The 112,068-nt window shown below is 71.1% G+C and carries 112 protein-coding genes and 1 riboswitch (1 of these 113 only partly in view); of the genes, 50 read left to right on the top strand and 62 right to left on the bottom strand.

What is annotated here, in order from left to right; translation table 11 throughout:
• A complete protein-coding gene (locus AB0C28_RS25625; RefSeq protein WP_357852016.1) occupies positions 1-288 on the top strand; it encodes a YiaA/YiaB family inner membrane protein in 288 nt (95 codons plus the stop codon).
• 63 nt (positions 289-351) lie between these two features.
• On the opposite strand, the gene thiI is transcribed toward AB0C28_RS25625, so the two are convergent.
• The 3 genes from thiI to AB0C28_RS25610 form a co-directional block, all read right to left on the bottom strand.
• Positions 352-1,548, bottom strand: a complete 1,197-nt coding sequence (thiI, locus tag AB0C28_RS25620) for a tRNA uracil 4-sulfurtransferase ThiI (protein ID WP_357852013.1) — start codon at positions 1,546-1,548, stop codon at positions 352-354.
• A gap of 62 nt (positions 1,549-1,610) precedes the next feature.
• Positions 1,611-2,276 carry a response regulator transcription factor gene (locus tag AB0C28_RS25615; RefSeq protein WP_357852010.1) on the bottom strand — a complete coding sequence of 222 codons (666 nt, stop codon included), beginning with the start codon at positions 2,274-2,276 and terminating at the stop codon, positions 1,611-1,613.
• A gap of 98 nt (positions 2,277-2,374) precedes the next feature.
• Positions 2,375-3,475, bottom strand: a complete 1,101-nt coding sequence (locus tag AB0C28_RS25610; protein WP_358077934.1) for a DUF5931 domain-containing protein — start codon at positions 3,473-3,475, stop codon at positions 2,375-2,377.
• Between the two features lie 113 nt (positions 3,476-3,588).
• Between AB0C28_RS25610 and AB0C28_RS25605 the strand changes: the two genes are divergently transcribed.
• Both AB0C28_RS25605 and AB0C28_RS25600 read left to right on the top strand, forming a co-directional pair.
• Positions 3,589-4,440 (top strand): MHYT domain-containing protein, encoded by an 852-nt coding sequence (locus AB0C28_RS25605; protein ID WP_357852004.1) that lies wholly within the window; start codon positions 3,589-3,591, stop codon positions 4,438-4,440.
• Between the two features lie 62 nt (positions 4,441-4,502).
• Positions 4,503-5,345, top strand: coding sequence for an MHYT domain-containing protein (locus tag AB0C28_RS25600; protein ID WP_357852001.1), 843 nt, complete (start codon positions 4,503-4,505; stop codon positions 5,343-5,345).
• A 150-nt stretch (positions 5,346-5,495) separates the two neighbouring features.
• Here AB0C28_RS25600 and AB0C28_RS25595 read toward each other — a convergent pair whose 3' ends face one another.
• From AB0C28_RS25595 to AB0C28_RS25585, 3 genes are all read right to left on the bottom strand, one after another.
• Complete coding sequence (locus tag AB0C28_RS25595; protein ID WP_346112626.1) at positions 5,496-6,521, bottom strand: 6-phosphofructokinase; 1,026 nt, start codon at positions 6,519-6,521, stop codon at positions 5,496-5,498.
• Positions 6,522-6,690: 169 nt separating this feature from the next.
• On the bottom strand, positions 6,691-8,049 hold the full coding sequence (locus AB0C28_RS25590) for a N,N-dimethylformamidase beta subunit family domain-containing protein (RefSeq protein WP_358077931.1): 1,359 nt from the start codon (positions 8,047-8,049) through the stop codon (positions 6,691-6,693).
• Between the two features lie 52 nt (positions 8,050-8,101).
• On the bottom strand, positions 8,102-9,007 hold the full coding sequence (locus tag AB0C28_RS25585) for a beta-propeller fold lactonase family protein (protein ID WP_358077928.1): 906 nt from the start codon (positions 9,005-9,007) through the stop codon (positions 8,102-8,104).
• Between the two features lie 64 nt (positions 9,008-9,071).
• Here AB0C28_RS25585 and AB0C28_RS25580 point away from each other — a divergent pair, with 64 nt between their 5' ends.
• A complete protein-coding gene (locus tag AB0C28_RS25580) occupies positions 9,072-9,965 on the top strand; it encodes a bifunctional helix-turn-helix transcriptional regulator/GNAT family N-acetyltransferase (RefSeq protein ID WP_358077925.1) in 894 nt (297 codons plus the stop codon).
• 135 nt (positions 9,966-10,100) lie between these two features.
• On the opposite strand, the gene AB0C28_RS25575 is transcribed toward AB0C28_RS25580, so the two are convergent.
• Positions 10,101-11,123: an alkaline phosphatase PhoX gene (locus AB0C28_RS25575; RefSeq protein ID WP_358077922.1), complete on the bottom strand. Its 1,023-nt coding sequence runs from the start codon at positions 11,121-11,123 to the stop codon at positions 10,101-10,103.
• A 240-nt stretch (positions 11,124-11,363) separates the two neighbouring features.
• Positions 11,364-11,831: a DNA starvation/stationary phase protection protein gene (locus AB0C28_RS25570; RefSeq protein WP_346112621.1), complete on the bottom strand. Its 468-nt coding sequence runs from the start codon at positions 11,829-11,831 to the stop codon at positions 11,364-11,366.
• Between the two features lie 116 nt (positions 11,832-11,947).
• Between AB0C28_RS25570 and AB0C28_RS25565 the strand changes: the two genes are divergently transcribed.
• Together AB0C28_RS25565 and AB0C28_RS25560 are read left to right on the top strand one after the other, a co-directional pair.
• On the top strand, positions 11,948-12,949 hold the full coding sequence (locus AB0C28_RS25565) for a MerR family transcriptional regulator (protein WP_358077919.1): 1,002 nt from the start codon (positions 11,948-11,950) through the stop codon (positions 12,947-12,949).
• A complete protein-coding gene (locus AB0C28_RS25560) occupies positions 12,946-15,564 on the top strand; it encodes a VIT domain-containing protein (protein ID WP_357851983.1) in 2,619 nt (872 codons plus the stop codon). The genes AB0C28_RS25565 and AB0C28_RS25560 overlap by 4 nt, the downstream gene beginning before the upstream one ends.
• A 153-nt stretch (positions 15,565-15,717) precedes the next feature.
• Here the strand turns inward: AB0C28_RS25560 and AB0C28_RS25555 are convergent, their stop codons facing one another.
• On the bottom strand, positions 15,718-15,981 hold the full coding sequence (locus AB0C28_RS25555; RefSeq protein WP_357851980.1) for a YciI family protein: 264 nt from the start codon (positions 15,979-15,981) through the stop codon (positions 15,718-15,720).
• A gap of 74 nt (positions 15,982-16,055) precedes the next feature.
• Between AB0C28_RS25555 and AB0C28_RS25550 the strand changes: the two genes are divergently transcribed.
• A complete protein-coding gene (locus AB0C28_RS25550; RefSeq protein WP_357851977.1) occupies positions 16,056-16,724 on the top strand; it encodes a Crp/Fnr family transcriptional regulator in 669 nt (222 codons plus the stop codon).
• 142 nt (positions 16,725-16,866) lie between these two features.
• Positions 16,867-17,733, top strand: coding sequence for a homocysteine S-methyltransferase (gene mmuM / locus AB0C28_RS25545; protein WP_357851974.1), 867 nt, complete (start codon positions 16,867-16,869; stop codon positions 17,731-17,733).
• A gap of 102 nt (positions 17,734-17,835) precedes the next feature.
• On the opposite strand, the gene AB0C28_RS25540 is transcribed toward mmuM, so the two are convergent.
• The gene (locus tag AB0C28_RS25540; RefSeq protein ID WP_346112614.1) at positions 17,836-18,261 is read right to left on the bottom strand and encodes a DoxX family protein; all 426 of its coding nucleotides are present in this window, start codon (positions 18,259-18,261) and stop codon (positions 17,836-17,838) included.
• Between the two features lie 82 nt (positions 18,262-18,343).
• Between AB0C28_RS25540 and AB0C28_RS25535 the strand changes: the two genes are divergently transcribed.
• On the top strand, positions 18,344-18,817 hold the full coding sequence (locus tag AB0C28_RS25535) for a MarR family transcriptional regulator (RefSeq protein WP_357851971.1): 474 nt from the start codon (positions 18,344-18,346) through the stop codon (positions 18,815-18,817).
• 8 nt (positions 18,818-18,825) lie between these two features.
• Here the strand turns inward: AB0C28_RS25535 and AB0C28_RS25530 are convergent, their stop codons facing one another.
• Entirely contained in the window at positions 18,826-19,533 is a 708-nt protein-coding gene (locus tag AB0C28_RS25530) for a lysophospholipid acyltransferase family protein (protein WP_346112630.1), read from the bottom strand.
• A 190-nt stretch (positions 19,534-19,723) separates the two neighbouring features.
• Here AB0C28_RS25530 and AB0C28_RS25525 point away from each other — a divergent pair, with 190 nt between their 5' ends.
• Positions 19,724-20,482 (top strand): alpha/beta fold hydrolase, encoded by a 759-nt coding sequence (locus tag AB0C28_RS25525; RefSeq protein WP_346112612.1) that lies wholly within the window; start codon positions 19,724-19,726, stop codon positions 20,480-20,482.
• Positions 20,483-20,528: 46 nt separating this feature from the next.
• Positions 20,529-21,002, top strand: coding sequence for a hypothetical protein (locus AB0C28_RS25520; protein ID WP_357851968.1), 474 nt, complete (start codon positions 20,529-20,531; stop codon positions 21,000-21,002).
• 147 nt (positions 21,003-21,149) lie between these two features.
• Here the strand turns inward: AB0C28_RS25520 and AB0C28_RS25515 are convergent, their stop codons facing one another.
• Genes AB0C28_RS25515 through AB0C28_RS25485 form a run of 7 tightly spaced genes read right to left on the bottom strand, consistent with a single transcriptional unit; the run spans position 21,150 to position 26,931 of the window.
• The gene (locus AB0C28_RS25515) at positions 21,150-22,271 is read right to left on the bottom strand and encodes a hypothetical protein (protein ID WP_357851965.1); all 1,122 of its coding nucleotides are present in this window, start codon (positions 22,269-22,271) and stop codon (positions 21,150-21,152) included.
• A 37-nt stretch (positions 22,272-22,308) separates the two neighbouring features.
• Positions 22,309-23,004 carry an endonuclease/exonuclease/phosphatase family protein gene (locus AB0C28_RS25510; protein WP_357851962.1) on the bottom strand — a complete coding sequence of 232 codons (696 nt, stop codon included), beginning with the start codon at positions 23,002-23,004 and terminating at the stop codon, positions 22,309-22,311.
• Positions 23,005-23,019: 15 nt separating this feature from the next.
• Entirely contained in the window at positions 23,020-23,952 is a 933-nt protein-coding gene (locus AB0C28_RS25505; RefSeq protein ID WP_357851959.1) for an ROK family glucokinase, read from the bottom strand.
• A 14-nt stretch (positions 23,953-23,966) separates the two neighbouring features.
• The gene (locus AB0C28_RS25500; RefSeq protein WP_357851956.1) at positions 23,967-24,446 is read right to left on the bottom strand and encodes a DUF5304 family protein; all 480 of its coding nucleotides are present in this window, start codon (positions 24,444-24,446) and stop codon (positions 23,967-23,969) included.
• 43 nt (positions 24,447-24,489) lie between these two features.
• Positions 24,490-25,665, bottom strand: coding sequence for an ArsA family ATPase (locus tag AB0C28_RS25495; protein WP_358077916.1), 1,176 nt, complete (start codon positions 25,663-25,665; stop codon positions 24,490-24,492).
• 1 nt (position 25,666) lies between these two features.
• The gene (locus tag AB0C28_RS25490) at positions 25,667-26,104 is read right to left on the bottom strand and encodes an SRPBCC family protein (protein WP_346112605.1); all 438 of its coding nucleotides are present in this window, start codon (positions 26,102-26,104) and stop codon (positions 25,667-25,669) included.
• Positions 26,105-26,163: 59 nt separating this feature from the next.
• Positions 26,164-26,931, bottom strand: a complete 768-nt coding sequence (locus AB0C28_RS25485) for a metallophosphoesterase (protein ID WP_357851950.1) — start codon at positions 26,929-26,931, stop codon at positions 26,164-26,166.
• A gap of 127 nt (positions 26,932-27,058) precedes the next feature.
• Here AB0C28_RS25485 and AB0C28_RS25480 point away from each other — a divergent pair, with 127 nt between their 5' ends.
• The 5 genes from AB0C28_RS25480 (at position 27,059) to AB0C28_RS25460 (ending at position 32,886) form a co-directional block, all read left to right on the top strand.
• A complete protein-coding gene (locus AB0C28_RS25480; RefSeq protein ID WP_358077913.1) occupies positions 27,059-28,807 on the top strand; it encodes an AMP-dependent synthetase/ligase in 1,749 nt (582 codons plus the stop codon).
• Positions 28,808-29,064: 257 nt separating this feature from the next.
• The gene (locus AB0C28_RS25475; protein WP_358077910.1) at positions 29,065-29,526 is read left to right on the top strand and encodes a hypothetical protein; all 462 of its coding nucleotides are present in this window, start codon (positions 29,065-29,067) and stop codon (positions 29,524-29,526) included.
• A 287-nt stretch (positions 29,527-29,813) separates the two neighbouring features.
• A complete protein-coding gene (locus AB0C28_RS25470) occupies positions 29,814-31,100 on the top strand; it encodes an ABC transporter substrate-binding protein (protein ID WP_357851941.1) in 1,287 nt (428 codons plus the stop codon).
• Positions 31,100-31,972, top strand: a complete 873-nt coding sequence (locus tag AB0C28_RS25465) for a sugar ABC transporter permease (protein WP_357851939.1) — start codon at positions 31,100-31,102, stop codon at positions 31,970-31,972. The genes AB0C28_RS25470 and AB0C28_RS25465 overlap by 1 nt, the downstream gene beginning before the upstream one ends.
• Complete coding sequence (locus AB0C28_RS25460; RefSeq protein WP_357851936.1) at positions 31,969-32,886, top strand: carbohydrate ABC transporter permease; 918 nt, start codon at positions 31,969-31,971, stop codon at positions 32,884-32,886. Before AB0C28_RS25465 ends, AB0C28_RS25460 begins: the two co-directional genes overlap by 4 nt.
• Before the next feature lie 6 nt (positions 32,887-32,892).
• On the opposite strand, the gene AB0C28_RS25455 is transcribed toward AB0C28_RS25460, so the two are convergent.
• From AB0C28_RS25455 to AB0C28_RS25430, 6 genes are all read right to left on the bottom strand, one after another.
• Positions 32,893-34,014, bottom strand: a complete 1,122-nt coding sequence (locus tag AB0C28_RS25455) for a glycosyltransferase family 4 protein (RefSeq protein WP_357851933.1) — start codon at positions 34,012-34,014, stop codon at positions 32,893-32,895.
• Entirely contained in the window at positions 34,011-35,462 is a 1,452-nt protein-coding gene (locus tag AB0C28_RS25450) for a M48 family metallopeptidase (RefSeq protein ID WP_358077907.1), read from the bottom strand. Before AB0C28_RS25450 ends, AB0C28_RS25455 begins: the two co-directional genes overlap by 4 nt.
• 11 nt (positions 35,463-35,473) lie before the next feature.
• Entirely contained in the window at positions 35,474-36,373 is a 900-nt protein-coding gene (locus tag AB0C28_RS25445; protein ID WP_358077904.1) for a hypothetical protein, read from the bottom strand.
• 286 nt (positions 36,374-36,659) lie between these two features.
• A complete protein-coding gene (locus tag AB0C28_RS25440; RefSeq protein WP_357851924.1) occupies positions 36,660-37,181 on the bottom strand; it encodes a C40 family peptidase in 522 nt (173 codons plus the stop codon).
• A gap of 73 nt (positions 37,182-37,254) precedes the next feature.
• Positions 37,255-37,420: riboswitch (cyclic di-AMP (ydaO/yuaA leader) on the bottom strand.
• Between the two features lie 535 nt (positions 37,421-37,955).
• Positions 37,956-38,930 carry a C40 family peptidase gene (locus tag AB0C28_RS25435; protein ID WP_357851921.1) on the bottom strand — a complete coding sequence of 325 codons (975 nt, stop codon included), beginning with the start codon at positions 38,928-38,930 and terminating at the stop codon, positions 37,956-37,958.
• Positions 38,931-39,013: 83 nt separating this feature from the next.
• A complete protein-coding gene (locus tag AB0C28_RS25430) occupies positions 39,014-40,336 on the bottom strand; it encodes an NYN domain-containing protein (protein WP_357851918.1) in 1,323 nt (440 codons plus the stop codon).
• 144 nt (positions 40,337-40,480) lie between these two features.
• On the opposite strand from AB0C28_RS25430, the gene AB0C28_RS25425 reads away from it, so the two are divergent.
• On the top strand, positions 40,481-41,557 hold the full coding sequence (locus AB0C28_RS25425; protein ID WP_357851915.1) for a phosphotransferase family protein: 1,077 nt from the start codon (positions 40,481-40,483) through the stop codon (positions 41,555-41,557).
• Here the strand turns inward: AB0C28_RS25425 and AB0C28_RS25420 are convergent.
• Complete coding sequence (locus tag AB0C28_RS25420) at positions 41,539-42,222, bottom strand: response regulator transcription factor (protein ID WP_357851912.1); 684 nt, start codon at positions 42,220-42,222, stop codon at positions 41,539-41,541. The genes AB0C28_RS25425 and AB0C28_RS25420 overlap by 19 nt on opposite strands.
• Positions 42,219-43,472 carry a histidine kinase gene (locus tag AB0C28_RS25415; protein ID WP_358077901.1) on the bottom strand — a complete coding sequence of 418 codons (1,254 nt, stop codon included), beginning with the start codon at positions 43,470-43,472 and terminating at the stop codon, positions 42,219-42,221. The genes AB0C28_RS25420 and AB0C28_RS25415 overlap by 4 nt, the downstream gene beginning before the upstream one ends.
• A gap of 103 nt (positions 43,473-43,575) precedes the next feature.
• On the opposite strand from AB0C28_RS25415, the gene AB0C28_RS25410 reads away from it, so the two are divergent.
• From AB0C28_RS25410 to AB0C28_RS25400, 3 genes are all read left to right on the top strand, one after another.
• A complete protein-coding gene (locus AB0C28_RS25410) occupies positions 43,576-43,803 on the top strand; it encodes a hypothetical protein (protein WP_357851906.1) in 228 nt (75 codons plus the stop codon).
• A complete protein-coding gene (locus AB0C28_RS25405) occupies positions 43,803-44,294 on the top strand; it encodes a PH domain-containing protein (RefSeq protein WP_357851903.1) in 492 nt (163 codons plus the stop codon). Before AB0C28_RS25410 ends, AB0C28_RS25405 begins: the two co-directional genes overlap by 1 nt.
• A 245-nt stretch (positions 44,295-44,539) precedes the next feature.
• Positions 44,540-46,069, top strand: a complete 1,530-nt coding sequence (locus AB0C28_RS25400) for a PH domain-containing protein (protein WP_358077899.1) — start codon at positions 44,540-44,542, stop codon at positions 46,067-46,069.
• A 655-nt stretch (positions 46,070-46,724) separates the two neighbouring features.
• Here the strand turns inward: AB0C28_RS25400 and AB0C28_RS25395 are convergent.
• The 3 genes from AB0C28_RS25395 to AB0C28_RS25385 form a co-directional block, all read right to left on the bottom strand.
• Positions 46,725-48,497 (bottom strand): hypothetical protein, encoded by a 1,773-nt coding sequence (locus AB0C28_RS25395; RefSeq protein ID WP_357851897.1) that lies wholly within the window; start codon positions 48,495-48,497, stop codon positions 46,725-46,727.
• Between the two features lie 78 nt (positions 48,498-48,575).
• The gene (locus AB0C28_RS25390; protein WP_357851894.1) at positions 48,576-50,021 is read right to left on the bottom strand and encodes a serine/threonine-protein kinase; all 1,446 of its coding nucleotides are present in this window, start codon (positions 50,019-50,021) and stop codon (positions 48,576-48,578) included.
• Positions 50,011-51,513: a serine/threonine-protein kinase gene (locus tag AB0C28_RS25385; protein ID WP_357851891.1), complete on the bottom strand. Its 1,503-nt coding sequence runs from the start codon at positions 51,511-51,513 to the stop codon at positions 50,011-50,013. The genes AB0C28_RS25390 and AB0C28_RS25385 overlap by 11 nt, the downstream gene beginning before the upstream one ends.
• A 75-nt stretch (positions 51,514-51,588) precedes the next feature.
• Between AB0C28_RS25385 and AB0C28_RS25380 the strand changes: the two genes are divergently transcribed.
• Complete coding sequence (locus AB0C28_RS25380; RefSeq protein WP_357851888.1) at positions 51,589-53,313, top strand: DEDD exonuclease domain-containing protein; 1,725 nt, start codon at positions 51,589-51,591, stop codon at positions 53,311-53,313.
• A gap of 17 nt (positions 53,314-53,330) precedes the next feature.
• Entirely contained in the window at positions 53,331-53,618 is a 288-nt protein-coding gene (locus tag AB0C28_RS25375; protein ID WP_106242714.1) for an Lrp/AsnC ligand binding domain-containing protein, read from the top strand.
• A gap of 97 nt (positions 53,619-53,715) precedes the next feature.
• Here AB0C28_RS25375 and AB0C28_RS25370 read toward each other — a convergent pair whose 3' ends face one another.
• The 4 genes from AB0C28_RS25370 to AB0C28_RS25355 are packed head-to-tail and all read right to left on the bottom strand — an operon-like array spanning position 53,716 to position 58,011.
• Positions 53,716-55,425, bottom strand: a complete 1,710-nt coding sequence (locus tag AB0C28_RS25370) for a ubiquinol-cytochrome c reductase cytochrome b subunit (protein WP_357851885.1) — start codon at positions 55,423-55,425, stop codon at positions 53,716-53,718.
• Positions 55,422-56,537, bottom strand: a complete 1,116-nt coding sequence (locus AB0C28_RS25365; RefSeq protein ID WP_357851882.1) for a Rieske 2Fe-2S domain-containing protein — start codon at positions 56,535-56,537, stop codon at positions 55,422-55,424. The genes AB0C28_RS25370 and AB0C28_RS25365 overlap by 4 nt, the downstream gene beginning before the upstream one ends.
• On the bottom strand, positions 56,534-57,343 hold the full coding sequence (locus AB0C28_RS25360) for a c-type cytochrome (protein WP_357851880.1): 810 nt from the start codon (positions 57,341-57,343) through the stop codon (positions 56,534-56,536). Before AB0C28_RS25360 ends, AB0C28_RS25365 begins: the two co-directional genes overlap by 4 nt.
• Before the next feature lie 14 nt (positions 57,344-57,357).
• Positions 57,358-58,011, bottom strand: a complete 654-nt coding sequence (locus AB0C28_RS25355) for a heme-copper oxidase subunit III (protein ID WP_346113166.1) — start codon at positions 58,009-58,011, stop codon at positions 57,358-57,360.
• A 178-nt stretch (positions 58,012-58,189) separates the two neighbouring features.
• Between AB0C28_RS25355 and AB0C28_RS25350 the strand changes: the two genes are divergently transcribed.
• Both AB0C28_RS25350 and trpD read left to right on the top strand, forming a co-directional pair.
• On the top strand, positions 58,190-58,615 hold the full coding sequence (locus AB0C28_RS25350; protein WP_357851877.1) for a hypothetical protein: 426 nt from the start codon (positions 58,190-58,192) through the stop codon (positions 58,613-58,615).
• Positions 58,616-58,621: 6 nt separating this feature from the next.
• Positions 58,622-59,668 (top strand): anthranilate phosphoribosyltransferase, encoded by a 1,047-nt coding sequence (trpD, locus tag AB0C28_RS25345; protein WP_357851874.1) that lies wholly within the window; start codon positions 58,622-58,624, stop codon positions 59,666-59,668.
• 134 nt (positions 59,669-59,802) lie between these two features.
• Here the strand turns inward: trpD and AB0C28_RS25340 are convergent, their stop codons facing one another.
• The 4 genes from AB0C28_RS25340 to AB0C28_RS25325 form a co-directional block, all read right to left on the bottom strand.
• Positions 59,803-60,984 carry an Ig-like domain-containing protein gene (locus AB0C28_RS25340; protein ID WP_357851871.1) on the bottom strand — a complete coding sequence of 394 codons (1,182 nt, stop codon included), beginning with the start codon at positions 60,982-60,984 and terminating at the stop codon, positions 59,803-59,805.
• 181 nt (positions 60,985-61,165) lie between these two features.
• Positions 61,166-61,579: a cytochrome c oxidase subunit 4 gene (locus AB0C28_RS25335; RefSeq protein WP_357851868.1), complete on the bottom strand. Its 414-nt coding sequence runs from the start codon at positions 61,577-61,579 to the stop codon at positions 61,166-61,168.
• Positions 61,579-63,168: a cytochrome c oxidase subunit I gene (gene ctaD / locus AB0C28_RS25330; RefSeq protein WP_357852483.1), complete on the bottom strand. Its 1,590-nt coding sequence runs from the start codon at positions 63,166-63,168 to the stop codon at positions 61,579-61,581. Before ctaD ends, AB0C28_RS25335 begins: the two co-directional genes overlap by 1 nt.
• A 71-nt stretch (positions 63,169-63,239) precedes the next feature.
• The gene (locus AB0C28_RS25325) at positions 63,240-63,902 is read right to left on the bottom strand and encodes a cytochrome c oxidase subunit II (protein ID WP_357851865.1); all 663 of its coding nucleotides are present in this window, start codon (positions 63,900-63,902) and stop codon (positions 63,240-63,242) included.
• A gap of 331 nt (positions 63,903-64,233) precedes the next feature.
• On the opposite strand from AB0C28_RS25325, the gene AB0C28_RS25320 reads away from it, so the two are divergent.
• The 3 genes from AB0C28_RS25320 to AB0C28_RS25310 all read left to right on the top strand — a co-directional run bounded on the left by AB0C28_RS25320 (position 64,234) and on the right by AB0C28_RS25310 (position 66,122).
• Positions 64,234-65,367: a cysteine desulfurase family protein gene (locus AB0C28_RS25320; protein WP_358077897.1), complete on the top strand. Its 1,134-nt coding sequence runs from the start codon at positions 64,234-64,236 to the stop codon at positions 65,365-65,367.
• Positions 65,364-65,609, top strand: coding sequence for a sulfurtransferase TusA family protein (locus AB0C28_RS25315; RefSeq protein WP_043638353.1), 246 nt, complete (start codon positions 65,364-65,366; stop codon positions 65,607-65,609). Before AB0C28_RS25320 ends, AB0C28_RS25315 begins: the two co-directional genes overlap by 4 nt.
• A 78-nt stretch (positions 65,610-65,687) precedes the next feature.
• Positions 65,688-66,122 carry a CBS domain-containing protein gene (locus tag AB0C28_RS25310; protein WP_357851859.1) on the top strand — a complete coding sequence of 145 codons (435 nt, stop codon included), beginning with the start codon at positions 65,688-65,690 and terminating at the stop codon, positions 66,120-66,122.
• A gap of 55 nt (positions 66,123-66,177) precedes the next feature.
• Here the strand turns inward: AB0C28_RS25310 and AB0C28_RS25305 are convergent, their stop codons facing one another.
• Together AB0C28_RS25305 and erpA are read right to left on the bottom strand one after the other, a co-directional pair.
• Positions 66,178-67,164, bottom strand: a complete 987-nt coding sequence (locus AB0C28_RS25305) for a carbohydrate kinase family protein (protein WP_357851856.1) — start codon at positions 67,162-67,164, stop codon at positions 66,178-66,180.
• Positions 67,165-67,271: 107 nt separating this feature from the next.
• The gene (gene erpA / locus AB0C28_RS25300; RefSeq protein ID WP_106242686.1) at positions 67,272-67,625 is read right to left on the bottom strand and encodes an iron-sulfur cluster insertion protein ErpA; all 354 of its coding nucleotides are present in this window, start codon (positions 67,623-67,625) and stop codon (positions 67,272-67,274) included.
• Positions 67,626-67,788: 163 nt separating this feature from the next.
• Here erpA and nadA point away from each other — a divergent pair, with 163 nt between their 5' ends.
• Positions 67,789-68,940: a quinolinate synthase NadA gene (gene nadA / locus AB0C28_RS25295; protein ID WP_357851852.1), complete on the top strand. Its 1,152-nt coding sequence runs from the start codon at positions 67,789-67,791 to the stop codon at positions 68,938-68,940.
• Between the two features lie 139 nt (positions 68,941-69,079).
• On the opposite strand, the gene AB0C28_RS25290 is transcribed toward nadA, so the two are convergent.
• The 7 genes from AB0C28_RS25290 to AB0C28_RS25260 form a co-directional block, all read right to left on the bottom strand.
• The gene (locus AB0C28_RS25290) at positions 69,080-69,685 is read right to left on the bottom strand and encodes an SIMPL domain-containing protein (protein ID WP_358077895.1); all 606 of its coding nucleotides are present in this window, start codon (positions 69,683-69,685) and stop codon (positions 69,080-69,082) included.
• A 54-nt stretch (positions 69,686-69,739) separates the two neighbouring features.
• Positions 69,740-71,953 (bottom strand): protein kinase, encoded by a 2,214-nt coding sequence (locus AB0C28_RS25285; RefSeq protein WP_358077893.1) that lies wholly within the window; start codon positions 71,951-71,953, stop codon positions 69,740-69,742.
• A gap of 94 nt (positions 71,954-72,047) precedes the next feature.
• Complete coding sequence (locus AB0C28_RS25280) at positions 72,048-73,745, bottom strand: alpha/beta fold hydrolase (RefSeq protein ID WP_358077891.1); 1,698 nt, start codon at positions 73,743-73,745, stop codon at positions 72,048-72,050.
• A 155-nt stretch (positions 73,746-73,900) separates the two neighbouring features.
• Positions 73,901-74,461 carry a hypothetical protein gene (locus AB0C28_RS25275; protein WP_358077889.1) on the bottom strand — a complete coding sequence of 187 codons (561 nt, stop codon included), beginning with the start codon at positions 74,459-74,461 and terminating at the stop codon, positions 73,901-73,903.
• Positions 74,462-74,468: 7 nt separating this feature from the next.
• On the bottom strand, positions 74,469-75,371 hold the full coding sequence (htpX, locus tag AB0C28_RS25270) for a zinc metalloprotease HtpX (RefSeq protein ID WP_346114990.1): 903 nt from the start codon (positions 75,369-75,371) through the stop codon (positions 74,469-74,471).
• A gap of 4 nt (positions 75,372-75,375) precedes the next feature.
• Positions 75,376-75,654 (bottom strand): hypothetical protein, encoded by a 279-nt coding sequence (locus AB0C28_RS25265; RefSeq protein ID WP_346114989.1) that lies wholly within the window; start codon positions 75,652-75,654, stop codon positions 75,376-75,378.
• Positions 75,651-76,469: a PspA/IM30 family protein gene (locus tag AB0C28_RS25260; protein ID WP_346114988.1), complete on the bottom strand. Its 819-nt coding sequence runs from the start codon at positions 76,467-76,469 to the stop codon at positions 75,651-75,653. The genes AB0C28_RS25265 and AB0C28_RS25260 overlap by 4 nt, the downstream gene beginning before the upstream one ends.
• A gap of 151 nt (positions 76,470-76,620) precedes the next feature.
• Between AB0C28_RS25260 and AB0C28_RS25255 the strand changes: the two genes are divergently transcribed.
• Positions 76,621-77,205: a DUF3043 domain-containing protein gene (locus AB0C28_RS25255; RefSeq protein ID WP_357851835.1), complete on the top strand. Its 585-nt coding sequence runs from the start codon at positions 76,621-76,623 to the stop codon at positions 77,203-77,205.
• 124 nt (positions 77,206-77,329) lie between these two features.
• On the opposite strand, the gene AB0C28_RS25250 is transcribed toward AB0C28_RS25255, so the two are convergent.
• Positions 77,330-78,352, bottom strand: coding sequence for an SMI1/KNR4 family protein (locus AB0C28_RS25250; RefSeq protein ID WP_358077887.1), 1,023 nt, complete (start codon positions 78,350-78,352; stop codon positions 77,330-77,332).
• Between the two features lie 57 nt (positions 78,353-78,409).
• On the opposite strand from AB0C28_RS25250, the gene AB0C28_RS25245 reads away from it, so the two are divergent.
• Positions 78,410-79,408 (top strand): aldo/keto reductase family protein, encoded by a 999-nt coding sequence (locus AB0C28_RS25245; RefSeq protein ID WP_358077885.1) that lies wholly within the window; start codon positions 78,410-78,412, stop codon positions 79,406-79,408.
• A 66-nt stretch (positions 79,409-79,474) separates the two neighbouring features.
• Here the strand turns inward: AB0C28_RS25245 and AB0C28_RS25240 are convergent, their stop codons facing one another.
• A complete protein-coding gene (locus tag AB0C28_RS25240; protein WP_346114984.1) occupies positions 79,475-79,681 on the bottom strand; it encodes a hypothetical protein in 207 nt (68 codons plus the stop codon).
• An 82-nt stretch (positions 79,682-79,763) separates the two neighbouring features.
• On the opposite strand from AB0C28_RS25240, the gene AB0C28_RS25235 reads away from it, so the two are divergent.
• Entirely contained in the window at positions 79,764-80,450 is a 687-nt protein-coding gene (locus AB0C28_RS25235; protein WP_357851826.1) for an SCO2322 family protein, read from the top strand.
• Positions 80,451-80,475: 25 nt separating this feature from the next.
• Complete coding sequence (locus AB0C28_RS25230; RefSeq protein WP_357851823.1) at positions 80,476-81,522, top strand: bifunctional adenosylcobinamide kinase/adenosylcobinamide-phosphate guanylyltransferase; 1,047 nt, start codon at positions 80,476-80,478, stop codon at positions 81,520-81,522.
• A gap of 85 nt (positions 81,523-81,607) precedes the next feature.
• On the opposite strand, the gene AB0C28_RS25225 is transcribed toward AB0C28_RS25230, so the two are convergent.
• The gene (locus AB0C28_RS25225; RefSeq protein WP_357851819.1) at positions 81,608-82,408 is read right to left on the bottom strand and encodes an ATP-binding cassette domain-containing protein; all 801 of its coding nucleotides are present in this window, start codon (positions 82,406-82,408) and stop codon (positions 81,608-81,610) included.
• Between the two features lie 34 nt (positions 82,409-82,442).
• On the opposite strand from AB0C28_RS25225, the gene AB0C28_RS25220 reads away from it, so the two are divergent.
• Positions 82,443-83,315 carry an adenosylcobinamide-GDP ribazoletransferase gene (locus AB0C28_RS25220; RefSeq protein WP_358077883.1) on the top strand — a complete coding sequence of 291 codons (873 nt, stop codon included), beginning with the start codon at positions 82,443-82,445 and terminating at the stop codon, positions 83,313-83,315.
• 85 nt (positions 83,316-83,400) lie between these two features.
• Here the strand turns inward: AB0C28_RS25220 and AB0C28_RS25215 are convergent, their stop codons facing one another.
• Genes AB0C28_RS25215 through AB0C28_RS25205 form a run of 3 tightly spaced genes read right to left on the bottom strand, consistent with a single transcriptional unit; the run spans position 83,401 to position 85,639 of the window.
• The gene (locus AB0C28_RS25215; protein ID WP_358077881.1) at positions 83,401-84,321 is read right to left on the bottom strand and encodes a CPBP family intramembrane glutamic endopeptidase; all 921 of its coding nucleotides are present in this window, start codon (positions 84,319-84,321) and stop codon (positions 83,401-83,403) included.
• Complete coding sequence (locus AB0C28_RS25210) at positions 84,318-85,256, bottom strand: hypothetical protein (protein ID WP_357851810.1); 939 nt, start codon at positions 85,254-85,256, stop codon at positions 84,318-84,320. Before AB0C28_RS25210 ends, AB0C28_RS25215 begins: the two co-directional genes overlap by 4 nt.
• 35 nt (positions 85,257-85,291) lie before the next feature.
• The gene (locus AB0C28_RS25205; protein ID WP_346114977.1) at positions 85,292-85,639 is read right to left on the bottom strand and encodes a GntR family transcriptional regulator; all 348 of its coding nucleotides are present in this window, start codon (positions 85,637-85,639) and stop codon (positions 85,292-85,294) included.
• 106 nt (positions 85,640-85,745) lie between these two features.
• Between AB0C28_RS25205 and AB0C28_RS25200 the strand changes: the two genes are divergently transcribed.
• The 13 genes from AB0C28_RS25200 to AB0C28_RS25140 all read left to right on the top strand — a co-directional run bounded on the left by AB0C28_RS25200 (position 85,746) and on the right by AB0C28_RS25140 (position 99,227).
• Positions 85,746-87,215 (top strand): leucyl aminopeptidase, encoded by a 1,470-nt coding sequence (locus tag AB0C28_RS25200; RefSeq protein ID WP_357851805.1) that lies wholly within the window; start codon positions 85,746-85,748, stop codon positions 87,213-87,215.
• Between the two features lie 51 nt (positions 87,216-87,266).
• Positions 87,267-88,631, top strand: coding sequence for a dihydrolipoyl dehydrogenase (lpdA, locus tag AB0C28_RS25195; protein ID WP_357851802.1), 1,365 nt, complete (start codon positions 87,267-87,269; stop codon positions 88,629-88,631).
• 38 nt (positions 88,632-88,669) lie between these two features.
• On the top strand, positions 88,670-90,124 hold the full coding sequence (gene sucB, locus AB0C28_RS25190) for a 2-oxoglutarate dehydrogenase, E2 component, dihydrolipoamide succinyltransferase (protein WP_358077879.1): 1,455 nt from the start codon (positions 88,670-88,672) through the stop codon (positions 90,122-90,124).
• 163 nt (positions 90,125-90,287) lie between these two features.
• Positions 90,288-91,181, top strand: coding sequence for a TIGR01777 family oxidoreductase (locus AB0C28_RS25185; RefSeq protein ID WP_358077877.1), 894 nt, complete (start codon positions 90,288-90,290; stop codon positions 91,179-91,181).
• A gap of 37 nt (positions 91,182-91,218) precedes the next feature.
• On the top strand, positions 91,219-91,956 hold the full coding sequence (locus tag AB0C28_RS25180) for a peptidase E (protein WP_346109799.1): 738 nt from the start codon (positions 91,219-91,221) through the stop codon (positions 91,954-91,956).
• A 37-nt stretch (positions 91,957-91,993) separates the two neighbouring features.
• On the top strand, positions 91,994-92,686 hold the full coding sequence (gene lipB / locus AB0C28_RS25175; protein ID WP_357851793.1) for a lipoyl(octanoyl) transferase LipB: 693 nt from the start codon (positions 91,994-91,996) through the stop codon (positions 92,684-92,686).
• Between the two features lie 58 nt (positions 92,687-92,744).
• Entirely contained in the window at positions 92,745-93,737 is a 993-nt protein-coding gene (locus AB0C28_RS25170) for a hypothetical protein (RefSeq protein WP_358077873.1), read from the top strand.
• Positions 93,738-93,818: 81 nt separating this feature from the next.
• Positions 93,819-94,748 carry a lipoyl synthase gene (gene lipA / locus AB0C28_RS25165; protein WP_358077870.1) on the top strand — a complete coding sequence of 310 codons (930 nt, stop codon included), beginning with the start codon at positions 93,819-93,821 and terminating at the stop codon, positions 94,746-94,748.
• A 295-nt stretch (positions 94,749-95,043) separates the two neighbouring features.
• Positions 95,044-96,036 carry a helix-turn-helix domain-containing protein gene (locus AB0C28_RS25160; protein WP_358077867.1) on the top strand — a complete coding sequence of 331 codons (993 nt, stop codon included), beginning with the start codon at positions 95,044-95,046 and terminating at the stop codon, positions 96,034-96,036.
• A 229-nt stretch (positions 96,037-96,265) separates the two neighbouring features.
• Positions 96,266-96,652, top strand: a complete 387-nt coding sequence (locus AB0C28_RS25155; protein ID WP_357851782.1) for a VOC family protein — start codon at positions 96,266-96,268, stop codon at positions 96,650-96,652.
• Positions 96,628-97,515 (top strand): alpha/beta fold hydrolase, encoded by an 888-nt coding sequence (locus AB0C28_RS25150; protein ID WP_358077864.1) that lies wholly within the window; start codon positions 96,628-96,630, stop codon positions 97,513-97,515. Before AB0C28_RS25155 ends, AB0C28_RS25150 begins: the two co-directional genes overlap by 25 nt.
• A 267-nt stretch (positions 97,516-97,782) precedes the next feature.
• Entirely contained in the window at positions 97,783-98,463 is a 681-nt protein-coding gene (locus tag AB0C28_RS25145; RefSeq protein ID WP_357851776.1) for a DUF4191 domain-containing protein, read from the top strand.
• The gene (locus tag AB0C28_RS25140; protein ID WP_358077861.1) at positions 98,463-99,227 is read left to right on the top strand and encodes a class I SAM-dependent methyltransferase; all 765 of its coding nucleotides are present in this window, start codon (positions 98,463-98,465) and stop codon (positions 99,225-99,227) included. Before AB0C28_RS25145 ends, AB0C28_RS25140 begins: the two co-directional genes overlap by 1 nt.
• On the opposite strand, the gene AB0C28_RS25135 is transcribed toward AB0C28_RS25140, so the two are convergent.
• The 3 genes from AB0C28_RS25135 to AB0C28_RS25125 all read right to left on the bottom strand — a co-directional run bounded on the left by AB0C28_RS25135 (position 99,208) and on the right by AB0C28_RS25125 (position 101,278).
• A complete protein-coding gene (locus AB0C28_RS25135) occupies positions 99,208-100,146 on the bottom strand; it encodes a hypothetical protein (protein ID WP_357851771.1) in 939 nt (312 codons plus the stop codon). The genes AB0C28_RS25140 and AB0C28_RS25135 overlap by 20 nt on opposite strands.
• Entirely contained in the window at positions 100,143-100,754 is a 612-nt protein-coding gene (locus AB0C28_RS25130) for a TetR family transcriptional regulator (protein ID WP_358077858.1), read from the bottom strand. The genes AB0C28_RS25135 and AB0C28_RS25130 overlap by 4 nt, the downstream gene beginning before the upstream one ends.
• 62 nt (positions 100,755-100,816) lie before the next feature.
• On the bottom strand, positions 100,817-101,278 hold the full coding sequence (locus AB0C28_RS25125) for an RDD family protein (RefSeq protein ID WP_357851764.1): 462 nt from the start codon (positions 101,276-101,278) through the stop codon (positions 100,817-100,819).
• Between the two features lie 77 nt (positions 101,279-101,355).
• Between AB0C28_RS25125 and AB0C28_RS25120 the strand changes: the two genes are divergently transcribed.
• Together AB0C28_RS25120 and glnA are read left to right on the top strand one after the other, a co-directional pair.
• A complete protein-coding gene (locus AB0C28_RS25120; RefSeq protein WP_358077855.1) occupies positions 101,356-102,390 on the top strand; it encodes a hypothetical protein in 1,035 nt (344 codons plus the stop codon).
• A gap of 94 nt (positions 102,391-102,484) precedes the next feature.
• Positions 102,485-103,909 (top strand): type I glutamate--ammonia ligase, encoded by a 1,425-nt coding sequence (gene glnA, locus AB0C28_RS25115; protein ID WP_357851758.1) that lies wholly within the window; start codon positions 102,485-102,487, stop codon positions 103,907-103,909.
• A gap of 444 nt (positions 103,910-104,353) precedes the next feature.
• Here the strand turns inward: glnA and AB0C28_RS25110 are convergent, their stop codons facing one another.
• Positions 104,354-105,595, bottom strand: coding sequence for an MFS transporter (locus AB0C28_RS25110; protein ID WP_358077852.1), 1,242 nt, complete (start codon positions 105,593-105,595; stop codon positions 104,354-104,356).
• 72 nt (positions 105,596-105,667) lie between these two features.
• Between AB0C28_RS25110 and AB0C28_RS25105 the strand changes: the two genes are divergently transcribed.
• Positions 105,668-106,510 (top strand): LysR family transcriptional regulator, encoded by an 843-nt coding sequence (locus AB0C28_RS25105; RefSeq protein WP_358077849.1) that lies wholly within the window; start codon positions 105,668-105,670, stop codon positions 106,508-106,510.
• Positions 106,511-106,721: 211 nt separating this feature from the next.
• Here AB0C28_RS25105 and AB0C28_RS25100 read toward each other — a convergent pair whose 3' ends face one another.
• Genes AB0C28_RS25100 through AB0C28_RS25075 form a run of 6 tightly spaced genes read right to left on the bottom strand, consistent with a single transcriptional unit; the run spans position 106,722 to position 111,713 of the window.
• Positions 106,722-107,249: a GNAT family N-acetyltransferase gene (locus tag AB0C28_RS25100; RefSeq protein ID WP_357851751.1), complete on the bottom strand. Its 528-nt coding sequence runs from the start codon at positions 107,247-107,249 to the stop codon at positions 106,722-106,724.
• A gap of 35 nt (positions 107,250-107,284) precedes the next feature.
• The gene (locus AB0C28_RS25095; RefSeq protein WP_357852480.1) at positions 107,285-108,037 is read right to left on the bottom strand and encodes an amino acid ABC transporter ATP-binding protein; all 753 of its coding nucleotides are present in this window, start codon (positions 108,035-108,037) and stop codon (positions 107,285-107,287) included.
• An 11-nt stretch (positions 108,038-108,048) separates the two neighbouring features.
• On the bottom strand, positions 108,049-108,987 hold the full coding sequence (locus AB0C28_RS25090) for an amino acid ABC transporter permease (protein WP_358077846.1): 939 nt from the start codon (positions 108,985-108,987) through the stop codon (positions 108,049-108,051).
• Positions 108,984-109,976 (bottom strand): ABC transporter substrate-binding protein, encoded by a 993-nt coding sequence (locus AB0C28_RS25085; RefSeq protein ID WP_358077843.1) that lies wholly within the window; start codon positions 109,974-109,976, stop codon positions 108,984-108,986. The genes AB0C28_RS25090 and AB0C28_RS25085 overlap by 4 nt, the downstream gene beginning before the upstream one ends.
• On the bottom strand, positions 109,969-110,781 hold the full coding sequence (locus AB0C28_RS25080) for a deaminated glutathione amidase (RefSeq protein ID WP_357851743.1): 813 nt from the start codon (positions 110,779-110,781) through the stop codon (positions 109,969-109,971). Before AB0C28_RS25080 ends, AB0C28_RS25085 begins: the two co-directional genes overlap by 8 nt.
• On the bottom strand, positions 110,778-111,713 hold the full coding sequence (locus AB0C28_RS25075) for a hypothetical protein (RefSeq protein ID WP_357851740.1): 936 nt from the start codon (positions 111,711-111,713) through the stop codon (positions 110,778-110,780). Before AB0C28_RS25075 ends, AB0C28_RS25080 begins: the two co-directional genes overlap by 4 nt.
• Positions 111,714-111,825: 112 nt before the next feature.
• Here AB0C28_RS25075 and AB0C28_RS25070 point away from each other — a divergent pair, with 112 nt between their 5' ends.
• Positions 111,826-112,068 carry the 5' portion of a PLP-dependent aminotransferase family protein gene (locus tag AB0C28_RS25070; protein ID WP_357851737.1) on the top strand. The gene runs 1,113 nt beyond the window's last position, so 243 of the gene's 1,356 nt are visible here — the first part of the coding sequence; the start codon lies at positions 111,826-111,828; its stop codon lies off the right edge, out of view.

The raw sequence follows: 112,068 nt of genomic DNA, 5'->3' as shown, positions 1-112,068 counted from the left end.
ATGACGAAGCCCATCCAGCCCACGCGGACCGCCGCCTTCTACGCCCAGGCGGTCCTGTCGTTCGCCGTCTCGCTGATCTCGATGATCATCGCCCTGGCCTATCTGCCCGCGCAGGCGTGGGTGAAGGCCTTCCTCGCCCTCGGCCTGCTCTACGTCGTCACCTCGACGATCACCCTGTGCAAGGTGGTGCGCGACCGGCAGGAGCTGTCGGAGGTCACCAACCGGGTCGACCAGGCCAGGCTGGACAAGCTGCTGGCCCAGCACGACCCGTTCAAGGTCGACGCCTGAGCCGCCGTCCCGCCGCCCACGGGGCCGGCGGCGGGGCGGTCACATGCTGCGTCACCGGATGCGTCACAGGGTGTATTCCTGGATCGAGTCGGCCAGCTGCACGCACAGCTCTTCGGCGTCGAGGCGCTTCTCGATCTGCTTGAGGTCCTCGATCTTGGCCCGGGTCTCGGCCCGCTTGGGCGCCAGCAGCGAGCAGCAGTCCTCGTCGGGCAGCTCGGAGATCTCCAGCGTGCCGATGCGCCGGGCCTCGGCCATGATCTCGGTCTTGTCCCAGCCCACGAGCGGGCGCAGGATCGGCAGCTCGACGGCGTTGTCCTGGGCCGTGATGTTGGTCAGCGTCTGCGAGGAGACCTGCCCGAGCGCGTCGCCCGTGATCAGGGCGGCGGCACGGATGCGGTGGGCGACCTCCTCGGCCGTCTTCAGCATCAGCCGCCGCTGCGCGATCACCGCCAGCCGGTCCTGGCCCGAGGTGCGGATCGACTGCTGCGCCTTGCCGAACGGCACCACCCACAGCCGCGACCTGCCCTGGAACCGGTCGAGCTTCCTGACCAGCGCGTACGCCTTGTAGATCGACTCCGAGGTGGTGAACGGGATGCCGGAGAAGTGCAGGAAGTCGACGTGCAGGCCGCGCCGCATCATCCGGTAGGCGGCCACGGGCGAGTCGATGCCGCCCGACATGAGCACCAGCGCCCTGCCGCTGCTGCCGACGGGCAGGCCGCCCTGGCCGGGGATGCCGCCGGTGAAGACGAACACCTCGTCCCTGTCGACCTCGATGAAGACCGTCAGCTCGGGGTTGCTCAGGTCGACCGGCAGGCCGTACTCGTCGTTGATGGCGCCGCCCACCAGCCGGTCGAGCTCGTTGGAGCGCAGCGGGAAGCGCTTGTCGCGGCGGCGGGAGCGGACCGCGAAGCGGGCGCCCCGCTTGGCCTCCTCGCTCTCGCCGACCAGTTCGAGCCCGGCCTTGAGCACCGCGTCGGGGTCTTTGGCGATCCGCCAGGCGCGGTGGATCCAGACCAGCCCCGGCACGTCGGCGACCCGCTGGGCCACCGCGTCGGCCTGCTCGGCGGTGGCGCCCTGGGGCAGGAAGATCGCGATCACGCCGTGCCGCCTGTGTACGTCGGTCTTGACGCCGAGCGGCTGGATCGCCTCGCGGATGTTGCTGACGAGGCGGCGCTCGAAGAGCTCGCGGTTCTTGCCCTTGAGGACGATCTCGCCCAGCTTGAGCAGAACGCACGGCTCGCCCAGGGCGGACATCGTCATGGTGGAACCTCCGGGGATGATGGGAAACGCGCCGTTGATGGCAACGTCGCGACCCATCGAGTTTAGTCCGCGTCGAGTCCCCGCTCGATCGCATATCGCACGAGCTCCACCCGGTTGTGCAACTGGAGCTTGCCGAGGGTGTTCTGCACGTGGTTCTGGACGGTGCGGTGCGAGAGCACCAGCCGTTCGGCGATCTGCCGGTACGACAGCCCCTTGGCGACCAGCCTGAGCACCTCGGTCTCGCGCTCGGTCAGCCGCGGCCGCTCCCCACCGGCTCGCTCGGCCGGCCCGCCGGGGCCGGGCTGCGCGGCCAGCCGCCGGTATTCGCCGAGCACCAGCCCGGCCAGGCCAGGCGTGAACACGGCGTCGCCGTCGGCGGTGCGCCGGACCGCGTCGAGGAACTCCTCCCGGCCCGCCGATTTCACCAGATATCCGGACGCGCCGGCCTTGACCGCCTCCAGGACGTCCTCCTGCTCGGCGCTGGCCGATAACACCAGCACCCTGGGCGCCGGCTCCACCGCGGCCAGCCGCGCGGCCACCTCGGGGCCGGGCAGGTCGGGCAGGTGCAGGTCGAGCACCACCACGTCGGGCCGCACCGCCCCGGCCACGCGTACCGCCTGCCGTCCCTCCCCCACGGCGGCCACGACCTCGTAGCCCGCCTCCGTGAGGTCTCTGGCGACGCCATCGCGCCACATGGGATGGTCGTCCACCACCATGACCCGCACCATGCCGGTCACTCTAACGCGGCGCCCCTGGATCAGGACCAGACCGGGAATCACGCAGGGACGGTGATCACGCTGGGACGGTGATCACGCCGGGACGGTGATCACGCCGGGACGGTGATCTCGACCTCCGTGCCCTGGCCGGGGACGCTCACGATCGACACCCGCCCGCCCAGCTCGGCCACCCGCCCTCTGATCGACCTGGCCACCCCCATCCGCCCGTCGGCCGCCGCCTGCTCCAGCCGGCCGTCGGGGATGCCGGGCCCTTCGTCCCTGACGCTGACGGTCACGGCCCCGTCGCACGACTCGGCCAGGACCCACGCCCGCGCCCCCGTCCCGCAGTGCGCGCGCACGTTGTCGAGTGCGGCCCCCACGGCGGCGGAGAGCTCCTCGGCCACCTCGGTGGGCAGCACCAGCGGCGTGGCCGGGGTGGAGATCGTGACCTCGGGCGAGCCGTGCCGGCCGAGCAGCGCGCGCAGGTCGGCGCCGCCCCGGGGTGGCGGCGGGCCGGCCGCGACGAGCTGGCGCAGCGCCGCCTCCTGCTCACCGGCCAGCCGTCCCAGCTCGGCCGCCTCGCCGCCGAGCCGCTGCCCGCGCCGCTGCACCAGGGCGAGCACCTGCAGCACCGAGTCGTGAATGCCGCGCGCCAGCCGCTCGCGTTCGCGCTGGGCGGCCTCCATCTCGGTGGCGCGCTGCATGCGTTCCTCGGCCCGCCTGGCCAGCCGGGCCACGTCGCCGACCACGACGCCGGCCAGGAACAGCAGGACCGTGCCGTTGATGGAGACGGGCACGTCCTCGGCGCGCACGCGCAGCCACACGTCGCCGGCCGCGACGACGGCGGCGGCCAGCGCCCCGGCCCGCCGGCCTCCGTGCACGGCCCAGGCGAGCACGGAGCCGGCCACCCAGGTCGCGGGCACGGGCAGCGTGCCGGCCTCGCCCTGCTCCGCGCCCTGCACGTACGGGCTGGCCAGCAGGCACGCCACCGTCACGACCAGGTCGGCGGCGAGCAGCGGCCACCGGCGCAGCGCAGCGCGGGAGTAGGCGAACGTGGCCCCCGCGGTCCACAGCGCCATCGCGCCGACGACCAGCCAGCCGAGCACCGGCCGCTCGTAGCCGCCGTGCTGGGCCATGAGGACGGCCGCGTACGCCAGCGAGGCGACGCGGAAGACGGCGATCGCCCGCCAGAACGGGCCCTCGATAGCCATGAGACTCTCTCACGTTTTCCGACACGCGGAGTTGACAGATAGTTTCGATATCCATGCGAATAGGACAAGCCGGATGGCAGAATCCGGGGACCCCTAATGCAAGGAACCGATAGATGACCTCCGCCGTGAATCATTTCACCTATGGGTTGCTCACGCCGTTGCTCGCCTACGTCATGTCCTGCATCGGCTCGATGCTCGGGCTGCGGCTCACCGCGCAGGCGCACGCCTCGCGCGGCGGCGCCCGCGTGCGCTGGCTGCTGGGGGCGGCCATCTCCATCGGGGGCACCGGCATCTGGGTCATGCACTTCATCGCGATGATGGGCTTCGAGGTGGAGGGCATCCAGATCAAGTACGACGTCTGGCTCACCGCGGCCTCGGCGGTGGTGGCCATCGTGGTCGTCGGCACCGGCCTGTTCCTGGTCTCCTACGGGCGCGGGCGCGCCCTCGCGCTGCTCGGCGGGGGCCTGCTCACGGGGCTCGGCGTGGCCTCCATGCACTACCTCGGCATGTACGCCATGAACATGTCCGCCCACGTCTCCTACGACCGCCTCACCGTGGGCCTGTCCGTGGCCATCGCCGTCGTGGCCGCCACGGTCGCGCTCTGGTTCACCCTCCGCGTCAAGCGGCCCATCTGGATCACCGGCGCCGCCCTCGTCATGGGCCTGGCGGTGGCCGGAATGCACTACACCGGCATGTACGCCATGCACGTCTCCGTCGACACCGAGACCACCCCCGTCTCCGGCGCCGACGCGCTCGACTTCCTGGTCCCGCTCATGACCGTGATCAGCCTGATCACCCTGACCATGCTCCTCATGGTGATCCTGTCGCCCTCGGAGGAGGAACTGCACGAGGACGCCGAACTCGTGGCCAAGCTCGAACTGCGCCGCCGCACCGCCCAGCAGCAGCTCACCTACCCCGCCCCGGTGGTGCAGCACCAGCAGCCGATGCAGGCCAGACGAAGGTAGTTGCGCTCGCGACGACTCCCTGTTCATACTCCCTTATCGGTGCGTAAGGGATGGGTGGGGGTATGTCGCCGGTCGATCATTTCTCTTTTGGGCTGCTGACGCCCGTGCTCGCGTACGTGATGTCCAGCGTGGGGTCGATGCTCGGCCTCCTGCTGACCTCGCGCGCGCGGCTGATGGGCGGCCGCGAGGCCAAGTTCTGGCTGGCCGGGGCCGCGTTCGCGATCGGCGGCACCGGCATCTGGACGATGCACTTCATCGCCATGCTCGGCTTCTCCGTGCACGGCTCGGTGATCCGGTACGACGTGCCGCTCACGGCCGCCTCGGCGATCATCGCCGTCGTCGTCGTGGGCATGGGGCTCTTCCTGGCCTCCCACGGCGCCATTCGGGGGGCCGCCCGCGGGAGCGAAGGGACGGGCTACCTGCTCGGCGGCGGCGTCCTGACCGGTCTCGGCGTGGCCGGCATGCACTATCTCGGCATGGCCGCGATGAACATGTCCGGCCTGGTCTCCTACGACCCGCTGATCGTCACGCTGTCCGTGCTGATCGCCATCGCGGCGGCCACGGTGGCGCTGTGGTTCACGCTGCGGGTCAGCGGCGCGCTGCGGATCGGCGGGGCGGCGCTGGTCATGGGCGTGGCCGTCTCGGGCATGCACTACACCGGGATGTACTCGATGTCGGTCTCCGCGCACGCGGAGATGATGCCGGTCGCGGGCGCCCAGGCCGTCGACTTCCTGCTGCCGCTCATCGTGGGCATCAGCCTGATCACGGTCGGCCTGCTGCTCACCGTGATCCTGTCGCCGTCGGAGAAGGAGCTGCGCAGCGAGCAGGAGTACCGGCGGCGGCTGCACGCGCGCGACGACGAGGGCGCGCCGGAGGTGGATCTCTTCGGCACGCCCCGCGCTTGAGCTATGTGATGGGTACGGCTTGCGACGCGTAGTGGGCCGCCGACTCGCTGCGGCGCAAGCCGTACCCCTTGGGGGTTGTAGCGGTAACCCCGCTGCCCCAGAAGGTACGGCCGCCCGCTTTCACGTCACTTACAACCGGCCGGAGAACGGCTAACCGAAGAACACCTCCGCCTCGGAGTAGCGCGACACGGGAACGGTCTTGAGCTCGGCCGTGGCCTCGTCGAGCCCGACCCGGACGATGTCGGTGCCGCGCAGCGCGACCATCTTGCCGTAGTCGCCCTCGTGGGCCGCGTCGATGGCCTGGAGGCCGAACCTGGTGGCCAGCACCCGGTCGTAGGCCGTGGGGGTGCCGCCGCGCTGGATGTGGCCGAGCACCGTGGTGCGGGCCTCCTTGCCGGTGCGCTTCTCGATCTCCTTGGCCAGCACCTCGCCGATGCCGCCGAGGCGTACGTGACCGAAGGCGTCGAGCGTGCCGGCCTGCAGCTCCATCTGGCCCTCGATCGGGTGGGCGCCCTCGGCGACCACGATGATGGGCGAGTAGCGGGTGCGGAAGCGGGACTCGACGTACTCGCAGACGCGGTCGATGTCGAACGGCTTCTCGGGGATGAGGATGACGTTCGCGCCGCCGGCCATGCCCGCGTGCAGGGCGATCCAGCCCGCGTGGCGGCCCATGACCTCACAGATGAGCGCCCGGTGGTGGGACTCGGCGGTGGTGTGGAGCCGGTCGATGGCCTCCATCGCGATGTTGACCGCGGTGTCGAAGCCGAAGGTGTAGTCGGTGCCCGACAGGTCGTTGTCGATGGTCTTGGGCACGCCCACGACGTTGACGTCGCGGTCGTAGAGCTGTTTGGCGACGCCCAGGGTGTCTTCCCCGCCGATGGCGATCAGCGCGTCGACACCGGTCGAGGCGAGGTTCTCCTTGATCCGGTCGACCCCGCCCTCGATCTTGATCGGGTTGGTCCTGGAGGAGCCCAGTATGGTTCCTCCACGTGGCAGGATGCCGCGGACCGAGCCGATGTCCAGCGGCATCGTGTCGCCTTCCAAGGGGCCGCGCCAGCCGTCGCGGAAGCCGACGAACTCGTGGCCGTAAACGCTCACCCCCTTACGCACCACTGCCCTGATCACGGCGTTCAGGCCGGGGCAGTCGCCGCCTCCGGTGAGCACTCCAATACGCATGGCGGGTTCCTCCCGATAGGGGGTCACGAACCAGACCTTCATGTCAGACTCGCATTGTGCCCGCCCTCACACGCAGTGGTCTAGACCAAACGCCAGGGCCCGTGACTAAACCCTGATTTGGCGGAGATTTCGTGCACGTGTCGGCCACCGACACCCCGGACGGCAGGGGTTATAGCCCTCGTTCTCCCCGAAAACGGGCAGGCTTTCCGGCCGGCCCCGCGGCGAAGCGGGTGAGCACGTTGGTCGTCGCGCGCCGGGCGAAGGCGGCGGCCGCCTCGGTGACGCCGTGGCCGCAGTGCCGGCCGCGCAACGCGCACACCCAGCGCATCGTGCCGGAGGCGAAGACCCCCGCCCCGCTCGGCGCCGTGTAGTACGTGCTGTGCGCGACGCTCGCCCGGCCGCCGCACGAGAACGGCGACTCGGCCAGCACCTGGACGTCACGTGGCGAGCCCCGCGAGACCCGGTCGGTCTCCACGCCCACCATCCCGGGGAAGCTGCGGCCCTTGGTCCCGGCGAAGATCCAGTGGCCCGGCCTGGTGACCCGGTAGGCGCCCTCGGCCGGGAAGCAGTCGTACATCTGCCCCACCAGCGCGCTCTCCGGCTTCGACTCGCGCCACAGGCGGCAGACGTCCTCCTTGTCGCACACGACCTTCCTGCCGTCCATGGCGATGCGCCAGTAGACGGCGTTGGCGCCGAGGAAGGCGAGGTTCGTGCCGTGGTCCCTGGCCCTGGTGACCACCTGGCGCATGGCCGGCGACCAGTACTCGTCGTGGCCAAGCGACACCACCGCGCGGGCCCCGTCGAGCGCGCCCGGTTCGAGGTCGAGGCTGGTCAGGTACGCCAGCGGCACGCCGCTCGCCTCGGCCACGGCCAGGGCCTCCTTCTCGAAGTCGAGGAAGAGGCGGGCGCCGGTGCCGTCGTAGGGGCGGTCGAAGGTGACGGCGCGGGAGCGGTCCGCGTACCCGGAGGGGCCTGTGTAGAGGCTGCGCCCGCCCCACAGGTTGTACGCCTGCCAGGTGGTGACCGCGTTCACGATCACCACCCGCCCGGCGGTGGAGGCCGAGCGCACGGTGATCGGGACGTAGCGCTGGGCACCGGTGGAGGCGTCGAGCCGGATGAGGTACGCGCCCTCGGCCCAGCCCGTGGTGTCCACGGTCAGCGACGGGGTCCAGTGGGCGGCGCTCACCGTGCCGCGTACGAGCCGCATCGGCGCCTGCCGCGTCCCCTTGACCCGCTCCGACTGCCACACCTTGGCCGGGTTCGCCCCCATACGGAAGGCACTGGCCGTGAAGCGCGGCGCGGTCGTGGAGACGCGCAGGCCGAACCGCTCCCCCGGCAGGACGCTCACCCGGTCGGCGTACCCCTCGATCTCGTGCTCGGCGCCGGGCCGGGTGATCCGCCACGACTCCTGCACGTCCGGCCGGTCCGGCTCGGCGGCCGGCGCCGCCCTCGGGAGCGGCGGGGCGGCGGGCGGCGGCTCACCGCAGGAGGCGACCAGCAGGACCAGGGCGAGAAAGATCTTGCGCACGAGGCCATGGTCGCCTCCCTCCGGCGCCGGGAGCTCCGGATTGGCGAAGTGATTACCGGATCAGCACGCAGGCCGGACTCTCCACCTCGTACCTCTCTCCCGAGGGCTCGGGGACGCCGTCCCGGAGCGTGAAGATCGTGACCTCGCGGGAGTTCTGGTTGGCCACGTACAGGCGGTCCCCGTCGATCGCGAAGTGCCTGGGCCAGTCGCCGCCCGAGGGCACCTCGGCGACCGGCGACAGGTCGGCGGCGCGCAGCACCGCGATCGTGTTCGGGCCGCGGTTGGCGACGTAGACGAGGTCGCCGTCGAGTTGCAGGTGGGAGGGGGCGTTGTCACCCTCGTGACGGGAGGCGGGCACGGTCGTGCGGCGCTCGCCGTCGATCAGGGTGACGGTGCCGTCGAGCTCGCCCGCCACGTACAGGCGCGAGCCGGAGAAGGCGTAGTGGCGCGGCCCCGTGCCGGGCGGCAGGGTGATCGGCTCCAGCGCGGTGCCGTCGTAGCGGTAGCGGCGGATCTCGTCGGTGCCGAGGTCGGAGACGTGCACGAGCCCGTCGCGGAAGACGACCTGGTGGGCGTGCGGGCCCTCCTGACGGTCCTTGTCGGGGCCCGAGCCCTCGTGGCGCAGCACGATCGGCTCGCCCGCGAACGCGCCCCGCTCATCGAGGTGGTAGAGGGTGGCGGTGCCGTCGCCGTAGTTGGCCACCGCGAGCAGGCCGCCCTCGGGCGCCACGGCGACGTGGCAGGGGTAGGAGCCCTCGCTGGGGCGCTCGTCGAGGGGGCCGCGGTCGCTCCCGTCGGCCTGGAAGGCGGTGAGCCAGCCGCGTTCGAGCTCGCCCACGGCGTACAGGACGGGCTGGGAGGGATGGGCGGCCAGGAACGACGGTGACGTCACCCTGGTGAGCCCGCCGCCGACCGTGACGATGCCGGGGCCGTATCCGCCTATGCGCACGTACTTCACAGCGGGGGTCCTCCTATGGTTGACTGCGGCAATGAGTTCGTTGACGGAAGCAAGGGTCTCTGAGGTGAGAGCCTTCAACCGGTTCTATACGAAGGTGATCGGCGCGCTCCAGGCGGGGATGCTCGACTCGCCGTATTCGCTCACCGAGGCCAGGGTGCTGTTCGAGCTCGCGCAGGCCGAGCGGATGGAGACCGGCGAGCTGCGCGGCCTGCTCGGTCTCGACGCCGGCTACCTCAGCCGCATCCTGACCCGCTTCGAGGCCGACGGGCTGATCACCCGCGAACGCTCCGCCGCCGACGCGCGCAAGCAGCTCGTCCGGCTCACCCGGTCCGGCGACGAGGTCTTCGCCGGGCTCGACGCCCGCTCCGCCGAGGCGATCGGCCGGCTCATGTCCGGCCTGGCCGAGGCCGACCAGGAGCGGCTGGTGTCGAGCATGGCTTCGATCAGGTCCCTGCTGAGCGAGACGGAGCGGGAGCGCGAGCCGTACGTGATCAGGCCGCCGCGCCCCGGCGACCTCGGCTGGGTCGTCGAGCGGCACGGCGCCCTCTACAGCTCCGAGTACGGCTGGGGCATCGAGTTCGAGCAGCTCGTCGCCAGGATCGTCGGCGAACTCGACCTCACCCGCGACACCGGCTGGATCGCCGAGTCCGGCGGCCGGCGCGTCGGGTGCGTCTTCTACGTACGCCAGGACGAGACCACCGCCAAGCTGCGGATGCTGCTGGTCGAACCGTCCGCGCGAGGCCTGGGCCTGGGGCGGCGGCTCGTGGAGGAGTGCCTGCGGCACGCGCGGGCCGAGGGCTGCAAGCGGATCGTGCTGTGGACCCGAGACAGCCTGGTGAGCGCGCGGCGCATCTATCAGGCGGCTGGGTTCGAGCTGGAGTCGCAGGAGGAGGGGGTGGAGAACGGGGTACCGGTCAACGAACAGATGTGGTCCCTCGACCTCCACCCCACCGCCTGAGCCGCCTCCCGTCAGGCACGGAGGGGCCCGCCACTGGCCGCGTCCGCCCGTGTCAGGTGGGGAAGGGGCCCGCCGCCCCTGAACCGGTTGTCGTCAGGCACAGAGGGGGCCACCTCTGAACCGGCCGGCTCGGGGTCAGGGGCGGAAGGGTCCCGCTACCTCGAACGTGTGGCCCTCCGTGCGGCCGCGCCTGGCCGAGAAGTAGAGCCGTTCGCCGCCGGGTGAGAAGGCCAGCCCGGTCAGCTCGGCCCCGTCGTAGCCCTCCAGCCGCAGGAACGGGGTCACCGCGCGGTCGGGCGCGATGACGTCGATCTCCGCGCGCTCCCTGGCGACGTAGAGGTCTCCTGACGGGGCGGCGGTGATGGCCCGCACGCCTTCGCAGAGCCGGTCGAGCGACGAGGTCTGGGCGTCGTAGGCCCACAGCCCGGTGTCGCCCTTGGTGGTGAAGTAGCAGACCCCGCCCGCGTAGTGGCAGCCGTCGCCGCCGTCGAAGTGGCGGGCGTCGTCGACCTGGTGGCGGGCCTCCTTGAGCAGGGCCGCCGGCGACGGCACCGCCTGCCAGCGGCCGGAGCCGCACAGGACCTCCAGCGTGCCCTCGGTCAGGTCACCCCAGTCACCCGGCCGGAACCGGTAGAAGCAGCCGTCGGGCTCGTCCTCGGTCATGTAGATGACGCGCCGCTCTGGGTCGCAGGCGGCGGCCTCGTGCTTGAAGCGGCCCATGGACAGGCGGGGACGCGCGGCCCGCGCGCCGTAGGGGTCGCATTCGAACACACGGCCCCGGTGGCCGAGCTCGCACGACAGCCAGGTGTGCCACGGCGTCGCGCCGCCCGCGCAGTTGAGATCGGTGCCCGACAGGATGCGGTAGGCGTCGGCGACACTGCCGTCGGCGCGGAAGCGCAGCGCGGAGGCGCCGCCGAGCAGGGGCAACTCGGAGTTGGACACGTAGATCCAGCCGGCTCCGTCGGGGAAACAGGCGCCGCCGTCGGGCGCCGCGTGCCACGTCAGGCCGGCGACCTTGTCGCCCGAGCGGGCCACGACCCTGCCGGTGAACCCCGGGGGCAGCGCGAGGCCGCCGGGTCCGGTCAGGCCGAGCGGTCCGTACGGGCTGATGCCGCCCGCCAAGAGCGGGCCCGTGCGGAGGAGAGTCTTGCGGGACATCGTTGGGCCTCCCTCTAGGTGCCACGCTAGTCGACCGCACCGACATGAATGGCAGGGACTCGCGAGTTCAAACTCTGCGCAAACCCCGAAGCCCGCCCCGGCATGCGAAACCCAGCACCGACCTCCGACGGCCGGACACCCGAAACCCAGCACAGGCCTGCGGCTGCCGGACCTGCGAAAGCCCGGGCTCGCGAGCCCGGGCTCTCCGCCCCGCATCAGAGCTGGGCCTGCAACCCCGTATCAGCGCTGGGCCTGGAACATCCAGTGCTGCTTGTCCAGTTCCTGCGTCACCGCGATCAGCAGATCCTGGCTGACCGGATCGGCCTCCTCGGTGGCCCGGATGCGCTCGTACATGCGCTTGCTGATGCCGTCCAGGATGTCCGTCATCGTCGCCGCCACCTTGCCGTCCTCGATCCAGCCGCTCTCCGGCTGAGGCAGCTTCGTGGAACGGGAGACCGTGGCGGAGCGGCCGTCCGGGCTGATCCCGAGGGCGACGGCGCGTTCGGCGATGGTGTCCATGTGGGTTCTGGCCAGCTGGGTGACCTCGTCGAGCTGAAGGTGGAGTGCGCGGAAGTGGGAACCGACGAGGTTCCAGTGCGCCTGCTTGGCGACCAGGGACAGATCGATCAGATCCACCAGGGCGCCTTGAAGGGCTTCCGCGACGGTGTTCTTTGCATCGCCCGAAAGTGGGCCGGTGATCGTAGCCATGCTGTTTCTCCTCCCCGAGGGGTGAGCTTTACACCTGGATCAACCTCCTTCAGGGGGTGGTTCTTCCCACATTCTGCTAGTTGACAGTGTAATAGTGACAGTGTCAGTGTGGTCGTATGAGCGACACCTGGACGATCGGCGAGCTGGCCGAGCACGCGGCGCGCGCCCTGCGCGACAGCGCGCCGCCTCCTGCCAACGGCCGGGTCCGCGACGTGCCCGGGGAGCGGCTGATCAGGTGGTACACGACCATCGGCCTGGTCGACCCGCCCCTGACCCGACGCGGCCGGATCGCCCGCTACGGGCGACGGCACCTGCTCCAGTTGGTGGCGGTGAAACGGCTACAGGCAGCCGGCCGGTCGATCGCCGAGATCCAGGTGGCCCTGGCGGGGGCAACGGACCACATGCTGGAGTCAGCGGCCCACCTCGGCCCCACTCCGGCCCCCATGCCCGGCGCCCTCCCCGACAGCAACACCCACCACGCCGCCGCCCACCGCCTCGACAGCACCCTCCGAGACAACGCCTCCCCAGACAACGCCTCCCCCGGCAGCGCGCCCTCGGACAGCGCATCCCTGGACGGCACGTCCTCTGATGGCACCGCCCCGGGCAACGCACCCCCGGGCTACGCACCCCTGGACAGCGCCCCGCAGGACGGCGCATCCTCGGACAGCGCCTCCCCGGGTGGCACGCCCTTGGGCAGCGCCTCCCCGGACGGCGTCCTCCAGGACGGCGCATCCCTGGGTGGCGCATCCCTGGGTGGCGCATCCCTGGGTGGCGCATCCCTTGAGGACGGGCCCGTGGAAGGAGGCCCGGCCGACGGCGAAGGCGGTAGGCGGGCGACGCGCGGGCGGTTCTGGGCCGAGCGGCCGGACACGGCTAGCGGGCCGGACGCGCCAAAGGCTGCCGGTGCGGCAAAGGCTGCGGGCGCGTCGGACGGGAAGGCGGCAGCGGCGCGGCGGCGGGGCAGAGCCGGTGGTGGGGTGGTTACGGGGGTCAGGCTGGGTGACGGGGTGCGGCTCGTGCTGGACGCGGGGCGGGTCCCGTCGGAGGAGGACGTTCAGGCGGTGCTGGCGGCGGCGGGACCGCTGCTCGCGGTGCTCGAAGAGAGGGAGCTGATATGAAGATCACTTCGCTGGAGCCCGCGCGGTGCCTGCCGGTGCCGGACGCCGGGTTCGGCGCGCTGCTGACCGAGCGTGGCAACCTGCCGCTGGAGAGCGTGGACGTGGCCGCGGACATCTCGGGACTCATCGCCGGGGTCGAGGTCACGCAGGGGTTCAGGAACCCGTTCGACGTCACCTTGGAGGCCACGTACGTCTTCCCGCTGCCCGACCGCGCGGCCGTCACCGCGTTCCGGATGGAGGCCGACGACCGGGTGGTCGAGGGCGTGCTCAAGGAGCGTGGCCAGGCCAGGGCCGACTACGACCAGGCGCTGCGCGAGGGCAGGCGGGCGGCCATCGCCGAGGAGGAGCGGCCCGACGTGTTCACGATCAGGGTGGGCAACATCCTGCCCGGCGAGCGCGTCAGGGTCACGCTGTCGATGAGCCAGCCGCTGCCGTACGAGGACGGCGCGGCCACGTTCAGGTTCCCGCTGGTCGTGGCGCCGCGCTACATCCCCGGCAGGCCGATCGACGGGCCGCCGGCCGGTGACGGCACGGCGCCCGACACCGGCGCGGTCCCCGACGCCTCCAGGATCAGCCCTCCCGTGCTGCTGCCCGGCTTCCCCGACCCGGTGCGGCTGTCGCTGACCGCGCGCGTGGACGCCGCCGGTCTGGAGCTGCGCGAGCTGGCCTCCAGCCTGCACGTCGTGGAGGAGGAGACCGGCGGGCCCGATCAGGCGACCCGTACCGTACGCGTGCGTCCCGGTGAGCGGCTCGACCGTGACTTCGTGCTGCGGCTGTCGTTCGACGCCTCCACGGCGTTGCAGCTCGACGGCCGGGGCACGTTCGCGCTCACCGTGCTCCCGCCGCCGCTGGAGGCTCCGCGCACCCCACGCGACCTGGTGCTGCTGCTCGACCGGTCCGGCAGCATGGGCGGCTGGAAGATGGTGTGCGCCCGGCGGGCCGCCGCGCGCATCGTCGACACGCTGACGCCGCAGGACCGGTTCGCGGTGCTGACCTTCGACTCCGTGGTGGAGCAGGCGTTCGAGGGGATGGCGCAGGCGTCCGACCGCAACCGCTACCGCGCGGTCGAGCACCTGTCCCGGGTGGACGCGCGCGGCGGCACCGAGCTGCTGGAGCCGCTGCGTCAGGCCATCGCCCTGCTGGACGGCGAGAGCGGGCGCGAACGCGTCGTGGTGCTGGTCACCGACGGCCAGGTGGGCAACGAGGACCAGATCCTGGAGCAGGCGGGCGGCGCGCTGTCGGCCATGCGCGTGCACACGGTCGGCATCGACAGGGCCGTGAACGCCGGGTTCCTCGGCCGGCTGGCCGGGCTCGGCGCGGGCCGGTGCGAGCTGGTCGAGTCGGAGGACCGGCTCGACGCGGCCATGGAGCACATCCACCGCAGGATCGGCGCGCCGCTGGTCACCGACCTGGAGATCAAGGAGCTCGACGTCGAGCCCGGCACGGTCACCCATCTCGGGTCGATCTTCCCCGGGGTGCCGCTGCGCGCGTACGGGCGCTACCGCGAGGGCTCGTCGGTCACCGTACGCGGGATGGCGTCGGGCGCGCCGTGGGAGGAGCGGGCCGAGGGCGTGACGGTGGACAACCCGGCCGTCCGCGCCGTCTGGGCCCGCGCCCACCTGCGGGAGCTGGAGGACCGTTACGCCATGGGCGAGCACGGTCTGGAGGACACGATCGTGCGCACGTCGCTCGAGTACGGCGTGCTCTGCCGCTTCACCGCGTACGTGGCCGTCGACACCCGGCAGGTCGCCGGCGAGGGGCCGCAGCACCGGGTGATCCAGCCGGTCGAGCCGCCGAGCGGCTGGGAGATGCCGGCGCCGCCGCCGATGGGCGGAAGTTTCGCGGCCGGCGTGATGCTGGCCGCGGCCCCCGCACCGGCGGCCCCGCCCCGGATGCGCATGCCGTCGGCACCTGGGCTGACCGACCTGGACCAGGGATTCGCCGGCGGCGCCGGACCTGTGCCCGGCAGGCCGGGAGGCGCGCCCGCGTCCGGTGGGCCGGGTAGCGGGAATGTGCCCGGCGGGCCGGAGAGCGGGCCCTTGTTCGGCGGGGGCGAGCCCACGTTCGGCGGGCCGTCCGTGCCCGCCCCTCCCGCCCCTGCGGGGACGGGCAGAGGTGGGTGGTCCGCCCGCCGGCCAGGGTCCGCGGGCGGGCGCGCCGGGCACCGGGTGGAGTCGGTACGCCCCCAACTGGCCGCCGAGCTGGACCGGCTCAACGCCATGCCGCTGCCCGACCCGCTGTACCTGGCCGACCTGGGCACCCGGCTGGCGGCGCTGGCGGCCTACCTCGGAGGCCACGAGGAGCTGGAGCGGCTGGCCGGCGAACTGGAGGCGGCGGAGCGGCCGGGGGCCGACGCGCGAGCACTGCACGACCGCGCCGTCGAGCTCCTGACCAGGCTCCTCGGCGTCGACCGCCCGTCCCCCGGCCCTGGATCCGGCGTCGGCCCAGCCACCGACTCTGGCTCCGGCACCGATCCTGCTGCCGGTCCCGGTACTGCCGGCGGCCCCGGCTCGGGCACCGGTCCTGACCTCGACCCGGGCCGCCGCGGATCCGGCGACGGCTCCCGGTCCGAAGCTGACGGGAGGCGGCGCGGGCCGTTCTGGAAGCGCGGCTGACATCACGACACCGGCGGCTACAGGATCGGGCAACTTGCACGACCTTGTAGCCGTCCACCGCCGTCTACGGACCCGACGATGACTTTCGGCCCGGACCCGACAGCAGACGGCACGATCCCCTCTGAAACGCGGCTGACCTCACCACATGGACGGCTACAAGATCGGGCTCCACTCCCGCAGCAGCACGATCTCGTAGCCGTCCACCGCCGTGTACGGGTCCTGACCGAGGATGTCCCGCAGTTCCGCCTCGTCCGCCACCTCGTACACGTGCAGGGCCCCGCTGTCGTCGGCCCAAGGGCCGGCGGTCACCAGCCGGCCCTGTTCCTTGAGGCGGCGCAGGTGTTCTCGGTGCGCGGGGCGGGCCGCGAGTCGTCTGGGGTCGGTGTCGAAGGCCAATTGCAGCACGTATCTCGCCATGCCCCGTCACGTTAGGGCGCGGTGGCCCGGCCGGTCAGCATCGTGGGTCACGGGGGTGGTGTATCACGGGATACATGACGTACACACTGGCCTGCCTGCCCATGTTCGGCGGGCTCGGCGAGGAGCGGCTGCGCGCGCTGGAGGCGGTGGCCCGCGCGCGGCGGTACGCGGCCGGGCAGGTCCTGTGCACGGAGGGTGACCCGGCCGATCAGCTGATCGTGCTGCTGGAGGGGCGGGTCAAGGCGGGGCGGGTGAGCGCGGAGGGCAGGGAGGTGGTCCTGGCCGTCGAGGCGGCGCCGGTCGCGTTCGACAAGACGGCGCTGCTGGTGGACGGGCCGCACCGGGCCACGCGCACGGCCATGTCGGCGGTGCGGGTCGCCTACCTGCCGCGCGCCGCCGTGATGGAACTGGTCGCCTCGGAGCCGTCCGTGGCGGCGCGGATGCTGCGCACGCTGGCCGCCACCGTGCGGGATCTCGACGAACGGCTGCTGGACGCGGCGACGCGGGACGTGCCGTCGCGGGTGGCCTCCTGGCTGGTACGGCGCTGCGCGGGCGGCCGGGTGCCGCTGCACGGCGGGCAGGCGGGGCTGGGGGCCGAGATCGGGGCGACACGGGTGAGCGTCAACCGGGCCCTACGGGGGTTCGAACGGCGGGGCGTGATCAAGATCGGCGCGGGCGAGGTCCTCGTGCTCGACCCCCACCTCCTGGCCCACCTCGCCGCCCTGCCCACCCCTCCCCCATGACCTCTCGCCGCGAGTATCGCCGGAGTCGCGCGTCCGGCGGTGCCGTGCGATCACGGTGGTGCCGCCACCGGACGGGCCTGGCCTGCCCGGTCGTCTGATCGCCGCGTTCCGGGGCTGTTCGGGCCGCACATACCCTAAATAAGTGACGACACTTGTCCTGGACGGCGGGCTGGCGACGCAGCTCGAAAGGCTCGGCGCGGACCTGCGCGACGAGCTGTGGTCGGCGCGGCTGCTGCTGGAGGAGCCGGAGCTGATCAGGCGCGTGCACGCCGACTTCTTCGCGGCCGGCGCCGACGTGGCCACCACGGCCAGCTACCAGGCCTCACTGCCGGGATTCGCGCGGCGCGGTCTGGACGCGGCCGAGGCGGCGCGGCTGCTGCGGCTGTCGGTCGAGCTGGCGGGGCAGGCCCGGGACGAGGCGGGGCGGGGGCTGGTGGCGGCCTCGGTGGGCCCGTACGGCGCCTATCTGGCCAACGGCGCCGAATACACCGGCGACTACGACCTCGACGAGGACGGCCTGTACGCCTGGCACCTGCCGCGCTGGGAGATCCTGGCGGCGGCCGGGGCCGACCTGCTGGCCTGCGAGACGATCCCGTCCTACCCCGAGGCGCGGGCGCTGGCCAGGCTGCTGCGGAGCACGCCCGAGGTGAAGGCGTGGGTGAGCTTCTCCTGCCGCGACGGCGAGCGGCTCAACGACGGCACGCCGATCCGGCGGGCCGCCGCGCTGTTCACGGGCAATCCGCAGGTGGTGGCCGTCGGCGCGAACTGTACGGCGCCCCGCCACCTGCCCGGGCTGATCTCGTGCCTGTCCGGCCGCCTGCCCGTCGTGGTCTACCCGAACTCGGGCGAGACGTGGGACGCGGCCGGCCGTCGCTGGCTGGGCCTGGCCGACCCGGTGGAGTTCGGCGTGGCCGCCGTGGAGTGGCAGCGGGCGGGCGCGTCGCTGATCGGCGGCTGCTGCCGTACGACCCCCGAACACATCGCCCAGATCCGCGCCCGCCTGACCTGACCCGCCGGCGGGCGCATGGCAAGACCCCGCGCGCAACCGGCGGGCCACCGCAAGAGCCCGCGCACGGTGGGTGCGCGGGTCCTGGGCAGCGATGGCCGGTGGCTACGCGATGGCCGGGGCGGTGCCGCGGCGGCGATCGAATACGCGGTCGAGGGCGAAGGCGCCGCCCCCCGTGAACCCGACGGCCAGGCTGGCCGCGGCCAGGGCCAGCACGAACTCGTAGCCTCCCTCGCCCGCCAGCCCGTTGGCGCCGTGGACGAAGACGATCGCGCCGATCATGTCGAGGGCCAGCAGCGCGCCCGCGACGGGCAGCGCCACGCCCAGGATCAGCGCCAGCCCACCGGCGATCTCCAGGACGGCCACGGCCGGAGCCGCCAGGCCGGCCAGCGGGATGCCGACGGACTCGAAGAACTTGGTCGTGCCCGCGATCCCCATGGTCGCGAACTTCTGGTAACCGTGCACCAGGAAGATCACCCCGACGGCGATCCTGGCGAGCAGCAGGACGACGGGACGCACCTGATCCACCATGCGCTCTCCTCGATGATTGTTTGAATTTGAACGACAACTCTAGCAGTGGTCGTTCAAATTCGAACGACAGTACACTGATGCGGTGACGGACCCCCGGACAGACCCCCGCTGGCTGGACGCGACCGAGATGGCGGCGTGGCGCGCCTTCCTGTCCACCTCTCATCTCCTCGAACGGCGCATCGAGGAGCAGCTCAAGGCCGCCGCGGGGCTCACGCACCCGCAGTACGAGATCCTGGTGCGGCTCGCCGACGCCCCCGGCCGCCGGCTGCGCATGACGGAGCTGGCCAGGGGCGTCGTGTCGTCGAAGAGCGCGCTGACGTACCAGATCACCCAGCTGGAGAAGGCCGGTCTGGTGAGGCGGGAGACCTGCCCGTCCGACGACCGCGGCGTGCTGGCGGTGCTCACCGAGGCGGGCATGAGCTGCCTGGACCGGGTGGCGCCCGGCCACCTGGAGGTCGTGCGCGAATATCTGATCGACCGGCTCAGCCGCGAGGAGCTGCGCGCCATGACGAGCGCGATGCGCAAGACGGAGGAGGCCTTACGCTCCTCCGTGTGACCGGAGCCCTAGTGCTTGGCGGCCGCGGCGCGGGCGGCGCGCTCCATCTCGACCTTGGCGCTGGCGGCGTACTTGTCGACGTATTCCTGCCCCGACAGCTCCATCAGCGCGTACATGATCTCGTCGGTCACCGCGCGCAGCACCAGCCGGTCGTCCTCCATGCCGTAGTAGCGGGAGAAGTCGAGCGGCTTGCCGAACTTCACGCCCGGCCGGATGCCCAGCTTGGGCAGCAGCCGCCCTGGCGGCATCATCTCGTAGGTGTTGACCATCGCCCACGGGATCACCGGCACCCTCGACTCCAGCGCGAGCCGGGCCACGCCGGTCTTGCCCTTGTAGAGGCGGCCGTCGGGCGAGCGCGTGCCCTCGGGGTAGATGCCCAGGATGTTGCCCTCGCGCAGGATGCGCAGCCCGGTGCGCAGGGCCGCCTCGCTGGCCTTGCCCCCTGAACGGTCGATCGGCACGGTGCCGACCCCGCTGAAGAACAGCCGGGTGAAGAAGCCCTTGACGCCGCTGCCGGTGAAGTAGTCGGCCTTGCCCAGCGAGATGACCTTGCGGCGGATCTGCAGCGGGCCGAAGAAGTGATCGGCGAACGACAGGTGGTTGCCGGCCAGGATCGCGGGCCCCTGCTTCGGCACGTTGTCGGCGCCCTCGGTCCACGGCCTGAACACGAGGTGGAGGAACGGCCCCAAGATGGCCTTGACCACCCAGTAGAACACCTGGCACCTCTTCCTGCGCACGTCGTCATGCGGGCACTTCGTCCGGCCGTCATCCACCGGCGGGCAGAGTCATCTTCCCACCTCGACGGCCATGCTCCTACATCACCTCTCGCACAAACACCTCGAAACATGCGACGATCGGGCCGTTCTGGAGGAAATAGCCGGAATGAAACAGCACAGAGGAGCTGTTATGCCGCTCATGCCAGGCGCGGAGCCCTACCACCACGACGCAGGTCAGATCGGCGTGTTGTTGTGCCACGGTTTCACCGGGACGCCGCAGTCGCTGCGACCGTGGGCCGAGTACCTGGCCGGGCACGGGGTCAGCGTCTCGCTGCCCCGCCAGCCCGGGCACGGCACCAGGTGGCAGGAGATGAACCGGACCCGCTGGGAGGACTGGTACGCCGAGGTGGAGAAGGCGTTCGCGGACCTCCAGGGCCGGTGCGCGGAGGTGTTCGTGGCGGGGCTGTCGCTGGGCGGCTGCCTGGCGCTGCGACTCGCCGAGGTGCACGGCGCGGCCATCAGAGGCGTGATGGTGGTCAACCCGTCGATCACGCTCGACGTGCCGCTGCTGCGGCTGGCGCCCCTGCTCAAGTGGTTCGTCGCGTCGGTCCCCGGCGTCGCCAACGACGTCAAGAAGCCCGGCGTGAGAGAGCTGGCCTACACCCGCACCCCGGTGAAGGCGGCGGCCTCGCTGCCCGGCCTGTGGTCGCTGGTGCAGGCCGACCTGGCGAAGGTGACACAACCGCTGCTGGTCTTCCACAGCACGGAGGACCATGTGGTCAAGCCCGCGAGTGTCGCGATCATCCGTGCGAAGGTCCCGCAGGCCACGATCGAGGAGCTTACCGATAGCTACCATGTTGCGACGCTGGACAACGATGCCGACAGGATCTTTGCCGGTAGCCTCGACTTCATCCGGACACATGCCTCGGTACCCTTGCAGAGGGACTGATCGCACCCAGGGGGAAGTCGCGATCGCTGCGGAGAGGCCCATCTAGGTGACGCCCCAGAGTGACGAGGACGAGGTCTGGCGGCAGATCGTCGCGTCCTTCAACGACACAGCCGAGCGTGACTCGGCCGACCAGCCATGGCCGGACAGCGAAAACGTCCCCGCCGAGCCGATCCGCCGGGTGGTCAAGCCGCCGGAGCACCCGGAAGGCGGCGACGCGGCCGGCCACGATCCCGAGGACGACCCCACCGGCCGGGACGACGACGAGGAGGACGAGGGGCACTTCGAGCCCCCGCCGCCGCCTCCGCTGCCCAAGGTCGACCTGGCGACCAAGCTGGCGTGGGTGGCGCTGTTCGGCGGCCCCGCCTACCTCCTGGTCGCGGCGATGGCCAGCTGGCACATGGAGGGCTGGGCGCTGTTCACCGCGGTGGCGGCGTTCATCGGCGGGTTCGTGGCACTCGTGGTGCGCATGGGCGACGGCCCGCCGAACGACTCGGGCTGGGACGACGGCGCGGTCCTCTGAACCCGTTCTGGAACAACGGCGCGGTCCTCCGGAACGCGCCCTGGAACTGCGGCGCGGTCCTCTGAACGCCACCGCCACCGCCGGGCCGGGCGGTCTCGCGACCGCCCAGGACTGTCTCGCGGCCGCTCAGGACTGTCTCGCGGCCGCTCAGGATTTCTGGGTGGTCGTCTTGGGGGCGAACGTCTCCACCACGTCGGTGTAGCGGTCGGCCTTGTCGACCGCGTGCCCCACCGCCCACACCGTGCCCTTGCCGGCCAGATAGGTCACGGCCTGCAGCCGTACGCTGCTCCTGCCCTTCTTGGCCTCGCCCCTGATGACCTCGCAGCGCCCCTTCTCGCAGCGCGTCATGAACGGCTCCGCGGCCCGGGAGGGATCGTAGCCGGTCATCCAGTAGCGGCCCTTGCCGTCGCCGGTCACCCCGTAGATCCTGGCCTCGGCGCCGGGCAGCCGCAGCCGGCGCCAGCGCTTGCCGTTCCAGGCCAGCGCGAGCGGTGAGATCTCGCCGGGCCCGCGGTAGACGCCGCCCACGGCCAGCGCCCGCTTGGAGTTGTCGACCTGAAGGTCGCGCAGGTAGCCGCCGGGGACGGACGGCACCGGCATGGACTTCCACGTGCCGCCGGAGCTGTGCATGATCAGCGGCCCGGTGCCGGTGTCGCCGACCGCGAACCCGCCCGCCACCGCGTAGAGCGCGCCCTTCTCCTTGGTCTGCTGCGCGCTCCAGGTGCTGCCCTGGCCGGTGAGGATGAGGGCCTGGCGCTCGCGGCTGCCGACCGCCACGACCTTGCCGGACTTGGCGTCGATGCCGCCGAGCCAGTCTCCCGCCCGCAGCGCCTGCGGCCGGAGCCGGTCGAACCCGCCGGTGTCGCCGTGGGCGAGGTAGGGCACCCCGTCGTGCCCGTCGCCGACCGCCCACACGTCGGACGTCGACGCGGCGGCCAGCCCGCGCAGGTTGCCCGCGGCCGTGGCGTCGCGCACGCTGACCTCGGACCACCTGCTGCCGTCCCAGTGGCGGATGGTGCCGCGGTTCTTCCAGACGTCCCAGATCTCCTGCTGTCCGACCGCCCACACGTCGGTGGGAGAGATCGCCAGCACGTCGGACAGGGAGCCGTCGGGCTGGAGGCGGACGCTGGTCGACTGCTGCCATGCCTCAACCTGGGCCTCGCTCTGGGCGGGACGGGGATCGGCATGCGCGGCGGGCGTGACCTGCGTCAAGGCCACGGACGTCGCCAAGATCAAGGAGAGCGCACGCCGCTGAGAGCGACGGGTCATGAGGAAATGCTACGGGCTGGACAGCCTGTTCTGCCCTCTAGTGCCCAACTCGCAACTCCGCGGCGACAGGCAGATGGTCGCTGGCCCCGGCGAGATCGGCGCTCGGCGCGTCCACTCCCCCGCACGACAGGACGCTCGTCTCGCGCGCGGCGAAGACGGCGTCGATCCTGGCGGACGGCCGGTCGGCGGGGAAGGTCAGCCCGTCGCCTTTCGGCGCGACGGCGTAGCAGTCGGCCAGCCGGCCGGCCAGGTAACGCCAGGCCGGCTGGTGGGCGCGCTCGTTGATGTCGCCGGCCAGCACGATCGCGGCGTCGTGGCGGGCCGCCACACTCTCCATGATCGCCATCGCCTCGGCGGCGTGGTGCGACCTGGCCGCCTGGTGCAGGTCGAGGTGGAGCGAGCCGACGGCCAGGCACGCCCCCTCGGCGCGCACCACGGCGACGGCCAGCCCGCGCCGCTCCAGACCGAGGAAGGAGCGCAGCGCGTGGCTCTCGGCGTGCAGCACGCGCACGCGCCGGCCGGTCAGCACGGCCACTCCGCCGGTCCTGGCGGGGGTGGCCACGGCGAGCCCCGCCGCGGCGGCCAGGGCCGCGCGCCTGGCCCGCCAGCGGCCGAACCTGGGCGCCTCCTGCACGCACACCACGTCGGCGCGCGCGGCGGCCAGGACCCGGCCCAGCGCGGGGACGTCGTCGCGCATCCCGTGGACGTTGTAGGTCGCGATCCTGATCGTCACGTGCGGGCGGCGGCTCTAGCGCCGCCTGGCCAGGTCGGCCGCGCCCACCACCCCGGCCGAGGCGCCCAGCTCGGCCAGCTTGATCTCGGCCAGCGGGCGGTGCCCCCTGCCGGTGATCCGCTCGCCGAACGCCTCCCTGGCCCGGTCGATGAACAGGTCGGCGGCGCGGGAGACCCCGCCTCCGACGATGAAGCAGCCGGGGTCGAGGATGGCGGCCAGGTCGGCCATGCCCTGCCCGAGCCAGTCGCCCAGGCTGCGGAAGGCGGCCAGCGAGGCCTCGTCGCCCAGCCGGGCGGCCTCGGTGACCTCCTCGCCCTCGATCTTGCCGCCGGCCAGGCCGAGCAGGGTGCGGGCCCGCTCCGGCTCCGCCTCGGCGATCTCCCTGGCGTCCTTGACCAGGGCCTGGCCGCTGGCGTACTGCTCCCAGCAGCCGACGTTGCCGCACCCGCACTGGCGCCCGCCGGGCAGCACCTGCATGTGGCCCAGCTCGGCGCCCATGCCCCAGCGGCCGCGGAAGAGTGCGCCGTCGAAGACCAGGCCGCCGCCGATGCCGGTGCCGAGCGTGATGCAGACCACGTGGGACTGGCCCCTGCCGGCGCCGAACCGGGTCTCGCCCCAGGCCATGGCGTTGGCGTCGTTCTCGATCACGACCGGCAGGCCGACCATGCCGCTGATCTTCTTCTGCAGCGGCTCCTCGCGCCAGGCCAGGTTGGGCGCGAAGCGCACCATCGACCGGGTCTCGTCCACGAACCCGGCCGCCCCGACGCCGACGGCCTCGATGTCCCTGCCCTGCGAGAGCTCGCGAACGACGTCGGCCACCGTCTCGGCCACCACGTCCGGCCGGTCGGCGGCGGTGGGCCTCAGCGTGTGTTCGACGATCTCGCCACTGTCGTCGACCACGCCGGCGGCCACCTTGGTCCCGCCGATGTCGACACCGATCGTGAGCATGCCCCGTGTCTCCTCTATCCCAGATCTATGTGTTCCACGTCGCCGCGATCGCGTCCGTCGCGGTCGCGGTCGTCGCGCGGCCTGCTGTCGCGCGTGGCGGGCCTGCTCAGCGCGTCGAGCGCGCCGCGGAAGGCGGCGAACAGCTCACCGCCCGCGGCCACCAGGTGCCCGGTCACGTCGCCGCCGGATTCGCGCTGCGCCGCGATCGCCCGGCAGACCGGGCAGGCGCGGCAGATGTACTCGTCGTGCGGCTCGGAGACGGCCTCCTCCCACACGTCCCGCTCCTTACGGCCGCCGCCGCCGGTGAAGGAGTTGAACACGGTCTTGCCGACCTGGCGGGTCGCCCGGCCCTGGATCGAGTCGAACAGCTTGCGCGCCTCGTCGGCCACCGTGCCGATCGGATCCCTGGTGTCCCCGGCGCCGGCGCCGCTTCTGTTCCTGCCGGTGTCCCTGCCTGTGTCCCTGCCTGTGTCTCTGTCGTTGCTCTCGGTCATCCTGGCCCTCCCTGACTTGTGGGTCGCTCATCCATTCAACTCATCAGGTCGCGGATTCGCTCCCGGAGTCGTACGGCTGCGCGGACCAGGTCACGCGGAGCACCCCGTCGCGCAGCGCGGCGCCGCTGATCTTCCTGCGGGCCAGCGCCGCGGGCAGCGCCAGGATCCTGCGGTACGGGCCCGCGGTGACGATGAGCTCGTCGCCCTTGCGGGCCAGGTCGACGTCCTCGCGACCGGCGCCCGGCAGGGCCAGCGACAGCTCGTCCGCGCTCATCCGCAGCGGCGGCTCGACGGAGTGGGGGGCGAACGGGTCGGCGTCGCCGTACATCGCGGTGCCGACCTCGGCCAGCGCGTCCTTGCCCACGGGCTCGGCGGGCAGGTAGGGCACCACGTGGATGGGCAGCGGCGCGAACGACTGCTCCGCCTCGGACAGCAGGCGCGACTGCGCCGCCACCCACTGGGCGCGCCACTCGTCGGCGCCTCCGGCCGGGAAGACCCGGTTGGCGACGACGGCGTCGACGCGGTAGCCGTACAGGCTGAGCGAGGTCAGGGTGCGCCTGGCCTCGGCGAGCACCACGGCCTCGGGGGTGAGCACGAGCCGGACGGAGGCGTGGTCGCCGGTCAGCAGCTCGCGCACCTCCATGAGGCCGCGGTGGAAGCGCTCGCCCGCGTTGACGACGTCCTCGCCGGGCGCGCTCACGTGGGCCACGCTGCGCACGAACGGCGAGACCAGCCGCAGGACCTTGCGCCCGACCGGCATGAGCCTGGAGACGTGCCAGTCGAGCGCCTCGGGCAGGGCCAGCAGCCGCAGCGTCTCGGCGGTGGGCGCGCAGTCGACCACGATCACGTCCCAGCGGCCCTCGCGGGCGTGCTCGCGCAGCTCCAGCAGGGCGATGACCTCCTCGGCGCCGGGCAGGACGGTGATCTCCTCCGAGGTGATCTCGTCGAGGCCCAGCTCGCCCAGTACGCCTCTGGTGTAGTCGCGCAGCTCGCCCCAGTGGCGCTCCAGCGTCTTCTGCGTGTCCACCTGGTGCAGATGCAGGCCGGGCGCGATCTCGCCCGGCTCGACCGCGAGCGCGTCGGCCAGCGAGTGGGCGGTGTCGGTGGAGACGATGAGCGTCTTGAGGCCGCGGCGGGCCGCGAGCGTGGCGGTCGCGGCGGCGGCCGTCGTCTTGCCGACGCCGCCCTTACCGGTGAAGAGCAGGACGCGCGGGCTCAAGTCAGCGGCCTTCGACGCGCTTCTTGAGGCCCTTGAGCGCGGTGTCCACGATCACTTTCTCCGCCTTGCGCTTGATCAGGCCGATCATGGGGACGCTGAGATCGACCGTCAGCTCGTATGTCACCTCGGTGTCACTGCCCGCGCCGGCCAGCCGGTAACTTCCCTTGAGCTCGGAGACCATCTTCCCCGGCTCCGCCACCTGCCAGCTGACGCCCTCGTCGCCCTGCCAGGCGTAGGCGAGGGTGTAGGAGTCGCTGATCGGGCCGGCGTCCAGCGCGAAGCGGACCGTGCGCGGCCGGCCGTCCTCGTCGCGGGTGAGGACCTCCGCGCTCTTCACCTGCCCCGCCCACTGCGGGTAGGAGGGGAAGTCCGCGATGACCGCCATGACCTCGGCGCGGCCGGCGCCGATGGTGGTGCTCGAAGTGGTGCGATCAGCCATGCGAACACCGTAGTGCACAAACCACCGGTCGCGGCGGACCCGTGGAGGTGGCGGCCAGATCACCATTCCATGGCATACGGGATGCCCTTTCCGCGGAAGTGACCCACGTTCACGCACTCGGTGCGCCCGATCCTGGCGCGTGGGTGCAGGGGGTTGTGCACGTGGCCGAACAGGGCGTAGCGCGGCTGGGTGCGCCTGATCGCCTCCAGCGTCGCCTCGCTGCCGCGCTCGAACCTCCTGGCCACCACGTCGTAGAGCAGCTCGGGCAGGGCCGGCGGGATGTGGCAGCACAGCACGTCCACCTCTCCGACGGCCTCGACCTTGGCGGCGTACTCTTCGTCGCCGATCTCGTACGGCGTGCGGTAGGGCGTCTTGAGCCCGCCGCCCACGAACCCGAACCGCAGGCCGCCGATCTCCGCCACCTCGCCGTCGAGCACCCGGTGGCCGGGCCTGAGGTAGTCGGACCACAGGCGCGGGATGTCCACGTTGCCGTAGGTGAGGTAGGCGGGGGTGGGCATGGCGGCGAAGAGGGTGGCGTACTGGGTGCGGACGTTGCGCTCGATGTGCTCGCGCGGATCGCCGTCGAGCGTCGCCCACAGCCGCGCCGACATGTCCCTGGCCTCGTCGAAGCGCTTGGCCGTGCGCAGGGCGATGAACCGCTCGGCGTTCTCGGCGCCGAACAGGTCGGCGAAGATGCCCTGCGCGTGGTCGTCGTAGTCGATGAACAGGATCAGGTCGCCCAGGCAGATCAGCGCGTCCGCCCCGTCACCCGCCCTGGCCAGTGCGTCGGCTCTGCCGTGGACGTCGCTGACGACATGGACCCTCATGAGGGAAATCCTAAGAGCCGCTGCTGCTAGCGTGAGAAATGGCCTTCATAACGCCTCAATGACGGAGCTACCGGTGCGTAACTTCAGCCGGTAACGTCCAGGCCGTCCCCGAAGAGGAGTTGAGTTCGTGCGCGAGTACAGCGTCCCCGTCCTGGTCGACGTGCCTGCGTCCGCGGGTCTGGCCGACACCGTCTTCCGCCGGGCGGAGCAGGAGCCGGGCGCCGTGGTGATGCGCCGCAAGGTCGGCGACGGCTGGCCCGTCGTCACAGCCGCCGAGTTCCGCGACCAGGTGGCCGCGGTGGCCAAGGGGCTGATCGCGGCGGGCATCGGCCACGGTGACAGGGTCGCGCTCATGTCGCGTACGCGCTACGAGTGGACGCTGGTCGACTACGCCATCTGGGCCGCCGGCGCGGTGACCGTGCCGATCTACGAGACCTCCTCCGTCGAGCAGGTCAGATGGATCCTGGAGGACAGCGAGGCCAAGGCGGCGTTCGTCGAGCTGGACGCGCACGAGGAGACCGTCAAGGAGGCCGCGCCAGGGCTGAAGTCGGTGTGGCGGGTGGACGCCGAGCTGGAGACCGGTGCCGTCACCGACGCCGATCTCGACGAGCGCAGGCGGCAGGTCACCTCGTCCGACCTGGCCACGATCGTCTACACCTCCGGCACCACGGGCCGGCCCAAGGGCTGCCGGATCACCCACGACAACCTGCTGTTCACCGCGCTCAACGTGCTGCGCGGGCCGCTGGAGCCGCTGTTCGCCAGGAAGGACCCGGCGGCGCTGCTGTTCCTGCCCCTGGCCCACATCTTCGCCCGCATGATCCAGGTGGTGCTGTTCGAGGCGGGCGCGATCATCGCGCACACGCCCAACATGAAGAACGTCGCCCCCGACCTCCAGGACTTCAAGCCGACGTTCCTGCTGGGCGTGCCGCGCGTGTTCGAGAAGGTCTACAACAGCGCCGAGCAGAAGGCCATCTCCGGCGGCAAGGGCAAGATCTTCGCCCGCGCGGTGGACGTGGCGGTGGCCTGGAGCAAGGCGGAGAGCGCGGGTGGCGCGCCGCTCGGGCTGCGGGTTCAGCGGGCGGTCTTCGACAGGCTGGTCTACTCCAAGCTGCGCGCGGCCACCGGCGGCCGGCTCTCGGCGGCGGTGTCCGGCGGCTCCGCGCTGGGCGAACGGCTCGGCCACTTCTTCAAGGGCGTCGGCATCGAGGTCTTCGAGGGGTACGGCCTGACCGAGACCTCGGCTCCCGTCTCGGTCAACATGCCCGGCGCCAACAAGATCGGCACCGTGGGCAAGCCGCTGCCCGGCGTCACGCTGCGCATCGGCGACGACGGGGAGATCCTGGCCAAGGGCCGCAACGTCTTCTCCGGCTACTGGCACAACGACGCCGCCACCGACGACGTGATCGACTCCGAGGGCTGGTTCCACACGGGCGACCTGGGGGAGCTCGACGCCGACGGCTACCTGCGGATCACCGGGCGCAAGAAGGAGATCCTGGTGACGGCGGCGGGCAAGAACGTGGCGCCGGGCCCGCTCGAGGACGCGCTGCGCGCGCATCCGCTGATCTCCCAGGCCATGATCGTGGGTGACGGGCGGCCGTTCGTCGCGGCCCTGATCACGCTCGACCCCGAGGCCGTGCCGGCCGGCTCCACCGTGGCGGGGCTGCGGACGGACCCTCAGGTCCAGGCCGAGATCCAGGGGGCCGTGGACCGGGCCAACCTGATGGTGTCCAAGGCCGAGCAGATCAAGAAGTTCGTGATCCTGGACGCGGACATCACGGAGGAGAGCGGGCATCTGACGCCGACGCTCAAGGTGAAGCGCAACGTGGTGATGCGGGACTTCTCCGGCGAGATCGACAGGTTGTACGAGGGGCGCTAGGTCCCCAAGAAAAACCCAGCGTCCCATTTGCGGGCATGGGCGCGGATAAAATCTGAAATTCCCTCACGAATAAGCCGCCACAACAAAAGCGGATTCTTCCGAATTGGGTCCGCTTTACACCTTCCGAACAGGGGAATCTCCATTCGATTCCCCCCTTCCGGCGCCGATTTCCGGTGTATCCTCGTGGCAAAGAAAAGCACGGGACCGGAGATGTACTGAATCCCCGGTCCCTACCTACAAAGGTAGAGGATTCAATCGTGAGTATCAAGGAAGACAACATCGAGGAACTCGGCGTCAAGTTCGCCACCAAGATTCACAACGAGTTCGTCCAGACCCGCACCGACCAGATCATGATGGGCGAAGACCTCACCCGCCGCATCAACGGCGTCTCCAACCAGGTCAAGAACCTGAATGGAACGGTCCAGAAGCTCGATGCCAGGGTCGGGCGTCTCGAGACCGCGGTCGATCAGCTCGGTGTCAGGGTCGGGAGCCTCGAGACCAAGTTCGACCAGCTCGGTGTCAGGGTCGGGAGCCTCGAGACCAAGTTCGACCAGCTCGGTGTCAGGGTCGGGAGCCTCGAGACCAAGTTCGACCAGCTCGAGACCAAGGTCGACGCGGGGTTCGACAAGGTCGACGGACAGATCTCCAGCCTGCATAAGGGCCAGCTGGAGATGATGAACATCCTCATCGCCATCCAGCGCAAGCTCGACGTCAACTGACCGTGAGGATGTAGCCGCGAGGTTACGAAGAGGGCGGGCCACGTACGCGGCCCGCCCTCTTCGCATGCCTCAGGAGGCGCCGGCCGGCCGGGAGGGTGAGCGGCGAGGCGGCCGGATCTCAACAGGTTCCGACAGGGCCCGCCCGTCTTCGTGACCCGAGTCCGACAGCACCGCTCTCGGGCATTCGTTCCGAAACCGTGCGTTGACAGTGGGAAATGTTCGATTTCTGATGAAAGAAGGTGAGGGAACTCGGGGGAATCTGAAGGGTCCGGCAAGGAGGAACCATCATGGCCCAACGTTCGCCGATCACCCGCCGCGATCTCCTGCTCGGGGCCGCCGCCACGTTCGGCGTGCCCGCCTTACTGGTCGGGTGCGGCTCGGACGCCCCCGCTCCCGCCCCCGGACGGACGGGCGGCGATCTGGGCACGGTCACGATCGGCTCGAACGCCTCCGACGAGATCCCGAAGAAGAGCCTCGACACCGTGATCAAGGGCTTCACCCAGGCCACGACCAGGATCAACACGGTCGACCACAACACCTTCCAGGAGAACATCAACCGCTACCTGCGCGGCACGCCGGAAGACGTCTTCACCTGGTTCGCCGGCTACCGCATGCAGTTCTTCGCCGAGCAGGGGCTGGCCACCGACATCTCGGACGTGTGGCAGGAGATCGGCGGCAACTACACGCAGGCGTTCAAGGACCAGTCGACCGGGGTCGACGGCAAGCAGTACTTCATCCCGTTCACGTACTATCCGTGGGCCGTCTTCTACCGCAAGAGCGTGTGGCAGGAGAAGGGCTACACGCCGCCCGCCACGCTCGACGAGTTCACCGCGCTGGCCAGGAAGATGCGGGCCGACGGGCTCATCCCGATCGCGTTCGCCGACAAGGACGGCTGGCCGGCGATGGGCACGTTCGACATCCTCAACCTGCGCACCAACGGCTACGACTTCCACGTCTCGCTCATGGCCGGCAAGGAGTCGTGGACGGATCCGCGGGTCAGGCAGGTGTTCGACACCTGGCGGGGGCTGATGGAGTTCCACCAGCCGGCGGCGCTGGGCCGTACGTGGCAGGAGGCCGGGCAGTCGCTGGCGCAGAAGAAGACCGGGATGTACCTGCTCGGGATGTTCGTCGCCCAGCAGTTCCCCGAGGCCGACCGCGACGACCTCGACTTCTTCACCTTCCCCGAGATCAACCCGGCGTACGGGACCGACTCGATCGACGCCCCCATCGACGGCTACATGATCTCCGCCAAGGCCAAGAACGTCGAGGGCGCCAAGGCGCTGCTCAAGCACTTCGCCCAGCCCGCCTCGCAGAACATCGCCACCGGGCTCGACCCCGGCACGCTGGCGGCCAGCTCGAAGGCCGACACCTCCGGCTACAGCGCCCTGCAGAAGCGCGGCGCGGAGCTGGTGTCGAAGGCCACGCACATCGCGCAGTTCCTCGACCGTGACACGCGGCCCGACTTCGCCTCCACGGTGATGATCCCGTCGCTGCAGTCGTTCGTCGGCGAGCCGAACGAGATCGACTCTTTGCTGACGAGCATCGAGAAGCAGAAGGCGAACATCTTCCGCTGATGGCCGTCAAGACCCGTCGCTACTCCGCCCGCGACGTGACCGTCCTGGTCATCGGGCTGGGGGTGGCCATCGTCGTCAACGTGGGCCTCATCTGGGGGCCCACGCTGGCCTCCGTCGGGCTCTCCGGCACCGACTGGAACGGCATCGGGCCGATCGAGTGGGTCGGCGGCCGGAACTACCACGACCTGTCGGCCGAGTATCCGCCGTTCTGGTCGGCGGTCCGCAACAACGTGCTGTGGCTGGGCTTCCTGGGGCTGGTCGCGACGCCGTTCGGGCTGTTCTGCGCGGTGCTGCTGGATCGGCGGCTGCGGCTGTCGCGGTTCTACCAGAGCGCGCTCTACATGCCGGTCGTGCTGTCGCTGGCCGTGGTCGGCTTCATCGCGCAGCTCGTCTACTCCTCCGACTACGGCGTGCTGAACGCGGTGACCGGGCTGAGCGTGGACTGGCTGGGCGACAGTTCCATCAACATCTGGGTGGTCATGGTCGCGGCGGCCTGGCGGCACGTGGGCTACGTCATGATCATCTATCTGGCGGGGCTGAAGGCGGTCGATCCGGCGCTGAAGGAGGCGGCGGCGATCGACGGGGCCAGCGAGCGGCAGGCGTTCTTCCGGGTGGTGTTCCCGACGCTGCGGCCGGTGAACGTGATCGTGCTGGTCATCACGGTGATCGAGGCGCTGCGGGCGTTCGACGTCGTCTACGCCATCAACAAGGGCAGGAACGGGCTTGAGCTGCTGTCGGTGCTCGTCACGGAGAACATCGTGGGCGAGGCCAGCAGGATCGGGTTCGGCTCGGCGATCGCGGTGATCCTGCTGGCGATCTCGATCGGGTTCATCGTCACGTACCTGTCGCAGCTGTTCAGGGAGGAGCGATGACGCTCACCGCCCCCGCCGCCGCTCCCCCGGCCCAGGAGGGGCCCGCCGCGCCGCGGCGTCCGGTCCGGCCGCTGCGGGTCCTGCTGCACGTCTTCCTGGGGCTGGTGGCGCTGGGATGGCTGCTGCCGCTGGCGCTCGCCGTGTACGCGTCGGTACGGCCGTACGAGGAGACCGCCAGGCTCGGCTACGTCTCGATGCCGGAACACCTCACGCTCGACTACTACGTACAGGCGTGGACGCAGGCCGAGCTGCCGCGCTACTACCTGAACACGCTGATCATCGTGGTGCCCGGCGTGGTGGTGACGCTCTTCCTGGCCTCGTTCACGGCGTTCGCGATCGCCCGGCTGCGCGTGCCGGGGCGCAAGGTCCTGCTGATCGTCTTCACCGCGGGCAACCTGCTGCCGCCGCAGGTGCTCATCACCCCGCTGTACACGTTCTACACGCTCGTCCCGCTGCCCGGATGGCTGTCGGACTCGCAGTCGCTCTACGACTCCTACCTGGGGTTGATCCTCATCCACGTGGCCTTCCAGTTCGGCTTCTGCGTGTTCGTGATGGCGAACTTCATGCGCACGATCCCCGAGGAGATCACCGAGGCGGCGCTGGTGGACGGGGCCGGGGTGTGGAAGCGGTACTGGCGGCTGACGCTGCCGCTGTGCCGGCCGGTGCTGGCGGCGCTGTCGACGCTGCAGTTCACCTGGATGTACAACGACTTCCTGTGGGCGCTGGTGCTGATGTCGTCGGGCGACAAGCTGCCCGTCACCTCGGCGCTGAACAACCTGCGCGGCCAGTTCTTCACCGACTACAACCTGCTGGCCGCCGGGTCGATGCTGGTGGCGCTGCCGACGCTGATCGTCTTCCAGTTGCTGCACAAGCAGTTCGTGGCGGGGCTGACGCTGGGCTCGACGAAGGGTTAGAGGGGGCTAGAGCAAAGCGTGGAAGCGGGCGGCCACCTGGTCCCAGGCCCACTCGCGGGTGATCCAGTCGCGCCCGCCCCGGCCCAGCTTGCGGGCCTTGGCGGGGTCGCTCAGCAGCTCCACGACGGCCTGGGCCACCTCTCCCGTGTTCTCGCCGTCGACCACGAGCCCGGTGTCGCCGGGCCGCACCGCGTCCGGCGCGCCGCCGGACGCGCCCGCCACCACAGGCAGCCCGCTCGCGGACGCCTCCAGGAACACGATCCCGAGCCCCTCCACGTCCACCCCTTTCAGCCGGGTACGGCACGGCATCGCGAACACGTCCGCCACCGCGTAGTAGCCGGGCAGGCTCGCCGCCGGAACCGTGCCGGTGAACCTGATCGACTCCCGCCCGGCCGCCAGGCGCTCCAGCGTCCGCCGGTACGGGCCACCGCCCACGAGCAGCAGCACCGCGTCCGGCACCGAGCGCAGCACGTGGGGCCAGGCTCTGATGAGCTGGTCCTGGCCCTTGCGCGGCACCAGGCGCGACACGCACACGACCACGGGCCGGCCGGCCAGGCCGAGCGCGGCCCGCAGACCGGGCGGGGCCGCGCCGGGGTGGAACTGCTCGACGTCCACGCCGGGCGCGAGCCGGACGAGCTTGGCCTCCGGAACGGCGGCGATCAGCCGTTCGCGGGTGTAGTCGCCGAGGTAGGTCACGACGTCGGCGTGCGCGCCGATCCTGCGCAGCACCGAGCGGAAGCCCGGCGCGCTCGCCCACGACGCCTCGTGGCCGTGGGTGAGCATCACCACGCGCCGCGCGCCGGCCGCGCGCAGGCGGGGGGCGAGCAGCCCGAGCGGGGCCGCCGCCCCGAACACGACGGTCCGCGCGCCGTGCTCGGCCACGAGCCCGGCCGCCGTGCGGGCGACGGCCGGGGTGGGCAGCATCAGCCGCGTCGGATGCCGGACCACCTGGTACGGCTGGCGCCGGTCGAACTCCGCGCAGCCCGGCCAGGCGGGGGCGTAGACCACCGCGTCCCGCGTACGCAGCGCCAGCCCGTGCACGAACGACTGGATGCCGCCCGGCCTGGGCGGGAAGTCGTTCGTGACGAAGAGCACGCTGTGCGGCCGGCCGCTCGCGGGGTGGGTCACGGTCGCCGGACGCCGTTCAGCTCGGCCCAGGCGCGGGCCAGCGCGATGCGCTGGGGGGCGGAGGGATGGGAGGCATAGAGCACATATTCCACCGCATCCGGCGACAAGTCGGAAATATTGGTCAATGCGAGGCGTTTCTGCATGGCCACGAACGTGGCCGGGTCCCGCGTGAGGTCGAGCGCGTGCGTGTCGGCCCTGGCCTCGACGTGCCGGCTGATCAGGTTCTGGGCGGGGCCGAGGAGCACCGAGCCGAGGGTGATCAGGCCCATGAGCGCGCCGGCCGCGCGGGGGTCGGTGATCGAGGTGACGCCGGTGCGCCGCCGTACCGTGCCGAACAGCAGGAACAGCACGATCACGCCCAGCCCCGACCCGAGCGCGCCGAGAAGCGTGCCGTGCAGCACGTCGTCGTGCTTGGCGTGGCCGAGCTCATGCGCGACGACCAGCGCGACCTCGCGCTCGGGCGCCCGCAGCAGCGTGTCGTAGACGACGATGCGCCGGGTGGCGCCGAAGCCGGACACGTACGCGTTGAGCGCCGTCGTCCTGCGCGAGGCGTCGGCCACCAGCACGTCCTCGACCGGCACCCGGTCGCGCTCGGCCAGCTCAAGCAGCTCGGTGCGGAGCGGGCCCGGCCGCATCGGGGTGAAGTCGTTGAAGATCGGCTCGAACACCACCGGATAGACGAACGACGCCGCCACCGTCAGCGCGAACGCGCCCGCCGCCGCCGGGATCCACCAGCGCCTGACCCTGCGGGCCAGCGCCATCAGGGCCAGCAGCATCACGCAGAGCAGGAACGCCTCCACGCCCATGCTCTTCAGCCGGTCCCCCGCCCAGCTCGACCAGTTCTGGACCGACAGGCCGTAGTCGCGCAGGATCGTCTCGTACCAGACGCCCAGCGGCCACCTGACCAGCTCGGTGATCGCGGTGATCAGCACGACGCCGAGGATCACCCGCAGCCACCACGGGCCTTTCAGCCGCCCTGTCACCTTCGCGCCGAACGGGGTGGCGACGAGGAGGCCGGCGAAGACGAGCGTGAGGGCGAGCGAGAGGTAGGCGGGCAGGCTGGTGGCCGCGTCGAACGCGCGCGCCTTCGCGATCTGGGCGGCGGTGAAGTCGCGGGACGGGTCCGGCGGGCCGCCGATCAGCGCCTGCCACGGCGTGCTGAACACGGCCACGGCCAGGACGGCGAGGCCGAGCAGCACGAGCGTGATCGCCGCCGGCCGCCTGAGGCCGCTGTCGGAATCCGGCTCCCGCTCCCCCACAGCTCCCTCCTCCCCTCCGTCCGGCCTGTCACGCGTCTCTCCAGACCCTGGGCTGGGCCCTGGGGCGGGTTCCGGGGCGGGGGTGGTGTCGCCGGGGCCGGGTGGGTTCGTGGCGGTCACCGCCGTCGTGGCGCCGTCCGGGGGCTCGTCCTGCCTCGGTGAGTCCTCCGTGTCCTGCCGTTCGCTCATCTGGCTCCCCTTCACCCGAGCTGATCCCGCACGTACGCGCGCCACCGTGCCGTCAGTGTGGCGGCCGTGAGTCCTCGCGCGGCGAGCGCCCGGTCGGCGCCGGTCGTCCTGGCCGCGCGGTAGAGCCTCACCAGGGTCTCCTCGCCGAACCGGTCGGCGAGGAAGCGACACGCCAGCCACGCCTCCTGGTACGCGCGCGCCGGCCGCGCCGGGTCCCGGCCGTCCGCCGCGAAGTCCGCGGGGCCGGGCAGCGCGTCCGGCAGGCGTCCCGCGCGTACCTCGGCGGCCAGTTCGGCGGCGATGGTCGTCACGGGCAGCCCGGCGTCGCGGTAGCCCACGTAGTCGGCGAACCCTTCGTACAGCCAGATCGGGAGCCCGTCGGTGCCCGCTGTGACGTGGGTAAGCTCGTGGGCGAGCACCACGTCCTTGCCGGTGGGGGTGAGGGTGGCGAAGAGCTCGGGAACGACGATCACGCGCCCGCCGTCGGCCAGCGCGGCCAGCCCGTCGACCCGGGCCACCCGCGCCAGGCGGGCGGCGTCCCGGGCGGAGTCCGGCACGATCACCAGCGGGCGCACCGGCCGGCCGAGCACCCGGGCGACCCTGAGCCCGGCCCTGTCGGCCCTCGCCGCCAGCTCCTCCAGCCCGTCGCCACCGCTGCCGTCGCCGTCCTTGCCGCCGCCCTTGTCGTCGCCTGCAGCGCCGCGGGCGTCTTCACCGCCGCTGCCGCCACCGCTGCCGTCGCCGGGGCCCACGACCGTGGAGAGCCGTCCGCGGCGGATCACCGTGCCGCGGCCCGGCCAGAGGTCGCGCGCCTCCGGGGGAAGGATCGGGGAGTCGTGGAGCGGCGCGCCGCCGGAGGCGATGAGCAGCAGGCAGGCCACCACGGCTCGTCGGCTCACCTGCTCGGACACGAAGCCCGATCGTAGCCGGACCCGCACGGACTTCATCCCGGCCGATCCGCCGCCGCCCACGCGGGCCGGTCCACACCGCCGTTCCGGCCGCCCGGCCCCACAGGGTGACACGGACGTGCCATGGGGATCCTGAACGTGCCCTGGCGTGCCTCGCGGGTGGCCGTAGGTGCGCCGTGAGGGCCGGGGACGGGCCGGGGGCGGCCCTGGACGTGTGAGAGGCGCCTTGGACGTGCGAGAGCCCCGTCCGGATCCGGGAAGGCTTTCCGTGGATCCGGGCGGGGCTTCTTCACATGCCGGGACGGACCGCGCCGACGAATGACGACCGGCGCCAACCGCCCAGCTTGTCGATGCGCACCCGTTCGCCTGTCCGAGGCGAGTGGATCATCTTGCCCTTGCCGACGTACATGCCGACGTGGCCGAGCCCGTTGAAGAACATGAGATCACCGGGCTTCAACCGCCGCCAGGAGATCTTGTTCCTGATGCGGGCGAACTGGCTGCTCGCCACCCGCGGGAGCTTCACTCCGGCTCTCTTCCAGGCGAACTGGACGAGACCGGAGCAGTCAAACGAACCAGGTCCTGTGGCTCCGTATCGGTACGGGTCACCGATCTGGTTCTTGGCCACGGCGACGGCCTTGCGGGCCTTCGTTTGCTGCCGAGCGACCTTGGCTGCCCTTCGCTGGGCGGCCGTGACCTTCTTCGAGGTCTTGGCGGTGGTTTCCGCCTTCACCGTCGTGACGGTCGATTCGCTCGTCGTCTCCGCCTGAGCCGTTGGGGCAAGGAGGATGGAACCTCCGGCCGTCACGGTCATGGTGAGCGCTACGCCACTCAGGGCAAGGCGGGACAGACGGGGGTTATGCAGGGAGCTGGACAGGATTTCTCCTTGTGTCTTCCACGAACGCCTACCGGGTTAGCTGACGGATTCGGGCCTGGAAGTCGCCCTACGGCGCGATAAGCGCGCCGATTCACCCCTGATCCCTGGGGAAACGTGGGATCGCTGGGTCCCCGGCTCCGTGCCTCCTGGCTGCACGGATTCGGCAGGTCGAAGCCCCGATGAAATGACATGGGGATATCGGGGAACGACCGGCGGATTTCTATCTGTCGCACATCGAGAGGGGACCGATGCGGGTTCGCGGGGCCATGGCTTGTGCACCGCGACGACGCCAGAAGCTACGCCGAAAGTTCAAGGATCGGCAAAGCGTGAGCCCGGCTGTAAAGATCAGACAGAGGACTTTGTCAGATTCGAAACCCCTGCTGGAACACCAGGTTATGTTATGGAAGTGTGACCCTGCTCACACTTGAGCGGGCCCAAGATTGTCAGGTCCAAGTTGTCGCTTATGTCACAGATTTCCCGTTTAAATCACGCGTTCGGGACCTGGGAGCGCTCCCGAGGCTTGTGCCCGCCTTAAGGGAGGGTCACGGCAGATTTCCGGATATGTACGGCGGCGGCCGTAGGCATCAACACAGGCCACAAGGCATTCCAGAACGCGACTCCGTCTCACGAACGATGATCCATAGTAGGATGAGGCAGAAAAAATCCCGCCGCCGGCCGAGAGCGGCCGGACGGCGGGATCGGAAACCGGCGCTACGGACGCACGGCCCCCACCAGCGTGCTGCCGTACGACGAGAGCTTGACCACCTTGACGACGTCACCCGTCTGCGGCGCGTGCACGATCTGCCCGTTGCCCGCGTAGATGCTGACGTGCCCGAGCCCCGCGCTGAAGATGAGGTCACCGGGCTGCAGCGACTTGAGGTCCACCTTGCGGTTGGCTCCCCACGCCCACTGCTGCCACGTCGTACGGGGCAGCGAGACCCCGGCCGCCCGCCAGGCCGCCTGGGTCAGCCCCGAGCAGTCGTACGAGCTCGGCCCCGTGGCACCGAACCGGTACGGCTTGCCCACCTGTGCGAACGCGAACCGCAGCACCGCCGCCGCGCTGCCGGAGGCGGGGCCGGTGTACTTCAGGCCCACGCTGTTGGGGTTGCCCGGGTTGTAGGCCCCCAGCTTCTCCAGCAGCTTCTTCTGATCCTTGATCAGCTTGAGGATCTCCGCGCGTTCCTTCTCGACGCCGTCGCGCTCCTTGTCGGCGTCCTGCAGCGCCTTCTGCGCCTTGCCCCGCTCGACCTTCAGGCCCCGGTTCTCCCGGTCGAAGGCCGCCAGCTTCTCGGCCTTCTCCTGCGAGACCTGCCCGGCCAGGGCCAGCCCGGCGAGCATGTCCTGCGGGTTGGGCGCGCCGAAGATGCCGGGCCACGAGGTGACGTCGTTGCCGGCCTGGTAGCTGGAGACCGCCATGCCGACGACCTCGGCCCGCAGGTCCGCGACCGTGGCCAGCTTGCGCTTGTAGCTCGCGTTGAGCTCGCCGTACGTGGACTTGGCCTTCTTGTAGCGCTCGGTCGCCGTGTTGTAGCGGTCGACGACCTTGTCGGCCTTGTCGTTGAGCTTGTCGAGCTTGGCCTTCGCCTGCGCGAGCGTGGGTTTGGGGTCAGCTGTGGCCGCCCCCATGGGGATCAGCATCAGCCCGAACGCGAGACCCGTGGCCACCGGCACCCGGCCAAACCTCACTTTGTCGCCTCCCAGGGATTATATCTGGGGCGAAATAGTACAGAAGTGGCGGGTGTGGTTCGACTAAACCGCCATTTCGTAACTTAGGCGCGACCGAGCCTGCGCAGCAGCAAACCCGACGGAACGGGTCTGGCTCCCATCCGCCGGACGGACTCGGCGACCTCGCGGTCCGACGACACCACGGCGATGGCCCGGCCCGGCGGTTCGGCGCGGACGAGCTGGCGGATGAGGTCGTCGGCGATCTCCCCGGGGGCGCTGAACAGCACCCGTACGCCGCGAGGGGCCACCACCTGCACGGGGGCGTTGAGCTCGGCCCCGTCGAAGACCACGGTCACCTCGACCCTGGTCTGCGCCACCAGCCCGCCGAGCCCGGTCATGAGCCGGTTGCGCTGGTCGGCGAGGGTGAGGGTGCCGTAGCCGGTCTTGGTGACGTTGTAGCCGTCGATGATCAGGTGCACCTGGGGCAGGGCGAGCAGCTGGTCGAGCAGCTGCGGGTCGTCGTCGGCCAGGGCCCGCGCGGGGACGCCGCGCACGCCGGGGCGCTCGCCGGTGACCGCCGCGACCGAGTCGGCGGGCCGGCTGATCGTGGTGGGCAGGGCCAGCTCGCGGCGCAGCCCGGCCGAGGCGTCCTGCAGCGCGTCGAGCAGCACGCGTACGCGGGCGTCCTCGATGCTCCTGCCCTCGCGGGCGGCCCGGCGCGAGGCTTCGAGCTGTTTCTCCACGTCGGCCAGCCGCTCGCGCAGCCGGCGCAGCTCGGACTCGCCCGCGCTGCCCGCGGCGCTGGCGGCGTGCCTGGCCTCCTCGGCGGCCTGCTCCATCTCCTCGGCGCGCCGCACCGCGCCCTTCGCCCGCTCGCGGGCGTCGTGCAGCTTGCGGCGCAGGTCGGAGTTCTCGGCGCGGGCCGCCCTGATCTGCTCGCGCAGCCGGTCGGCCTCCTCCTTGGCGGCGGTCTTCTGCGTGGCCAGCTGCTCGCGCAGCCGGGCCACCACCTCCTCGCGCTCCGAGCCCTCGGCCGCGACGGCGGAGCGCTCCAGGTCGGCGCGGGCGGTCTCGATCATCTCCTCCCAGCCGGGCGGCCGGGTGAGATAGGCCGCCGCGGCCACGAGCACGGGATCGGCGGCGGGCGGCACGTTGCCCTCGGCCAGCGAGGCGACCAGCTCGGGCCAGCCTGCGGCCACCGACTCGGCGACCAGCTCGCGGAACTTCTTGTCGTTCTCCAGCTGCGCCGCGATGGGCGCGCTGCCGAGTTTGGCCCGTTTGCGGGACTCGAACTTGGCGATGCCGCGCAGGGGCGGCGGCACGGAGGCAGCGGGCATCGTCCCGAGGACCTGAGAGGCCAGATCGACCACGTTGAGCCGCACCTGCTCGGGAAGCGGGCGAGACAGGCCTTCACCCGCTGAACTCATCCCACTTGTCCCTTCGTGACATGCCCTTTCAGACAAGGGTACGGCTGTTGCGTACCTGACCGTAACGACCACTCCTATATGGACAAGCGCTTGCTAGGCGGTATACGACTGTCGAAGGGCAGATGTCCATCCGGGAGGCCCGTCGTGACGGAGCAGATGCGCACCTCCACCCGTGACCTGGAAGAACTGCGCCGGCGCGCCACCGTGTGGCTCCGGTCCAAGGTCGGCGACAGCGCCACGGTGTCCGAGATGTCCAGGCCGTCGGAGAACGGCATGTCGAGCGAGACACTGTTCTTCACCGCCACCTGGAACGGGCACGCCACACGCTGCGTGGCCAGGCTCGCACCTGCTCGGGAAGCCGTTCCCGTCTTCCCCTCGTACGACCTGGAGTCCCAATTCGCCATCATGCGCCTGGCCAGGGAAAAAGCTGGGATCCCAGCGCCGCGCACCCTATGGTTCGAGCCGGACCCAGGGCCGCTCGGCACACCGTTCATCGTCATGGAGCGGGCCGACGGCGAGGTGCCGGCGGACGTGATGCCGTACACGTTCGGCGGCTGGCTGTACGACGCCTCCGCCGAGGACCGGCGCCGGTTGCAGGACGGCAGTGTGGCCGTGCTGGCCGCGCTGCACCGGACCGCGTTCACGCCGGCCGAGTTGGCCCCGTTCGGCGCTCCGGGGCTGCGCGCGCACGTCGACGCGCAGCGCGCCTACTACGAATGGGCGCACGGCGCGTACCGCATCCCGCTGCTGGAGCGGGCGTTCGACCGGCTGGAGCGGCTCTGGCCGGACGATCCCGGCCCCGACGTGCTGCTCTGGGGGGACGCCAGGATCGGCAACCTGATGTTCCAGGACTTCACGCCGGTCGCGGTGTTCGACTGGGAGATGGCCGCCGTGGGGCCGTGCGAGCTGGACCTGTCCTGGATGATCTTCTTACACCGCTTCTTCCAGGACCTCACCGCCGGTGCCGGCCTGCCCGGCATGCCGGACTTCATGCGCGCGGAAGACGTCTGCCGCACCTATGCGAACCTGACCGGGCACGAGCCGCGCCACCTGCACTTCTACGAGCTGTACGCCGCCCTGCGCCACGGCATCGTCATGGCCAGGATCTGGCAGCGCAGGATCCACTTCGGCGAGCAGACCAGGCCGGACGACCCCGACGACATGGTGTTGCACCGGGCCACCATCGAGGAGCTGCTGGCCGGCTACGAACCCGCGTCGTAGACGAGCAGCGCCACCTGGACCCGGTTGTTGAGCTCCAGCTTGGTCAGGATCCGCGAGACGTGCGCCTTGACCGTGGGCACGCTCATGAACAGCTCACGCCCGATCTCGGCGTTGGACCTGCCCTGACCGACGGCCATGGCGACCTCGCGCTCCCGCTCGCTCAGCCGGTCGAGCAGCTTCCTGGAGCGCTGGGCGCGCTCGTCGGCGCCGCCGTCGGACACGTGGGTGATGAGCTGCCTGGTCACCGCCGGCGACAGGATCGGCTCGCCCGAGGCCACCTTCCTGATCGCCTGCACCAGGTCGCCCGGCGCGATGTCCTTCAGCAGGAACCCGGCCGCCCCCGCGCGCAGCGCCCGCAGCACCTGGGCGTCGGCGTGGAACGTGGTCAGCACCACCACCTCGGGCGGCGCGGCCCTGCGGCGCAGCGTCTCGGTGGCGGTGAGCCCATCGATGCCGGGCATGCGGATGTCCATCAGCACCACGTCGGGCCGGTGCTCGGCCACCAGGGGCGGCACCTCGGAGCCGTCACCGGCCTCCGCGACGATCTCGATGTCGGCCACGCCGCCGAGGATCATCGACAGCCCGGCGCGCACCATCGCGTCGTCGTCCACGATCAGCACCCTGACGGGCGGCGCGCCGGCCTGCTCTCCAGCGGGCGTGCTCATGTGTCGTCCTCCCGAGTCGTCTCCACCGGCCACGGCAGCCAGGCGCGTACCACGAACTCCCCCTGCGGCGTCGCGCCGTGCTCAAGCCGGCCGCCCGCGAGCTCGGCCCGCTCGGTCAGCCCGATCAGCCCGGCCCCCGCGCCCGGGATGCGGCCGGGAAAGCGCGCGGACTGGCGTGCCCACAAGGGGTTGCTCACCTCCACCGACAGCTCCTTGCCCGGCTCGCCCGTCACGGCGACGCGCACCGGCGCCCCGCCGGCGTGCTTGCGCGCGTTGGTGAGCGCCTCCTGCACGATGCGGTAGAGATTACGGCCGAGCCCCTCGGGCGTGCCGGAGACCCGCAGGTCGAGCCGGACGTCCATGCCCGCGTGGCGGCACTCCTCGACCAGCGAGGGCAGGTCGGCGAGCGTGGGCTGCGGCCGGTCGGGCACCACGTCGTCGCCGTCGGGGGCGGAGTGGCGCAGCACGCCGATCACCTCGCGCAGGTCCTGCAGCGCCAGGTGGGCGTTGGTCCTGATGGCCCCGGCCGCCCTGGCGATCTCGGCCGCGGGCGCGTCGGGCCGGAACTCCAGCGCGCCCGCGTGCAGGCTGAGCATCGAGATGCGGTGGGCCAGCACGTCATGCATCTCCCTGGCGATGCGCTCGCGCTCCAGCCGCTTGGCCTCCTCGGCGGCGCCGTCGGCGCGCTGCCTGAGCGACCAGACGAGCTGGCGCCTGGCCCTGACCACGACGCCCCAGGCGAAGATGGCCAGCACGGCCGCCACGCCGAACGCCGCCGCCCAGCCCTTCTCCACGTCGGTGGGCGGCCGCAGGGCGACGTAGGGGGCCAGGGTGAGCAGGTTGAACAGGGTGATCGGCCCCGACACCTTGAACGGCCGGTGCACCGCCACCGTGAACAGCGCCACCACCGCGGCACCGCCGGCCAGCTCCAGATAGGACGAGAGCAGGGCGCTCACCACCGCGAGCGCGACCGGCCACCTGCGCCGCAGCCACACCGACACGCACGACAGCGCGCCCGTCACCTGCTCGGCCGCCATCAGCGCGTTCGGCTGGTCCTGGGCGTCGAGCTCCACCAGGGAGTAGAAGGTCAGGGCGCAGGCGAACAGGAACATGGCGGTGTCGACGATCCAGTCACGGGTCGAGCGCCGCACCCGCCTGCCCGTGCTGCCGTCGCCGAGCAGCACCGACGGCAGCGCCCACCGGTATTCGGGGGCGCGGAGGCCGTCTTCCAGCGGTCGCGTCACGTTCATCGAGGTTACGGCCTGTCCGGGCGCGGCGACAGCGACCAAAGTCGGTGTCCGCGCAGACCTCCGGCGGACGCGGGGACGGTGCCGGCGCGATGAGACTGACGGCATGCAAGCGGCATTGACGGCAATCGGCTGGCTGCTGCTCCTCCAAGGGGCAGGCGGCCTGATCAACTCGCTGCTGGGCTGGTGGTGGTGGGCGCGCGACCTGCTCGTGGTCAACCTCCTTCCCGTGCTGCGGGGATATGAGGTGTTCGTCTCCATCGTGCTCGGCGTGCTCGGCTTCGTGCTGCTCGCCGTCAGAGCGTCCGCGAAGCGGGCGGAGGAGGAGGGATGATGAGCGCGACCACGTTGCGGCCGCCGCGGCACCGGGCCGATCCGCGGGCGGTGGGGTGGTGGACGGTGCAGTGGCTGATCCTCATGGTGCCGGTGGCGGGGGCGGCCGTGGTGGCGTACTGGTTCCTGACGGAGCGGCCGCTCTGGCTGGGGGTCATGGCCGCGGTGTTCGCGGCGGGCTGCCTGCTGCTGGCCGTGGTGGCGCCGCGGGCGGCGTACCGGGTGGAGCGGTGGGAGGTCACCGACCAGGCGGTCTACACGCGCAAGGGCTGGCTGACGCACACCTGGCGGGTCGCGCCGATGTCGCGCATCCAGCGGGTGGACACCGCGAGGGGGCCGGTCCAGCGGTTGTTCGGGCTGGCGGACGTGACGGTGACGACGGCGTCGTCGGCGGGGGCGGTCAAGATCGAGGCGCTGGACCACGAGGTGGCCGCCGACCTGGCCGAACGCCTGACCGCGCTCACCCACGCCACGCAAGGGGACGCGACGTGACCACCCACCGGCACACCACGACCGCCCGCTCTCCGGGCCATGAAGCCGGACCCACCGCGGGGGCCGGCATCGGGTTCACGACCGACGCCGACGCGGGTCTCACGGCAGCGGCCGGCGGCGCTGCCGAGGTCAGCGGCACTGCGGAAGCGGGCGGCGCGGCCGAATTGGATGGCGCGCCGGAATCGAATGGCGCGGCAGAACCCGGGGACGTGACCCAAGCCGGCCGCGTGATCGAAGTCGGGGGTGTGGCTGAGCTTGGAGGGGGTGAGTGGCGGCGGCTGGCGGGGCGGAGTCCGTGGGCGTCGGGGGTGAAGTCGCTGGCCCTCGTGGCAGGCGCGGCGGCCGGGATCCTGCGGTTCCTGACCGGCCGGGACTGGCCGTTCTGGGGGATCGTGGCGGTCTGCGCGGGCGCGGCGGTGCTGATCGTCGCCGGCGTGGCCGCGTACGACGTGCTCCGGCTGCGCGCGGCCCGCTGGCGGATCACCCCCGAGCGCCTGGAACTGCGCTCCGGCATCACCACCCGGCGGCACCGCTCGGTCCCGCGCGACCGGGTGCGCAGCGTCGACCTGCGGGCCGACCCCGTACGCAGGGCGTTCGGCCTGACCGTGGTCAGGGTCGGCACGGGCGAGCAGGCGGGCGACGACACCGAACTCGTCCTCGACCCTCTCGGCAGGCGCGAGGCCGAGGCCCTGCGCCGTGTCCTGCTGCACCAGGGCGAGCCGGCCGAGCGGGCGGACGGGCCGCTGGCGGAGCTGCGCTGGTCGTGGATCAGGTACGCGCCGCTGTCGGTGTGGACCTTCACCGGCGCGGCGGCGGTGCTCGGCGCGCTGTACAAGGCGCTCGACGCGTTCGGGCTGAAGAAGGTCACCGGCAGGGTGGCGGCCGGCGTGTGGGACTGGGTGGTGACGCTGCCGCTGCTCGCGGTGCCCGTGCTGCTGGCGGCCAACCTGCTCGCCGGGACGCTGGGCGCGGTCCTGCTGTTCGCCGAGTCGTGGGGCCGCTACCGCCTCGAACGCGAGCCTGGCCGGCTCCGGGTCCGGCGCGGCCTGCTGACCACCCGCTCCCTCACCCTGGAGGAACGCAGGCTGCGCGGGGTGGAGATCGGCGAGCCGCTCCTGCTTCGGCTGGGCGGCGGGGCCAGGGTCAGGACCGTCGCCACCGGGCTGGGCACGTCGAAAGGCGACGAGAACGAGGACGCCGCCGCGCTCACCCCGCCGCTCCCCCGCGCCCTGGCCTGGCGGATCGCCGCCCTGGTCGCCGGCGCGGGGCTGCCCGCGCTGACGCCGCACCCGCCGGCCGCGCGGCACAGGCGGATCGTCAGGGCGGTGGTGGTGACGGCCCTGATGACGGCGCTACTGACGGCTCTGGCGTCGGTCGCGACTCTGGGAACGGCCGCTTGGGCGGCATCGGCCAAGGACTGGCTGGACGGCTGGGGCTGGGTGGTGCCCGTGATGGTGCCCGTGATGGTGCTGGCGTACGGGCTGTGGCTGGCGGTGGCGGGCGCCGCGAGCCTGGGACACGCGCTGAGCTCCCGGCATCTGGTCGTCAGGCGAGGCGCCGTGGCCAGGCGGACGGTCGCGCTGGAACGCAGGGGCATCGCGGGCTGGACGATCACCGAGTCGTACTTCCAGCGGCGGGCCGGGCTGGTGACCGTGCGCGCCACGACGGCGGCGGGCAAGGGTCACTACGAGGTGGTGGACGTGGGCCGCGGCGACGGGCTCGACCTGGCCGATCGGGCGGTGCCGGGGTTGCTCGCGCCGTTCCTCAACCGGTGATCGCCGTTCCTCAACCCGTGATCGTTGTTCCTGAGCCGGTGATCGCTGTTCCTCAACCGATGATCGTGCTCCTGAGCCGGTGATCGCCGGTCCCGGTCCGGTGATCACCGGACCGGGACCGAGGAAAGCCCGGCCAGGATCCGGGCGATAGTGGGAGCCGCGCGATCCCCCATGGCTTGCCCATGCCCCTGTACTGGACAAACGTCATCGCGCGGCTCAAGTGCTTGCAGATATAACGGTATTTGTCCCGCTTGCAACCGGGTTGCAGCCTCATTAACCGTTGACGCATGTCTCCAGTCAGGGAGATGATCCAGCCCGTGTCGACTGGAGCGGCGCTGGCTTGCCGCGCCCTCACCTGCCGCGCCCTCACCTGCCGCGCCGGCGGCCGTACGATCAGGCCAAGAGCGGCCGACGCGACGACCGGCGCGCGTACTCGCTGGTCTGGCCGGACGCTGTTCGGCCCGCCGCTGCCGCGCGGCAGCGCTGGTCGCGGCGGTCGTGGGCGCCGCCCTGCTGGTCGGCCTGCCGGCGGCGGCGCTGGTGTCGGAGCTGCTGCTGCGCGGCATCCGCGTGGAACGTCTCCGCGACGCCCCGCCTGATGAGCCAGTCTGCTCTCCCCGTCCGAGGGGACCGCCCGAGTTGACCGGCGGCGCGGCTAGTCGCCCGCGGGATGGTCGGCCAGGGCCTGTAGGTAGGCCTTGGCCAGGGTGAGCGCGCCCGGCATGGCCTCCTTCTCCGGCATGAGCTCGACCTTGGGCGAGTTGGTCGCCTCCCCCTCGGGCCGCTGGTGGCCGGAGTAGTCGACCCGGACCACCACCGCGCCCTCGCGGATGACGATCGAGCCGCTGGCCGCGGCGACGTCGCCGTTCCTGGTCTGCACGTACTGCTGGTACGCCTGGTCGCCCAGCCCCTCGGCCTCGCTCAGCGGGCCCCACTTGATGTTGCCCAGGGAGGAGCCCCCGGTGGTCTTGGCGCGGCCGTACCCGCTGGCGTAGTACGACTTGGCCGCGGTCTCGTCCACCGCACCCGCCCGGTTCGTGAACCTATGGACGGTGATCAGCGCGCTGCGGATCTTCTTCTGGCCGTCGCCGCCGGGCACGTCGAGGTTGAGCCAGCGGCACTCGGTCTGGTTGTCGGCGCCGGCCTGGGTGCCGCGCGCCCGGGTGGTCGGCTGGGGCACGAGCCGCGTGGCCGTCTCCGTCACGGCGCCGCAGTCGGCGGGGAAGGAGGCCAGCACGGTCGGCGAGGGGGTCGGCTCGGCGCTCGGCGAGACCGTGGCCTCGGCCGACTTCTCCGCCTTGGCCAGCACGCCGGGATTGCGGGCCTGCCAGGCGGCCACGCCCTTGGCGAAGTGCCCGGCCAGGCCGCTCACCTCGCGGATGGCGTTCTCCTCGGTGACGGCCTGGGTGCTCTCGTTGGACAGGATCTGGGAGTCCTTGCGCTGCTGGCCGGCCTGGAACTTGACCTCGATCGTCATGTCGCCGACGCGGGCGTGGGCGGTGCCGTAGGCGTACCAGAGGAGTTTGCCGTCGCGGCGCCAGGTGTACTGGGCGAAGGCGTCGTCGCCGACGCCGGGGATGTCCTTGACCGGGGAGATGTACTGCTTCTCGTCGGGGTCGAGTGACGGGGTGGCGGTGGCGCCGAACTTGCCGCCGCGGTATTCGATCTCGTAGGAGTTCTGGGCCATCGCCCGGCCGGTCTTGGCACCCTCGCCCTTGTGCTGCTCGATCCTGACGTCGATCTCCCTGCTGCGCCAGTACTCGCCGTACGAGATGCGTTGGTTGATCCAGTTGCAGATGAAGTCGATCGTGTAGTCGCTCTCCCTGGAGCGCTTTGCCACGGTGGCGCCGGGTACCAGCCGGTCGGCCTCGTCCGGCGGCAGCATGGCGCACACGTCGGGTGCCGCCGCGGCCGGAGCCGTTCCCGCGGGTGAGGACGGCGCGGCGGTCGGGGGCGCGCTCGCGCCCGTGACCTTGCCGTAGAGGAGGTAGGCGCCCACGCCTCCCGCGGCGACCAGCACGACGAGGGCGGCGGCGAGCGTGGGCATGAGCCAGACGGGCCTCGCCCGCCGTGGCGGGCCCGGCGTGGGCGGCACGGTCGGGGGGAGGGTCGGGGCCATGCCGGGGGCGTCGTACGGATGGCCTGGCGTCTGGTACGGCGAGCCCGGCGGCGGATACTGCCCCGCCTGCTGCGGGTACTGCCCTCCGGGCGGCGGATACTGCCCTCCCGGCGGGTACGACCCGCCGGGCGTCTGATAGGCCGCGTCCTGCGGCTGTCCCCCTGGGGTCTGGTACGGCGAGTGCGGCTGTCCCCCTGAGTACGGCGGCTGCCCGCCGGGCGTCTGGTAGGGCGTGTTCGGTGGCTGGGACGGCCTGCCGGGCTGCTGGTAGGGGGTGGTCGGCGGCTCGAACTCGCTACCGGGATTCACGGGGACTCCTGGGGTTGCCCTGACTTGCGGTGGAACATGCTAGTCATGCCCCTTGCAAGGTGCTTGCAGGATCGGGGCTCACTTCGGCAGTGCCGCGAAGACGATCCGGGCGGCGGCGATCGCCGTGTCCTTGTCCGCCGGGACCTTCCGCGTCACTTCCTCACGGTGCCAGATCACTTCGCCCAGCAGGTTACTCGTTCGGAAAAGCAGCACGCTGTCCGATTTACCGGTTTCGGTGGAGTTGATGTAGAACTCGAAGGCGTTCTGGATGATGGCCGCCTCCCCCAGGCCCTCGACCTCCCTGACCTTGCCGTGTGAGGTCCGCAGGGACGTGCCCTCCGCCGCCGCCCTGGTGCTCCGCTCGCTGGTGAAGCGGCGCTGAGCCACCTCCGGCCCGCCGAGATCCTGCGTGGGCCGCTCGGCCCAGGCGCGCACGATGAGGCGGTTGCCCCTGCCGGAGTCGGAGCTCAGCTGCCACTGGCACTCGCCTGGCCGGGTGGAGGCGCGTTCGACGGCGCCCTTCATGAGCCGGGCGGCCTCGGCGTCGCCGAGCAGGGTGCACGGGTCGGGCGCGGCGGCGTACCGGCCGGTGTCCTGGGACGGGCCGCCGAGCGCGGAGGCCGCGTACCAGCCGCCCGCGCCCAGCACGACGACGGCGGCGATCACGGCGGCCCACGTGGCGCGGCGGCGGGAGCGTCCCGAGCCCCCGGCGGCGCCGGCCAGCCTGGTCAGCTCCGCGCGAACCTGGGCGGCGGTGGGACGGGCCGCCGGGTCCTTGGCCAGCATGGCCATCAGCAGCCCGCCCAGGTCGCGGCCCGCCCTTGCGGGGAAGGGCGGCTGGTGCAGCAGCACCGCCGCCGCGACGGCGGCGGGCAGCTCCCGCTCGAACGGCGCGCGCCCCTCCACCGCCGTGTAGAGGCTGGCGCCCAGCGACCACAGGTCGGACGACGGGCCGGACGGCTGCTCGTTGAGCCGTTCCGGGGCCATGTAGCCGGGCGAGCCCGCGCTGCCGAACCGGTCGCCCTGCCCGCCCATCGGCGTGGCGATGCCGAAGTCGGTGAGCATGGCCGAGCCGTCGGCGTCGAGCAGGATGTTGGCCGGCTTGACGTCCTGGTGCAGCATGCCGTGGGCGTGGGCGACCTCCAGCGCCGACAGCACCCGCAGCCCGACCTGGGCGACGAACCGCGCCGGCAGCGGCCCGCTCTCCTTGATCACCTTGTCGAGCGAGCGGCCGGTGACCAGGTCCATGATGATCCACGGCTGGTCGCCTTCGAGGACGACGTCGTGCACGAGCACGATGGCCGGGTCACGCAGCCGCCCGGCCGACCTCGCCTCGTGGATGGCCAGGTCGGCGAACGCGGCCCGCTCGCGCGGACCCATGCCCTGCGGCACCCGGACCTGCTTGACGGCGACCTGCCGGTCGAGGGTCTCGTCGATGGCCCGCCACACCGTGCCCGCGCCGCCCTGCCCGAGCCGCTCGATCAGCCGGTAACGGCCGGCCAGCAGGTAGAGGTCACCCGGCATCGCGCAACGTCCGCTCGCTCGCCTGCGCGGCTCTCAGGGCCGAGCGCTTGACGTCCTCGTCGGTCGGCCGGTCGGCCAGGGTGGTGTATTCGACGCTCACCACGAGGTTGGCCAGCCGGTAGTAGACGTGGGCGGAGTGGACGCGGCCGGTCGAGCCCTTCAGCTCGAAGCCGAACGCCTCCTCCCCCAGGCCGGCGATGTCGTGCAGCGGGGTGCGCCGGGCCCGCTCCTTGTTCTTCACCCCGATCTCGGGCCAGGTCCAGTCGATGTCATCGTATTTCGCCCAGTAACGCTTCTGGTTGCGGAAGAGCGCGCGGGCCGAGGCGGCGGTCATCGACCAGGGGTCGACGGTGTCGGAGTCCTTCTGCACCTGTACGCCCACACCGGTGCCCTGGGCCGGCCAGCCGCACTTGGGGCCCACGGCGTCGGAGCCGGGCTGGGCCTTGGGCGGGCTCTGGGTGCGCAGCAGGCCGCCCACCTCCGCCGCGCCGAGCAGCGTGCACACGTCCATCGGCACGTCGAACGCCGCGGGCGGCGTGCTCTCCTGCTCCCTGAGCAGGAAGAACGCGCCGGTGGCGGCCACGAGGAGCACCACCACGACGGCGGCCGCCCACAGCGCGAACCTGCCGCGGCCGCGCACCTTGGTGGGCGCGGTCGTGTCGGCGCCGGCGGGCAGTTGCGGCGCCGGGCCGCCGGCGGCGACCTGCCTGAGCGCCTGTACGGCCACCCGCGCGTCGGGACGGGCCCCTGGCTGGGGCGCCATCATCGCGGCCACCAGGGGGCCGAGCGGCCCAGGCACGACGGGCACCGGCCGCGTGAGCGTGTCGCGCACGCGCTGGGCCACCGACCCCTCGAAGGCGGGCGCGCCGGTCAGCGCGACGTAGAGGGTGGCGCCGAGCGACCACAGGTCGCTGGCCGGGCCGCCGGGATGGCCTTCCAGCCGCTCTGGCGCGATGAACCCGGGCGAGCCGATCATCAGGCCCTGCTCGGTCAGCGTGGCCTGGCCCTCCTGCCTGGCGATGCCGAAGTCGGTGAGCACCACCCGGCCGCTCTCGGTCAGGAAGACGTTGCCCGGCTTGACGTCGCGGTGCTGCAGGCCCTGGGCGTGGGCCACGCTGAGGGCCTCCAGCACGTCGGCCCCGATCCTGGCGGCATGCGCGGGCGGCATGGGGCCGAACTCGCGTACGGTCTCGGCCAGCGTGCGGCCCCGCAGCAGCTCCATGACCAGCCACGGCCGGTCCTGCTCGACCACGACGTCGTGCAGCGCCACGATGCCGGGATGGCGCAGCCGCGCGGTGGCCTGCGCCTCGCGCACCGCTCTGGTCACCGATTGTGACCGGTCCTTGGGTGCCATGCCCTCGGGCAGGGTGAGCTCCTTGACCGCGACCTCGCGGTCGAGCATCTCATCCCTCGCGAGCCAGACCTTCCCCATGCCGCCCGCGCCGAGCGGGCGTTGCAGGGCGTAGCGGCCGGCGAGTCTTCCCGAGGACATAAAGGGAAGGGTAACTAATCGCCAAGAGGGGTGGTGACTCGTTCCTGTCGGTCGACCTCTCTATGGTCTTGGTTCGTGGATCCGGTTCAAGGCACTCTCGACGAGCTCGGCACTCCGCTGAGCGACGTCACGTTCGTCGTGTTCGACCTCGAGACGACCGGCGGCTCGCCCGCCGAGGACGCGATCACCGAGATCGGCGCGGTGAAGGTGCGGGCCGGCGAGGTGCTCGGAGAGTTCTCCACGCTGGTCGATCCAGGGGGGCCGATACCGCCGTTCATCTCGGTGCTGACCGGCATCACCGACAGCATGGTCATGGCCGCGCCCAAGATCGAGACGGTGCTGCCGAGCTTCCTGGAGTTCATCCGCGGCGCGACGCTGGTGGCCCACAACGCCGGGTTCGACACCCGCTTCGTCAAGGCCGCCTGTGCCGCGCTCGGCTATCCGCCGCCGGCCAATCCGGTCGTCGACACCGTCGACCTGGCCAGGCGCGTGCTGACCCGCGACGAGACGCCCAACGCCAAGCTGGCCACGCTGGCCCGGTTCTTCCGCAGCCCCGTCGAGCCGTGCCATCGCGCCCTGGAGGACGCCAGGGCCACCGTCGACGTGCTTCACGGGCTGATCGAGCGGGCCGGGTCCTTCCAGGTGCACACGCTGGAGGAGCTGAAGTCGTTCGTCCGCGCGCCGACGCCCGAGCAGCAGCGCAAGCGTCACCTGGCCGAGTCGGTGCCCCACGCGCCCGGCGTCTACATGTTCGAGGACGAGCGCGGCGAGGTCCTCTACATCGGCAAGAGCACCAACCTGCGCAACCGGGTGCGCTCCTACTTCACCGCCGGCGAGACCCGGCCGCGCATCCGCGAGATGATCGGCATCGCCGAGCGGGTGCGCCACATCGTCTGCGCCACCGCGCTGGAGGCCGAGGTCAGGGAGCTGCGGCTGATCGGCGGCGCCAAGCCGCGCTACAACCGCCGCTCCCGCTTCCCCGAGAAGGTCCTGTGGCTCAAGCTCACGGCCGAGGTGTTCCCGCGCCTGTCAATCGTGCGCGAGCTGAAGGACGACGGCGCCACCTACCTCGGTCCCTTCACCAGCGCCCGGCTGGCCGACGACGCCCGGATCGCGCTGCACGAGGCGGTCCCCCTGCGCCAGTGCACCCAGCCGGTGACGCTGCGCACCCGCAGGGCGGCCTGCGCGCTGCACGAGATGGGCCGGTGCGGGGCGCCGTGCGCGGGCGGGGAGAGCCCGGAGGAATACGCGCTCCACGTCGAGAGCGCCCGGCGGGCCATGACGCTCGACGCCTCCCCCGTCTTCACCGCCGTCTCGGCCCGCATGGAGCGGCTGTCGGTGGAGCAGCGTTACGAGGAGGCGTCGGTCGACCGTGACCGGCTGGCCGCGTTCGTCCGCACGGCGGCCCGCATGCAGCGCCTGAGCGCCATCACCCGCATCCCGCAGCTCGTCGCCGCCAGCCCTGCGTTCGGCGGCGGCTGGGACATCCACGTGGTCCGCTACGGGCGGCTGGCGGCGGCCGGGGTGATGCAGAAGGGCACCCACCCGACCCCCTTCGTCGCCTCGCTGACGGCCGCCGCCGAGGTCGTCCTGCCGGGTCCCGGGCCGGTCCACGCCGCGAGCGCCGAGGAGACCGAGTGCATCCTGCGCTGGCTGGAGTCGCCGGGGGTGCGCCTGGTGGAGGTCGACGGCGAGTGGAGCCTGCCCGCGCGGGGCGCGGCCCGGCACAAGGCCCGCATCGACCTGGCCTACCGGCATCTCGATCAGCGGCGCGATCGGGAGGGGCGACCTTTGAGGTGAAACGATAGAGTTGATGCATGGTCACGGCTATCGTCCACATCAATGCAGAGGTAGACCGGATCCCGGAGGTCGCCGAGACGATCGCCGAGATCCAGGGGGTCAGCGAGGTCTACTCCATCACCGGCGAATACGACCTGCTGGCCATGGTCAGGGTCGCCGCCTACGAGGAGATCGCCGAGGTGGTGCCCGGGCGGATCAACAAGGTGGCCGGGGTGCTCCACACCGAGACCCACATCGCCTTCCGCGCCTACTCCAAGCACGACCTCGACGCGGCCTTCTCCATCGGCTTCCCCGAGGCCGACTGACCCCTCCGAGCGCCTGTCCCAGGCGCACCGTACGAACGCCGGACGGGCCCGGACGAGAGATCTCGTCCGGGCCCGTCCGGTTGTGTGGCGTCAGGTGTCAGTGCGTGATGCTGCGGTCGTCGCCACCGGAGCCGCCACCGGAGCCGCCACCGGAACCGATCGCGGCGTGCTCGTCCTCGTCGTGCCCGTGCCCGTCGCCATGTCCGTCGCCGTGCCCGTGCCCGTCGTCCAGCGGGATCTTCTCCCCGCCGTACGCCTTCGACATGATCGCGCGCAGCTTGCCGATCGGCCCGCGCATGCCCTTGGGCGGGATGCCCGAGGGGTCCTCGGCCACCGGCAGCATCAGCACCGGCGTCTTGCCGCGCATGTGGGCCTCGATGTCCTCCGCCGGCGGCGTGTGGACCTCGATGAACTCACCGTGCGGCAGCCGCTTGATCACGCCGGACTCCACACCGTGCGAGATGATCGCCTGGTCGAAGCGCTGCAGGCCGAGGCACATGCGGTAGGTGATCAGGTACGCCAGCGCCGGCGCGACGAAGATCAGCACCCGGCCGGTGTAAGTCGTCCAGTTGAGGCTGACGTGGAAGAACGCCGCGATCTCGTCGTTGGCGCCCAGCAGCCACAGCACGCCGTAGAACGTGATCGCCGACATGCCGATCGAGGTGCGGTGGGGGTTGTTGCGGGGGCGGTCGGCGACGTGGTGCTCGCGGTTGTCGCCGGTCACCCAGCGTTCGAGGAACGGGTAGAGCGCCAGGCCCGTCATGATGATGCCCATCGGCACCAGCGCCGGGATGATGACGCTCAGCGGCAGCGTGCCCGCGTGGGAGGTGCCGAAGAGGTTGATCTCCCACGGCGGCATGATGCGCAGCGCGCCTTCGAGGAAGCCCATGTAGAAGTCGGGCTGCGAGCCGGCCGACACGTCCGCGGGCGTGTAGGGGCCGAACAGCCAGATCGGGTTGATCTGGGTGAAGGTCGCCAGGCCCGCCACCACCGCCAGCGTGAACAGGAAGTACGCGCCCGCCTTGGCCATGAAGGCCGGGTAGAACGGCGCGCCCACCACGTTGGCGTTGTCGCGGCCCTTGCCCGGCATCTGCGTGTGCTTCTGCACCCACATGAGCACCATGTGCGCCGTGACCAGCGCCAGGATGATGCCGGGGATGAGCAGGATGTGCAGCGAGTAGAACCGGGAGACGACATCCTCACCCGGATATTCGCCGCCGAACAGGAAGAACGTGATGTACGTGCCGACCAGCGGCAGCGAGATCGCCACGCCCTCGGTGATCCGCAGACCCGCGCCGGAGAGCAGGTCGTCGGGCAGGGAGTAGCCGGTCAGGCCCTCGGCCAGCGCCAGCGTCAGCAGCAGCACGCCGATGATCCAGTTGATCTCGCGCGGCTTGCGGTAGGCGCCGGTGAAGAACACGCGCAGCGCGTGCACCATCATGCCGGCCACGAAGAGCAGGGCCGCCCAGTGGTGCATCTGCCGCATGAGCAGACCACCCCGGACGTCGAAGCTGATCTCCAGCGACGACGCGTAGGCCTCGGACATCATGACGCCCTTGAGCGGCGCGTACGAGCCGTCGTAGGGCACCTCACCCATGCTGGGCTTGAACCAGAGCGTCAGGAACGTGCCGGTCAGCAGCAGGATGATGAAGGAGTAGAGGGCGATCTCACCGAGCAGGAACGACCAGTGGTCGGGGAAGATCTTGCGCATGTTGCGCTTGAGGAAGCTCGCCCCGCCGAGACGCTCGTCGAGGAAGTTCGACGGCCCGGCGATGGCCTTCGGCGTTTCCTTCAGCTCGTCGCTCATGCCTGGCCTCCCTTCTCCCTGACCTCGGCCTCGGCGTCGCCGCGTTCCCAGTAGCTGGGTCCGACCGGCACCTCGAAGTCGCCCTGGGCGATGAGGTAGCCCTCGGCGTCGACGGTGATCGGCAGCTGCGGCAGCGGCCGGGCGGCCGGGCCGAAGATGACCTTGGCGCCGTCGGCGGCGTCGAACGTCGACTGGTGGCAGGGGCAGAGGATGTGGTGGGTGTTCTGCTCGTACAGGGCCGCGGGGCAGCCCACGTGGGTGCAGATCTTCGAGTACGCGACGATGCCGTCGTGGGTCCAGTTCTGCCGGACGCCGCTCTTGATCTCCTCAGGGCGGAACTTGATCAGGATCAGCGTGGCCTTGGCCAGGGCGTTGAGGTCGTGCTGGTAGCCCTCGGGGACGACCGACAGGATGCCGCCCGGCGAGTTGAAGTCGGCGGCCCTGATGGGCTGGCCGGTGCCCTCGACGACGAGCCGCAGCGGCTTGCCCTCCTTGGTCTTCTCACCCCAGACCGTGTGGCGCAGCATCGAGTTGAACTTCGCGCCCGGCATCTTGCTGTTGTCGAGGTCGCGCAGGAGCACCAGCGGGACCAGGCCGAGCGGCGCCGCGGCCAGCAGCAGCGTGCGGCGCAGCAGCTTGCGCTTGACGAAGCCGCTCTCGTTGGCCCCGCGCAGGAACGTCTCGCCGACGACCTCGCGGTCCTCCTCGGCGGAGGCCATCGGGTGGCGGTCCTGGACCAGCGAGTACTTCGGCATGATCTGGCGGACCCAGATCACGATGCCGACCGCCAGGCCCAGGATCGCGATGGTGAGCGAGCTGCCCAGGGCGAGGTTGGAGGTGCCGGTCGCCTCGGGGCTGCCCACCTGGAAGTAGACGTAGGAGACGATGAACGCGATGGAGGCCAGGAACGTGATCGTGAAGCAGAGCGCCACGATCCTCTCGGCCTTGCGCGCCTTGGCCTCGTCCTGCAGCGTGACGCCGGGGACGTCCTCCTCGACGGCCGCGGGCGCCTCCGCGGCGCCGAGCATCGAGGTGCCCGGCGCGGGGGTGCCGATGACGCGCTTGGGTACGCGCTCGTCGGGCTGCTCGATCTCGTGCTCGTTGTCTGTCATGACTTCTGTCGCTTCTTCGCGGTGATCCAGATGGCGGCAAGTACGAGGGCGGCGATGCCCACTACGAACGCTACGAGACCTTCGGTGACCGGGCCGATGCGCCCGAGGCCGAAACCTCCGGGGTCGCGCTGCTCACGGACCTGGGTGATGTACGCGATCATGCTGCGCTTCTCTTCCGGCGTGATCGTCGTGTCGTTGAAGACCGGCATGGCCTGCGGGCCGGTGATCATCGCCTCGTAGATCTGCGTCGGGGTCGAGGAGTTGAGGTTGGGGGCGTACTTGCCCTGCGTCAGGGCACCGCCCGCGCCGGCCCAGTTGTGACACTGGATGCAGTTGGCGCGGAACAGCTCGCCGCCCTTGCCCGCGTCGCCCATCGCCGGGTCGACCTGCTCGTGCCCGGGCACCTGCGGGCCGCCGCCGAGCGACTGCACGTAGGCCGCGATCTGGCGGGTCGTCGTCTCGTTGACCCAGGGCGCCAGGGGCTTGCGCGGCGCCTGCGGCCCGGGGGCGCCGGCCGGCATGCGGCCGGTGCTCATCTGGAAGTCGACCGCCGCGGCGCCGACGCCGATGAGCGTGGGCGCCGAGGTGGTGCCCTGCGCGTTGGCGCCGTGGCAGCTCCCGCAGTGCAGCACGAACAGGCTCTTGCCCTCGGCCACGTCATCGACCTTGCCCGCCGCCAATGCCGCGTCGGCAGGCTTGCCCGCCTGGACAAAGGCGGCGTATACCATCCCGACCAGCGCCAACGCGAAAATCAGGACGGCGTATCTCGCGAGGGGATGCCGCCGCCAAGCGGTGATCCTAATCACAGAGATCCCGTTCCTTAACGAATGATGTAGATGGTCGCGAAAAGACCGATCCAGACGACGTCGACGAAGTGCCAGTAGTAGGACACGACGATCGCGCTGGTGGCCTGCTCATGCGTGAAGCGCTTCGCGGCGTACGTGCGTCCCAGCATGAACAGGAACGCGATCAGGCCACCGGTCACGTGCAGGCCGTGGAAGCCCGTCGTCAGGTAGAACACCGAGGTGTAAGCGTTAGCGGACAAGGTCGCGCCCTCTGACGCCAGCTCCATGTACTCGTACAGCTGCCCGGCGACGAAGACGGCGCCCATGAGGAAGCTGATGACGTACCAGAAGCGGAGCTTGCCGACCTGCCCCTTCTCTGCGGCCCACACGCCGAGCTGGCACGTCACACTCGACAGAACCAGGATGATCGTGTTGACCGTCGCGAACGGGATGTTCAGGTGAGCTGCCTCAGAGGCGTCGGCACCGGCTTGCAGGAACGCCGGTCCCCACTCGATGCCTCGGCCCTCGCTCACCGACCGGATGGTGAAGTACATCGCGAACAGCGCCGCGAAGAACATGAGCTCAGAGGACAGCCAGACGATCGTACCGACGCTGACCAGGTTCGGTCTCCGGTACGACTGTGCTGTCGTCGTCGAAGTTATTGCGGATGCTGTCGCCACGGGCAGCATTATTGCGGCTCTGGTGGTCGGTCGGTCGCACGACCCCCCGTTAGCAGGTACAAACCGCCTACCAACCTGGGATAATTGGAACAAAACGCCCAGCAGGCATGGTGGCCTGGGTCCGCACCCCTTCGCACCGGTACGATCCAGGTGACCCTACCTCTTCGACTGATAGTGAGCGCGACCGATGTCCACAGGGAGCACCGACGAGAAGATGAAGGTTCTCGTCTACAGCGACGACGCCGCCACCCGGGCCGAGGTGAGCCAGGCCATCGGCAGGCGTCCCGCGGCCGACGTACCGCTCGTGGAGATCGTGGAGTGCGCCACCGAGCCCAAGGTGCACCAGTGGCTGGCCTCCGGCGAGATCGACGTGGCGGTCCTCGACGGCGAGACGCAGCCGGCCGGCGGCATGGGCGTCGCCCGCCAGGCCAAGGACGAGGTCTACGACTGCCCGCCCATCTGCCTGATCATCGCCAGGCGTGACGACCGCTGGCTCGCCGAGTGGTCCAAGGCCGACGCCGTGGTGCCGCAGCCGCTGGAGCCGATGGTGCTGGCCGACACGGTGGCCGACCTCATGCGCCGTCGTTCCGCCACCCGACTCAACGCTAAGTAGGTGCCCATGGACTCCCGGACGACCTGGCCCTCCCTGCTGTCCGCTCTCCTGTCAGGAGAGCACCTCACCTCCGACGAGTCGGCCTGGGCGATGCGGGAGATCATGTCCGGCGCCGCCACGCCCTCCCAGATCGCCGGCTTCGTGATCGCGCTGCGCGCCAAGGGCGAGACCGTGGCCGAGGTGGTCGGCCTGGCCCGCACCATGCTCGACCTGGCCACGCCGCTGCGCGTCGAGGGCCCCGTGGTCGACGTGGTCGGCACGGGCGGCGACCGGGCCCACACCGTCAACGTCTCCACCATGGCCGCCATCGTGGCCGCCGCCGCCGGCGCGCGCGTGGTCAAGCACGGCAACCGGGCCGCCTCGTCCTCCTGCGGCGCCGCCGACGTCCTCGAACACCTGGGCATCAGGCTCGACCTCACGCCCGAGCAGACGGCGCAGGTGGCGAGCCAGGCCGGCATCGCGTTCTGCTTCGCGCCGGTCTACCACCCCGCGCTGCGCTTCGCCGGGCCGACCCGCAAGGAGATCGGTGTCCCCACGGTCTTCAACTTCCTCGGCCCGCTCACCAACCCGGCCCGCCCGTCGGCACAGGCTATCGGCGTCTACGACGCGGGCATGCTGCCGGTGCTGGCGGGCGTCTTCGCCGAGCGCGGGGTCTCGGCCCTGGTCTTCCGCGGCGACGACGGCCTCGACGAGCTCACCATCGCCGCCACCTCGACGGTCTGGGTGGTCAAGGACGGCACGGCGACGCAGACCACGTTCGACCCCGCGGTGCTCGGCATCCCGCGAGCCGACGTGGGCGCGCTGCGCGGCGGCGACGTGGCCTTCAACGCCCAGGCCGTGCACGACCTCGTGCGCGGCAAGACGGGGCCCGTGCGCGACGCGGTGCTGCTCAACGCGGCGGCGGCCCTGGTGGCGCTCGACGGGCCCGGCGACGACCTCGACTCGGCCATGATCGACGCGTACGCCCGCGCGGTGCAGGCGGTCGACTCCGGCGGCGCGTCCGCCGTGCTGGACCGCTGGATCGAGGCCAGCGGCTCCTTCCGCCCCGTCTGAACCACCCCTCCTGAGCGCCCCGTCTGACCGGTTCGTCCGGACGGGCCGCCCGGACGGGGCTGCCCTCCGGCACGGGGACGTCCGATCCGGCCGTCCCCTCTCCTACCTTCCGTAGTACACGGGCCGGGCCACCGTCAGCGGTCGAGCAGGTTGGTGGGGCCGTCCTTCAGCGCGCTCCACTTGAGCCACTGCTTCCAGGTCTCCTGCCAGTGCCCCCACCCGTTGGTGGGCTCCAGCTTCCGCGGCGTCCCCGTGATGATGATCGGATCGCCGATCAGCGTGTTCTTGATGAACCACGCCGCGTTGCCCGGGCTGACGTTCACGCAGCCGTGGCTGACGTTCGAGTTGCCCTGCGACCCGACCGACCAGGGCGCGCTGTGCACGTACTCGCCACTGTTGGAGATGCGCACGGTGTTGTAGACGGTCAGCCGGTAGTAGCCGGCCGAGCCGGGCCCGATCCCCGGCGAGGTCATCACGGTCACGGGCTCGCGTGACATGGCCAGGTGCACGCCCGAGGTCGTGTGGTACTTCCACTGGCCGCCCTGACCGGCGCTCATCGGCATGGTGCGGACGCGCTTGCCGTCCCGCCGGACGATCAGCACGTGCTCGTTGGTGCTGCCCTTGGTGATCTGCGAACGGCCGATCTTGAAGTCGAGCTTCACGTCGCGCTTGCCGTACATGCCGGGTCCGCCGCGCACGCCGGCCAGTTTGGCCTCCACCCGCACCTTCGTGTGCGCCGGCCAGTACTTCCGCGGCCGATAGTCCACGTGCTGGTCGTCGAACCAGTGCCAGGCCCCCTCGACCGGTTTGGAGCTGTGCACGCTGAGGTTGCGCTCGACGGCCACCCGGTCGGTGACGGGCTGGTCGAAGGCGATCATGACGGGCATGCCGACGCCGACCGTCAGCCCGGTGTCGTCCTTGTTCGGGGTGATGGTCGCGATGTCGAACGTCTTGCCGCCCTTGACCGTGGTGAACCCGCTGCGGCTCTCGCTCTGCTTGCCCGCCGCGTCGGCGGAGACGGCGGTCACCGTGTACGAGGTGCCGGGCCTGGCGGTGCCGACGCTGCGCCACCGGGTGCCGTCGGCGCTGAGGACACCCTTGAGCGGGCCCGCCTTGCCCCCGTCCACCCGCACGCTCTTCAGCGTGCCTCCCTGGACCGAGACGACCACGGGCTGGTCCGTGGGCACGTTAGACGTCTTGTCGGCCGGAGAGAACCCCACAGAGGCGCCGGGCGCCTTCCCGGCCATGGCGACCCCCTGGGGGTCCTGCGCCGGGCTCTGCGCCGAGCACGCCGCCAGCAGCGCCAAGGCCAGCAAGCCGGCCGATCCATACGCTCCTCGCCCCACGAGTACTCCCTCGCCCGAGATCGAACCTATCCGCCTCCTTTATTACCCTGAGTAATTGATTCACCACATCCGTACACTGGTAAAGAACACCAAAAAGCGGGCGTCCCTCTCCAAGAGGAAGACGCCCGCTCCAGGTGTGGTGCCTCAGTGCTCAGTGCGAGAAGTGGCCCCGGTAGTACTGGAAGACGAATCCGATCATCGCCATGATGATCAGGAAGACGCCGATCAGGAACATCCAGAAGCCGATCACGAACCCGGCGAAGGCGAAGGCCGCCGCCAGGCAGAGGAACAGCGGCCACCAGCTGCTCGGGCTGAAGAAGCCGATCTCACCCGCGCCGTCACTGATGTCGGCCTGCTTGTCGTCCTCCGGCTGCGCGCCGATGCGCCGCGCGGTGAACATCAGGTAGTAGCCCACCATGAACGCGAAGCCGACCGAGATGGCCATGGCCGTGGTGCCGACCGGCTCACCCTGGCCCGTCGCCGCCTTGGTCCAGAACCAGTAGGCGATGTCGACGCCGGCGAAGAAGACGCCGCACAGCAGGAAGAGCCAACCCTGGACCTTCATCAGCCCTCGACCTCCTGGGTGGACTTGGCGGACGCGTGCGGGTAGTGCAGGTCGAACGCGGGGCGCTCGGACCGGATGCGCGGCAGCCTGGTGAAGTTGTGCCGCGGCGGCGGGCAGGAGGTCGCCCATTCGAGCGAGCCACCGTAACCCCACGGGTCGTCCACGGTGACCTTGGGCGCGCTGCGCCAGGTCTTCCAGACGTTGTAGAAGAACGGCAGCGTCGAGGCGCCCAGCACGAACGCGCCCACCGACGACAACAGGTTGAGGTCGGTGAAGCCGTCGGCCGGGCTGTAGTCGGCGTAGCGCCGCGGGAAGCCGGCCATGCCCAGCCAGTGCTGGACCAGGAACGTCGTGTGGAAGCCGATGAACAGCAGCCAGAAGTGCAGCTTGCCGAGCTTGTCGTCGAGCATCTTGCCGGTGAACTTGGGCCACCAGAAGTAGAACCCGGCGAACATCGCGAACACCACGGTGCCGAAGACCACGTAGTGGAAGTGGGCGACGACGAAGTAGGTGTCGCTGATGTGGAAGTCGAGCGGCGGCGAGGCCAGGATGACGCCCGTCAGGCCGCCCAGGAGGAACGTGATGAGGAAGCCGACCGAGAAGAGCATCGGCGACTCGAAGCTCAGATGGCCTCGCCACATCGTGCCGATCCAGTTGAAGAACTTCACGCCCGTCGGCACCGCGATGAGGAACGTCATGAACGAGAAGAACGGCAGCAGCACCTGCCCGGTCGGGAACATGTGGTGCGCCCAGACCGTGATGGACAGGCCCGCGATCGAGATCGTCGCACCCACGAGGCTGATGTAACCGAAGATCGGCTTACGGCTGAAGACCGGCAGGATCTCGGTGACGATGCCGAAGAACGGCAGCGCGATGATGTAGACCTCGGGATGGCCGAAGAACCAGAACAGGTGCTGCCAGAGCAGCGCCCCGCCGTTCTCCGAGGTGAAGATCTGGGTGCCCAGTTTGCGGTCGGCCTCCAGCGCGAGCAGGGCGGCGGCCAGCACGGGGAAGGCCATCAGCACGAGCATGCTGGTCAGCAGGATGTTCCAGGTGAAGATCGGCATCCGGAACATGGTCATGCCGGGCGCGCGCATGCAGATGATCGTGGTGATGAAGTTGACCGCGCCGAGGATCGTGCCGAGGCCGGACAGGGCCAGGCCCATGATCCACAGGTCGCCGCCGACGCCGGGCGAGTTGATCGCGTTGGACAGCGGCGTGTAGGCGAACCAGCCGAACGAGGCCGCGCCGCCCGGGGTGAAGAAGCCCGAGACGGCGATGAGGCTGCCGAACAGGTAGAGCCAGTAGCTGACCATGTTGAGGCGCGGGAACGCCACGTCGGGGGCGCCGATCTGCAGCGGCATCAGCTCGTTGGCGAAGCCGGCGAACAGCGGCGTCGCGAACATCAGCAGCATGATCGTGCCGTGCATGGTGAACAGCTGGTTGAACTGCTCGTTGCTGGTGAGCTGCAGGCCGGGCTGCGCCAGCTCGGCCCGCATGATCAGCGCCATGACGCCGCCGATCAGGAAGAAGGCGAACGACGTGATCAGGTACATGTGCCCGATGATCTTGTGATCAGTCGAGGACATCCACTTGGCCAGGATCTGGCCCTTGGAGATGGGCCTGACCGGCGCTGTCGTCAGTGGTTCGTGGATGGCGGTCACTGGGCACTCCCCGCCTGCTGGGTCGCGATGTACTGGCTCCACTCCTGCTCGTTCACGAGCTTCACCGAGAAGAGCATCCGGCTGTGGTCGACGCCGCAGAGCTCAGCGCAGCGACCGGCGAAGACGCCGGTGCGGTCGAGCGTCGTGATCTGGAACTTGCGGCCCGGGTTGTTCTCGGGGATGCCGGGGATGACATCGCGCTTGAACAGGAACTCGGGCACCCAGAACGAGTGGATCACGTCGTCGCTCGACAGGTCGAACTCGACCTTCTTCTTCACCGGCAGGACGAGCTGGGGGCCCTGGTGGAAGTCGCTCACCGGCACGCCGGAGACCGGCGCCAGCGTCTTGCCGTCGACGGTCGTGGTGAAGCGCCAGCTCCACTGGTACGCCTCGACCTTGACCTTGACGGGGGCGTCGCCGTCGACCTTGGCCAGCACCTCGCTGTCGCGGGCGGTGAAGAAGAAGAACACCGACACCATGACCAGCGGGATCAGGGTGTAGAGCATTTCGATCGGCAGGTTGTAGCGCACCTGCGGCGGCAGCTCGGCCTTGGCCCTGCGCTTGCGATGGAAGAACGACGCCCACAGGATCAGCACGATGACGACCGCGCCCGTGGCGAGTGCGGCGATCCAGGCCCCGTTCCACAGACTCTGGACCACACCGGCCTCTTCGGTGATGTGGTCGGGAAGAAGGCCGCGAGACCAGTTGGCCTCGGGGACGTCATTAGCACACGCCGTAGCAGTGGCCAGCAGCAACGCCAAAGCGGCGGCTCGTGGCACCCTGCGCCGGGCCAACGAACGCCGCGTCGTACGGCGAGTCGGACTCACGGATCGCCTACCCCACAGATGAAGCCCAAGAGTCTCTCCCTTGGGCGCTCGTATTGCTGTTTTCTGCATCAAGCACAGACTGACAAGCAGACACATTAGCGTGCGGGTGCCTCGCCCCACCTCTCGACCCCTCGATGGCGCCGGAAGTGGGACGATGTATCCCGTGGCGTATTTCGACGCGGCTTCCAGCGAGCCGCTCCACCCCCAGGCGCGCGAGGCGCTGCTGGCGGCGATCGACGCCGGCTGGGCCGACCCGGCGAGACTCTACGGGGCGGCCCGCCGCGCTCACCTGCTGCTGGAACAGGCCCGCACGGAGGTGGCCGAGGCACTCGGCGCGCGCCCTGACGAGGTGTCGTTCACCGCGTCGGGCACGCAGGCCGTGCATCTCGGCGTGCTCGGCACCCTACACGGAAGACGCAGAGCCGGACGCCACCTGGTGACGAGCGCCGTCGAGCACTCCAGCGTGCTGCACGCGGGCCAGGTGCACGAGCGCGAGGGCGGCACGGTCGAGACGGTGGGCGTGGACCTGAGCGGGCGGGTGGACCTGGCCCGCTTCGCCGAGGCGGTCGCCGCGCCCGGCACGGCGCTGGCCTGCCTGCAGACGGCCAACCACGAGGTCGGCACCACCCAGCCGGTGGCCGAGGCGGCCGAAGCCTGCCGCGAGCACGGCGTTCCGCTGCTGGTGGACGCGGCGCAGACGGCGGGCCGGATGCCGATCCCGCTCGGCTGGTCGGTGCTGGCGGCCAGCGCCCACAAGTGGGGCGGCCCGGCCGGGGTGGGCGTGCTGGCGGTGCGGAAGGGCACGCGCTTCCGCTCGTTCCTGCCCGAGGACGAGCGGGAGCGGCGGCGGGTGCCGGGCTTCGAGAACGTCCCCGCCGTCGTCGCGGCGGCGGCCGCCCTGCGCGCGGTCCGCGCCGAGGCGGAGGAGGAGCAGGCGCGGCTCTCCGCGCTCGTCGACCGGATCAGGGCCAGGGTCAAGGAGACCGTCCCCGACGTGGAGGTCATCGGCGACCCCGTCGGTCGGGCCCCGCACATCGTCACCTTCTCGTGCCTGTACGTCGACGGGGAGGCGCTCCTGACCGAGCTCGACAAGGCGGGTTTCGCCGTATCGTCAGGAAGTTCGTGCACCGCTAGTACGCTTCGTCCATCGCACGTCCTTGAGGCCATGGGCGTGCTGACGCATGGCAATGTCCGGGTGTCGCTTGCCAGGGGCACCGGCGCGGACGAGGTCGACGCCTTCCTCGCCGCGCTGCCCGACCTGGTGCGCCGGATCCGGCAGGACGCAGGAGTCGCATGACCGAGGTTACCCAGCCGGCTTTGACGATCGACGCGCTCGGCAAGAAGTGCCCCATCCCGATCATCATGCTCGCCGAGCAGATCAACTACGTTCCGCTCAACGCCGTGGTGGCCGTGCTGGCCGACGATCCCGCGGCCTACACGGACGTGCCGGCGTGGTGCAGGCTGAAGTCGCACCGGCATGTGGGGTCGTACGAGCTGCCGGAGGGCGGCTGGGCGATCCACGTACGCCGCAACTACTGAAAGGCCCGCCGGCCGATTCAGGCCCCCACAGCGGGTAGGGCCTCCCCTTAGGAGTCATCGACAACTCGGGGGGAAGTCATGATCAGCGGAAATCCGCGCGAGACCGCCCGCGACATCATGAGCACGGGCGCGGAGTGCATCGCGGCACACGAGACCCTGGACCGGGCGGCGCAGATGATGCGCGAGAAGGACGTGGGCGCCCTGCCCGTCTGCGGTCCTGACGACCGCGTCACCGGCATCATCACCGACCGCGACATCGTGCTGAAGTGTGTCGCGGCCGGTCACGACCCGTCCAGCGTGACGGCGGGCGAGCTGGCCGTCGGGCTGGTCTGGGTGCCGTCGGACGCGACCGTGCAGGAGGCGCTGGCCCGCATGGAGGAGCACCGGATCAAGCGCCTGCCGGTGATGGAGAACGGCCGCATCGTCGGCATGATCACCGAGGCGGACCTGGCCAGGCACCTGCCCGACGGCGAGCTGGCCGAGTTCGTGCACCGCGTCTACGCCATGCGCTGAAACGCCGTCCGGGCCGTCCCACGCACGTGGGGCGGCCCGTCTCACGTTCTCCGGCTCAGGGGTGGTAGCAGCGGACGTGGGGGGCGATCTCCGCCGCGGCCTCCGCGCCGTACGCGGCGGAGAACCGCTCCAGGAATGCCTTCTGCCCGAGCTCGTACTCCTGCCCGCCCACGCGCTCCAGCACGTGGGTGGCGGTCAGGTTGCCGATCTGCCCGCACCGCTCCAGCGGCAGGCCCCAGGCCACGCCGGCCAGGAACCCCGCGCGGAAGGCGTCGCCGACGCCGGTGGGGTCGGCCTTGCCCCGCTCGGGGGCGGGTGCGACCTGGATGGACGGCTCGCCCTGGCGGTCGATGACGGCGCCCTTGGGGCCGAGCGTGGTGATCCGGACGCCGACCCGGCCGAGGATCTCCTCGTGGGACCAGCCGGTCTTCTGCTCGATGAGCCCCTTCTCGTAGTCGTTGCCGAACAGGTAGGCGGCGCCGTCGACGAGCTGGCGGATCTGCTCGTCCTCCATGCGGGCCAGCTGCTGGGAGATGTCGGCGGCGAACGGGATGCCGCGCTGGCGGCACTCGTCGGAGTGACGCAGCATGGCGTCGGGGTCGTTGGGGCTGATCAGGACCAGGTCGAGGCCGCCCAGGCGGTCGGCCACGGGCTGCAGCTCGATGAGCCGCGCCTCGGCCATGGCGCCGGTGTAGAACGAGGCGATCTGGTTGTGGTTCTCGTCCGTGGTGCACAGGAAGCGGGCGGTGTGCTGGGTCTCCGAGACGTGCACGGAGCCGCACTCGACGCCATGGCGCTCCAGCCACGAGCGGTAGTCGGCGAAGTCGTTGCCGACGGCCCCCACGAGGATCGGCTTGAGGCCGAGACAGGCCATTCCGAACGCGATGTTCGCGGCGCAGCCGCCACGGCGGATCTGGAGGTCATCGACCAGGAAAGAGAGCGACACCCGATCGAGTTGCTCGGCGATGAGCTGGTCGCCGAAGCTCCCAGGGAAGGTCATCAGGTGATCTGTCGCGATGGAGCCGGTTACGGCGATGCGCACGGGATTCTTCTTCCTCGTTGTCAGCAGGCCAATGAGCCCCACGAGGATACGCGAAGGTCCCGCACGCACAAAGGCGAGCGGGACCTGCGGGCCGTGGGCGACCCGTTCTAGTTGAACGAGTCACCACAGGCGCACGAGCCCGTGGCGTTGGGGTTGTCGATCGTGAAGCCCTGCTTCTCGATCGTGTCGACGAAGTCGATCGAGGCGCCCATCAGGTAGGGGGCGCTCATCCGGTCGGTGACCACGCTGACGCCACCGAAGTCCGACACGACGTCACCGTCCATCGAACGGTCGTCGAAGAAGAGCTGGTAGCGCAGGCCGGAGCAACCTCCTGGCTGCACGGCGACCCGCAGCTGCAGACCTTCCTCGCCCTGCTGTTCGAGCAGGTTCTTGACCTTGGCGGCGGCCGCGTCAGTCAGGATCAGGCCCTGTGCCGTGGTCTCGCTGCTCTCAACCGTCATCTGCTGACTCCCTAACCCGGCTGTCTGTTTTCGACGTCCTGCTAATGACGCTACCAACACCTGGGCGATGCCACACATTCCCGGGGCCCCCTCCCCGAGAATGACCACATTTCTCCGTGTGCCATGATGGGTATCGTCAGAACGACGATAAGGGGGTACGGCCATGGCCACCCAGACTGGACTGCCGCTCTTCGTACTCGGCCAGGGTGCCGATCCGCACAGCGAGAAGGGGGTCGACTGTCCCGGCGAGCTGCCGCCGGCCTCCGACCCCGGCCTGGTCGAACGGGCCCGCAAGGCCAAGGAGGCGCTCGGCGAGCGCCTGTTCGTGCTCGGCCATCACTACCAGCGTGACGAGGTCATCCAGTTCGCCGACGTGACGGGTGACTCGTTCAAGCTGGCCCAGCAGGCGGCGGCGCGGCCCGAGGCCGAGTTCATCGTCTTCTGCGGCGTGCACTTCATGGCCGAGTCGGCCGACATCCTGACGGGCGCGGGCCAGAAGGTGGTCCTGCCCGACCTGGCGGCCGGTTGCTCGATGGCGGACATGGCCACGTTCGACCAGGTCGAGGAGTGCTGGGAGGCGCTGGAGGACGCCGGGCTGGCCGATCAGGTGGTGCCGGTCACGTACATGAACTCCAGCGCCGACATCAAGGCGTTCTGCGGCAGGAACGGCGGCGCCGTGTGCACCTCCTCCAACGCCCGCCGCGCGCTCGACTGGGCGTTCTCGCGGGGGGAGAAGGTGCTGTTCCTGCCCGACCAGCACCTCGGCCGCAACACCGCGGTGCTGGAGATGGGCATGTCCCTGGAGGACTGCGTGGTGTGGAACCCGCACCGCCCCAACGGCGGCCTGACCAGGGAGCAGCTTGAGCGGGCCAGGATGATCCTGTGGCGGGGCCACTGCTCGGTGCACGGCCGCTTCACCGCCGAGTCGGTGGACGACGTACGCGCCCGCATCCCCGGCGTCAACGTGCTCGTGCACCCCGAGTGCCGGCACGAGGTGGTGCTGAAGGCCGACCACGTGGGCTCGACCGAGCACATCATCAAGACGCTGGAGGCGGCGCCGTCGGGTTCGAGCTGGGCCATCGGCACGGAGCTCAACCTGGTCAAGCGGCTGGCGCAGACGTTCCCCGACAAGGACATCTCGTTCCTGGACCGGACCGTGTGCTACTGCTCCACCATGAACCGGATCGACCTGCCACACCTGGTGTGGGCGCTGGAGTCGCTGGTGCTGGGCGAGGTCGTCAACCAGATCACGGTGGACGCGGACACCACCCACTGGGCCAAGGTCGCCCTGGACCGCATGCTGGCCCTTCCGTAGGGCCCGGCTCCAGGGCACGGCTCCGGGGCACGGCTCCAGGGCACGGTGAGGCGCCGGGCCGGGGCGGTGTCGCGGCCCTGGCCTGGCCCGCTGCGGACCCTGGCGTGGCGCGGGCCGGCTGAGCTCAATTCCGTTCAGGTCAGGCGAAGTCGTAGCCGAGGCGTACCGTGACGGTGAGCGACTGGCGGCCCGGGCTGATCGAGGCTTCCGAGTCGGCCGCGAAGTTCGCGGCCATGCGTGCCATCGGCCGCGGCGGCGCGGTGAAGTCCTCGCTCACCTCCGTCACCCGCCCCAGCGGGCGCCCGGCCAGCTCGGCGTACTGCGCCGCCTTGGCCGCGGCGTCCCTGAACGCCCGTACCCGCGCTTCGGCCAGCGCCGCGGCCGGGTCGGAGCGTTCGAAGGCCACGCCGTTGAGCCTGGCCTCCTCCCCCACGCCCGCCACGGTGTCGATGACGTGATCGGCCCTGCTCAGGTCGCGGACGACGACCTCGACGCCCTGGACCGCCCGGTACGCGGCCACCTCCGGGTAGTTGGCGTATTCGGGCCCCAGCGACAGCTCCACCGTGGTCACGTCGTCGGCGGCGATGCCCTCGCGTCTGAGCGCCTCGGCCAGCCGGGCGGCGGCGGCCCGTACGGCGGCGAACGCCTCGGCGGCGGAGGTCCTGCGCACCTCGACGCCCGCGTGCAGGCGCAGGATGTCGGGCGCGGCCAGGACCGAGCCCTGGCCGATCACGGTGATGTCCACGAGGCCCAGCCCCTTCGCATGGGTTCCACCCCGATCTTAGGACGCCCCCGGGATCTACGCGGGCACGCGGGCGAAGCGGAATCCCATCTTGTCGAACTCGGCCTTCTCCGCCGCCGTCGCCAGCACCCGCGACACCTGGCCCTTCAGGTCGATGACGACCGCCTCGTACCCCCCGCCCTTGGTCCGCCACACGGCCAGGTGCTCGTCGTCCCACCAGCCGATGAGGCGGACGGCGGCGAACGGGATCGTCACCGCGTCCGTGTCGCCGCCGGAGGTGGAGCGGGCGCACAGCGTGGTGGCGTCCCTCGTGCAGTGGGCCAGGAAGCGGGTGCCGGTCGGCGAGACGTCGTCGCCCTCCACCCACACCGGCGCGCCCACGTTCGTCAGCGTGCGCAGGAGCCTGCCGTTGAGGTCGTAGAACGTCATCCGGTCGCCCACCCACGTGCCCACCGCCTGGCCGCCGGCGTCCCAGAAGAAGCGCCACTTGCCCGCGCCCTGCTCCTTGATCTCGAACACGCGGCCCTTCTCATAGGTGACGTCGATGATGCCGTAGCCGTACTCGACCGTGTCGTCCTGCGTGCCCTTGAAGAGGGTGACCAGGCCGTACCTGCCGTCGGGCGACCAGCGCGGCGTGGTGGGGAAGACCGGCCTGGGGCTGAGCCTGACCAGGCGTTTGCCGCCGGTGGCGTGATCGACGATCGAGACGGTGGCGAAGCCGTCGGTGGTGTAGTCGGCGTCGGTGGCGAGCGCGCGGCCGGTCCTGGGGTCGAGGGCGTACTCGAAGTAGCGGCTGTCGGCGGCGAATGTGCCGGTGGCGGGCTGCCTGACGTAGAGGCGCTTGCCGCTGTCGAGGGTGTAGGAGACGAGTTCGATGGGGTCGCCGGCGTGCTCCTCGACCCGCACCGACGTACCGGGCAGGGAGATCGAACGGGTGGCGGGGTGCGTCGTGGCGGGGCCTGTCGTGGGCGGGGTGGCGGGGGCGGAGGTGACGACCTGGGCGGCCGATGACGTGGGCGTCGCGCCGCCGCCGCCGGAACCCTCGGAGAGCCGGACGGCGACCAGCGCGGTGGCCGTGACCAGGGTGAGCGCCCCCGCTACAGCCGCCGTGACCACCCATCCGGTACGCCGGCGCCGGGTCGGCCACGTGGGCGGACCGGGACGCGGCAGTGGCTGCGCGGCGCCTGACTGGGGCGGGCCCGGGCGCGGCGGAGGGCCCGGCACGTGCGAACCGGCCGCTGTGTACGGGCCACCTGCCACCTGCGGGCCTGCCGTCGTGTACGCGCCGCCTACCGCCTGTGAACCGCCTGCCGCCTGCGGACCTGCCGCCGTATATGGGCCGCCTGCCGTCTGCGGGCCGGCCGGCGGCGTGTGCGGGCCGGCCGCCGCGCTGCCCTGTTGGAGCAGCCCGGACCCCTGGGCGCCGGGTAAGTGTCCGCCGGAGGCCGCCCTGGGGGCGGGGGCGTGGCCGAGGAGGCGCATGAGGGCGTCGCTCGCCGACGGACGTCCGGCGGGGTCCTTGGCCAGGCACTCCGTGACGAGCGCGCGCAGGGCGGGATCCGCGATCGAGCCGGTGTCGGCCTCGGTGTGCAGGATCCGGTTGACCACCGCGGGCACGCTGTCCTGCCCGAACGGCGGCTGCCCCGAGGCGGCGTACAGCAGCGTGCACGCCCACGCGAACATGTCCGATCTCGGCCCCGGGTTCGACTGGGTGAGCTGCTCAGGCGCCATGTACGACGGCGTGCCGATCACGGCCACGGTGAGGGTCGAGCTGAGGTCGAGCGCCTTGGCGATGCCGAAGTCGATCACGCGGGGGCCGTCGGAGGCCAGGAGCACGTTCGACGGCTTGAAGTCGCGGTGCACGATGCCTGCCTGGTGGATGGCGACCAGCGCGGTGATGGTGCCGATGGCGAGCCGGTGCAGGGAGGTGCCGGTGCGGGGGCCCTGCTCGCGTACGACGTCGGCGAGGGTGGGGCCGTCGATGTACTCGCTGACGATGTACGGGCGCCCGCCGTACAGGCCGGTCTCGACGACCTGCGCCGTGCAGAACGGCGCCACCCGCCGCGCCATCGCCACCTCGCGGACGAACCGCTCCGACGCCTCGGCGTCGCCCGCCAGGTCGGCGCGCAGCAGCTTGAGCGCCACCTTCGTGCCGTCCGGTGCCGTGGCGAGGTAGACGATGCCCTGCCCGCCCTCGCCGAGCCGGCCCGACAGGCCGTACGCGCCCACCGTCGCGGGATCGCCTGGCCGCAGACCCGCCAGGTCAGGCATTGGCACCCCCACAAATGGCCTCTTTTCCCGCCATTCTGGTGGGTGGCCCGCATATCCGTCACCCGTTCGAGCAACGCCGCCTCCGCCGACCGGCTCAGGGCCCGCTCCCCCCGTCATTGGATGTGGACTCCCGAGGCGACCCCTCGCTGGCCTCGGGCACCTGGGACGACACATCTCGCCGAACGTGAACGGGAGACAGGGCCGCGTCGGCGGCAGTGTGCGGGTGGTGGAGGTGAATACGCCGTCCAGGCCCTGGTACGCGTACGTGCTCGCCCCCGAGCTCGTCCGCCAGCCGCTCCCTGCAGCCGTCCCGGTCGCCCGCACTGATCACGACGACCGGCACCCCCGGGAACGGCTTCTCGGCCCGGAGCCTGCGCAGGTCGGCGGCCATGTCGCCACGAGCCAGCCACTCCCCCGCCATCGCGGAGACCGCCGTGCCGGTGCGGTAGATCCCCGACGGGTCGGGCAGCCCGGTGAGCAGCCGGTGCGCGGGCGGGCCTGTCAGCCGGGCCAGGACGGTCGCGCCCCAGGTCTCGCCGAGCGCGGGCAGCCAGCGCCCCACCGTCCTGGTGGCCGCCGCCGGCGCAGGCCGTTCGCCGACGCGGACCGGATCCACCAGGACAAGCCGGGCCAGGCACAGCGGGTGCAGCCGGGCGAACGCCTCCGCGTGCCAGCAGGCGACACCGTGGGCGATGACGGTGACCTGCTGGGGGTGGGCCGGGGCCAGCGCGGCCAGCCGGGCGACCTCGGCGTACAGGGTCGGCGGCACGGGCGAGGGCGGACTGAGCCCAAGCCCGGGACGATCGAACCGAATCACCCGACGACCGGCGGCAGCAAGCAGACCAGCCACCACGTCCCAGTGAAACCAGGCCCCCGCCGCCCCCGCCGCGATCAACACCGCAGGCCCGTCCCCCTGCACGACGACATGCTGCCTCCCACCCCCAGCTACCACCCCACCCGAACCCACCCCGCTACCCGCACCCGCAGCGCCGGCTCCATGCCACGCTTCCGCCGCACCTGCGAGCCCCCCGGCACCCGTCTCCATCGGGTGTCCCGCATCGGCCCCGTCCACCGCACCGGTCGCTTCTCCAGCGCCTGCGGCGCCGTCCGGGCGGACGCGGGCGCCGCCTACTCCGCCCATGCGGCCGGGGGCGATTCTCATGGCAGGGGTCAGTGCTTCGTTCTCTTCCCGGTCGTCGGAGACGAGCAGGCGGAGGGCCACGTACACGAGCCAGAAGGCGATCACGGCGAGCTGGGCCCGGTGTGCGAGCCCGGCGCCGCGCCCGCCGGCCAGCCCGGCCACGGTGAGCACCGTCGCGGCCAGGGTGAGCCAGGTGAACAGCCACGACACCCACGACCGCCAGCTCGCGCCGAGCAGCGCCATCGCGGCCACCACGGCCCCCGTGCTCAGTGCGCCCGCCACGAGGTGGATCAGATGGCCGGACGAGGTCCCCTGATGGCCGCAGAGCGGGTCGCTCACCGTGGCACAGTCCAGCGGGAACAGCCCGGTCACGACCGTGAGCAGCCCGAACGCGGCCAGCGCCAGCCAGCCGGGCCATTCGCGCGCCACCCTCGGCACGAGCGTCACGCCGAGCAGGCACGCCAGCCCCGCCAGCACGTCGCTGACCCGGAACAGACGCGTCCACGGCTGGTCACGGGCGGCCAGCTCGCCGACGTAACCGTCGGTCCTGTCCACGGCGGGGGTGGTGAACTGCCCGGTCATCCAGGCGCTGCCGAGTACCGCCGCCACGATGAACGCGGACGCGGCGAACACGAACAACCTTCGCTCCACGTAATGATTAGATCACCGTGGGCGATCGTCGCACATAAGAGCCCCACCCAGAGCCCCGCGCGGAACCCGGCAAAGCTCGGCACGGAGCGCACGGGGCCCGCCGCGAGCCGAGCCCCGCGTGAAACGGGTCAGGGCCGCTCGCGGAAGGCGGGCGCTCAGAGCCCGGGAGCGCCCCAGACGGGGAACCAGCGGCTGAGGTCCTTCTCCAGCGGCAGCTCGCCCTCCAGCGCTCCCCTGGCCTGCAGTTCGAGCGCGTTGTCGCGTTTCTGTCCGGAGGTGGGGGCGAACGGGTAGAAGGTGCCGCGTTTGTACAGGTACACCACGGCCAGCCGCCCACCGCCGTCAGGACGGGCGAACGACACCAGCGAGCACAGCAGCGAAGGCCCGAACCCGGCCTCCTCCAGCGACGAGTTCACCGCGTGCAACTCGGTGACCAGGTCGCTGAGGGCGTCGGGTGAGCGGCGTACCAGGAGCCAGGTGTAGCCGTAGCCGTCGTCGGACTCCTCGACCCGCTCGCCGAGCAGCGCCTTGACGTCGCGTTCGAGCGTGGCGAACGCGACGCCCTCGGCGGCCCTGAACGCCACGGAGCCGGAACCGGTGGGGACGAGCCCGGTCGCGGCCTGCAGCGTCACGGCCGCCGACGGCAGCGCGAACAACGCGTCGAGGTTGGGCTGGACCGGCTTCGACCGGCCGAGGAGCGAGTCGAGCCAGCCCATGAGGTGTTCAGCCCCTTCCGAGTTGCCGCGAGATGTTCGCCAGCTGCTCCAGCCGGCGCTCCAGCGGCGGGTGCGTGGAGAACAGGCTCGCCAGCGTCTCGCCCTTGGCCAGGGCGGGCGCGAAGTAGAAGGCGTTGAACGGCTCCGCCTCGCGCAGATCCCTGGTGGGGATCCTGGCCATCTCGCCGCTCACCTTGGTCAGCGCGCTGGCCAGGGCCGATGGGCGCTGCGTGAGCAGGGCGCCGGCCCGGTCGGCGGCCAGTTCGCGGTAGCGCGACAGGGCCCGGGTGAGCAGGAAGCTGACGGCGTACACGATGACCGACACCAGCAGGATCACCAGCCCGATGGGCACGCCGCCCTGGCCGTTGCCCGCTCGGCGGCCGCCGAGCCCCGTGTAGAGAGCGAAGCGGGTCATGAGGCCCGCCACGATCCCGAGGAACGAGGCGATCGTCATGACGGCCACGTCACGGTGGGCCACATGGGACAGCTCGTGGGCGATCACGCCCTCCAGCTCCCGCGGGTCCAGGCGGCGCAGGATGCCCGTCGTCACGCAGACGACGGCCTTCTTCTGGTTGCGGCCGGTGGCGAACGCGTTGGGGACGTCGGAATCCGCGATCGCCACCCGAGGCTTGGGCATGTCGGCCATGGCGCACAACCGGTCGATCAGGCCGTGCAGCTCAGGGGCCTCCTGCGGAGAGACCTCCCGCCCGTGCATCGCGAACAGGGCGATGCGGTCGGACAGGAAGTACTGCACCAGCAGCAGGCCGCCCGCCAGCACCAGCACGGTCAGCGCCTGGACACCGAGAGCGATCAGGACGCCGACGAACACCACGTAGAGCAGGCCGAGCAGGAACATCGTCACGACCATGCGGCTGGTCAGGCCGCGATCGGACGCGAACCGCGTGCTCACGGTCTCAGCCCGGGATCAGGCCCTGGTCGCCCAGCATCTCCCGGACCTCCTCGATCGAGGCGTCCGCGGGGGGAAGGATCAGCTCTGACGGCTCAAGGCTGTCGTCGGAAAGCGCCTTGCCCACATGGCGCACCTTGTCGAGCAGCGCGTGCAGCTTGACCCGGAACGACTGCTCGTCGCCCGCGTCGATGGCCGCTTCGAGCTCGGAGTCCAGCTCGTTGAGGACCGAGATGTCTTCGGCGGAGATCTCCACCTGACCCTCGCCCATGATCCTGACGATCATGCGCCCTCCCCAGGCTGGCGCAGCTGCTGGGTGCCACCCTGCTGCTGCGGCTGGGCCTGCGGCTGAGGCTGAGCCTGCGGCTGCCCCTGCTCGATGGCGCTCTGCGGCGCCGGGCCCTGGCCCAGCTCGGCCTTCATCCTGGCCAGCTCCAGCTCGACGTCCATGCCGCCGCCCATGCGGTCGAGCTCGGCCTGGATGTCGTCGCCGCGGGTGCCGCTGTAGTCGTCGAGCGCGCCACTGGCCAGCAGCTCGTCGATCGCGCCGGCGCGGGCCTGCATCTGCGCCGTCTTGTCCTCGGCGCGCTGGATCGCCAGGCCGACGTCGCCCATCTCCTCTGAGATGCCGGAGAACGCCTCGTTGATGCGCGTCTGCGCCTCGGCCGCGGTGTAGGTGGCCTTGATCGTCTCCTTCTTGGTGCGGAAGGAGTCGACCTTGGCCTGCAGCCGCTGCGAAGCCGTGGTCAGCTTCTCTTCCTCGGCCTGGAGGTTGTCGTGCTGAACCTTGAGGTCGGCCATCTGCGACTGCAGGTTGGACCGCCGCTGCAGCGCCTCGCGGGCCAGATCCTCGCGGCCCACGGACAGCGCCTTGCGCCCCTGCTCCTCATAACGTCTGGCCTGGCTCTCCAAGCCGTTGATCTGCAACTCCACCCTCTTGCGCGAGGTGGCGACGTCGGCCACTCCTCGGCGCACCTTCTGCAGCAGCTCAAGCTGCCGCTGATAGGAGTAGTCAAGGGTCTCGCGCGGATCCTCCATCTTGTCCAGGGCCTTGTTGGCCTTGGACTTGAAGATCATCGAAAGTCTCTTCATCACGCTCATGCGCGTCGGCCGTCCCCTTCTAGGTCGTGCTGGTGTTATCCCGTGCAGCGCAGCCGCCTTGGGATTACCCTACGCATAACGCACGAGGGCGTCACTAAGTTGCAGTCCAGGTAGGGTTGACGCTGTGTTGCGACGCCGTTCCCAGACCTCCGTGGACGACACCCCCGTCCCCGTTGACGATCCTAAGCCCCAGGGTAAAGGTCGTCCCACACCCAAGCGCCGCGTTGCCGAAGGCAAACGGCGCCAATACGTCTCCGCGCCGAAAGACCGCAAAGAGGCCTATCGGCAGATGCGGGCCAAGCAGGCCGCCGAGCGCGATCGTGCCCGCCAGGGCATGCTCGCTGGTGACGAGCGGTATTTCCCCGCTCGTGACAAGGGCCCAGCGCGCAAGTTCGCGCGTGAATGGGTCGACTCGCGGCGGTTGCCGAGCCAGTATTTCCTGCCGTTCTCGCTAGTCATCCTGCTCGCCACATGGGTTCCCTGGCCGATGGCCATCAGGGCCCAGGTGCTGGGCTACGTGGTGACGATCGGCTGGCCGATCATGATGATCGGCGTGCTCTTCACCTCGGTCTACGTGGCCTGGAAGGTGAAGAAGGTGGTCGCGGAGAAGTTCCCGAACGAGAGCGTCAGAGGCGTGGGCTTCTACGCGGCGATGCGGGCTTTGCAGATCCGCAAGCTGCGCTTCCCGCCGCCCTCAGTGCTGCCTGGTGGCAAGCCGGTCCCGCCGAAGAAGTAACGGATATTTTCCGAAATTTCGGCCGTTTCCCGGCAAACGCCGCGACCCGCTGCGTGCCGCCGCCCTGTGCGGCGGCACGGCCGGTGGCGAAATGTCGCGGTGTCCTGCGGCGGTGGCGGTGGCGTTACTTCCAGCGCAGCAGGCCGCGCTCGACCGTCGGGCGCCGGCCCTCGGACTCCCGCTCGCCGTCGAGCGTTAGGGCCGTGCCCTGCTCCAGGGCGTCGGCCACCGCCCGCATGAGCGCGTGGTACGACGGCACGCGGAGCATGCCGTCCGTGCCCTCCCAGGCGACGGCCCCGTCAGCGGGGGCGCTCATCGCGAGCTCCGCGGCGTACGTCACGACGTGCTCCGTCGCGTCCGATCCGCGCCCCTGACGGGACAGGAACGGGATCATCCGACCGTTCCGGCGGCCGGGCGCGATCTCCGAGGCGCACAACCGCCGCCAGGTGTCCCTGATCTGGCGGATGCCGAGGTGGGACGCGACGCCCGACCGGACGCCCAGCCCCAGCCCGAACGCGCCCGCACCGCGCGAGCCGTTGTGGCGCAGCAGCGAGGCCCGCAGGTCGTCGGGGAAGTTCACACCCATCTGCGCCTCGGCGACGGCGATCGTGCGCGCCTTGCCGGGGGCCCTCAGCGTCCGGTACGTGCGGGGCGCGTTCGCCTTCAGCCACCGTTCGATCCGCCGCCACTGCCGGTCGACGGCACGCTTCACCGTGGGATCGATCGGCCGCACCGTCACCGGACGCGGCGCAGGCGCACAACCTGAGCCGGTGTCGGGGCCGGATTCGGGGCCGAGACCGGAGTCGCGGGCGCTCGCCGCGGGCGAAGGCACGGACTGCGCGGTGGGCTCTGCGGTGGGCGGGGCGGGATTCGGCACGGTGGCCAGGATCTCGTCCCAGGTCAAGGAGTCCTCGTACGCCGCCCGCGCCTGCCACCCGCCCGCCGGCATCAGGGCGAGGACCAGCGTCAGCGCCACGATCGCCACGATGCCGGCCCAGATCGCACCCATCCCCGCACGGCGAGCGCGGCGGACGGGCGCCACCGGAGCGGCGGGTTCCTTCCGCGGCAGGCGGGCACGGCGGCGCAGTCGTACCGCGATCGCGGTCAGGATGGCCGCCGTCAGCGCCAGCCGTACTAGCTTCAGCACGTCGCGCACCCTATCCCGAAACGAATCACCCCATGCGCCGGGATTAAGGTCGGACCTATGGAATTCCGACACCTCGGCCGCAGCGGCCTCATGGTCAGTGAGATCAGCTACGGCAACTGGATCACCCACGGTTCCCAGGTCGAGGAGGAGGCCGCCAAACTGTGCGTGCAGGCGGCCCTCGACGAGGGGATCACCACGTTCGACACCGCCGACGTCTACGCGGGGACGAAGGCTGAGGAGGTGCTCGGCCGTGCACTGAAGGGCGTGCGCAGGGAGTCGCTGGAGATCTTCACCAAGGTCTACTGGCCGACCGGCCCCGGCCGCAACGACCGCGGCCTGTCGCGCAAGCACATCACCGAGTCGATCAACGGCTCCCTGCGCCGCCTGCAGACCGACTACGTGGATCTCTACCAGGCGCACCGTTTCGACTACGAGACCCCGCTTGAGGAGACGCTCAAGACCTTCGACGATCTCGTACGCCAGGGCAAGGTCCTCTACATCGGCGTCAGCGAGTGGACCGCCGAGCAGATCGCCCAGGCGCTCAAGATCGCCGATGAGATGGGCTTCGACCGCATCGTGTCGAACCAGCCGCAGTATTCGATGTTGTGGCGCATCATCGAGCCGGAGGTCGTGCCGCTGAGCGAGAAGGAGGGCGTGGGCCAGATCGTCTGGTCCCCGATCGGCCAGGGCGTGCTCACCGGCAAGTACCTCCCCGGCCAGCAGCCGCCCGAGGGCTCGCGGGCCACCGACAAGAGCGGCAGCGCCATGATCGCCCGGTTCATGCGGGACGACGTGCTCACCCGCGTGCAGGAGCTCAAGCCGATCGCCTCCGACCTGGGCCTCACCATGGCGCAGTTGGCGATCGCCTGGGTGCTGCAGAACCAGAACGTCTCCAGCGCCATCGTCGGCGCCACCCGGCCCGAGCAGGTGCGTGACAACGTCAAGGCGTCCGGCGTCAAGCTGGGGGCCGACGTGCTGGAGCGGATCGACGCGGTGCTCGGCGGCGTCGTCGAGCGCGACCCCGCCAAGACCGTGAGCCCGCAGACCCGCCCATAACGCGCCCACGTAACAAAAACCCCTTGAGCCGCAAGACGCTCAAGGGGTTTTTCTTTTATAGGGGAATCACTGCTGGCGCAATGACAATCCCGTGTATTCAACACGGTCCTCTTCGAGCAAAGCGACCTGCTCGACACCGGATTCCAGCAGGTCACGATAGTTTTCGCCGAGCCAGGACTCCGCGTCGGCCTGGCTGGGAAAAACCTCTCGCGGCAAAGGGCGATCCGTCACCTCACCACCATTTGCATTTTCATAACGCCACCGCCATGTCATGCCATACGCTCCTTTTCCGCGGGTTCGCCGGCGCACCCTCCGCAGGCACTGGAACCCTACTCCCGAGCTCGGAGGTCAATCGATGCTGCGCGCGTATCGTGTTGCGGCCGGGGTCGCCATCGGGGCGGCCGCGTTCCTCTCCCTTCCCCATTCCGCACTCGCCGCCACGCCCGTCGCCCCCGGCGGGCCGGCCCCCGGAGCCGCCGACCCCGGCGCGCCGCGGTCGTGGAGCGCCTGGCTCAGCGACGGGACGGCCTGGCTCGCGGCCGATCCCGCCGGCTCGCCGCCTGACGGCTCCGTCATCGGCTGGCGCTTCTCCGTCGTCGCGGAAGGGGCCGGCGACTCCCCCGGCGGGGAGCTGCCGTCGTTCGAGTCGGTGTGCGGCCGGGACACCGCGGCCTCCGGGCACAAGCGGGTGGCCGTTTCGGTGGACTTCGGCGACGGGGACGCCGACGCCTACCCGGGCGACCAGCCTCCCGCGCAGGGGGTGCTGCGGTGCGTGGCGGGCGCCGAGGACGCCACCACCGCCCGGCTCCTCGCCACCGCCGCCCAGGTCCGGGTGAACGCCGAGGGCGACGTGGTCTCCGTGTCCGGGTACCCGATGCGCGAGCGCGGCGGCACCGAGCTGACCGCCGCCACGCCGGCCACCCCTGGCGGGCCGCCTGTCCTGCTGATCGCGGGCGGGGCGGGCGCGCTGGCCCTGCTCACGGCCGGCGCCGTCGTGGCCACCCGCCGCCGCACCCGCACCCCCGCCGAAACCCTCCGATAACCGACTCGCCGGTACGCTCGGCGCGGTGAAAGTCCTTCTCACCGGTACGGCGGGCGGCGCGGGCTGGCCGGAGCCCGGCTGCCGGTGCGTCTCCTGCGCGAGCCTGCCCCCGGGTCACCGCCGCCCGTTCGGCGTCGTCGTGGACGGCGTGGCGAGCTTCCCCTTCGACGCCCCGCCGGACGGTTACCGCACCCACGCCGGCGGCCTCGGGCTCTCCTGCCCGGACGGCACCCGGCTGCTGTGCCTCCCCAGGGACCAGGTAGTGCCCACAGACGCCAGGTACGACGTCGTTCTGATGGACCTGCTCGATCGCCCGGAGCGTCTCGGGGAGTTGCGCAGGGCCGGGCCGGCGGACGGCGCGACCGTGGTGGTGGCGACCGGCCTGGACCACCGGATCAGGTCCGAGCGGGAGCTGACCCGCCGGCTGCGCCTGTGGGGCGCCCTGAGCGTCCCGGACGGCACGGAGCTGGAGGTCACGCCCGGACGCGGCCTCACAGCGGCGTCACGGCCTCCAGGGGCCCAGGACGACGCCATCGTCACCGAACGCGAGCCACACCCGTGGCGGACGTTGCTGCTGGGCGGGTCCAGGTCAGGAAAGTCGGCCGAGGCGGAGATGCGGCTGGCCGGCGAGCCGTACGTCACCTACGTGGCCACAGGACCGGCCGGCGCGGGTGACGGCGAGTGGGCGGCGCGGGTGCGGGCGCACCGGGAGCGGCGGCCCGCGCACTGGGCCACCGCCGAGACCACCGACCTGGTCACGGCCATCGGCGCCGCCACCACCCCGCTGCTGATCGACGGCCTGGGCACGTGGCTGACGGCGGTGTTCGACGAGCACGGCGCGTGGGAGGGCGACCGCGCGCCGGTCGCCGCCGCCTGCGACGCCCTGGTGGCCGCCTGGCGCCAGACGCCTCAACCGATCGTGACGGTCTCTGACGAGGTGGGGATGGGCGTGGTGCCCGCGACGGCCAGCGGGCGGGCGTTCAGGGACGCGCTCGGCCGGCTCAACGAACGGCTGGCCGCCGAGTCCGAGTACGTGGCCCTGGTGGTCGCCGGCCGCCCACTCGAACTATGACCCCACCACCCCGCCCTGACCGTCACACCCTCGTACCGTGACCCCGGACGCCCCACCACGACCGCGCGAGCGCCCAGGCCCGGGATCAGGGGCGGGCGGCTCTGGCGTACCAGCGGCCGTCGATGCGGTCCACGGTCAAAGGGCGGCCGAAGCAGTCGCTGAGCTGGTCGGAGGTGAGCACGTCGGCCACGGGACCGGCGGCCAGCACCCTGGCGTCGCGCATGAGCATCGCGTGCGTCGTGGTGGCCGGCACCTCCTCCAGGTGGTGCGTCACCGTGACGGTGGTGAGCACGGGCCGGGTGGTGGCCAGGTCCTCGACGGCGGTGATGAGGTCTTCGCGGGCGGGCAGGTCGAGCCCGGCGAACGGCTCGTCGAGCAGCAGCACCGCGGGATCGCCCATGAGCGCCCTGGCCACCCGGATCCGGGCCCGCTCCCCCTGCGAGCAGACACGGAACTTCCGCTCGGCGAGGTCCTTGCAGCCCAGGTCGGCCAGCAGCCGGTGGGCACGGTCGTGCTCGGTGTCGCCGTACTTGTCCCACAGCGGCACGCTCGTCCCGGTGTGCCCGGTGAGCACCACGGCGAGCGCGGTCGCCCCTTCCTCCTCCATCAGCTCCTCGTCCACCAGCCGCTGGCTGGAGGCGACGAGACCGATGTGGCGGCGCAGCTCCCGCAGATCGACCCGGCCGAGCCGGTGGCCGAGCACCTTGACGGCACCCTCGCTGGGATGCCGTACGGCGCCCGCCAGCGACAGCAGCGTCGTCTTGCCCGCGCCGTTGGGGCCGAGGATGGCCCAGTGGTCGCCGTAGTCCACCTGCCAATCGACACCGTCGAGCAGCGTTTTGCCGACAACCCGGACACCTACGCCTTCCAGTTCAACCACGTGCATCCCGCCACACTAGTGGGCCCTAGGATCGTGCGTTATGCGGCTGATGGACGGTGTGCGGCTGGCCGTGGGCACGCTCAGCGTCTTCCCCGTGCGCGTGGAGCGGGTGGATCGGCAGGTGGCGGGGCGGGCCATGACCCTGGCCCCGGCCGTCGGCCTGGTGCTCGGACTGGTCGCCGGGCTGCCGCTGCTGCTTCCCGCCCCGCCCCTGCTGGGGGCCGCGCTGGCGGTGGGGCTGCTGGCGCTGCTCACCCGGGGGCTGCACCTCGACGGCCTGGCCGATCTCGCGGACGGGCTGGGGAGCGGCAAACCGGCCGATCAGGCGCTCGGCATCATGAAAAAGTCGGACATCGGGCCTTTCGGCGTGATGACGCTGGTGTTCACGCTGCTCGTCCAGGTGGCGGCGGTCGCGGAGGCCGGCTACTGGGCGCTGGTGACGGCCTGCGTGGCCGGGCGGCTGGCGCTGGTGTGGGCCTGCCGGGCCGGGGTCCCCGCCGCACGCCCCGAGGGGCTGGGGGCGATGGTCGCGGGCACCGTACGCCGCTCCGCAGCCTGGCTGGTCACCCTGGGCACGGCGCTCACGGCCGTGGCGATCGGCCTGCTCGCCGACGTCTGGAGCGGCGTCCCCGGTGACGTGTCCTGGTGGCCCGAGCCGGTTCCGGCGAGCACGGAGGTGTACGGCATGGTCAGGACCTTCCCGACCGATGCTGAGCGCATCGTGGGGGAGGTCGGCGGGTGGCTGTCGGGCCCCGCCGGCGCCCCCATCGCGCTGCTCGCGGGAACGGGCGTGGCCCTGCTCCTGCTCCGCCACGCCAGGCGCCGGCTCGACGGGATCACCGGCGACGTGCTCGGCGCGCTCGTGGAGACGGCCACGGCCGCCGCGCTGGTGGCCTGGGCCCTCTTCCCCTGAACGGGCCGGCCGCCACGAGGGCGACCGGCCATACAGGCGAAACGCGGCAGAAGCCCGGGCGAAGCCGGCAGGCCGCCCGGCCCGTTCAGGTGGCCGGTTCGGACTCGACGGGGGCCGGCTCGGGCGCCGGCCGCGGCGGACGTACCGGAAAGAAACGCAGCAGAACCGCGCAGAGCAGCGCGAGCACCACCCAGCCCACCACGCCGGTGATCCCGGCCAGCACCTCGTTCGGCGGCGCGGCGGCGTCGCCGAGCAGCAGCGCGACCCCGGCGACGGCGTTCAGCGAGCCGTGCGCCACCACCGCGGGCCACACGCTCCCGGTACGCAGCCGCAGCCACCCCAGCAGCACCCCGGCCAGCATGCAGAAGCCGATGAAGACCAGCGCCGCCCATGAGCCGAGCCGCGGGTAGTTGTAGCCGAGCAGGGTGAGCGGCGCGTGCCACAGGCCCCAGATGGCGCCCGACATGAGCAGCCCGGCGAACACGCCGTTCGTGGCGGCGAGCCGGGGCGCCAGCCAGCCCCGCCAGCCCCACTCCTCCCCCAGCGCCGGGATCGCGTTCAGCACGGGCCCTGCCACGCAGGCGATCAGGATCTGCACGATGGCCAGGGTGCTCGGGTCCGCGGGCGGCTGGACGCCGTTGGCCCGCAGGCCGGCGGCGAAGAGGCTGAGCCCGGACAGGTCCAGGGAGACGAGCCCGACGGCGGCGCTGAGCCACAGGGACAGGAACGTCAGGACCGGCACGCCCGCCCAGGCCGCCAGCATCATCAGGAAGGTACGGCCCTTGCGCTCGCCCAGCGTGAGCCCGGTGTGACGGGCCCATTCACGGAACGGCGCGCGCGACAGCGCCCAGACGCCGAGCACGCCCACCGACGGGGTGAACATCATCAGCGCGCCCAGCCCCTGCATCAGCGGCGAGCCCAGCCCGCCGCCGAACCACAGGGGGAGCGCCACGGCCCAGGACAGCCCGAAGGCCAGGACGAGGAAGACAACAAGGGGTTTTTTCACGACGTAACACGCTCCGCGATGAGGGTGTTGATGAGGGAGGCGCCGCGTTCGGCGTCGTCGATGCTGATGGCGAGCCGGCCGCCGGAACGGTAGCGCAGGACCAGGCATTCGCCGCCGCGCAGCATGATGGCGGCGCTGCCCGGCAGGCCACGGAAGCCCCAGCCGCCGACCTCGGACGGCCGCAGCTCCTCGGCCCACGCCGACTCGACCTTGGCCAGCGGGATGGTCCGCGCCGGCCGGCCGAACGGCCCGAACCCGATCACCACCTTCTCGTCGATCACCTTGACGGTGAGCGCCATGGTGGCCAGCCCGACGACGAGCACGATGACGAACGCGGGCAGGGCCGCGCCGACGCCGGCCACCCCGGACACTCCGGACGCACCGAACACGGTCAGTGCGGTCGTCACCACGATGACCGCCAGCGCGCAGAGGGTGATCGCGGTGAGCCACGGGTTGACGATCCTGCTGACCCAGACCGCCCGCTGCCCAGGGCCGAGGCGCAGGCGCGGCGGCGCCTGCTCGCCGGGAGACGGCTCGTCCCGCGGGCCCCTGCCCAGATAGCCGGCGGCGGTGCCGGCGACGATCATGCCGAGGATCACCAGGAGGACGTGCCAGCCGGGCAGCTCGGCCGCGCGCCAGCCGGGGGCGTCGAGGTTGACGGACAGGGTGGAGGCGGCGGCGCCGAGCAGCAGCGCGCCCAGCCCGAACAGCAACCCCCACCAGGTCACCCGGGCGCCGCGCCGGGCGCCGGCCCGGCCGGCGAACACCACCAGGAGGAGCCACGGCACGACCCACATGGCCGAGGACGTGACCACATGAGCGGTGAACGACATGGAGCCGTCGGGGACACTGCCGGACGAGCCCCAGTGCGTGGCCAGGGGATCGGGCAACCGGTCGCGCAGCGCGAGCGGCGCCAGGATCAGCACGGCGGTCACGGCCGCTCCCCAAACGAGGGCGACGGCACGGGGTCTCATGTCAGGTCCTCCAAGATGTCGATGAGGTCGTCACGGCTGTAGCCGTACTTCTTGGCCTCCTGCAGCAGCTCACGCGCCCGCTGGGCGAGCAGGGCACGGCCGTCGGCGCGGCCCGCCACGCTGACGCCGCGGCCTCTCCTGAACTCCAGCAGCCCCTCGTCCCGCAGGTCGCGCAGGGCCCGCAGCACGGTGTTGGTGTTGATGCCCAGCGCGCCCGCCAGGTCCTTGGCCGGCGGCAGGCGGTCGCCCGGCCGGTAGGAGCCCTCGCCGATGGCGCGGCGGATGGCGCTCGCCACCTGTTCGTGCAGGGGGCGGGCGTCGTGAAGATCGAGCGTCAGCAACATGGTGCTAATGACACTAGCACTATTACTCAACCGGGCGTCAACCAGCGATTGGTAGGATGAACCCCTGTTTGTGAGTACGCAGAAACCGTGGATAGCATCGGTTTACGTGACCACTGTGCGGCTGAACTCAGCAGATCCCGTCTCCATCGACACCGACGCCTTGATCGTCGGCTTCAGACCGGGCGAGGACGGCCCGGTTCCCGCGTCGGGCGCCGACTCCCTCGGCGCGGCCTTCGATGGCAAGCTCACCGCCTCGCTCGGCGCCGTGGGCTTCACCGGCAAGCCCGGCGAGCTGGCCAAGCTGCCGGCCTTCGGCGCCATCGCCGCCCCGCTGCTGGTCGCCGTCGGCCTCGGAGACTCCCCCGGGCCCGAGGATCTGCGCCGCGCCGCCGGCGCCGCCGTACGCGCGCTCGCCGGCACCTCCCGCGCCGTGCTCGCCCTGCCGGCCGGCACCGCGGCCGAGGCCGAGGCGGTCGTGCTCGGCGGGCTGCTCGGCGCCTACTCCTTCTCCCGTTACCGCACGAACGGCGAGCAGAAGGCGCCGGTGGCCGAGCTCACCGTGGTCACCGACCAGTCCGAGGAGGTCGCCGAGCGCGCGAGCGTGCTGGCCGAGTCGGTCTCCCTCGTGCGCGACCTGGTCAACACGCCTCCCTCCGACCTGTGGCCGGCCAAGTTCGCCGAGCTCGCCGAGCAGGCGGGCGGCAAGGCAGGGCTGACCGTCGAGGTGCTGGACGACAAGCAGCTCAAGGACGGCGGCTACGGCGGCCTCATCGGCGTCGGCCAGGGCTCGGTCAACCCGCCGCGCCTGGTCCGCCTGGCCTACAGCCACCCCGAGGCGGCCAAGACGCTCGCCTTCGTGGGCAAGGGCATCACGTTCGACTCGGGCGGCCTGTCGCTCAAGCCGTCGGCCTCCATGGACTGGATGAAATCCGACATGGGCGGCGCGGCCGCGGTGCTCGGAGCGGTGATCGGCATCGCCAGGCTCGGCCTGCCGGTCAACGCCGTCGGCTACCTCTGCCTGGCGGAAAACCTGCCGAGCGGCACCGCGCAGCGCCCCTCCGACGTCATCCACAGCTACAGCGGCAAGACCGTCGAGGTGCTCGACACCGACGCCGAGGGCCGCCTGGTGCTCATGGACGGCATCGCGCGCGCCGCCGAGGACGGCCCCGACCTGATCGTCGACGTGGCCACCCTCACCGGCGCCCAGATCGTCGCGCTCGGCTGGCGCACCGCCGGCGTCATGTCCAACGACGACGCCGTACGCGAACTCGTGGTCGAGACCGCGGGCGAGGCGGGCGAGGGCGCGTGGGGCATGCCGCTGCCCGAGGAACTGCGCAAAGGTCTCGACTCGCCCATCGCCGACATCGCCAACCTCCAGCCGGAGCGATGGGGCAGCATGCTGGCGGCGGGCATCTTCCTCAAGGAATTCGTGCCCCAGGGGGTGCGCTGGGCCCACATCGACATGGCCGGCCCCGCGTTCAACAAGGGCGAACCGTACGGTTACATCCCGAAGGGCGGCACGGGCGCCTTCACCCGCACCCTCATCGGACTCGCAGAGCGGCACGCGAGCATCTGAAACAAATGAAAAGATGACGGCATCACGAACACCCCGACAAGGAGCCTTCCTGTGGCCTATGACATCGTCGTCCTAGGGGGCGGCAGCGGCGGTTACGCCTGCGCGCTAAGGGCGGCCGAGCTGGGCAAGTCGGTCGCCCTGATCGAGCGGGACAAGATCGGCGGCACCTGCCTCCACAGGGGATGCATCCCCACGAAGGCCCTGCTCCACTCCGCCGAGGTCGCCGACGAGACCCGCGAGAGCGCCTCCTTCGGCGTCAAGGCGAGCTTCGAGGGCATCGACGTCCAGGGCGTCCACGCCTTCAAGGACAAGATCGTCACGCGCGCCTGGAAGGGTGTGCAGGGCCTGCTCAAGGGCGCCGGCGTGACGATCGTCGAGGGCGAGGGCCGCCTGGTCGGCGCCAACAGGATCCAGGTCGGCTCCGAGGTCTACGAGGGCCGCAACCTCGTCCTGGCCACCGGCTCCGCGCCCAAGACCCTGCCCGGCCTGGAGATCGACGGCGAGCGGGTGATCACCAGCGAGCACACGCTCAAGATGGACCGCGTGCCCGCCTCCGTGATCGTGCTGGGCGGCGGCGTCATCGGCGTCGAGCTGGCCAGCGTCTACCGTTCCTTCGGCGCCGAGGTCACGATCGTCGAGGCGCTGCCGCACCTGCTGCCGACCGAGGAGGAGTCCAGCTCCAAGCTGCTGGAGCGGGCCTTCCGCCGCCGCGGCATCAAGTACGAGCTGGGCGTCTTCTTCGACGGCGCCAAGACCACCGAGACCGGCGTGGTCGTCACCCTGGCCAACGGCAAGACCCTCGACGCCGAGCTGCTGCTCGTCGCGGTCGGCCGCGGCGCGGTGTCGGCGGGCATGGGCTTCGAGGAGCAGGGCATCACCGTCGAGCGCGGCGCGGTCGTGGTCGACGAGCACTGCCAGACCTCCGTGCCCGGGATCTACGCCATCGGCGACCTGATCCCGACCCTGCAGCTCGCGCACGCCGGGTTCGCCGAGGGCATCATGGTGGCCGAGCACATCGCGGGCCTCAACCCGCCGCCGATCGACTACGCGGGCGTGCCGCGCATCACCTACTCCGACCCGGAGGTCGCCTCGGTCGGCATCACCTCCGCCCAGGCCGCCGAGCGCGGCATCGAGATCGTCGAGCAGGTCTACGACCTGGCGGGCAACCCCAAGAGCCAGATCCTCGGCACCTCGGGCGCCGTGAAGGTCATCGCCCAGAAGGACGGCCCCGTCGTCGGCGTCCACATGGTGGGCCGCCGCATCGGCGAGCTCGTCACGGAGGGCCAGCTCATCTACAACTGGGAGGCGCTGCCCGCAGAGGTCGCCCAGCTCATCCACGCACACCCGACCCAGTCCGAGGCGGTCGGTGAGGCGATGCTGGCCCTGGCCGGCAAGCCGCTGCACGTACACAACTAGTCCAGCCCTCGAGATCAGAACGCGAGAGAAGAATAACGATGCCGGTCTCCGTACAGATGCCCCAGCTCGGCGAGAGCGTGACCGAGGGCACGGTAACCCGTTGGCTGAAGAAGGAGGGCGAGCGCGTCGAGGCCGACGAGCCGCTCCTCGAGGTGTCCACCGACAAGGTCGACACCGAGATCCCGTCGCCGTCCGCGGGTGTCCTCACCAAGATCGTCGTGGCTGAGGACGAGACGGTCGAGGTCGGGGCCGAGCTCGCCGTCATCGACGAGAACGGCCAGCCCGGCGCCGCGGCCCCGGCTCCCGAGGCGGCCGCCCAGCCGGCTCCCGAGCCTGAGCCCGAGCCCGAGCCGGAGCCGGAGCCCGCACCGGCTCCTCCGGTCTCCTCGATCCCGCAGCCGGCTCCCGCGCAGGCCGCTCCTGCCCCCGCTCCGGCGCCGGCCCCCCAGGCCGCTCCTGCGGCGCAGCCCGCCCCCGCCGCCGAGCCCGCCCCGGTCGCGTCCTCCGGCGACAGCCCCTACGTGACGCCGCTGGTCCGCAAGCTCGCCAACGAGCACGGCGTCGACCTCGACTCCGTCAACGGCACCGGCGTCGGTGGCCGGATCCGCAAGCAGGACGTGCTGGAGGCCGCCAAGGCGCAGCGTGAGAAGGCCGCGGCCGCCCAGCCCGCCGCCGCTCCCGCCCCCGCCGCCCAGCCGGCCGCCGCTCAGGCTCCGGCCGCGCAGGCTCCGAGCGCCGCGGCGCCCGAGCCGGTCGAGGTGGACACCACGCTGCGCGGCCGCACCGAGAAGATGTCGCGCCTGCGTCAGACGATGTCGAAGCGCCTGGTCGAGTCGCTGCAGACGGCCGCCCAGCTCACCACCGTGGTGGAGGTCGACGTCACCAAGATCGCGCGGCTGCGCGACCAGGCCAAGGCCGACTTCCTGCGCCGCGAGGGCGTCAAGCTGACGTTCATGCCGTTCTTCGAGATGGCCGCCATCGAAGCGCTCAAGCAGCACCCCAAGCTCAACGCGACGATCAACAACGAGACCATGGAGGTCACGTACTTCGACGTCGAGCACCTGGGCATCGCGGTCGACACCGAGCGCGGCCTGATCGCGGCGGTGATCAAGAACGCGGGCGACCTCAACCTCGCCGGGCTGGCCCGTAAGACGGCCGACCTGGCCGAGCGCACGCGCGCCAACAAGGTCACGCCCGACGAGATCACCGGCGGCACGTTCACGCTGACCAACACCGGCAGCCGTGGCGCGCTGTTCGACACGCCGATCCTCAACCAGCCGCAGGTCGGCATGCTCGGCACCGGCGCCGTGGTGAAGCGGCCCGTGGTGATCGACACCGCCGAGGGCGAGGTCATCGCGGTGCGCTCGATGGTCTACCTGGCGCTGACCTACGACCACCGCCTGGTCGACGGCGCCGACGCCGCCCGCTTCCTGACGACGGTCAAGCGCCGTCTGGAGGAGGGGCGTTTCGAGGCGCAGCTCGGGCTCGCGTAACGCGGGGTCTTCGATCGGCCGGGCGGTCCCTCCGGGGACCGGCCCGGCCTTTCGCCGTTCCGGCCCGCTTGTCCGGAACTCTGCTGGAACGCTGCCAGGTCCTGGGGGTCGCGGGCGCGCGTCCTGGCGGCCGATCCGGCGGGGCGCGGCGTACTGTGAGGGCATGGCGATCATCGTGACCGGAGCGTCGGGCCTGCTGGGGACGGCACTGAGCGCCGCTCTGCGGGCGGACGGGCGGGAGGTCGTCCGGCTCGTACGCCGCACTCCCGCGAAGGACGACGAGGCCTACTGGCAGCCGGACGAGCAGGTCGTCGACCTGGCCGCGCTGGAGGGCGCCGAGGCCGTCGTGCACCTGGCCGGGGCGCCGATCGGCGACAGGCGCTGGAGCCCTGCCTACAAGCGCGAGCTCGTCACCAGCCGGGTGCACGCCACCCGGGTGCTCGTCGACGCGCTCGTGCGGCTCTCCAGGCCGCCTGAGGTGCTCCTGTCGGCCTCCGGCGTGGACTTCTACGGCGACACCGGTGACGAGGTGATCGACGAGAGCCGGGGCAGGGGCAACGGGTTCCTGGCCGACCTGTGCGAGCGCTGGGAGAACGAGGCCAGGCGGGCCGGCACGGCGGGGATCAGGACCGTGCAGTCGCGCACGGGGCTGGCGCTGAGCCGGGACGGCGGCGCGCTCGGCCGGATCCTGCCGATCTTCCGGATGGGGCTGGGGGCGCCGCTGGGGTCGGGCAAACAGTACTGGTCGTGGATCACGGTGGACGACTGGGTGAGAGCCGCCCTCCATGTCCTGAAAAATCGGGAAATCGAGGGGCCGGTCAATTTCACCTCCCCTGAGCCCGTCACCAACGCCGAGTTCACCAGGACACTCGGAAAGACCCTGCGCAGGGGCACGATGCCGATCCCGGTGCCGGCGTTCGCGCTGGCCGCGGGCATCGGCGAGTTCGCCCGCGAGGGTCTGCTGCCCAGTCACCGCGTCGTGCCCGCCAAGCTGACCGCCGCCGGCCACGCCTTCTCCCATACGAGTCTCGGCGAGGCCCTGCGCGCCGTAATCTAGTGCCCGATCCTCGTTCAGCAGCTGGGAGAACTCCGACATGACCCGGTCAGGCCAATCACACATCCTCGCCATCGGGGGCGGGTCCTTCCGCCCGAGCAGCCGCCACAACCAGATCGAGGCCAGCGCGCTGCTGCGCTACGCCCTCGACCTGACCGGTCAGGACCGTCCCAAGGTGGGCCTGGTGGCCACGGCGATGGGCGACTCCTCGGACTGGACGCTGAAGATGTACGGCGCGTTCGCCGGCTGGGACGTCGAGCTGAGCCACCTCACGGTCTTCCCGATGCCCAACGTGGCCGACCCACGGGCCTGGATGCTCGACCAGGACGTCATCTACGTCAGCGGCGGCAGCGTGGCCAACCTCATGGCGCTGTGGCGGCTGCACGGGCTCGACGAGGCGTTCGAGGAGGCGTGGCGGTCCGGCGTGGTGCTGTCGGGCCAGAGCGCGGGCGCGCTGTGCTGGCACGTCGGCGGCAACACCGACTCCTTCGGCCCCGACCTGCGGGTGTGGGCCGAGGGCATGGCGCTGCTGCCCTACTCGTGCGGCGTCCACTACGACTCCGACCCGCAGCGCAGGCAGCTCCTGCACGACTCGGTGGCCAGTGGCGAGCTGCCCATGGGCTACGCCGCCGACGAGGGCGTGGGGCTGCACTACGTCGGCACGGAGTTCATCCAGGCGGTGAGCGTGGAGCCGGGCGCGTACGCGTACAAGGTGGAGAGCGAGAGCGAAGGAAGGGTAAAGGAGTTCAGGATCGAACCACGGTTGCTGACCCCCTGATTACCCTTCAAGGGTGAGGGAACGGCACAATAGGCTCATGCGCCCCATCCAAGGGGACGATCCCCACGCACTCGCCATCGTCCGACTCGGTGTCGACGTTCCCTACGAGCAGGCCTGGTCGCTGCAGCGCTGGGTGCACGGCAAGCGGGCCGCAGGTGAGCTGACCGACACCGTCCTCATCCTGGAGCACGCGCCCGTCTACACCGCGGGCAAGCGCACCGCCCCGCACGAGCGGCCCTCCGACGGCACGCCCGTCGTCGACGTCGACCGGGGCGGGCGCCTGACCTGGCACGGTCCCGGGCAGCTCGTCGCCTACCCGATCGTCGCCATCACCGACGTGGTCGCGTACGCCTGCGCCCTTGAGGAGACGATGATCCAGGTGTGCGCCGACTTCGGCGTCACGGCCCGGCGGATCCGTGGCCGCGGCGGCGTCTGGGCGGCCGGCGACCCGGTGCTGGGGCTGCCCGACCGCCAGCTCGGCGCGGTGGGGCTGCGTGTCTCGCGGGGGGTGACCATGCACGGGTTCGCGCTCAACTGTGCCAACGACCCGCGCTGGTTCAACCGCATCACGCCGTGCGGCATCCAAGGCGTCGGCGTCTCCTCGCTGTCGGCCGAGACGGGCCGGCGCATCGTGGTCGAGGAGGTCATCCCGATCGCGGAGAAGCGGCTGGCGGAGGCGCTCGGCAGGGAGCCGTTCGACCTGCACGAGGAGGACCTGCTGCGCAGGTGACCGAATCGGCACCTGACCGCTGCGGAAACAGGACCGTCCCCGGCTTACCATCGCGCCTGTGAAGCGCGTCCTCGCTCTCGTTCTCGCGCTCGTGGTGCACCTGCTGACGCTGGGGTTCGTCGCGCTGGGCGCGGTGGCCATCGCGAGGGCGCCCGGCTTCATCTGGTCGTGGCTCTTCGGCGGCGCCTGCCTGGCGATCGGCTGGGCGCTGCGGCCGCGCCTGGGCGCGCTGCCCGCCGACGCCGAGGTGCTCGACCGCGAGCAGGCCGCGCAGGTGTACGCGGTCGCGGACCGCGTGGCCGGGCGGATCGGGGTCCCGCGGCCCAGGAAGGTGGCGGTCAGGGACCTGGCCACGAGCACCGCCTACGACCGCGTCGGGCTGGCGCGCACCCCCGTCCTCGTCATCGGGCTGCCGCTGTGGCTGGCACTGCCGCCCAAGCAGCGGGTGGCGCTGCTCGCGGCGGCGTACGCGCGGCTGCCGACGGGCGGCGAGCGGGTGGTGAGCGAGGCGCTGGCCACGCTGGAGTCCTGGCGGGACGCGCTGCTGGGGTCGTCGGGGCCGCTGCGGGTCAGGGACGAGGCGCAGACGAAGATCGCGGCCTCGTCGCTGGGCGCCATGGACCATCCCGGTACCACGTACGAGGCGGCGGGCGCGTTCGGCCGCCTGATCGGGCGGGTGCTCGGCGGCCCGGTGCTGCTGATCCGGTACGCGCTGACCCGCCTGGTCCAGGCCGGCGCGGCCCGTACGCTGGTCAGGCAGCGGGCGCTGGCCCTGCGCGTCGCCTCCGAGCGGGAGCTGGCCGAGCTGGAGGAACTGGCGGCGGGCGCCGGCTACCTGGCGCCCATGCAGGCGGCGGCGCTGCGCGGCGAGAGCGTGACGTCGATCAGGCAGAGCGCGCTGGCCAGGTTCCTGCTCACCGACGACGGCGTGCTCGACTCTCCCCCGCACTCCGAGCTGCTCGGCACCCGTGACTCGGAGCGGATCGACGAGGAGCTGCTGGCCCACTACACCCGGGCGATCCGCGGCTTCGGCCTCATCGGTTCTCCGTGAGCCTGGCCGGGAAAGGTCCGATGAGGGGGTGTTTCCCGACCCTGGATCCGGCCGCCGCCGCAGGAGACGTAAGCTGTGAATGTGACCGTTGCCCCTGAAGGCCGAAAGCTCCTCCGTCTGGAGGTGCGTAACGCCGAAACCCCTATCGAGCGCAAGCCCCCGTGGATCAAGACCAAGCTGAAGACGGGCCCCGAATACACCGAGCTGAAATCGCTCGTGCGCCGGGAGGGCCTGCACACGGTCTGTGAAGAGGCGGGCTGTCCCAATATCTACGAGTGCTGGGAAGACCGCGAGGCGACCTTCCTCATCGGCGGCGACCAGTGCACCCGCCGCTGCGACTTCTGCCAGATCGACACGGGCAAGCCGAAGGAATACGACCGCGACGAGCCGCGCCGGGTGGCCGAGTCCGTCCAGCAGATGGGCCTGAAGTACGCGACCGTGACCGGCGTGGCCCGCGACGACCTGCCCGACGGCGGCGCCTGGCTCTACGCCGAGACCGCGCGCCAGATCCACGCGCTGCTGCCCGGCTGCGGCGTCGAGCTACTGGTGCCCGACTTCAACGGCAACCGCGACCAGCTGGAGGAGGTCTTCTCCAGCAAGCCCGAGGTGTTCGCGCACAACGTCGAGACCGTGCCGCGGATCTTCAAGCGCATCCGGCCCGCGTTCCGCTACGAGCGCTCGCTCGGTGTGATCACCACGGCCCGCGAGGCCGGGCTGGTCACCAAGTCCAACCTGATCCTGGGCATGGGCGAGACGCGCGAAGAGGTCTCCGGGGCCATGCGCGACCTCCACGACGCCGGCACCGACCTGCTGACGATCACGCAATACCTGCGGCCGACGCCGCGCCACCACCCGGTGGAGCGGTGGGTCAAGCCGGAGGAGTTCGTCGAGCTGCAGGCCGAGGCCGAGGCCATCGGGTTCGCCGGGGTCCTGTCCGGGCCGCTGGTGCGCTCGTCGTACCGGGCCGGGCGGCTCTACCAGCAGGCCATCGCGGCCCGCCAGACCGCCTGACCGCACCACCGAGCAGCCCCGGGGCCCACTCCCCGGGGCTTCTTCGTGCCCGCGCCTTCACGGGCTTTCCTGCGTAAGGCGCGCGTGCCGGAGGATCGCGCGGCCGGGCGGCCGGCGTCCCGCTATGTCGCGGGCCTCGTGAGGGAGCGGCCGGCGTCCTGCTATGTCGCGGGCCTCGTGAGAGGGCGGCCGGCGTCCTGCTATGTCGCGGGCCTCGTGAGAGGGCGGCGGGCCTGCCGGAGTGTCGGAGTGCGTCGTTAGCATGGGCAGCCCAGCCGATGGAGGGCGCCCCGCGATGGCCGTTCTGATCCGCACGAGTGACCTGCCGCGAGCGCGTCGCCACGACGCCTGGCGCAGCGTCGTCTGTGACACGCTCGGCCCGCTCGACCTGCGCATCGACGCCGAGGCGCCGCTCCGGGGCGAGATCGGGTTCGGCCGGCTCGGCGCCGTGGGTGTCGGCCGGATCCACACCTCCACCCCGCACAGCGTCCACCGCACGCCGAGCCTGATCCGCCGCGACAACCCCGACCACTACCGGGTGGTGCTCGCCCTCGACGGCAGCCCGCGCCTTGAGCAGGACGGCCGCCGTACGGTGCTCCAGCGGGGCGAGTTCGCGATCTACGACTTCACCCGCCCCTACGAGCTGGGCTACGACTCGGAGGTGCGGCTGGCGGTGTTCAGCTTCCCGCGCGACCGGCTCGCCTTGCCGATCGACGCGGTGGCCGAGCTCGCCGCGCTGCCGATCGGGGCCGAGACGGGCGCCGCCGCGCTGGCCGTGCCGCTGCTGCGCCGGGTGGCGCTCGACCACGAGACCTACCGCGATGCCAGCGCGGCGCGGCTGTCGACCGTGGTGACGGACGTCGTCGCCGCGGCCGTCGCCGAGCGCCTCGATCAGGAGCGCGCCCGGCCGGTCGAGCTGCCCGACGACTTCCGGCAGCGCACGCTGCTGCTGCGCGTGCGTGCCTTCATCGAGCAGCGCCTGGGCGAGAGCGACCTCGATCCGGCGGTGATCGCGGCCGCGCACCACATCTCGGTGCGCTACCTGCACCGGCTGTTCGAGTCGGAGGACACGACGGTGGCCGCGTGGATCCGGCAGCGCCGGCTCGAACGCTGCCGGGCCGACCTGATGGCGGGCGGTACCCAGTCCGTCAGTGCTGTGGGGGCTCGGTGGGGGTTACCGGATTCGGCGCATTTCAGCAGGTTGTTCCGGCGCGCGTACGGGATGCCGCCCGCGGAGTTCCGGCGCGCGCACGCGATGAGCCACGAGCCCGCCACCGCGCTGCGCTGAACCCGCGCACCAAGCTCGTCCACCCGAGGCGTGCGCCCAGCCCGACCCACGAGCCCGACTCGTGCGCCCGGTCTGCCCGCTCGATGACGTCGCGCTGTTGATCCCGCCCGCCCGGACGGGCGGCGGGTTCGTGCGCTGAACGTCAATTCGCCTGGCGCTCAGGTGCAAGACCGGCCGGGGGCGTGCCCAGCAGACTGGAGGCGTTCCGCAGACGAGAAGGGATCCGGAGATGCAGCTCTTCGTCAACCTGCCGGTCAAGGACCTCGACCGGTCGAAGAAGTTCTTCACCGAGCTGGGCTTCACCCTGTTCGGCATGGCCGACGACATGGCCTCGGTGGTCATCAGCGAGCAGACGCAGGTGATGCTGCTGGCCGAGCCGACGTTCGCCGCGTACACCACCAAGGAGGTCGCCGACGCGGGCAGCAGCACGGAGGCGATCCTGGTGCTGGGGATGGAGAACCCGGCGCAGGTGGACGAGCTGGTCGACAAGGCGCTGGCGGCCGGCGCCACCCCGGCCGGGGTGAAGCAGGAGGCGGGCTTCCGCTACCAGCGCGGCTTCGCCGACCTCGACGGTCACCACTGGGAGGCGCTGTGCCTGGTTCAGCCGGCCGGGTGACGTCGGCGGACGGCACCGTCATCGCGTACGACCGCCGTGGCGAGGGGCCGGCGGTGGTGCTGGTCCAGGGGGCGTTCGCGGACCGGCGGCATCCGCTGATGACCGCCATCGCGGACGGCCTGGCCCGATGGTTCACGGTGTACTCCTACGACCGGAGGGGGCGCGGGGACAGCGGCGACACGGCGCCGTACGCGGTGGAACGGGAGATCGAGGACCTCGCGGCGGTCATCGACGCGGCGAGCGCCGCGCCAGACCGAGCGGTGCACGATTCCGCGGGCGACTCCACGGGCGGGTCGGCCGGTAGGTCGGCGGGCGGGTCGGTCGGCGGGTCGGTCATGGTGTTCGGCGGGTCGTCGGGGGCGGCGCTGGCGCTTGAGGCGGCGGCGGTGAATCCGGCGATCGCCAAGCTGGCCGTGTGGGAGCCGCCGTACCACGTGGACGACGGCGCGCCCGCCCTCCCCCTCGACTTCGCCCGGCAGCTCGGCGCGCTGGTCGAGGCGGGCAGGCGCGGCGAGGCGGTGGAGCGGTTCATGGTGGAGGCGGCCGAGGTGGCGCCGGCCGACGTGACCGCGATGCGCTCGCACCCGTTCTGGGAGGAGGCCGAGGCCATGGCCCGCACGCTGGTCTACGAGGCCGCGGTGCTGGGTCCCGGCAACGCGCTGCCGGCCGGGCGGCTGTCCGGGATCAGGCGGCCCACGCTCGTGCTCAACGGGGCGCTGAGCCCGCCCTGGATGGCGAACGCGGGCCTGGCGGTGGCGGAGGTGATCCCGGGCGCCGTGCGGCGGGTGCTGGAGGGCCAGGCGCACGACGTGGCTCCTGAGGCGCTGGTGCCGGAGGTGCTGGAGTTCTTCGTGGCGGCATGACGGGTGGTGACGCGGGCTCATCGACGCCGCGACGCGATCCGTCGAGCGCTGGATGCGGGCTCATCGACGCCGCGACGCGGCCCGTCGAGCGCGAGACGCGGGCCCATGGACGGCCCGGCGCGGCGTCCGGCTCAAGCTCAGGGTCAGGCTAATCGCGAGCCGACAGCGAACGGCGGCGGTCAGCAATGGTGAAGATGTAATCACAACGGGCAAAACGGCCGGGCCGCGTTTTCCCTCCTGCACCAGTTGGTTTGTATCCTTCTGAGCATGGCAAAGTCCGAGGATCCAGAGAAGCCGGGGCGTCTCAAGCAGCTCCGCATGGTCGCGCAGATCATCAAGCAGGCCAATCCCAAGGGGATGCCGATCGTCTTCCTTTCGGCGGTGGGCACGCTGGCTGTGGTCGTCGTGATCGGCCTGGTCACGGACTACCTGTGGTATTCGGTGTTCATCGGCGTCCTGGCCGCGTTCACCGTCGGCCTGGTGGTGTTCGGGCAACTGGCGCAGAAGGCGCAATACTCGATCCTGCACGGCCAGACCGGCGCGGCGGCGGCCGTGCTGCAGGGCATGCGCGGCAACTGGCAGGTCACCCCGGCCATCGCGGTCAACCGTGACCAGGACATCGTCCACCTCGTGATCGGCTATCCCGGTGTGGTGCTGGTGAGCGAGGGGCCGGGCAACCGGGTGGCGAAGATGCTCACGGCCGAGAAGAAGCGCATCTCGCGGGTGGCGCTGGGCATCGAGATCTACGACATCCAGTGCGGTGACGGCGACGGGCAGGTGCCGCTCGGCAAGCTGCAGCGCCACATCATGAAGCTGCCGCGTAACCTGAAGAAGCCCTCGGTCAACGAGGTGAAGGACCGGCTGCGTTCGCTGCCGCGCAACATGCCGATGCCGAAGGGTCCGATGCCCAAGGGCGCCCGCATGCCGCGCGGCCCCAAGATGCGCTAGTGCTGTCGTCCTCCTCGCGGGCCAACCGCGGCTGGTGGGACGGCAACGCCGACGACTACCAGGTCGAGCACGGCGGTTTCCTGCGTGACAGCGGCTTCGTCTGGGGTCCTGAGGGCCTCGACGAGGCCGCCGCGCGCCTGCTCGGCGAGGTGCGCGGGCGGCGGGTGCTGGAGATCGGCTGCGGCGCGGCGCAGTGCGCGCGGTGGCTGGTGTCGCAGGGGGCGCGGGTGGCGGCGTTCGACATCTCCCACCGCCAGCTGCGCCACTCCCAGCGTCTCGACGACGCGACCGGCCTGCGGGTTCCGGTGGTGCAGGCCGACGCCGAGTCGCTGCCGTTCGGGCCGGCGAGCTTCGACGTGGCCTGTTCCGCGTACGGCGCGCTGCCGTTCGTGGCCGATCCGCTGGCCGTCTTCCGCGAGGTGCGCAGGGTGCTGCGGCCGGGTGGCCGGTTCGTGTTCTCGGTGAGCCATCCGATCCGGTGGGCCTTCCCCGACGATCCAGGGCCGGGCGGGCTGACCTCCGACCGTTCCTACTTCGACCGCAGCCCGTACGAGGAGCGCGACGAGCGCGGCACGCTGACCTACGTCGAGCACCATCGCACGATGGGCGACTGGGTGGGGCTGCTGGCGGCGTCGGGCTTGACGATCATCGGGCTGCTGGAGCCCGAGTGGCCCGAGGACCATGAGGGGGTGTGGGGCGGGTGGAGCCCGCTGCGCGGCCGCCACCTGCCCGGCACGGCCATCTTCAGCTGCGCGAATATCTAGCGGCCATGGTGCCGAAGACCTTCTTCGGGCTCCAGGCGCCGTCGTCGTCGAGTTTGATCACGCCGTACGAGCCGAGGTCGGCCGGGCCGGTGCGGTTGTAGGCGGCGAACGTGAACCACAGGGCGGTCTCGACACCCTCTCGCTCGAAGACGTCCATCAGCTCGGTGAAGTAGCGGACCTGCTCGTCCTCGTCGCGCACGGCGCCGTCGGGCACCGCCCACGCCACGCCGCCCCGCTCGCCCGCGCCCCGGTAGGCGCAGGTGCCGAACTCGGTGACGGCGACCGGCTTGCCGTGCTTGAACTGGGCGCGCAGCTCGTCGGCGAAGTCGTGCGCGTTGTGCGCGGCGCGATAGGCGTCCACGCCGACGATGTCGTACGGGGCCCAGTCGATGGGCTCCCACGGGCCGGAGGCGTAGCTCAGCCGCCCCCCGAACAGCGGCCGCACGCTCTCGGCCACCCGCTCCATGTAGCCGCTGAAGCGCGGCATGACCTGCATGAGCGTGGTCCACCACGCCACGTCGCCCGTGACCATCGCCTGGAGCCGGTCGCGGTAGCCCGCGCCCTCGATGAACCCCTGGCAGAACGCGGTGAGCTCGCAGCCGGTGACCAGCACGACCTCGGCGCCGGAGCGGCGCAGGGCCTCGGCGCGTCCGGCGGAGTCGGTGAAGACGGCCAGCGCCTCGTCCTCGGTGAGGTCCACGGGGAACGGGGCGAACCAGACCTCCATCCCTTCGGCGGCGGCGTGCTCGGCGGCCACGGTGATGCGCGCGGGGTCGGCGCCGGAGATCCTGACGGTGTCGCAGTGGAGCTCGGTGGCGATCAGCCGCATCTCGCGGGCGACGGTGCCGGGGTCGAAGACCTTGCGGGAGTTGTCCTCCCCCGGCAGGATCCCGACGTCATAGTTGATCCCCTTTTTCATGATTTATCTCCCTTTAGCGTCGCGAAACCGTACTCAAGGAGGTCGAAGGCCAGCTCGACCTCCTCGCCGAGCAGCCGTCCGGCCTCCTCCGGCGACACGCCCGTGGAAAGCCGGTGGAAGAACGCCTCCTGCAGCGTGGTGATGGCGGCGGTGATCTGCGCGGCCATGAGCCGGGGCGCGAGCCCTCGCTCCGGCAGCGCCTCGGCGAGTGCGCAGGCCAGTTCCTCGCGCTGGCCCATGTGCGCCTGTTGGACCCCGGCGAGCAGCGCGGGGCTGGCCGAGATCACCCGGATCCGGGTGAGCAGCCCCCCGACGTCGATCTCATCCCGGCCCATCCGCCGGTAATGCTCGCGCAGGGCCTGGAGCGGCGTACGCTCGCCCCGCCCGGCCACGATCGCGGCCGTGTCCTCCTTGACGCCGTCGAGCACCAGGGAGTCCTTGGACGGGAAGTACGCGAACAGCGTGACCTTGGCCACCCCCGCCGCCTCGGCGACCTCGTTGACGGTCACGGCGTCGTAGCCGCGCTCGTCGAACAGCCGTAGCGCCACCTCGGCGATCCGCCGCCTGGTCTGCTCCTTCTTCCGCTCCCTGAGCCCTGACATCATCATGCGGACAGCCTAAACCATACCGGGTACATTTATGAACCCGGTATGGTTTTTCTGTCAGCAGGTCACATGCGGACGACCATCGTGTTGGACACCCGATCGTGCACCCCGCGGTGGTCGCGGTCCCAGATCAGCGCGGGCACGGCCAGGCAGAGCAGCACCGTACGCACGAGCACGGGCAGCAGCCGCGGGTCGCCGCCGTCCATCGCGGCGACCCTGATGCCCATCAGCCGGTGGCCGAACGTCTGCCCCATGAACGCGATGAGCAGCAGGTATTGCACCGCGAAGACGGTCACCGGCGCCCACGGCGACTCGGCCGGGTTGATCCTGAGCAGCAGCTGCACGACCACCCACGTACAGATCATCCAGTCGATGACGAGCGCGCCGATGCGGCGCCCCCAGCCCGCCACCGATCCGCTGCCCTCCTGGGGCAGCCCCAGGCGCTCTCCCGGGTATCCGAGATCGACTCCGGCGGCGCGCACACCGCCCAGCCAGGTCTGCGTCCACCGAGGCTCGTTGCTGCTCATGACCTCAACGGTATCCGCCCGGGAGGCCGGTCGGAATTGTGACCCGACCGCGTCACAGCCACGCCAGAATATTCGCCATGCCACACGGGGATGATCTTGACCAGCGCTTCAACGAGCTGGTCTCGCAGATGGACGCCGGCGAACAGCGCCGGATGCGCTCGTCGGCCAAGAAGGGCGCCAGGAGCGCCTCGAACGAGGGCAAGGAGCACTTACCCGGCGGGCCGGGCCGGCGCCGCGACGCCGGCCGCCCCGGCTGGGAAACGCCGCCGCCGCGGCCACGGCGCAGGGCCGGGCGGGCCTGGCTGGCGGGCGCCGGCATCTCGATCGTGCTGGCCGCCGCCGCCGTTCTGGTCACGATGCGACCCGACCTGTTCCGGCCTTCTGGCCCGCTGCCCGGCGACCCGTTCGAGCTGGAGACCGTGGACGTGGCGCACCCGTTCGCCGGGTCGCCCGCGGAGAAGTACGCCGACGGGATCGCCGGGTTCACGCTGCCCGAGGCCAAGGCGCTCGGCGGGCTGACGAAGAAGGACGTCGCCGCGGGGCTCGAACGCACGCGTGAGCTGCTGGCCGCGGCCTACCTCGACAAGAAGACCGTGCTGGGCGGCAAGCCGGAGGCCTTCGCCAAGCTGCTGCACCGCGACCAGCGCGGCTGGTTCCGCAAGAACCTGGCGGACAAGGAATATGCCACCCGCTACATGGTGCACAGCTTCGCCCCCGGCAGCGTCGAGCTCACCACCGACGTGATCAAGGTGAACGGCCGGGCCACCCTGGGCACGTTCAAGGAGAAGAACCTGCGCGGGGTGAGCGTCAAGCTCAACTACCTCGCCGTCTACGCGGTGCACCGCCCCGGCCGGGCGCTCACCATGATGCGGGTCGTCGCGCACGAGACCGGCGAGATCCAGCTGTTCCGCCAGGACGGCCGGCTCGTCACCTGGGTGGAGGATCTGGGTGCCAGTGTCACTCCGGCGCGCTGCGACACGGAGGACGGTTTCGTCCATCCCTTTTTCGACGACTCCCCGCCCGACAAGGTCAAGGCCACGGGGAAGCCTCAAGACCCGTACGCGCTGGACCAGCCGCAATCGGACGACTGCACGACGACGGAGGCCACATGACGTCGCGTAACACGTGCGAAACAATCGAGACACCATACGGAAACGGCCACGCCCTAGCGTCGGCATGATGGCCAGTCCCCAGGGAGGTTCGAGAGTGTTCAACTCCGCCGACGACGTCCTGAAGTTCATCAGTGACGAAGGGGTGCAGTTCGTCGATGTCAGGTTCACCGACCTGCCGGGGACGACGCACCACTTCACCTTCCCGGTAGAGAACTTCAGCGCGAGCGTCTTCACCGACGGACTCATGTTCGACGGCTCGTCGATCCGCGGATTCCAGGCGATCCACGAGTCCGACATGCTTCTGCTGCCCGACCCGACGAGCGCCGTGGTCGATCCGTTCCGTCAGCACAAGACGCTCAACATCAACTTCTTCGTGCACGACCCGCTGACCGGCGAGGCCTACAGCCGCGACCCGCGCAACGTCGCCCGCAAGGCCGAGGCCTACCTCAAGGGCACGGGCATCGCCGACACGGTCTACTTCGGCCCTGAGGCCGAGTTCTACATCTTCGACGACGTGCGCTTCGAGACGAAGCAGAACGCCGGCTATTACTACATCGACTCCATCGAGGGCGCCTGGAACACCGGCAAGGCGACCGAGGGCGGCAACCTGGGCTACAAGCCGCGCTACAAGGGCGGCTACTTCCCGGTCCCGCCGATGGACCACTTCACCGACCTGCGCTCGGAGATGGTGCGCAACCTCATCGAGGCCGGCATCGAGGTCGAGATGCAGCACCACGAGGTCGGCACGGCCGGGCAGGCCGAGATCGACTTCAAGTTCGGCACACTGCTCAAGACCGCCGACAACCTGATGCTGTACAAGTACGTCATCAAGAGCACGGCGCTCGAATACGGCCACACGGTCACGTTCATGCCCAAGCCGATCTTCGGTGACAACGGCTCCGGCATGCACTGCCACCAGTCGCTGTGGAAGGACGGCTCGCCGCTCTTCTACGACGAGGTCGGCTACGCGGGCCTGTCCGACACGGCCCGCTACTACATCGGCGGCCTGCTCAAGCACGCCCCGTCGCTGCTGGCCTTCACCAACCCGACGGTCAACAGCTACCACCGCCTGGTCCCCGGCTACGAGGCCCCGGTCAACCTGGTCTACTCCCAGCGCAACCGCTCGGCGTGCGTCCGCATCCCGATCACGGGCTCCAACCCGAAGGCCAAGCGCATCGAGTTCCGCGTCCCGGACCCGTCGTGCAACCCGTACTTCGCCTTCTCGGCGATGCTGATGGCCGGCATCGACGGAATCCGCAACAAGATCGAGCCGCCGGAGCCGGTCGACAAGGACCTCTACGAGCTTCCGCCGGAGGAGGCCCGCCAGGTCCCGCAGGTCCCGGGCTCGCTCACCGACGTGCTCAACGCGCTTGAGGCCGACCACGACTATCTCCTTGAGGGTGGCGTGTTCACGCCCGACCTGATCGAGACGTGGATCGCGTACAAGCGGGAGAACGAGGTCGACCCGATCCGGCTGCGCCCGCACCCGCACGAGTTCGAGCTCTACTACGACGTGTGACAGCGGGTTTCCCGGCCTCGGCGATTTCCGTGAAATGGCGCTGAGCTGGGAGATCCTGTCGTCACCTGCCGCTGCTCCTCATTGCTGAGCGGCGTCGGCCGGAACAGAGGCGGAACAGAACGGCCCGGCACCGTGTATCGGTGCCGGGCCTTCTGCGCTGATGAGAGGGCCCGAGCGGGTGAGGTGCATCGCAAGGCCGACGGCACGTCGGTGGTGCTCCCCTGCGATGGTGTGCAGTTGCTTCCCCGTACCGGCTGGTGGGCGGCCTGGTGAGGGATTGCCAGGTGCCGCAGGCCGTCGTCGCCGCGGCCCGAGCCGAGGCGTCCGGGCTTCGGACCAGGCTCGCTGCCGCTACCGAGCCGGTCGTACTCGCAGGCTGGGAGTGGCTGAGGCGAGCTCGATGAGCCGGTCTCCCGACAGGGGCGATTGACCGCCTGGTGGGTGTCAGCCGGCCGCTGGCGTACGGGAGCGGGTGGACAGGGCGTACGCGGCGCAGGTCAGTGCCGTCAGGGCGGCCGCGACCAGCAGGGGACGTCCGACGACGCCCATGACCGCCACCCCCAGGGTGGCGCCGACCTGGCGGAAGGCGTTCAGCACGCCGCCCGCGGTGCCGGCCGTGCCGGGCGGCGCGCTGCCGATGATTCCGGTCATCAGGGCAGGCAGGACGAACGACAGGCCGAAGCCCATGACGACGAGCCATGGCGCCGGTGAACCGGTGAGCGCCGCTCCGGTCAGGCCGGCGGCGATGAGGACGAGGCCGACGAGAATGGGTGGGCGGGGACCGTAGCGGGCCACCAGCCGCCCGGTGAGCAGCGGGTTGACCGTCATGGGCAGCGTGAGTGGCAGGAACGCCAGCCCGGCCGCCATGGGGCTCAGGTGGCGAGTCTCCTGCAGCAGCAGCGTCAGGACGAACAGGGCGCCGGAGAAGGCGAAGTTCGCCACCGTGCCCGCCAGCAGTTGCGGCCAGGTGGCGGCGAGCAGGCCGCCGGGCAGAGCGGGGGCGTGGCTGCGCCGCTCCGCGAGCACCAGGACGGTGAGGACGGCGACGGCTGCCAGACCGGCCACGGGCGCGGCGTCGATGAGGGCCTCGGCGACCAGGCCCAGGAAGGCACAGGCGAGGACCTGGACCCGCCAGTCGATCAGCCGGTGGCCGCGCGGCGAGGCGGCCCCACGCATGGCGAGCAGGCTGATCAGCGCGATGGGCGGGTTGAGCAGGAAGACGGCACGCCAGCCGTACAGATCGACGAGGACCCCGCCGAGCAGCGGCCCGGCGGCGAGCGCGGTGCCGGTGATGGCGGCCCACAGGCCGGTGGCGCGGGCCCGGGCGGCGGGCTCCGGGAACATCTCGGCGAGCAGGCCGAGCGAGCCACCGGTACAGAGCGCGGCCGCCACTCCGAGCAGGGCACGCAGGCCGATCAGCGACCCCAGGTCCGGCGCGGCGGCGCTGAGCAGGGAGATCACCCCGAAGGTGGTCACACCGAGCTTGAAGATCCGCGCCGCGCCGTACCGGTCGGCGACCGCTCCACCAGCGAGCAGGCAGGCGGCGAAGGCGACGGTGTAGGCGTTCACCGCCCACTGCTGGCCGGCCAGCGAGCCGCCGAGCGAGGCGCGCAGGTCGGGCAGCGCGATCGTCAGGGCGGTGGTGTCGAGGATCACCAGGAAGTAGGCGAGGGAGAAACCGAACATGCCCCTCAGCCTGCTGAGATGTGGTGCGGCGGCTCAACAGGCACAGCCTGCGGGGGCGTTCGGGAAAGCCGTATGCTGAAGGCCGTGGATTTGCGGCAGTTGAGGGGTTTTGTGGCTGTTGCCGGGTCGGGGACCGTCACGGCGGCCGCCGACAGTCTGGGCCTGGCGCCGGCCTCGGTGTCGGAGCAGGTGCGCAGGCTGGAGGCCGGCCTCGGCGTCACGCTCTTCGAGCGCACGCCACGAGGCATGCGGCTGACCGAGGCGGGCAGCACGCTGCTGGCGCGGGCCCAGAGCCTGCTCGACCACGCCGACGAGGTACGCAGGGCCGTGACGGGCGCCCGCCGCCGCGTGCGGATCGGAGCCCTGGAGATGCTGGCCGCGGCCAAGCTCCCGACCGTGATCCGCCGCCTGTCGCGGCGCCGCCCCGATCTGGACGTGAGCGTCGAGTCGCTCACCAGGCAGCCTCTGCTCGACGCGGTGGCGGGCGGCCGGCTGGACGCGGCCCTCCTGCTGGACCTGGGCGACCAGGTCGGCGGGCTGGGGTTCGCCCGGCCCGCCGGGATGGACCACCTGGACGTGGGCGAGGTCCGGCTGTCGCTGGTCGCGGCGCCGGACGGCGACCGGGAGCCGCTGCTGGTGAGCCCGCAGGGGTGCTCGATCCGGCTGGCGGCCGACCAGTTGTTCGGCACGGGGGTGACGCGCAGGGAGCTGACCAGCATCGCCACCGCCCGCGAGTGGTCCAGGCAGGGGCTCGGGGCCGCGCTGCTGCCGGACTTCGCCCTGGGGACGGATGTGGAGTCGGGCGCGCTGGTGGAGCTCGACTTCGCCGCGCCCCCGCTGGCGTTGCGGCTGATCTGGCAGCGCGAGCGGGAGCCGTTCCTGCGCGATGTCCTGTACGCCCTCAGCGCCGCCTGAGCACGGCCGCGGGTTCTGGGAAGGCCGCCGCTGCTCTGCTGACCGCCCGGGCCTACGGCTCGCGGCTATCGGGGCTGATCCGGGTTGCCGGAAGGGGAGCGCGGTGGTCGGGGCGCAGAAGGGCGTGGAGCGGGAGCGGCTCTGGGCGGAGGAGGTCGCGCTCGTCCCGAGGTTCGCCGCGTTCGAGGCGGCCTCCGGCAGGCAGGTGCGGCTACGGGCGGCGCAGGCGGTAGAGCACGTGCGGGGACAACGGATGGTCCGCCGGGAGCAGGGGGTGGGCGAAGTCCTCGGCCGGGTCCCTGGTCAGGCCCAGGCGCCGCATCACGGCCTGGGAGCGCAGGTTGCTCACGGCCGTCATGGAGATGATCGCGTCGAGGCCGGCTTCTTCGAAGGCGTACCCGAGGGCCCGCCTGGCCGCCTCGGTCGCGTACCCCTGCCCCCACGCGGGCCGCGCCAGCCGCCAGCCGATCTCCATGGCGGGCAGGAACGGCGCGTCGAACGTCTGCAGGGCCAGCCCGGTGAAGCCGATGAACTCGCCGCTCGCGCGCACCTCCAGCGCCCACAGCGAGTAGCCGAGCCGGTCGAACTGGTCCTCGATCCGGTCCACCAGGACGTCGCTCTCCTGCCTGGTGAGCGGCGCGGGGAAGTGTTCCATGACCTCGAGGTCGGCGTTCATGGCCGCGAAGGGCTCCCTGTCCTCTTCGCGCCATCTGCGCATGATGAGGCGCTCTGTCTCCATCCGAGCTAGGGTACGCGGCCCAGGAACGATCCGAGCTAGAGTACGCGGCTCAGGAACGCCTGCGTCCGCGCACTGCTCGGGTTGTCCAGCACGTCGGCCGGCGTTCCCGACTCGACGACCACTCCCTCGTCCATGAAGACGACCCGGTCGGCCACCTCGCGCGCGAACCCGATCTCGTGGGTCACCACGATCATGGTCAGCCCGTCCTCGGCCAGGCCCTTCATGGTGGCCAGCACCTCGCCGACGAGCTCGGGGTCCAGGGCGCTGGTGGGCTCGTCGAAGAGCATGAGCTTGGGCCGCATCGCCAGCGCCCTGGCGATGGCCACCCGCTGCTGCTGCCCGCCGGACAGCTGGCGCGGGTAGCTGCCCGCCTTGTCCTCCAGGCCGACGCGGCGCAGCAGGGCGTGCGCGCGCTCGCGCACCTGCTCGCGCGGTTCGCCGCGGACGCCGACGGGCGCCTCGATGACGTTCTGCAGCACGGTCATGTGCGGGAAGAGGTTGAACTGCTGGAAGACCATGCCGATCTCCCCGCGCTGCCGGGTGATCTCCTTCTTGCGCAGGTGCCGGACCTTGCCGCCGGACGCCTGGAACCCGATCAGCTCACCGTCCACGTGGATGGCGCCGCCGTCGATGGTCTCCAGGTGGTTCACGCAGCGCAGGAACGTCGACTTGCCGGAGCCGGAAGGACCGAGGACGACCACGACCTCCCCGGCCTGGACGTCGAGGTCGATGCCCTTGAGCACTTCAAGGTGGCCGAAGTGCTTGCGCACGGCGCGGGCGTGCACCATGGGGACGCTGCTCACGAGGTCACCTCCGGGGTACGGCGCCGCCGGAAGGCCGCGAACGCCCAGAAGCCCTGCGGGGCGTTCCTGGTCGCGCCGCGGGCGTAGTGGCGCTCGATGAACGACTGGCCGACGTACAGGATCGAGGTGATCACCAGATACCAGACGCACGCCACGATCAGCAGCGGGATGGTCTGGAAGGTGCGGTTGTAGATGGACTGCACGGTGTAGAGCAGGTCGGCCAGCGCGATGACGCTGACCAGCGACGTGGCCTTCAGCATGCTGATGACCTGGCTGCCGGTCGGCGGGATGATGAAGCGCATCGCCTGGGGCAGCACGATCCTGCGGAAGGTGCGCGCGTCGCTCATGCCGAGCGCGGCGGCGGCCTCGCTCTGGCCGGGGTCCACCGACATGAGGCCGCCGCGGATGATCTCCGCCATGTACGCGCCCTCGTTGAGCCCGAGGCCGAGGATGGCCGCGAGCAGCGGGGTGATGAGCGCGTTGGTGTCGGCGGCGACGAACTCGGGGCCGAACGGGACACCGAAGGAGATCTCCGGCAGCAGGTACGACAGGTTGTACCAGAGCACGAGCTGCACCAGCACCGGCGTGCCCCGGAAGAACCAGACGTAGAGCCCGCACGCGCCGCGCGCCACCGGGTTCTCCGACAGCCGGCCGATGGCCAGCAGCACGCCCAGCACGACGCCCACGGCCATGGCGATCACGGTGAGCAGCAGCGTGGTGGCGATGCCCTGGCCGATGAGCTGCGCGTTGACGTAGCGGCCGACCACGTCCCACTGGAAGTTGGGGTTGGTGACCAGCAGGCTGACGAGCTGCGCGGCCAGCACGAGCAGCACGATCGAGGCGACCCAGCGCAGCGGGTGGCGGGTGCGCGCGGCGCCCGCGACGTCGATCTCGGGCAGGACGCTGACAACAGTCGTCTGGTCCGTGCGGGTCATGACGTGGCCAGGTTCACGCCGGCCTGGTCCAGCTTGTTGTCGGAGGTGCCCCACTTGTCCATGATCTTGTCGTACGTGCCGTTCTCGATGAGCTTCTGGAAGCCGTCCCTGAGCACGTCACGCAGCGGCGAGTCCTTGGCCACCACGGCCCCCTGGTAGAGGTCGTCGAACCCGTTGGCCTGCCCCTTGCCGGCCAGCTCCAGCTTTCCGCCGGCCTGGTCCACGAAGTAGGTGAGCGGCGCCTGGGAGGAGAAGAACGCGTCGGCCCGCCCCGAGCTGACCGCCAGCACCGAGGTCGGCTGGTCCTTGTACGACTGCACGGTGATCTTCGGCTTGCCTTGCTTCTCGCACGTGGCGGACTGGCTCTTGATCACGCTCTCGGCGGAGCCGCCGGCCATGACCGAGATCTTCAGCCCGCACGTGTCGGCGACCGAGCCGATCTTGTCCGGATTGCCGGCGGGCACGGCGAAGACGACGTACTCCTTGACCCAGTCGACGAAGTCGTTGGCCTTCTGCCGGTCACGGAAGTCGCCCACGGGGCCGATGGCGAAGTCGTAGCGGCCGGAGGCGATGCCGGTGAGCGAGCTGGGCAGGCCGTCCACGGTGACGTGCTCGATCTTGACGCCGAGCACCTGGCCGAGCGCCTCGGACATGTCGGCGGCGGCGCCGGTCAGCGACCTGCCGTCGGCCCCGGCGATCTCGTACGGCGGGAACGAGCCGTTGTTGACCGAGACCAGCTTGCCGGACTGCTTGATCTTGTCGGGCAGCCGATCGTGCAGGCTCTGGTCCTTGCTCTGGGCGGCGGCGGGACCGGCGGGCTCCTGGGAGTTCAGCACCCCCTCGGCCTCCTCCGGGTTGGCGCCGCATCCGGCCAGCGCGAGCACGGCCGCGGACACGGCGGCGGCCAGAGCGGTGGTGCCGCTCCTGCGGGCGGCACTCCCCTTGACGCGTCCTCGCACGGGACGCTGGGGCAGGTCGTGATCAGGCATGTCGCTCCAATCGCGGGTCCACGGCGAAGCGCCGGTTGTCGAGGACGGGCAGGGTGCGGCGGGCACCGGCGAGCTCGCCCGCGTCGGCGTCGGCCCAGAGCAGCCCCGGCGCGTCGCCCAGGCGGGCGCGGGTGATGCCGAGCGGGTCGACGATCATGCTGGCGCCGATGTTGCGCCGGCCGCACTCGCCGGAGGCGGCCACGTAGCAGGTGTTCTCCAGGGCGCGGGCGGTGACCATGACCTCCCAGTGCCATTCCTTGGCCGGGCCGCGCACCCACGCGGCGGGCAGCGCGAGCACCTGGGCGCCCTGGTCGGCCAGCAGCCGGGCCAGCTCGGGGAAGCGCACGTCGTAGCAGGTCATCAGGCCGACCTTCCAGCCGGCGCAGTCGATCACGACGGGCGCGTTCGCGCCGGGGACGACGTTGTCGGACTCGCGGCGGCCGAAGGCGTCGTACAGGTGCAGTTTCACGTACGTGGCGACGATCTCGCCGTCCCTGGCGGCGACGAGGACGTTCGACACCCGGCCGTCCGCCTCCGGCACGTGCACGCCGGCGATCACGGTGGTCGAGGAGCCGCGCGTGCGCTCGACCAGGCCCCTGACGAACGGCCCGTCCAGCGGCTGGGCGGCCTCGCGGATGCGGGCGGGCTCGTCCACGAAGAGGGAGAGCGCGCCCTCGGGCAGGACCAGCAGGTCGGCCCCGCCGGCCGCGGCCGCGTCGATGAGCTCGTGGCAGGTCTTGAGGTTGTCGTTCCAGTCCTCCGCGGAGGCGAACTGTCCGACGGCGATTCTCAGCTGGGTCTTCATGCGGCGAAAACCTCCTCGGCTTCGATCCGGCGGTGGGAGATCCCCTGGGCGTGCAGCTCCTCGCAGAAGGCGGCGACCATGGGGGCGTTCTGGGCGGCGTCGTACGGCATCCAGTCCCGGCCGAAGGTCTCGGCGGTGCCGGCGAGCTCGGCGAGCAGCCACGGCGTGGTGTCGGCGAGCAGCCGCCGGCGCAGCACCCAGTGCCGCTTGGAGCGCTCGAACAGCTCCGTCACGGCCTGCGGCAGCCACGGGTGGCGCTCGACGCTCTCGCGCTTGAGCGTCACCAGGTGGATGCCGGGCACGAAGCCGGTCCGCTGGTAGTAGGCCAGCTCGGCGGCGCGGTGGTCGGGCAGCAGGTGGCGGAAGCGGCTGCCGGGGGTGAAGAACTCCTCCGGCATGAACGGCGTCATGATCGCGTCGTAGTGGCCGTCCGCGAGCCCTTCTGCCAGGCCGTCCCCGGTCACGGAGACGTTGTCGGGGAACGGCACCGGCCCGATCCGGTCCTTGCCGGTCTCGCCCGCCACGAGGGGGCCGACCGTCCAGGTGATGCCGGCGAGATCGACGCCCGCCTCGCGCAGCAGCGCCCTGGTCCAGGTGTTGCCCGAGTCGGGCCAGCCGGTGAGGCCGATCCTGGCGCCCTTGAGCTCCTCCAGCGAGGTCAGCTCGCTGTCGCTCCGTACGAGGACGCACCGGTGCCGGAAGCCGCGCATCACGAAGACCGGCAGCCCCACGAGCCGGTCGTCGCCCGAGGCGCGGCCGAGCACGTACCGGCTGAAGGACGTCTCGCCCCCGTCGAGGCCGGGCTCCTGGAGCACGTCCGGCGTGACGGCGCGGGAGTCGAGGTCCAGCTCGAACCCTTCGGGCCGCACGGCCCCTGTCACGACCGGCACGAGATGGTCCCAGTCCCGCACGGCGAGGCGAATCTTCGCCACCAAATCCCCCAAACAGCCACGAATTGCGATTGATTTCCCGAAACAATATGTTCAGGGACGAAGCCACACAAGAAGATCTTTGTTGCTGAACAAAGATTTACAGGGGGACAAAGTGGACGTCGCTTGGCTGGCGCGGCAGATCGGCGACCCGAGCGCGCGCGGCATCGCCGCCGCGCTCACCGACCTGATCAGGGAGGGCACGGTGACGGCGCAGACCCGCCTGCCGACGGTCCGCGGCCTGGCCAGGGAGCTCGGCGTCAGCTCGGGAACGGTGGCCGAGGCCTGGTCGGAGCTGCGCCGCCACGGCATGATCCGCACCGACCGGCGGCGCGGCACGGTCGTGCTCGGCCCGCCC

Origin of the sequence: Nonomuraea sp. NPDC048892, assembly GCF_040649735.1 — a bacterium.
Taxonomy (GTDB): domain Bacteria; phylum Actinomycetota; class Actinomycetes; order Streptosporangiales; family Streptosporangiaceae; genus Nonomuraea; species Nonomuraea maheshkhaliensis.
The sequence above is the reverse complement of the archived record's forward strand: the minus strand, read 5'-3'. Positions and strand labels throughout refer to the sequence as shown.

Coding starts and splice junctions, on each gene's coding strand:
- AB0C28_RS25625 (WP_357852016.1), top strand. CDS start 1: ATGACGAAGCCCATCCAGCCCACGCGGACCGCCGCCTTCTACGCCCAG.
- thiI (WP_357852013.1), bottom strand. CDS start 1,548: ATGACGATGTCCGCCCTGGGCGAGCCGTGCGTTCTGCTCAAGCTGGGC.
- AB0C28_RS25615 (WP_357852010.1), bottom strand. CDS start 2,276: ATGGTGCGGGTCATGGTGGTGGACGACCATCCCATGTGGCGCGATGGC.
- AB0C28_RS25610 (WP_358077934.1), bottom strand. CDS start 3,475: ATGGCTATCGAGGGCCCGTTCTGGCGGGCGATCGCCGTCTTCCGCGTC.
- AB0C28_RS25605 (WP_357852004.1), top strand. CDS start 3,589: ATGACCTCCGCCGTGAATCATTTCACCTATGGGTTGCTCACGCCGTTG.
- AB0C28_RS25600 (WP_357852001.1), top strand. CDS start 4,503: ATGTCGCCGGTCGATCATTTCTCTTTTGGGCTGCTGACGCCCGTGCTC.
- AB0C28_RS25595 (WP_346112626.1), bottom strand. CDS start 6,521: ATGCGTATTGGAGTGCTCACCGGAGGCGGCGACTGCCCCGGCCTGAAC.
- AB0C28_RS25575 (WP_358077922.1), bottom strand. CDS start 11,123: ATGTCCCGCAAGACTCTCCTCCGCACGGGCCCGCTCTTGGCGGGCGGC.
- AB0C28_RS25570 (WP_346112621.1), bottom strand. CDS start 11,831: ATGGCTACGATCACCGGCCCACTTTCGGGCGATGCAAAGAACACCGTC.
- AB0C28_RS25565 (WP_358077919.1), top strand. CDS start 11,948: ATGAGCGACACCTGGACGATCGGCGAGCTGGCCGAGCACGCGGCGCGC.
- AB0C28_RS25560 (WP_357851983.1), top strand. CDS start 12,946: ATGAAGATCACTTCGCTGGAGCCCGCGCGGTGCCTGCCGGTGCCGGAC.
- AB0C28_RS25555 (WP_357851980.1), bottom strand. CDS start 15,981: ATGGCGAGATACGTGCTGCAATTGGCCTTCGACACCGACCCCAGACGA.
- AB0C28_RS25550 (WP_357851977.1), top strand. CDS start 16,056: ATGACGTACACACTGGCCTGCCTGCCCATGTTCGGCGGGCTCGGCGAG.
- AB0C28_RS25540 (WP_346112614.1), bottom strand. CDS start 18,261: ATGGTGGATCAGGTGCGTCCCGTCGTCCTGCTGCTCGCCAGGATCGCC.
- AB0C28_RS25525 (WP_346112612.1), top strand. CDS start 19,724: ATGCCGCTCATGCCAGGCGCGGAGCCCTACCACCACGACGCAGGTCAG.
- AB0C28_RS25515 (WP_357851965.1), bottom strand. CDS start 22,271: ATGACCCGTCGCTCTCAGCGGCGTGCGCTCTCCTTGATCTTGGCGACG.
- AB0C28_RS25505 (WP_357851959.1), bottom strand. CDS start 23,952: ATGCTCACGATCGGTGTCGACATCGGCGGGACCAAGGTGGCCGCCGGC.
- AB0C28_RS25500 (WP_357851956.1), bottom strand. CDS start 24,446: ATGACCGAGAGCAACGACAGAGACACAGGCAGGGACACAGGCAGGGAC.
- AB0C28_RS25490 (WP_346112605.1), bottom strand. CDS start 26,104: ATGGCTGATCGCACCACTTCGAGCACCACCATCGGCGCCGGCCGCGCC.
- AB0C28_RS25485 (WP_357851950.1), bottom strand. CDS start 26,931: ATGAGGGTCCATGTCGTCAGCGACGTCCACGGCAGAGCCGACGCACTG.
- AB0C28_RS25470 (WP_357851941.1), top strand. CDS start 29,814: ATGGCCCAACGTTCGCCGATCACCCGCCGCGATCTCCTGCTCGGGGCC.
- AB0C28_RS25465 (WP_357851939.1), top strand. CDS start 31,100: ATGGCCGTCAAGACCCGTCGCTACTCCGCCCGCGACGTGACCGTCCTG.
- AB0C28_RS25460 (WP_357851936.1), top strand. CDS start 31,969: ATGACGCTCACCGCCCCCGCCGCCGCTCCCCCGGCCCAGGAGGGGCCC.
- AB0C28_RS25450 (WP_358077907.1), bottom strand. CDS start 35,462: ATGAGCGAACGGCAGGACACGGAGGACTCACCGAGGCAGGACGAGCCC.
- AB0C28_RS25440 (WP_357851924.1), bottom strand. CDS start 37,181: ATGACCGTGACGGCCGGAGGTTCCATCCTCCTTGCCCCAACGGCTCAG.
- AB0C28_RS25430 (WP_357851918.1), bottom strand. CDS start 40,336: ATGAGTTCAGCGGGTGAAGGCCTGTCTCGCCCGCTTCCCGAGCAGGTG.
- AB0C28_RS25420 (WP_357851912.1), bottom strand. CDS start 42,222: ATGAGCACGCCCGCTGGAGAGCAGGCCGGCGCGCCGCCCGTCAGGGTG.
- AB0C28_RS25415 (WP_358077901.1), bottom strand. CDS start 43,472: ATGAACGTGACGCGACCGCTGGAAGACGGCCTCCGCGCCCCCGAATAC.
- AB0C28_RS25410 (WP_357851906.1), top strand. CDS start 43,576: ATGCAAGCGGCATTGACGGCAATCGGCTGGCTGCTGCTCCTCCAAGGG.
- AB0C28_RS25405 (WP_357851903.1), top strand. CDS start 43,803: ATGAGCGCGACCACGTTGCGGCCGCCGCGGCACCGGGCCGATCCGCGG.
- AB0C28_RS25390 (WP_357851894.1), bottom strand. CDS start 50,021: ATGCCGGGTGACCTCTACCTGCTGGCCGGCCGTTACCGGCTGATCGAG.
- AB0C28_RS25385 (WP_357851891.1), bottom strand. CDS start 51,513: ATGTCCTCGGGAAGACTCGCCGGCCGCTACGCCCTGCAACGCCCGCTC.
- AB0C28_RS25375 (WP_106242714.1), top strand. CDS start 53,331: ATGGTCACGGCTATCGTCCACATCAATGCAGAGGTAGACCGGATCCCG.
- AB0C28_RS25370 (WP_357851885.1), bottom strand. CDS start 55,425: ATGAGCGACGAGCTGAAGGAAACGCCGAAGGCCATCGCCGGGCCGTCG.
- AB0C28_RS25365 (WP_357851882.1), bottom strand. CDS start 56,537: ATGACAGACAACGAGCACGAGATCGAGCAGCCCGACGAGCGCGTACCC.
- AB0C28_RS25355 (WP_346113166.1), bottom strand. CDS start 58,011: ATGCTGCCCGTGGCGACAGCATCCGCAATAACTTCGACGACGACAGCA.
- AB0C28_RS25350 (WP_357851877.1), top strand. CDS start 58,190: ATGTCCACAGGGAGCACCGACGAGAAGATGAAGGTTCTCGTCTACAGC.
- trpD (WP_357851874.1), top strand. CDS start 58,622: ATGGACTCCCGGACGACCTGGCCCTCCCTGCTGTCCGCTCTCCTGTCA.
- AB0C28_RS25335 (WP_357851868.1), bottom strand. CDS start 61,579: ATGAAGGTCCAGGGTTGGCTCTTCCTGCTGTGCGGCGTCTTCTTCGCC.
- ctaD (WP_357852483.1), bottom strand. CDS start 63,168: ATGTCCTCGACTGATCACAAGATCATCGGGCACATGTACCTGATCACG.
- AB0C28_RS25315 (WP_043638353.1), top strand. CDS start 65,364: ATGACCGAGGTTACCCAGCCGGCTTTGACGATCGACGCGCTCGGCAAG.
- AB0C28_RS25310 (WP_357851859.1), top strand. CDS start 65,688: ATGATCAGCGGAAATCCGCGCGAGACCGCCCGCGACATCATGAGCACG.
- erpA (WP_106242686.1), bottom strand. CDS start 67,625: ATGACGGTTGAGAGCAGCGAGACCACGGCACAGGGCCTGATCCTGACT.
- nadA (WP_357851852.1), top strand. CDS start 67,789: ATGGCCACCCAGACTGGACTGCCGCTCTTCGTACTCGGCCAGGGTGCC.
- AB0C28_RS25285 (WP_358077893.1), bottom strand. CDS start 71,953: ATGCCTGACCTGGCGGGTCTGCGGCCAGGCGATCCCGCGACGGTGGGC.
- AB0C28_RS25275 (WP_358077889.1), bottom strand. CDS start 74,461: ATGGGCTGGCTCGACTCGCTCCTCGGCCGGTCGAAGCCGGTCCAGCCC.
- AB0C28_RS25265 (WP_346114989.1), bottom strand. CDS start 75,654: ATGATCGTCAGGATCATGGGCGAGGGTCAGGTGGAGATCTCCGCCGAA.
- AB0C28_RS25260 (WP_346114988.1), bottom strand. CDS start 76,469: ATGAGCGTGATGAAGAGACTTTCGATGATCTTCAAGTCCAAGGCCAAC.
- AB0C28_RS25245 (WP_358077885.1), top strand. CDS start 78,410: ATGGAATTCCGACACCTCGGCCGCAGCGGCCTCATGGTCAGTGAGATC.
- AB0C28_RS25240 (WP_346114984.1), bottom strand. CDS start 79,681: ATGACATGGCGGTGGCGTTATGAAAATGCAAATGGTGGTGAGGTGACG.
- AB0C28_RS25235 (WP_357851826.1), top strand. CDS start 79,764: ATGCTGCGCGCGTATCGTGTTGCGGCCGGGGTCGCCATCGGGGCGGCC.
- AB0C28_RS25225 (WP_357851819.1), bottom strand. CDS start 82,408: ATGCACGTGGTTGAACTGGAAGGCGTAGGTGTCCGGGTTGTCGGCAAA.
- AB0C28_RS25220 (WP_358077883.1), top strand. CDS start 82,443: ATGCGGCTGATGGACGGTGTGCGGCTGGCCGTGGGCACGCTCAGCGTC.
- AB0C28_RS25205 (WP_346114977.1), bottom strand. CDS start 85,639: ATGTTGCTGACGCTCGATCTTCACGACGCCCGCCCCCTGCACGAACAG.
- sucB (WP_358077879.1), top strand. CDS start 88,670: ATGCCGGTCTCCGTACAGATGCCCCAGCTCGGCGAGAGCGTGACCGAG.
- AB0C28_RS25185 (WP_358077877.1), top strand. CDS start 90,288: ATGGCGATCATCGTGACCGGAGCGTCGGGCCTGCTGGGGACGGCACTG.
- AB0C28_RS25180 (WP_346109799.1), top strand. CDS start 91,219: ATGACCCGGTCAGGCCAATCACACATCCTCGCCATCGGGGGCGGGTCC.
- lipB (WP_357851793.1), top strand. CDS start 91,994: ATGCGCCCCATCCAAGGGGACGATCCCCACGCACTCGCCATCGTCCGA.
- AB0C28_RS25160 (WP_358077867.1), top strand. CDS start 95,044: ATGGCCGTTCTGATCCGCACGAGTGACCTGCCGCGAGCGCGTCGCCAC.
- AB0C28_RS25155 (WP_357851782.1), top strand. CDS start 96,266: ATGCAGCTCTTCGTCAACCTGCCGGTCAAGGACCTCGACCGGTCGAAG.
- AB0C28_RS25145 (WP_357851776.1), top strand. CDS start 97,783: ATGGCAAAGTCCGAGGATCCAGAGAAGCCGGGGCGTCTCAAGCAGCTC.
- AB0C28_RS25135 (WP_357851771.1), bottom strand. CDS start 100,146: ATGAAAAAGGGGATCAACTATGACGTCGGGATCCTGCCGGGGGAGGAC.
- AB0C28_RS25130 (WP_358077858.1), bottom strand. CDS start 100,754: ATGATGATGTCAGGGCTCAGGGAGCGGAAGAAGGAGCAGACCAGGCGG.
- AB0C28_RS25125 (WP_357851764.1), bottom strand. CDS start 101,278: ATGAGCAGCAACGAGCCTCGGTGGACGCAGACCTGGCTGGGCGGTGTG.
- AB0C28_RS25120 (WP_358077855.1), top strand. CDS start 101,356: ATGCCACACGGGGATGATCTTGACCAGCGCTTCAACGAGCTGGTCTCG.
- AB0C28_RS25110 (WP_358077852.1), bottom strand. CDS start 105,595: ATGTTCGGTTTCTCCCTCGCCTACTTCCTGGTGATCCTCGACACCACC.
- AB0C28_RS25105 (WP_358077849.1), top strand. CDS start 105,668: ATGCTGAAGGCCGTGGATTTGCGGCAGTTGAGGGGTTTTGTGGCTGTT.
- AB0C28_RS25100 (WP_357851751.1), bottom strand. CDS start 107,249: ATGGAGACAGAGCGCCTCATCATGCGCAGATGGCGCGAAGAGGACAGG.
- AB0C28_RS25095 (WP_357852480.1), bottom strand. CDS start 108,037: ATGGTGCACGCCCGCGCCGTGCGCAAGCACTTCGGCCACCTTGAAGTG.
- AB0C28_RS25090 (WP_358077846.1), bottom strand. CDS start 108,987: ATGACCCGCACGGACCAGACGACTGTTGTCAGCGTCCTGCCCGAGATC.
- AB0C28_RS25085 (WP_358077843.1), bottom strand. CDS start 109,976: ATGCCTGATCACGACCTGCCCCAGCGTCCCGTGCGAGGACGCGTCAAG.
- AB0C28_RS25080 (WP_357851743.1), bottom strand. CDS start 110,781: ATGAAGACCCAGCTGAGAATCGCCGTCGGACAGTTCGCCTCCGCGGAG.